The organism is Janthinobacterium leeuwenhoeki (genome assembly GCF_051380795.1).
Taxonomy (GTDB): domain Bacteria; phylum Pseudomonadota; class Gammaproteobacteria; order Burkholderiales; family Burkholderiaceae_D; genus Janthinobacterium.
Genome location: NZ_JBNYXT010000006.1, coordinates 1 through 113,925 on the forward strand (window position 1 = coordinate 1; position 113,925 = coordinate 113,925).

Annotated in this window: 104 protein-coding genes, 1 tRNA gene and 4 pseudogenes (1 of these 109 only partly in view); 45 read left to right on the forward strand and 64 right to left on the reverse strand. The window is 59.2% G+C overall.

Going from position 1 to position 113,925, the window contains the following annotated elements:
* Positions 1-308 precede the first annotated feature (308 nt).
* Positions 309-887: a recombinase family protein gene (locus tag ACQ4WS_RS07140; protein WP_436474933.1), complete on the forward strand. Its 579-nt coding sequence runs from the start codon at positions 309-311 to the stop codon at positions 885-887.
* Between the two features lie 141 nt (positions 888-1,028).
* Positions 1,029-1,313, forward strand: a complete 285-nt coding sequence (locus tag ACQ4WS_RS07145) for a cyclic pyranopterin monophosphate synthase MoaC (protein ID WP_436474935.1) — start codon at positions 1,029-1,031, stop codon at positions 1,311-1,313.
* Here the strand turns inward: ACQ4WS_RS07145 and ACQ4WS_RS07150 are convergent, their stop codons facing one another.
* Entirely contained in the window at positions 1,314-1,709 is a 396-nt protein-coding gene (locus ACQ4WS_RS07150; protein WP_436474936.1) for a DUF6713 family protein, read from the reverse strand.
* A 148-nt stretch (positions 1,710-1,857) separates the two neighbouring features.
* On the opposite strand from ACQ4WS_RS07150, the gene ACQ4WS_RS07155 reads away from it, so the two are divergent.
* Positions 1,858-2,580, forward strand: a complete 723-nt coding sequence (locus ACQ4WS_RS07155; RefSeq protein WP_436474938.1) for a flagellar brake protein — start codon at positions 1,858-1,860, stop codon at positions 2,578-2,580.
* A 21-nt stretch (positions 2,581-2,601) separates the two neighbouring features.
* On the opposite strand, the gene ACQ4WS_RS07160 is transcribed toward ACQ4WS_RS07155, so the two are convergent.
* The 6 genes from ACQ4WS_RS07160 to recA form a co-directional block, all read right to left on the reverse strand.
* A complete protein-coding gene (locus ACQ4WS_RS07160) occupies positions 2,602-3,066 on the reverse strand; it encodes a pilin (protein WP_436474940.1) in 465 nt (154 codons plus the stop codon).
* 213 nt (positions 3,067-3,279) lie between these two features.
* The gene (gene sucD, locus ACQ4WS_RS07165) at positions 3,280-4,161 is read right to left on the reverse strand and encodes a succinate--CoA ligase subunit alpha (protein ID WP_010401645.1); all 882 of its coding nucleotides are present in this window, start codon (positions 4,159-4,161) and stop codon (positions 3,280-3,282) included.
* Positions 4,162-4,174: 13 nt separating this feature from the next.
* Positions 4,175-5,344 carry an ADP-forming succinate--CoA ligase subunit beta gene (sucC, locus tag ACQ4WS_RS07170; RefSeq protein ID WP_436474941.1) on the reverse strand — a complete coding sequence of 390 codons (1,170 nt, stop codon included), beginning with the start codon at positions 5,342-5,344 and terminating at the stop codon, positions 4,175-4,177.
* A gap of 72 nt (positions 5,345-5,416) precedes the next feature.
* Entirely contained in the window at positions 5,417-5,977 is a 561-nt protein-coding gene (locus ACQ4WS_RS07175; protein WP_131685688.1) for a DUF2889 domain-containing protein, read from the reverse strand.
* Between the two features lie 531 nt (positions 5,978-6,508).
* A complete protein-coding gene (recX, locus tag ACQ4WS_RS07180) occupies positions 6,509-6,964 on the reverse strand; it encodes a recombination regulator RecX (RefSeq protein WP_436474944.1) in 456 nt (151 codons plus the stop codon).
* A 227-nt stretch (positions 6,965-7,191) separates the two neighbouring features.
* Positions 7,192-8,295, reverse strand: coding sequence for a recombinase RecA (recA, locus tag ACQ4WS_RS07185; protein WP_436474946.1), 1,104 nt, complete (start codon positions 8,293-8,295; stop codon positions 7,192-7,194).
* Between the two features lie 254 nt (positions 8,296-8,549).
* On the opposite strand from recA, the gene ACQ4WS_RS07190 reads away from it, so the two are divergent.
* The 5 genes from ACQ4WS_RS07190 to ACQ4WS_RS07210 all read left to right on the forward strand — a co-directional run bounded on the left by ACQ4WS_RS07190 (position 8,550) and on the right by ACQ4WS_RS07210 (position 14,505).
* Positions 8,550-9,284, forward strand: a complete 735-nt coding sequence (locus ACQ4WS_RS07190; RefSeq protein ID WP_436474948.1) for a response regulator — start codon at positions 8,550-8,552, stop codon at positions 9,282-9,284.
* Positions 9,281-10,819 carry a sensor histidine kinase gene (locus ACQ4WS_RS07195; RefSeq protein ID WP_436474950.1) on the forward strand — a complete coding sequence of 513 codons (1,539 nt, stop codon included), beginning with the start codon at positions 9,281-9,283 and terminating at the stop codon, positions 10,817-10,819. The genes ACQ4WS_RS07190 and ACQ4WS_RS07195 overlap by 4 nt, the downstream gene beginning before the upstream one ends.
* Complete coding sequence (locus ACQ4WS_RS07200; protein ID WP_436474952.1) at positions 10,812-11,117, forward strand: DUF4212 domain-containing protein; 306 nt, start codon at positions 10,812-10,814, stop codon at positions 11,115-11,117. Before ACQ4WS_RS07195 ends, ACQ4WS_RS07200 begins: the two co-directional genes overlap by 8 nt.
* The gene (locus ACQ4WS_RS07205; protein WP_436474953.1) at positions 11,114-13,162 is read left to right on the forward strand and encodes a sodium:solute symporter family protein; all 2,049 of its coding nucleotides are present in this window, start codon (positions 11,114-11,116) and stop codon (positions 13,160-13,162) included. The genes ACQ4WS_RS07200 and ACQ4WS_RS07205 overlap by 4 nt, the downstream gene beginning before the upstream one ends.
* A 116-nt stretch (positions 13,163-13,278) precedes the next feature.
* The gene (locus tag ACQ4WS_RS07210; protein WP_436474955.1) at positions 13,279-14,505 is read left to right on the forward strand and encodes a 6-phosphofructokinase; all 1,227 of its coding nucleotides are present in this window, start codon (positions 13,279-13,281) and stop codon (positions 14,503-14,505) included.
* Here the strand turns inward: ACQ4WS_RS07210 and ACQ4WS_RS07215 are convergent.
* Positions 14,502-14,858 carry an IclR family transcriptional regulator domain-containing protein gene (locus ACQ4WS_RS07215; protein WP_436474957.1) on the reverse strand — a complete coding sequence of 119 codons (357 nt, stop codon included), beginning with the start codon at positions 14,856-14,858 and terminating at the stop codon, positions 14,502-14,504. The genes ACQ4WS_RS07210 and ACQ4WS_RS07215 overlap by 4 nt on opposite strands.
* Positions 14,859-14,959: 101 nt before the next feature.
* Between ACQ4WS_RS07215 and ACQ4WS_RS07220 the strand changes: the two genes are divergently transcribed.
* Entirely contained in the window at positions 14,960-15,145 is a 186-nt protein-coding gene (locus ACQ4WS_RS07220) for a hypothetical protein (protein WP_436474959.1), read from the forward strand.
* A 67-nt stretch (positions 15,146-15,212) separates the two neighbouring features.
* Positions 15,213-15,407, forward strand: coding sequence for a hypothetical protein (locus tag ACQ4WS_RS07225; RefSeq protein ID WP_436475266.1), 195 nt, complete (start codon positions 15,213-15,215; stop codon positions 15,405-15,407).
* 44 nt (positions 15,408-15,451) lie between these two features.
* Here the strand turns inward: ACQ4WS_RS07225 and ACQ4WS_RS07230 are convergent, their stop codons facing one another.
* Positions 15,452-15,784 carry a hypothetical protein gene (locus ACQ4WS_RS07230; protein WP_436474960.1) on the reverse strand — a complete coding sequence of 111 codons (333 nt, stop codon included), beginning with the start codon at positions 15,782-15,784 and terminating at the stop codon, positions 15,452-15,454.
* A gap of 124 nt (positions 15,785-15,908) precedes the next feature.
* Here ACQ4WS_RS07230 and ACQ4WS_RS07235 point away from each other — a divergent pair.
* Positions 15,909-16,361, forward strand: a pseudogene (locus ACQ4WS_RS07235) (IS6 family transposase); the annotation flags it as partial.
* A 76-nt stretch (positions 16,362-16,437) separates the two neighbouring features.
* Here the strand turns inward: ACQ4WS_RS07235 and ACQ4WS_RS07240 are convergent.
* Positions 16,438-16,935, reverse strand: coding sequence for a hypothetical protein (locus ACQ4WS_RS07240; RefSeq protein WP_436474962.1), 498 nt, complete (start codon positions 16,933-16,935; stop codon positions 16,438-16,440).
* A 274-nt stretch (positions 16,936-17,209) separates the two neighbouring features.
* Between ACQ4WS_RS07240 and ACQ4WS_RS07245 the strand changes: the two genes are divergently transcribed.
* From ACQ4WS_RS07245 to ACQ4WS_RS07255, 3 genes and pseudogenes are all read left to right on the forward strand, one after another.
* Entirely contained in the window at positions 17,210-17,740 is a 531-nt protein-coding gene (locus ACQ4WS_RS07245; RefSeq protein WP_436474964.1) for an AAA family ATPase, read from the forward strand.
* Positions 17,741-17,865: 125 nt separating this feature from the next.
* Positions 17,866-18,439, forward strand: a pseudogene (locus ACQ4WS_RS07250) (GMC family oxidoreductase); the annotation flags it as partial.
* Positions 18,440-18,680: 241 nt separating this feature from the next.
* Positions 18,681-18,953, forward strand: a pseudogene (locus ACQ4WS_RS07255) (MFS transporter); the annotation flags it as partial.
* Positions 18,954-19,213: 260 nt separating this feature from the next.
* On the opposite strand, the gene purM reads toward ACQ4WS_RS07255, so the two are convergent.
* Positions 19,214-20,257 (reverse strand): phosphoribosylformylglycinamidine cyclo-ligase, encoded by a 1,044-nt coding sequence (gene purM / locus ACQ4WS_RS07260; protein ID WP_096238012.1) that lies wholly within the window; start codon positions 20,255-20,257, stop codon positions 19,214-19,216.
* 188 nt (positions 20,258-20,445) lie between these two features.
* Here purM and ACQ4WS_RS07265 point away from each other — a divergent pair, with 188 nt between their 5' ends.
* The 6 genes from ACQ4WS_RS07265 (at position 20,446) to panB (ending at position 25,785) form a co-directional block, all read left to right on the forward strand.
* Positions 20,446-21,528, forward strand: coding sequence for an AI-2E family transporter (locus tag ACQ4WS_RS07265; protein ID WP_436474966.1), 1,083 nt, complete (start codon positions 20,446-20,448; stop codon positions 21,526-21,528).
* Positions 21,529-21,616: 88 nt separating this feature from the next.
* On the forward strand, positions 21,617-22,285 hold the full coding sequence (gene hda, locus ACQ4WS_RS07270; RefSeq protein WP_058048421.1) for a DnaA regulatory inactivator Hda: 669 nt from the start codon (positions 21,617-21,619) through the stop codon (positions 22,283-22,285).
* A complete protein-coding gene (locus ACQ4WS_RS07275) occupies positions 22,285-22,956 on the forward strand; it encodes a histidinol-phosphatase (RefSeq protein WP_436475252.1) in 672 nt (223 codons plus the stop codon). Before hda ends, ACQ4WS_RS07275 begins: the two co-directional genes overlap by 1 nt.
* Positions 22,949-24,322: a polynucleotide adenylyltransferase PcnB gene (gene pcnB / locus ACQ4WS_RS07280; protein WP_436474968.1), complete on the forward strand. Its 1,374-nt coding sequence runs from the start codon at positions 22,949-22,951 to the stop codon at positions 24,320-24,322. The genes ACQ4WS_RS07275 and pcnB overlap by 8 nt, the downstream gene beginning before the upstream one ends.
* Entirely contained in the window at positions 24,322-24,810 is a 489-nt protein-coding gene (folK, locus tag ACQ4WS_RS07285) for a 2-amino-4-hydroxy-6-hydroxymethyldihydropteridine diphosphokinase (protein ID WP_436474970.1), read from the forward strand. The genes pcnB and folK overlap by 1 nt, the downstream gene beginning before the upstream one ends.
* A gap of 99 nt (positions 24,811-24,909) precedes the next feature.
* Positions 24,910-25,785: a 3-methyl-2-oxobutanoate hydroxymethyltransferase gene (panB, locus tag ACQ4WS_RS07290; RefSeq protein WP_436474972.1), complete on the forward strand. Its 876-nt coding sequence runs from the start codon at positions 24,910-24,912 to the stop codon at positions 25,783-25,785.
* Between the two features lie 108 nt (positions 25,786-25,893).
* On the opposite strand, the gene ACQ4WS_RS07295 is transcribed toward panB, so the two are convergent.
* From ACQ4WS_RS07295 to ACQ4WS_RS07325, 7 genes are all read right to left on the reverse strand, one after another.
* Positions 25,894-27,381, reverse strand: a complete 1,488-nt coding sequence (locus ACQ4WS_RS07295; RefSeq protein ID WP_436474974.1) for an aldehyde dehydrogenase — start codon at positions 27,379-27,381, stop codon at positions 25,894-25,896.
* Between the two features lie 30 nt (positions 27,382-27,411).
* A complete protein-coding gene (locus tag ACQ4WS_RS07300) occupies positions 27,412-28,263 on the reverse strand; it encodes an ABC transporter permease (RefSeq protein ID WP_436474976.1) in 852 nt (283 codons plus the stop codon).
* Entirely contained in the window at positions 28,260-29,189 is a 930-nt protein-coding gene (locus tag ACQ4WS_RS07305; RefSeq protein ID WP_436474977.1) for an ABC transporter permease subunit, read from the reverse strand. Before ACQ4WS_RS07305 ends, ACQ4WS_RS07300 begins: the two co-directional genes overlap by 4 nt.
* Before the next feature lie 7 nt (positions 29,190-29,196).
* Positions 29,197-30,345, reverse strand: coding sequence for an ABC transporter ATP-binding protein (locus ACQ4WS_RS07310; protein WP_436474979.1), 1,149 nt, complete (start codon positions 30,343-30,345; stop codon positions 29,197-29,199).
* Positions 30,346-30,562: 217 nt separating this feature from the next.
* Positions 30,563-32,023 carry an aspartate aminotransferase family protein gene (locus tag ACQ4WS_RS07315; RefSeq protein WP_436474980.1) on the reverse strand — a complete coding sequence of 487 codons (1,461 nt, stop codon included), beginning with the start codon at positions 32,021-32,023 and terminating at the stop codon, positions 30,563-30,565.
* Positions 32,024-32,034: 11 nt separating this feature from the next.
* On the reverse strand, positions 32,035-33,405 hold the full coding sequence (locus ACQ4WS_RS07320; RefSeq protein ID WP_436474982.1) for a glutamine synthetase family protein: 1,371 nt from the start codon (positions 33,403-33,405) through the stop codon (positions 32,035-32,037).
* 54 nt (positions 33,406-33,459) lie between these two features.
* A complete protein-coding gene (locus ACQ4WS_RS07325) occupies positions 33,460-34,227 on the reverse strand; it encodes a gamma-glutamyl-gamma-aminobutyrate hydrolase family protein (RefSeq protein WP_436474984.1) in 768 nt (255 codons plus the stop codon).
* A gap of 282 nt (positions 34,228-34,509) precedes the next feature.
* Here ACQ4WS_RS07325 and ACQ4WS_RS07330 point away from each other — a divergent pair, with 282 nt between their 5' ends.
* Positions 34,510-35,655: an MFS transporter gene (locus tag ACQ4WS_RS07330; protein ID WP_436474986.1), complete on the forward strand. Its 1,146-nt coding sequence runs from the start codon at positions 34,510-34,512 to the stop codon at positions 35,653-35,655.
* Positions 35,656-35,661: 6 nt separating this feature from the next.
* Here the strand turns inward: ACQ4WS_RS07330 and ACQ4WS_RS07335 are convergent, their stop codons facing one another.
* The 5 genes from ACQ4WS_RS07335 to ACQ4WS_RS07355 form a co-directional block, all read right to left on the reverse strand.
* Positions 35,662-36,345 (reverse strand): hypothetical protein, encoded by a 684-nt coding sequence (locus tag ACQ4WS_RS07335; RefSeq protein WP_436474988.1) that lies wholly within the window; start codon positions 36,343-36,345, stop codon positions 35,662-35,664.
* Positions 36,342-36,908 carry a sigma-70 family RNA polymerase sigma factor gene (locus ACQ4WS_RS07340; RefSeq protein WP_436474990.1) on the reverse strand — a complete coding sequence of 189 codons (567 nt, stop codon included), beginning with the start codon at positions 36,906-36,908 and terminating at the stop codon, positions 36,342-36,344. Before ACQ4WS_RS07340 ends, ACQ4WS_RS07335 begins: the two co-directional genes overlap by 4 nt.
* Positions 36,909-36,957: 49 nt before the next feature.
* Positions 36,958-38,859, reverse strand: coding sequence for a beta-propeller domain-containing protein (locus ACQ4WS_RS07345; RefSeq protein ID WP_436474992.1), 1,902 nt, complete (start codon positions 38,857-38,859; stop codon positions 36,958-36,960).
* A 96-nt stretch (positions 38,860-38,955) separates the two neighbouring features.
* Positions 38,956-39,579, reverse strand: coding sequence for a trimeric intracellular cation channel family protein (locus tag ACQ4WS_RS07350; RefSeq protein WP_034746006.1), 624 nt, complete (start codon positions 39,577-39,579; stop codon positions 38,956-38,958).
* A gap of 4 nt (positions 39,580-39,583) precedes the next feature.
* Entirely contained in the window at positions 39,584-42,013 is a 2,430-nt protein-coding gene (locus ACQ4WS_RS07355; protein ID WP_436474994.1) for a penicillin-binding protein 1A, read from the reverse strand.
* Positions 42,014-42,151: 138 nt separating this feature from the next.
* Here ACQ4WS_RS07355 and ACQ4WS_RS07360 point away from each other — a divergent pair, with 138 nt between their 5' ends.
* Positions 42,152-43,045, forward strand: coding sequence for an HTH-type transcriptional regulator ArgP (locus ACQ4WS_RS07360; protein ID WP_436474995.1), 894 nt, complete (start codon positions 42,152-42,154; stop codon positions 43,043-43,045).
* 14 nt (positions 43,046-43,059) lie between these two features.
* Here the strand turns inward: ACQ4WS_RS07360 and ACQ4WS_RS07365 are convergent, their stop codons facing one another.
* The 11 genes from ACQ4WS_RS07365 to ACQ4WS_RS07415 form a co-directional block, all read right to left on the reverse strand.
* The gene (locus ACQ4WS_RS07365) at positions 43,060-43,932 is read right to left on the reverse strand and encodes an ABC transporter permease (protein WP_436474996.1); all 873 of its coding nucleotides are present in this window, start codon (positions 43,930-43,932) and stop codon (positions 43,060-43,062) included.
* Positions 43,929-44,774 (reverse strand): ABC transporter ATP-binding protein, encoded by an 846-nt coding sequence (locus ACQ4WS_RS07370; protein WP_436474998.1) that lies wholly within the window; start codon positions 44,772-44,774, stop codon positions 43,929-43,931. Before ACQ4WS_RS07370 ends, ACQ4WS_RS07365 begins: the two co-directional genes overlap by 4 nt.
* A gap of 1 nt (position 44,775) precedes the next feature.
* Complete coding sequence (locus ACQ4WS_RS07375; protein ID WP_436475254.1) at positions 44,776-45,732, reverse strand: ABC transporter substrate-binding protein; 957 nt, start codon at positions 45,730-45,732, stop codon at positions 44,776-44,778.
* 89 nt (positions 45,733-45,821) lie between these two features.
* Entirely contained in the window at positions 45,822-46,706 is an 885-nt protein-coding gene (locus tag ACQ4WS_RS07380) for a TauD/TfdA dioxygenase family protein (RefSeq protein WP_436475000.1), read from the reverse strand.
* 189 nt (positions 46,707-46,895) lie between these two features.
* Positions 46,896-47,567 (reverse strand): carbonate dehydratase, encoded by a 672-nt coding sequence (gene can, locus ACQ4WS_RS07385; RefSeq protein ID WP_131685712.1) that lies wholly within the window; start codon positions 47,565-47,567, stop codon positions 46,896-46,898.
* Between the two features lie 138 nt (positions 47,568-47,705).
* Positions 47,706-48,839, reverse strand: coding sequence for a molecular chaperone DnaJ (gene dnaJ / locus ACQ4WS_RS07390; RefSeq protein ID WP_071075292.1), 1,134 nt, complete (start codon positions 48,837-48,839; stop codon positions 47,706-47,708).
* Positions 48,840-48,999: 160 nt separating this feature from the next.
* The gene (gene dnaK / locus ACQ4WS_RS07395) at positions 49,000-50,943 is read right to left on the reverse strand and encodes a molecular chaperone DnaK (RefSeq protein ID WP_034745982.1); all 1,944 of its coding nucleotides are present in this window, start codon (positions 50,941-50,943) and stop codon (positions 49,000-49,002) included.
* 91 nt (positions 50,944-51,034) lie between these two features.
* A complete protein-coding gene (grpE, locus tag ACQ4WS_RS07400; protein WP_034745977.1) occupies positions 51,035-51,571 on the reverse strand; it encodes a nucleotide exchange factor GrpE in 537 nt (178 codons plus the stop codon).
* A gap of 344 nt (positions 51,572-51,915) precedes the next feature.
* Positions 51,916-53,025 (reverse strand): ferrochelatase, encoded by a 1,110-nt coding sequence (gene hemH, locus ACQ4WS_RS07405; RefSeq protein ID WP_436475002.1) that lies wholly within the window; start codon positions 53,023-53,025, stop codon positions 51,916-51,918.
* Between the two features lie 162 nt (positions 53,026-53,187).
* On the reverse strand, positions 53,188-54,855 hold the full coding sequence (gene recN, locus ACQ4WS_RS07410) for a DNA repair protein RecN (protein WP_436475003.1): 1,668 nt from the start codon (positions 54,853-54,855) through the stop codon (positions 53,188-53,190).
* Between the two features lie 49 nt (positions 54,856-54,904).
* On the reverse strand, positions 54,905-55,876 hold the full coding sequence (locus ACQ4WS_RS07415) for an NAD kinase (protein WP_436475005.1): 972 nt from the start codon (positions 55,874-55,876) through the stop codon (positions 54,905-54,907).
* A gap of 259 nt (positions 55,877-56,135) precedes the next feature.
* Between ACQ4WS_RS07415 and ACQ4WS_RS07420 the strand changes: the two genes are divergently transcribed.
* The 4 genes from ACQ4WS_RS07420 (at position 56,136) to gloA (ending at position 58,815) form a co-directional block, all read left to right on the forward strand.
* Positions 56,136-56,402, forward strand: a complete 267-nt coding sequence (locus tag ACQ4WS_RS07420) for a hypothetical protein (protein WP_436475007.1) — start codon at positions 56,136-56,138, stop codon at positions 56,400-56,402.
* Positions 56,403-56,441: 39 nt separating this feature from the next.
* Positions 56,442-57,752 (forward strand): PQQ-dependent sugar dehydrogenase, encoded by a 1,311-nt coding sequence (locus ACQ4WS_RS07425; RefSeq protein ID WP_436475009.1) that lies wholly within the window; start codon positions 56,442-56,444, stop codon positions 57,750-57,752.
* 107 nt (positions 57,753-57,859) lie between these two features.
* Positions 57,860-58,282: an OsmC family protein gene (locus ACQ4WS_RS07430; protein WP_436475011.1), complete on the forward strand. Its 423-nt coding sequence runs from the start codon at positions 57,860-57,862 to the stop codon at positions 58,280-58,282.
* A 125-nt stretch (positions 58,283-58,407) separates the two neighbouring features.
* Complete coding sequence (gloA, locus tag ACQ4WS_RS07435; protein ID WP_010401713.1) at positions 58,408-58,815, forward strand: lactoylglutathione lyase; 408 nt, start codon at positions 58,408-58,410, stop codon at positions 58,813-58,815.
* A 4-nt stretch (positions 58,816-58,819) separates the two neighbouring features.
* On the opposite strand, the gene ACQ4WS_RS07440 is transcribed toward gloA, so the two are convergent.
* Positions 58,820-59,725, reverse strand: a complete 906-nt coding sequence (locus ACQ4WS_RS07440; protein WP_436475013.1) for a LysR substrate-binding domain-containing protein — start codon at positions 59,723-59,725, stop codon at positions 58,820-58,822.
* A 91-nt stretch (positions 59,726-59,816) separates the two neighbouring features.
* On the opposite strand from ACQ4WS_RS07440, the gene ACQ4WS_RS07445 reads away from it, so the two are divergent.
* On the forward strand, positions 59,817-60,284 hold the full coding sequence (locus ACQ4WS_RS07445) for a DMT family transporter (protein WP_436475015.1): 468 nt from the start codon (positions 59,817-59,819) through the stop codon (positions 60,282-60,284).
* 69 nt (positions 60,285-60,353) lie between these two features.
* Here the strand turns inward: ACQ4WS_RS07445 and ACQ4WS_RS07450 are convergent, their stop codons facing one another.
* From ACQ4WS_RS07450 to ACQ4WS_RS07465, 4 genes are all read right to left on the reverse strand, one after another.
* Positions 60,354-61,694 (reverse strand): TolC family outer membrane protein, encoded by a 1,341-nt coding sequence (locus ACQ4WS_RS07450; protein ID WP_436475017.1) that lies wholly within the window; start codon positions 61,692-61,694, stop codon positions 60,354-60,356.
* Positions 61,695-61,835: 141 nt separating this feature from the next.
* Positions 61,836-62,159: a rhodanese-like domain-containing protein gene (locus ACQ4WS_RS07455; protein WP_436475019.1), complete on the reverse strand. Its 324-nt coding sequence runs from the start codon at positions 62,157-62,159 to the stop codon at positions 61,836-61,838.
* 13 nt (positions 62,160-62,172) lie between these two features.
* Complete coding sequence (locus ACQ4WS_RS07460) at positions 62,173-62,823, reverse strand: protein-L-isoaspartate O-methyltransferase family protein (protein ID WP_436475021.1); 651 nt, start codon at positions 62,821-62,823, stop codon at positions 62,173-62,175.
* Between the two features lie 169 nt (positions 62,824-62,992).
* Entirely contained in the window at positions 62,993-63,643 is a 651-nt protein-coding gene (locus ACQ4WS_RS07465) for a TetR/AcrR family transcriptional regulator (protein ID WP_436475023.1), read from the reverse strand.
* Between the two features lie 269 nt (positions 63,644-63,912).
* Between ACQ4WS_RS07465 and ACQ4WS_RS07470 the strand changes: the two genes are divergently transcribed.
* The 9 genes from ACQ4WS_RS07470 (at position 63,913) to ACQ4WS_RS07510 (ending at position 72,509) form a co-directional block, all read left to right on the forward strand.
* A complete protein-coding gene (locus tag ACQ4WS_RS07470; protein WP_436475025.1) occupies positions 63,913-64,335 on the forward strand; it encodes a GIN domain-containing protein in 423 nt (140 codons plus the stop codon).
* 70 nt (positions 64,336-64,405) lie between these two features.
* Positions 64,406-64,681 carry a YkgJ family cysteine cluster protein gene (locus tag ACQ4WS_RS07475; RefSeq protein ID WP_436475027.1) on the forward strand — a complete coding sequence of 92 codons (276 nt, stop codon included), beginning with the start codon at positions 64,406-64,408 and terminating at the stop codon, positions 64,679-64,681.
* 91 nt (positions 64,682-64,772) lie between these two features.
* Positions 64,773-65,543 carry a DeoR/GlpR family DNA-binding transcription regulator gene (locus tag ACQ4WS_RS07480; protein WP_436475029.1) on the forward strand — a complete coding sequence of 257 codons (771 nt, stop codon included), beginning with the start codon at positions 64,773-64,775 and terminating at the stop codon, positions 65,541-65,543.
* A 33-nt stretch (positions 65,544-65,576) separates the two neighbouring features.
* Complete coding sequence (locus tag ACQ4WS_RS07485) at positions 65,577-66,725, forward strand: MFS transporter (protein WP_436475031.1); 1,149 nt, start codon at positions 65,577-65,579, stop codon at positions 66,723-66,725.
* A gap of 157 nt (positions 66,726-66,882) precedes the next feature.
* A complete protein-coding gene (locus tag ACQ4WS_RS07490) occupies positions 66,883-67,728 on the forward strand; it encodes an undecaprenyl-diphosphate phosphatase (RefSeq protein WP_436475032.1) in 846 nt (281 codons plus the stop codon).
* Between the two features lie 6 nt (positions 67,729-67,734).
* On the forward strand, positions 67,735-69,558 hold the full coding sequence (gene recQ / locus ACQ4WS_RS07495) for a DNA helicase RecQ (protein ID WP_436475034.1): 1,824 nt from the start codon (positions 67,735-67,737) through the stop codon (positions 69,556-69,558).
* A complete protein-coding gene (locus ACQ4WS_RS07500; protein WP_436475036.1) occupies positions 69,558-70,040 on the forward strand; it encodes a hypothetical protein in 483 nt (160 codons plus the stop codon). The genes recQ and ACQ4WS_RS07500 overlap by 1 nt, the downstream gene beginning before the upstream one ends.
* Positions 70,041-70,084: 44 nt before the next feature.
* Positions 70,085-71,062 (forward strand): LysR family transcriptional regulator, encoded by a 978-nt coding sequence (locus tag ACQ4WS_RS07505; RefSeq protein WP_436475038.1) that lies wholly within the window; start codon positions 70,085-70,087, stop codon positions 71,060-71,062.
* Positions 71,063-71,222: 160 nt separating this feature from the next.
* Positions 71,223-72,509: a Glu/Leu/Phe/Val family dehydrogenase gene (locus ACQ4WS_RS07510; protein WP_034785857.1), complete on the forward strand. Its 1,287-nt coding sequence runs from the start codon at positions 71,223-71,225 to the stop codon at positions 72,507-72,509.
* Positions 72,510-72,698: 189 nt separating this feature from the next.
* Here the strand turns inward: ACQ4WS_RS07510 and galE are convergent, their stop codons facing one another.
* The 4 genes from galE to ACQ4WS_RS07530 form a co-directional block, all read right to left on the reverse strand.
* Positions 72,699-73,718: a UDP-glucose 4-epimerase GalE gene (gene galE, locus ACQ4WS_RS07515; protein WP_436475040.1), complete on the reverse strand. Its 1,020-nt coding sequence runs from the start codon at positions 73,716-73,718 to the stop codon at positions 72,699-72,701.
* A gap of 147 nt (positions 73,719-73,865) precedes the next feature.
* Positions 73,866-74,546, reverse strand: coding sequence for a tRNA (guanosine(46)-N7)-methyltransferase TrmB (gene trmB, locus ACQ4WS_RS07520; protein WP_436475255.1), 681 nt, complete (start codon positions 74,544-74,546; stop codon positions 73,866-73,868).
* 250 nt (positions 74,547-74,796) lie between these two features.
* On the reverse strand, positions 74,797-75,954 hold the full coding sequence (locus ACQ4WS_RS07525) for a Fic family protein (protein WP_436475042.1): 1,158 nt from the start codon (positions 75,952-75,954) through the stop codon (positions 74,797-74,799).
* 340 nt (positions 75,955-76,294) lie between these two features.
* Positions 76,295-76,368, reverse strand: a tRNA-Gly gene (locus ACQ4WS_RS07530).
* 299 nt (positions 76,369-76,667) lie between these two features.
* Between ACQ4WS_RS07530 and ACQ4WS_RS07535 the strand changes: the two genes are divergently transcribed.
* From ACQ4WS_RS07535 to ACQ4WS_RS07575, 9 genes and pseudogenes are all read left to right on the forward strand, one after another.
* Positions 76,668-76,928 (forward strand): hypothetical protein, encoded by a 261-nt coding sequence (locus ACQ4WS_RS07535; RefSeq protein WP_436475044.1) that lies wholly within the window; start codon positions 76,668-76,670, stop codon positions 76,926-76,928.
* Between the two features lie 309 nt (positions 76,929-77,237).
* Entirely contained in the window at positions 77,238-77,594 is a 357-nt protein-coding gene (locus tag ACQ4WS_RS07540; protein WP_436475046.1) for a diacylglycerol kinase, read from the forward strand.
* Positions 77,595-77,867: 273 nt separating this feature from the next.
* A complete protein-coding gene (locus ACQ4WS_RS07545) occupies positions 77,868-79,286 on the forward strand; it encodes a mannose-1-phosphate guanylyltransferase/mannose-6-phosphate isomerase (protein WP_436475048.1) in 1,419 nt (472 codons plus the stop codon).
* Between the two features lie 77 nt (positions 79,287-79,363).
* Positions 79,364-80,827: an undecaprenyl-phosphate galactose phosphotransferase WbaP gene (wbaP, locus tag ACQ4WS_RS07550; RefSeq protein ID WP_436475256.1), complete on the forward strand. Its 1,464-nt coding sequence runs from the start codon at positions 79,364-79,366 to the stop codon at positions 80,825-80,827.
* Between the two features lie 159 nt (positions 80,828-80,986).
* Positions 80,987-82,066 carry a dTDP-glucose 4,6-dehydratase gene (rfbB, locus tag ACQ4WS_RS07555; protein WP_436475049.1) on the forward strand — a complete coding sequence of 360 codons (1,080 nt, stop codon included), beginning with the start codon at positions 80,987-80,989 and terminating at the stop codon, positions 82,064-82,066.
* The gene (rfbA, locus tag ACQ4WS_RS07560) at positions 82,066-82,959 is read left to right on the forward strand and encodes a glucose-1-phosphate thymidylyltransferase RfbA (protein ID WP_436475051.1); all 894 of its coding nucleotides are present in this window, start codon (positions 82,066-82,068) and stop codon (positions 82,957-82,959) included. The genes rfbB and rfbA overlap by 1 nt, the downstream gene beginning before the upstream one ends.
* Positions 82,960-83,162: 203 nt before the next feature.
* Positions 83,163-83,708, forward strand: a complete 546-nt coding sequence (rfbC, locus tag ACQ4WS_RS07565) for a dTDP-4-dehydrorhamnose 3,5-epimerase (protein WP_436475053.1) — start codon at positions 83,163-83,165, stop codon at positions 83,706-83,708.
* Positions 83,709-83,748: 40 nt separating this feature from the next.
* Positions 83,749-84,621 carry a dTDP-4-dehydrorhamnose reductase gene (rfbD, locus tag ACQ4WS_RS07570; protein ID WP_436475055.1) on the forward strand — a complete coding sequence of 291 codons (873 nt, stop codon included), beginning with the start codon at positions 83,749-83,751 and terminating at the stop codon, positions 84,619-84,621.
* A 27-nt stretch (positions 84,622-84,648) separates the two neighbouring features.
* Positions 84,649-84,828, forward strand: a pseudogene (locus ACQ4WS_RS07575) (helix-turn-helix domain-containing protein); the annotation flags it as partial.
* A 162-nt stretch (positions 84,829-84,990) separates the two neighbouring features.
* On the opposite strand, the gene ACQ4WS_RS07580 reads toward ACQ4WS_RS07575, so the two are convergent.
* The 21 genes from ACQ4WS_RS07580 to ACQ4WS_RS07680 form a co-directional block, all read right to left on the reverse strand.
* The gene (locus ACQ4WS_RS07580) at positions 84,991-85,941 is read right to left on the reverse strand and encodes a glycosyltransferase (RefSeq protein WP_436475057.1); all 951 of its coding nucleotides are present in this window, start codon (positions 85,939-85,941) and stop codon (positions 84,991-84,993) included.
* A 5-nt stretch (positions 85,942-85,946) separates the two neighbouring features.
* A complete protein-coding gene (locus tag ACQ4WS_RS07585; protein ID WP_436475059.1) occupies positions 85,947-87,200 on the reverse strand; it encodes a hypothetical protein in 1,254 nt (417 codons plus the stop codon).
* A gap of 59 nt (positions 87,201-87,259) precedes the next feature.
* Positions 87,260-88,039, reverse strand: coding sequence for a glycosyltransferase (locus tag ACQ4WS_RS07590; protein WP_436475061.1), 780 nt, complete (start codon positions 88,037-88,039; stop codon positions 87,260-87,262).
* Positions 88,040-88,198: 159 nt separating this feature from the next.
* Positions 88,199-89,173, reverse strand: a complete 975-nt coding sequence (locus tag ACQ4WS_RS07595; RefSeq protein ID WP_436475063.1) for a glycosyltransferase family 2 protein — start codon at positions 89,171-89,173, stop codon at positions 88,199-88,201.
* Positions 89,174-89,266: 93 nt separating this feature from the next.
* Complete coding sequence (locus ACQ4WS_RS07600; RefSeq protein ID WP_436475064.1) at positions 89,267-90,601, reverse strand: lipopolysaccharide biosynthesis protein; 1,335 nt, start codon at positions 90,599-90,601, stop codon at positions 89,267-89,269.
* A complete protein-coding gene (locus tag ACQ4WS_RS07605) occupies positions 90,594-91,619 on the reverse strand; it encodes a GDP-mannose 4,6-dehydratase (RefSeq protein ID WP_436475066.1) in 1,026 nt (341 codons plus the stop codon). The genes ACQ4WS_RS07600 and ACQ4WS_RS07605 overlap by 8 nt, the downstream gene beginning before the upstream one ends.
* Positions 91,616-92,488 (reverse strand): NAD-dependent epimerase/dehydratase family protein, encoded by an 873-nt coding sequence (locus tag ACQ4WS_RS07610; RefSeq protein WP_436475068.1) that lies wholly within the window; start codon positions 92,486-92,488, stop codon positions 91,616-91,618. Before ACQ4WS_RS07610 ends, ACQ4WS_RS07605 begins: the two co-directional genes overlap by 4 nt.
* A gap of 2 nt (positions 92,489-92,490) precedes the next feature.
* Positions 92,491-93,804 (reverse strand): lipopolysaccharide biosynthesis protein RfbH, encoded by a 1,314-nt coding sequence (gene rfbH / locus ACQ4WS_RS07615; protein ID WP_436475070.1) that lies wholly within the window; start codon positions 93,802-93,804, stop codon positions 92,491-92,493.
* 24 nt (positions 93,805-93,828) lie between these two features.
* Positions 93,829-94,896 (reverse strand): CDP-glucose 4,6-dehydratase, encoded by a 1,068-nt coding sequence (rfbG, locus tag ACQ4WS_RS07620; RefSeq protein WP_436475258.1) that lies wholly within the window; start codon positions 94,894-94,896, stop codon positions 93,829-93,831.
* A gap of 8 nt (positions 94,897-94,904) precedes the next feature.
* Entirely contained in the window at positions 94,905-95,672 is a 768-nt protein-coding gene (rfbF, locus tag ACQ4WS_RS07625; protein ID WP_436475072.1) for a glucose-1-phosphate cytidylyltransferase, read from the reverse strand.
* 96 nt (positions 95,673-95,768) lie between these two features.
* Positions 95,769-96,722, reverse strand: a complete 954-nt coding sequence (gene fcl, locus ACQ4WS_RS07630) for a GDP-L-fucose synthase (RefSeq protein WP_436475074.1) — start codon at positions 96,720-96,722, stop codon at positions 95,769-95,771.
* Positions 96,723-96,737: 15 nt separating this feature from the next.
* Positions 96,738-97,856, reverse strand: a complete 1,119-nt coding sequence (gene gmd, locus ACQ4WS_RS07635; protein WP_436475076.1) for a GDP-mannose 4,6-dehydratase — start codon at positions 97,854-97,856, stop codon at positions 96,738-96,740.
* Between the two features lie 60 nt (positions 97,857-97,916).
* Complete coding sequence (locus ACQ4WS_RS07640) at positions 97,917-99,137, reverse strand: Wzz/FepE/Etk N-terminal domain-containing protein (RefSeq protein WP_436475078.1); 1,221 nt, start codon at positions 99,135-99,137, stop codon at positions 97,917-97,919.
* 81 nt (positions 99,138-99,218) lie between these two features.
* Positions 99,219-101,243: an SLBB domain-containing protein gene (locus ACQ4WS_RS07645; protein WP_436475080.1), complete on the reverse strand. Its 2,025-nt coding sequence runs from the start codon at positions 101,241-101,243 to the stop codon at positions 99,219-99,221.
* On the reverse strand, positions 101,153-104,077 hold the full coding sequence (locus ACQ4WS_RS07650) for a YjbH domain-containing protein (protein ID WP_436475082.1): 2,925 nt from the start codon (positions 104,075-104,077) through the stop codon (positions 101,153-101,155). The genes ACQ4WS_RS07645 and ACQ4WS_RS07650 overlap by 91 nt, the downstream gene beginning before the upstream one ends.
* A 358-nt stretch (positions 104,078-104,435) precedes the next feature.
* Positions 104,436-105,140, reverse strand: coding sequence for a DUF4197 domain-containing protein (locus ACQ4WS_RS07655; RefSeq protein ID WP_436475083.1), 705 nt, complete (start codon positions 105,138-105,140; stop codon positions 104,436-104,438).
* 181 nt (positions 105,141-105,321) lie between these two features.
* Positions 105,322-106,911, reverse strand: a complete 1,590-nt coding sequence (locus tag ACQ4WS_RS07660) for an SEL1-like repeat protein (protein ID WP_436475260.1) — start codon at positions 106,909-106,911, stop codon at positions 105,322-105,324.
* A gap of 2 nt (positions 106,912-106,913) precedes the next feature.
* Positions 106,914-109,124 (reverse strand): EAL domain-containing response regulator, encoded by a 2,211-nt coding sequence (locus ACQ4WS_RS07665; protein ID WP_436475085.1) that lies wholly within the window; start codon positions 109,122-109,124, stop codon positions 106,914-106,916.
* A complete protein-coding gene (locus tag ACQ4WS_RS07670; protein WP_436475087.1) occupies positions 109,124-111,277 on the reverse strand; it encodes an HDOD domain-containing protein in 2,154 nt (717 codons plus the stop codon). Before ACQ4WS_RS07670 ends, ACQ4WS_RS07665 begins: the two co-directional genes overlap by 1 nt.
* Before the next feature lie 203 nt (positions 111,278-111,480).
* Positions 111,481-112,761, reverse strand: a complete 1,281-nt coding sequence (locus ACQ4WS_RS07675) for a multidrug effflux MFS transporter (RefSeq protein ID WP_436475089.1) — start codon at positions 112,759-112,761, stop codon at positions 111,481-111,483.
* 151 nt (positions 112,762-112,912) lie between these two features.
* Positions 112,913-113,925, reverse strand: partial view of a THUMP domain-containing class I SAM-dependent RNA methyltransferase gene (locus tag ACQ4WS_RS07680; RefSeq protein ID WP_436475090.1) — the 3' portion only. 190 nt of this gene lie beyond the right edge of the window; only the last 1,013 of its 1,203 coding nucleotides appear in the window; its start codon lies beyond the right edge, outside the window — the gene reads right to left on this strand; its stop codon occupies positions 112,913-112,915.

Here is a 113,925-nt window from a genome sequence, read left to right on the forward strand (position 1 = left end):
TGGTCATCGCGCATGGTCATGACCACGGCCCTCTCTTGGGTAGTTAAATGTTTATAGCTGTTCGACATGCCGACACCTTACAGGACAAAGGTGTTGCACTTGGTTCTTGAGAACGCCCTCATATGCCCATCGCGTGAAATTAGTAACTGTAATTGTACAACGAATAACATATTGCAACCCTTCAATATCTATCGTTTATTACATGAACAGGGTCTAAAGCGTGATAGCCGGGGTTGCGCCAAAACCTATCAAATATCTTGCAAACTCTAGATCGATCCTAGTGATAATATCAATACCTTTAGATTCATTTGATAAGGCTCCGCCATGACACCTACGGCTACGCACGCACATCGACAGTTGAACAGGTAGCCGGGTTGGCCGATCAAGTAGCCAAGCTAAAGGCAGCTGGCTGCACCGATCAAACGATCTACCAAGAGAAAATCAGCAGCGTGAAAATGGCCGACCGCGTTGAGTTCGTCAAGGTGCTGGGCAAGCTGAAAGCAGGCGATGTCCTGGTCTTCACCAGTTTGTCCCGCGTGGCCCGTTCGATGATTCACATGATCGAGATTGAGGCAACCTTGGCTACTGCTGGTGCATCCATCCGAATTCTTGACATGGCAGTAGACACCCGCACCCCGCAAGGTCGCTTGACCTTCAACCTTTTCGGCTCTATCGCACAGTTTGAGCGTGAGAACATGCTAGAGCGTCAGAAGGTAGGCATCGCTGCTGCGAAGGTTGAGGGCAGGTACAAGGGCCGCGCCCCAACAACCCAAGCCCAGACAGCCAAGGTTCTATCCCTACATGCTAAGGGCGTGACCAAGCAGGACATCGCCGCCTGCTCTATCGGTATCGCTTCGGTCTACCGCATCCTCAAGGCCGCAGCCTAGACGAGCGCACACCTTCTGCACACGACTCGAAAGAAATCTATATTCCGATTGATTATTCGGTCCAGTCCATAATTGCGACTACTGCCGCGCAAGTCCAAGTTAGCGCGAACTTGTCAATAGCGGAACGATCCCGTAAACTGCTTGCAGGCAGGGCAAAAATCCTGTCCCAATTTTGTCCCACTGTGGGATAAGAGCGAAGTTTCTAAGGCTCAGCAACACTTGTCGAAACCCACTTCCAAGCCGCTGAAAAACCACATAGGTACAAAAAAAACCGGCGTGAAAATGGAAGCGCTCACTTCCGTGCAAATCGGCTTGCTGACAATTTATGATATGTGCAAGGCCGTCGACCGGGGTATGGTCATGACGAACGTGCGCGTGCTGGAAAAACATGGCGGCAAGTCGGGCGACTGGCACGCGCAGGTGTAACTATGCTGCCTTGCGCGCAAGATGGAGCTTGGCGCGGCGCAAGTCGCGCAGCAGCCACATGGCACACGCCAGGCATAGCCCGATGATGGCCATCGACAGGGGCAAGTGGAATTGTTCCCACCCAGCCAGCGCAAAGCCGGCGTGGATCAGACAAGTTCCCACGCCCAGCGCCGCGCAGACGCCCGCATACAGGGTCGCCTGCGGGCTTGCCAGCAGCACGTGCCGGTAACCGGCCAGCACCAGGGCAATGGCCGCCAGGTTAAACACCAGAAAACCCTGCACGCCGCCCGGCACATGAAACATTTCCCACTCTTTCCAGTAGGCAGCGTCGATTTGATGCAAGATCAGGAACAACATGGTCCAGAAGTAGCTGCGCGGCATAAGATTTACATTCATCAATATTGATGCAATTTTAAAGCCTGCACCGCGCACCGGCACGTGCGCCTGGCATTTTTCTGTGCCAATATGAATTTCATTGATATGAATGCTTTTTCATCAAGAAATCATGCATACTGCGAGTCGACCATATCCAGATGAGCATCGCATGACAAGCAACAAGGCCACCGCCGAAACCAAGCTCCAGGACTTCGAATTCGAGGCCATGAATCTGCAGGTGGGGGGACGCATCCAGTTCATCACGCACCGCACCATCAAGCCCATCCAGCATTTCTCGACCGTGATCGGCTATGTGAAGGATGAGTACCTGATCGTCAAGATTCCCATGGAAAACGGCGCGTCCATCGTGCTCAACGAGGGCGACAAGCTGACCATCCGCGTGTTTTCCGGCGTCACCGTGTGTTCGTTTTCCTGCAGCGTGCTGCGCATCTTCGGCCGCCCGCTCAATTATGTCCACCTGAGCTTTCCCGACGCCATCCAGGGCACCAGCCTGCGCACGGCCATGCGCGTAAAAGTGGACATTCCGGCGCAGCTGAGCTACCGCGACGTGGCGGCCGTACCCGTGTTCATCGTCAACCTCAGCGTCTCGGGGGCGCTGATCGAGGCGCCCGGCATGCTCACGCCGGATGACGAGGGCGTCGCGCTCAGCTTTACCCTGCTGGTGCAGCCGAACAAGCATCAGATGCGCGTCAATACGCGCGCGCGCATCCAGAACGTCAGCGTGGGCAAGCCGTCGAATGGCCATGCGGCCGAGGTGGCCGAAATCTATACGTATGGCGTGCAATTCATCGACCTGGAACCGACCCACTATACCCTGCTGCAAAACCTCACCTATGAAGCGCTGATCGCGGACCGGCAAAAAATCGTCTGACACTGGCGCCGCAGGCGCCGCTCACTGCGTCGCCACCACCTTCGGAATATTGTTCCGGGTAATGGCTTCCCTGGCTGCCGCATTCGTCACGCTGGTGCTGTAAAACCAGCTCAGGCTGCTGGAGCCAAGCTGCAGCTCCATGCCCACCGTCTGGCCGCCCATGCCGCTGCCCATGTCGCCCGCCAGGGTCAGTTCGATATTGCCCTTGTCGACCTTGGCGCTGGCCACCTCGCGCGTCGCGCTAAACACAGGGATGGCGCTGGGCACGGCCTGGGTGGGGCTGCTGCAGGCCGTAACTGCTCCGCCGTTTTCCTGCACGCACAGGGCCACGGCCGTTTTCAAGGGGGCAGCGGCCGCCAGCACATTGCTGACCTTGGCCCGCATCGTATAGTCGCCATACTGGGGAATGGCCACGGCCGCCAGGATGCCGGCGATGGCCACCACGATCATCAGTTCTATCAGGGTAAATCCGCTTTGCGTGCGCATCGTATCCTCCCATGGTGCATTGCTCACGCAGGGAACGGTGCAAACGCCATGCCAGCGGCGCGCCCGGGCAACGGCGGCACACGTGGAAAGAAAAGCGACACTTTTGGGCCATATCGGACCAGTAACGTCGCCCCGGGCCGGGAAGCGGCCTGTCTTGCGGACAAAAAAAAGGAGCCGAAGCTCCTTTTTTGTACTGCGGTGACCAGGCTGGAATTACAGCATGGCTTTCAGCAGACGCGCCATTTCCGACGGGTTTTTGGTCACGGTGATGCCGCAAGCTTCCATGATTTCCAGCTTGGCTTGTGCCGTATCGGCACCGCCCGAGATCAGCGCGCCGGCGTGGCCCATGCGCTTGCCTGGAGGAGCGGTCACGCCAGCGATGAAGCCAACGACCGGTTTTTTCATGTTATCTTTGATCCAATAAGCCGCGTTGGCTTCGTCCGGACCACCGATTTCGCCGATCATGATGACCGCGTCGGTATCTGGATCATCATTGAACATCTTCATGATGTCGATGTGCTTCAGACCGTTGATCGGGTCGCCGCCGATGCCGACTGCCGACGATTGGCCCAGGCCCAGTGCGGTCAATTGACCCACTGCTTCATAGGTCAGGGTACCCGAACGCGACACCACGCCGATACGGCCCTTCTTGTGGATGTGACCTGGCATGATGCCGATCTTGATTTCGTCTGGCGTGATCAAGCCTGGGCAGTTAGGGCCCAGCAGCAAGGTTTTGCTGTTGGCTTTAGCCATGCGGTCTTTCAGGGCCATCATGTCACGCACAGGAATGCCTTCGGTGATGCAAATGGCCAGATCCATTTCAGCTTCGACAGCTTCCCAGATCGCCGCTGCCGCGCCTGCTGGCGGTACGTAGATCACGGAAACGTTGGCGCCGGTTTCTTTTTTCGCTTCGGTAACGCTAGCGAAAATAGGAATGCCTTCGAAATCTTCGCCGGCTTTCTTCGGGTTCACGCCTGCCACGAAGGCAGCTTTGCCGTTCGCGTAGTCGCGGCAACCGCGGGTGTGGAACTGGCCGGTCTTGCCGGTGATCCCTTGGGTTACGACTTTGGTATCTTTATTGATCAGAATGGACATGTTGATTCCTTAATTAAGCTTGACCGGCAGCAGCGGCAACGACGCTCTTGGCTGCATCTTCCATGGTGTCGGCTGCGATGATAGGCAGACCGGAATCGGCCAGCATCTTTTTGCCCAGGTCTTCGTTGGTGCCCTTCATGCGCACCACCAGTGGCACGTTCAGCGAGACGGCCTTGACCGCGGCGATAACGCCTTCGGCGATCACGTCGCAACGCATGATGCCGCCGAAAATGTTCACCAGGATGGCTTTCAGGCCTGGGTTTTTCAGCATGATCTTGAACGCTTCGGTCACTTTTTCTGCCGTGGCGCCGCCGCCGACGTCCAGGAAGTTGGCTGGCTCGCCGCCGAACAGCTTGATGGTGTCCATGGTGGCCATGGCCAGGCCGGCGCCGTTTACCAGGCAACCGATGTTGCCGTCGAGCGAGATGTAGGCCAGGTCGAATTTCGACGCTTCGATTTCAGCTGGATCTTCTTCGTCCAGGTCGCGCAGGGCGACGATTTCCGGATGGCGGAACAGAGCGTTCGGGTCGAAGTTGAACTTGGCGTCCAGGGCGATGACCTTGCCGCTGCCGGTAACGATCAGCGGGTTGATTTCGGCCAGCGAGCAATCGGTTTCCCAGTATGCTTTGTACAAGCCTTGCAGGTTGACGCGGGCGTCGACGATGGAACCGGCAGGCACGCCGATTTTGGTCGCGATGTCGTCTGCCTGGGCATCGGTCAGGCCGACGCTCGGCTCGATGGTGACGTGGTGGATCTTCTCAGGGTGGCTCTCGGCCACTTCTTCGATATCCATGCCGCCTTCGGACGATGCCATCAGGACGATTTTCTGGGTGACGCGGTCGGTGACCAGCGACACGTACAGTTCTTGCTTGATGTCGGCGCCTTCTTCCACCAGCAGGCGGTTGACTTTCTGGCCTTCGGCGCTGGTCTGATGCGTGATCAGCTGCATGCCCATGATCTGGTCAGCGTATTCCTTGACCTGTTCCATCGATTTTGCCACTTTCACGCCGCCGCCCTTGCCGCGGCCACCTGCGTGGATCTGCGCCTTGACAACCCACACCGGGCCGCCCAGGGTTTCCGCAGCCTTGACGGCTTCTTCGACGGACATGCACGGAATACCGCGTGGTACCGTCACTCCGAATTGCCGGAGGATTTCTTTGGCTTGATACTCATGGATTTTCATGCTGGCTTCCCTTCTGATACTGATGTGTAAAAATACGGTTAGTGGTGCAAAAAAAACAGGAAAGCGCCGGGGTCACGCTTTGGCTACCCAGCGCGGGTAATACTGTGCAACCGCCCCGCCATCGGTGCGCAGGGCGTGGCATCTGTCGAGTTGAAACGGCTTTTCATGCGACAAATCAGCATTCGCACCGTCACGGGTCGACCAGACATCGCCGGCAAATGCCTGAACCGTCGCAGTCGGCAAGACTTGCGCCAATTCGGTCAAATGGGTACAGCCGGCGATTCCCGCCAGGCGCTGTTTCAAGTCGCGGCGGAAATTCTTCAATAAATTCAAACCGATCAGCGCCCTGTAAGCGGGGCCGATGGTATCGCAAAAACCGGGATAGGGCACCGCATCGGAGGCAGCTTCGGCCTCGACAATGGTCAGTTCGCGATCGACGGTAATGCGTAAATGGAGGTCATGCAGGGGAGTGCCGGCGGGACGGGGGCCAGAAGCCAGCATCGCGTCATAGCTTTTGATATCGGTGATACGGGCGTCAATATCCCACAGGCCGTCGTCGCGCACATACGCTTGGACGTCGATAACGCGGGAGTGCCGTAGGGCGCGCCGGGATACGGGAGTTGACAGGGGCATAAGACCGATGCCGCTTGCGCGGCCATAATTTAGTAAGCAGCCATGTGCCTAAAGCACTCTGTTCGCAGCTTCTACGAACAGCAACCGCACCTGCGGCGCCGCAAAAACCCTAAAAGTGTAGCACATTGGGCGCCGGTTGCGCCGCAACATAATTTTTCATTGCTTCGATAAAAACATTTCAAAGTATAAAGAAAGCACATGGAAATTTATGTAGTTATCATATTCGGTGATGATGGATATGCGCGCCTGGGGCCGTGAAGGGTATGCAGTTGCCGCCTCCGCACCGATAGCGCAGAGCGCTGGCAGCGCTCGCCACGTGCAGCGCAACAATACGCCGCCGGCTTGACAGGACGATGACAGAAGAAAGCCCCTTGCCAAGAAAATAAGGGCAAGCCGCAAGGCCGGCCGGCACGCGCACGCAGGGCAGCGCGCGGACTGTTGTAGAAGGAACACAGCATGGCCAGGGCGGACATGCCGGCAGCACACCGGCAGGCGCGGCGCGGAAACTGGCAGAACCGCGCCAGCAGCGGCCTAATCGTCCTCGGGATCCAGCCCCTTCAGGGCCACCTGCACGGCGCGCTGGGAAAAGCCGCGCTGCATCAAAAAACGCACCTGCTTGTTGCGCTGCTCGGCATCCTGCGCCACTTCACCAAATTTGCGGCGCCACACCTCGCAGGCGCGTGCAACTTCGCCTTCGGCCAATCCCGCCTTGAGTTCCTGCAGCGCCTCGCCGCCTATGCCATGGCTTTGCAATTCGGCCATGATGCGGCTATTGCCGAAGCGGGCCGAGCGGCGGTGGATCAGCGACTCGGAAAAGCGCTCCTGCGACAGCCAGTTGGCTTGCTCCAGGCTGTCGAGCAAGGCTTCCACATCATCGCCCTCTTGCGCATGGCGCTGCAGCTTGCGCCGCAATTCCATGCGGCTATGTTCACGCATCGACAGAAAGCGTAGCGCCCTGCCTTTCAGGCTTAGTTGTACCGCTGCCATACACCCACCTTGTCTTTCATTCCACGATCAAGCCATCCAAACACAATCGCCGCCCGGCGCAATAGCGCGGGACGGCGATCATGGTCACACCTTGCGGCAAGCCATGCGTAGGTCGGATTAGGCCCCTTGGGCCGTAATCCGACAACATTGTTGGCGTCTGATCCGACAACATTGTTGGCGTCTGTGGTGTTGTCGGATTACGCGCGGCTTTGCCGCGCTAATCCGACCTACTCTGGCTTGGCTTCCGCAGCCTTGGCAGCCTTGTCAGCGGCTTTATCCGCTTTTTCCGGTTTTTCAGCAGCCAGCGGCGGCAGTTCGCGCACGCCCAGCGAAGCGCGGACCTTGTTTTCAATTTCGCGGGCCAGTGCCGGACGCTCTTGCAGGAAGGCGCGGGCGTTGTCCTTGCCCTGGCCGATGCGTTCGCCGTTGTAGCTGTACCACGAACCGGATTTTTCCACGATCTTGGCATCCGAGCCCAGGTCCAGGATTTCGCCTTCGCGCGAGGTGCCTGCGCCGTACAGGATGTCGAAGTGCGCCTCCTTGAACGGTGGCGCGATCTTGTTCTTGACGACCTTGACCTTGGTTTCGTTGCCGATCACTTCATCGCCGGACTTGATCGAACCGGTGCGGCGGATATCCAGGCGCACGGAGGCGTAAAATTTCAGCGCATTGCCACCCGTGGTCGTTTCCGGGCTGCCGAACATCACGCCGATCTTCATGCGGATCTGGTTGATGAAGATGACCAGGGTATTCGTGCGGTTGATGGAACCGGTCAATTTACGCAAGGCTTGCGACATCAGGCGCGCTTGCAAGCCTGGCAGGGAATCGCCCATGTCGCCTTCGATCTCGGCGCGTGGCGTCAGTGCCGCCACGGAGTCGATCACGACGAGGTCGACACTGCCCGAACGCACGAGGGCGTCACAAATTTCCAGCGCCTGCTCGCCCGTATCCGGTTGCGAGATCAGCAACTCGTGCAGGTTCACGCCCAGCTTTTGCGCGTAACCGACGTCCAGCGCGTGCTCGGCATCGATAAAGGCGCAAGTACCGCCCAGTTTTTGCATTTCAGCAATGGTTTGCAGGGTCAGGGTGGTTTTACCCGACGATTCCGGACCGTAGATTTCCACCACGCGGCCGCGCGGCAAGCCGCCCACGCCCAGCGCGATATCGAGGCCGAGCGAACCGGTCGACACGACTTGCACTTCTTCGATCACAGCGCTGGCATCCATGCGCATGACCGAACCTTTGCCAAACTGCTTCTCGATCTGCGCCAGTGCGGCGGCGAGCGCCTTGGCTTTTTCCGATGCGGGTACTACAGCTTTTTTATCGTCCATATGTTCTTTCAGCCGTTCTACAGTTGCAGATTCACGTGACGCATCTACGTGAACCGTGCAGCCTGCGATAGCGCCAGTGGGTTAAATTCTTTATACAGACAGTACTGTATAAAAAAACAGTGATCAATGCAAGCGGAACGTGGATTTGTTTTGAAACAGATCAATACAAGCCTGGTTTTTCACAAAAACTATCCACCTTGCGGAAAATGAAACACAATACAAGCTTCTACCGCCGCAAGCAGAGGAAGTGCACCATGCGTATTTTACTTGCCGAAGATGACAGCGTGCTGGCCGATGGCCTGACCCGCTCGCTGCGCCAGTCCGGTTATGCCATCGACTACGTCAAGACGGGGCAGGAGGCCGATACGGCACTGTCTACCCAGGAATTCGACTTGCTGATCCTCGACCTGGGCCTGCCCAAGATGTCCGGCCTGGAAGTGCTGCGCCGCCTGCGCGCGCGCGCCTCGCTGCTGCCGGTGCTGATCCTGACGGCCGCCGATTCCATCGAACAACGCGTGAATGGCCTCGACCTCGGTGCCGATGATTATATGGCCAAGCCGTTCGCCCTGTCGGAACTGGAGGCAAGAGTGCGCGCCCTGACGCGCCGCGGCGCCGGCGGCGGCGCCACCGTCATCAAGCACGGCCCTCTCAGCTACGACCAGGTAGGACGCAGCGCCTACATCAACGACCAGATGCTCGACCTGTCGGCGCGCGAACTGGGCTTGCTGGAAATCCTGCTGGGCCGCACCGGCCGCCTCGTTTCGAAAGAGCAACTGGTCGACCACCTGTGCGAATGGGGCGAAGAAGTGTCGAACAACGCCATCGAAGTGTATGTGCACCGCTTGCGCAAGAAGATCGAAGTGGGCGGCGTGCGCATCGCCACCGTGCGCGGCCTCGGCTATTGCCTGGAAAAATACTCGGAAGCGGCGCGCCTGAACGCCGAAGCGGGCGAGGCGGCAAGCCCGGCCAGCGGCCCCGCCAGCAAGTGAAGGCGCGCGAGGCGCCTGCGGACGAGGCGGACGACGACGACTGGTTCGAACCGCCCACCACGGAGCAGGATGACACCATCGAGCATTCGCTGTTTGGCGAAATCCTCGACTGGATGCTGGCGCCCTTGCTGTTGCTGTGGCCGATGAGCATCGCCATCACCTATCTGGTGGCCAAGGGCATCGCCAATCAGCCCTTCGACCATGCGCTGGAAGACAGCGTGACGGTGCTCACGCAGCAGGTCAAGCAAGCCGACGGCGCCATGCTGCGCCGCGCGCCGGAAAAGAACAGCAGTAATAGCGGCCGCGACTTCCTGCGCGGCGACGATATCGACACCCTGTATTACCTGGTGGTAGGCCCGCGCGGCGAATACCTCGATGGCGACCGCGATTTGCCGCCGCCGCAAGACCCCGACAAATACCGCAGCGGCATGGTGCTGTTTCGCAACGACACCTTCCACGGCACGCCCGTGCGCGTGGCATTCAGCTATCTCGACATTCCTGCCGGCAACAACGATGAGCCGCACCGCGCGCTGGTGCAAGTGGCCGAAACGCTGGAAAAACGCGCCCAGTTGGCCAATGAAATCATCAAGGGTGTGATTTTGCCGCAGTTCATCATCCTGCCCGTGATCCTGGCGCTGGTCTGGTTTGCCCTGGCGCGCGGCCTGTCGCCGCTGGCGCAATTGCAGGAACGCATACGCGCCCGCCCGCCCGACGATTTGAGTCCCATCGATTCGGGCCAGGTGCCCGAGGAAATCACGCCACTGGTCGGCTCGCTCAACGAGATGCTGGCGCGGCTGTCTCTGTCGATCGACATGCAGAAACGCTTCATCGCCGACGCCGCGCACCAGATGAAAACGCCGCTGGCCGGCATGCGCATGCAATCCGAGCTGGCCCTGCGCCAGACCGACCACGACGAAATCCACCGCTCGCTGCTGCAGCTGGCGAAAAGTTCGGAAGCGGCCACGCGCCTGGTCAACCAGCTGCTGGCCCTGGCACGCGCGGAAAACCAGCCACAGGCGGGCACAGCGTTCGAGCCGATCGAGCTGAGCGAACTGGCGCGCGGCGTGGTGCAGGACTGGGTGCAAGCCTCGTTTGCCCAGCATATCGACCTGGGCTTCGAGCAGCCCGCGTATTCGATCATGATTTCCGGCAATGCCATGATGCTGCGCGAGCTGTTGAGCAACCTGATCGACAATGCCCTGCGCTACACGCCGCTTGGGGGCAGCGTCACGGTGCGCGTGCGCAGCACCCTGGAACTGGCCATCCTGGAAGTGGAAGATACGGGCCCCGGCATACCGCAGGCCGAGCGGGCCCACGTCTTCGAACGCTTTTACCGCATTCTCGGCAGCAATGTCGACGGTAGCGGCCTGGGCTTGGCCATCGTGCGCGAAATTGCGCAGCAACATGGCGCCGAAGTCGAGATTTTTAGCAATCCACGTGCACACTCGCCGAAACTGCCGGGCACCCTGCTGCGCCTGAGCATCGCCCTGCTGTTGCCGGAAGCGCCAGAAGAGGATGAGATCACGTATGGATAAGCCGAGCCCACCCGTTCCCCCGGCGCGCACGCCCAGCCCCGAGCTGCAGGCACGCCGCGCTATCCACTGGCGCAAGACGCGGCGCCTGACGGCCATCCTGCTGCTGATCTGGCTGCTGACGGGCTTCCTGACCGTGTTCTATGCGCGCGAGCTGTTGCACCTGAACCTGTTCGGCTGGCCGCTGCCCTTCTATATGGCGGCCCAGGGCGCCTCGCTGGTGTACCTGGCCATCATCGCCTTCTATGCCTGGCGCATGCAGCGCCTCGACCGGGCTTTTCATGCCGAGGAGCACGCATGATCGGCCAGCGCAGCTTCTTTGCGCGCCTGTGCCGCTACTACCTGCTGTTTACGGCCGGTTTCGCCGCCTTCCTGCTGGCCCTGTCGGTGCTGGAACAGGAAGGCATGCCGCGCGCATGGATCGGCTACCTGTTCATGCTCGTCACCATCACCCTGTACGCCACCATCGGCGTCATCAGCCGCACCTCGAACGTCACCGAATACTATGTGGCGGGGCGCAGGGTGCCGGCCATGTTCAACGGCATGGCCACGGCCGCCGACTGGATTTCGGCTGCCAGCTTCATCAGCCTGGCCGGCGGCCTGTACCTGAACGGCTTCGATGGCCTGGCCTTCATCATGGGCTGGACGGGCGGCTATTGCCTGGTGGCCCTCCTGATCGCTCCCTACCTGCGCAAGTTCAGCCAGTACACGATTCCCGATTTCCTCGCCGCCCGCTATGGCGGCGGCGCCGACAAACGCGGTGCCAGCGTGCGCGTGGTGGCCGTGGCCGCCACCATCATCGTGTCATTTACGTATGTGGTGGCGCAGATCTACGCCGTCGGCCTGATCGCCTCGCGCTTCACGGGCGTGGATTTTTCCGTCGGCATCTTCCTGGGCCTGGCCAGCATCCTCGTCTGCTCCTTTCTGGGCGGCATGCGCGCCATCACCTGGACGCAGGTGGCCCAGTACATCATCATCCTCGTCGCCTTCCTGATCCCCGCCATGTGGTTATCGGTCAAGCATGCGGACAATCCCGTGCCACAGATCGCCTACGGCAAGGTGTTGCCGCAACTGAGCGCGCGCGAACACGTGCTGGAATCGGACCCGAAAGAAAACGAGGTGCGCGCCATCTTCCGCCAGCGCGCGCAAAGCTACCAGGCGCGCATCGCCGGCTTGCCCGCGTCCTGGGAACAAGGCCGCCTGGCGGCCCAGCGCCAGCTCGATAGTTTGCGCCAGCGCAATGCCTCGCTGTTCGATATCCGCAATGCGGAACGCTACCTGATCGCGTATCCGAAAAGTCCCGACGAGGCACGCGTGCTGTGGCAGGCCGCGCAGGCACAGAATCAGAAACGCGCCGAGCCGATCATTCCGCACGCGCAGCCGTTTCCCGCCGCCGACCGGGAGCAGTCCGACATCAAGCGCAACAATTTCCTGGCCCTCGTGTTTTGCATGATGCTGGGCACGGCCGCCCTGCCGCATATCCTCATGCGATCGTACACCACGCCCTCCGTGCACGAAACGCGCGTCTCCGTCTTTTGGACCCTGTTCTTCATCTTGTTGATCTACCTCACGATTCCCGCGCTGGCCGTGCTGGTCAAGTACGATATTTACTCGGCGCTGGTGGGCACGCAATACACGAACCTGCCCACCTGGGTGTCGTACTGGGCCAATGTGGACAAGCTCAGTCCCCTGATCAGCATCGTCGACGTCAACCGCGACGGCATCGTGCAACTGGCGGAAATTTCCATCGATGCCGACGTGCTGGTGCTGGCCACGCCCGAGATTGCCGGCCTGCCCTACGTGATTTCCGGCCTGGTGGCGGCCGGCGGCCTGGCTGCCGCCCTATCGACGGCCGATGGCTTGCTGCTGGCCATTTCCAATGCCCTGTCGCACGACGTGTATTACAAGGTGGTCGATCCCAGCGCCTCGACGCAAAAGCGCGTGACGATTTCAAAATTGCTGCTGCTGGCCGTGGCCTTCATCGCCGCCTATGCCGCCTCGCAAAAGCCGGCGGATATTTTGTCGCTGGTGGGCGTGGCGTTTTCCCTGGCCGCCTCGACCCTGTTCCCGCCGCTGGTGCTTGGCGTCTTCTGGCAACGCGCCAACTACCAGGGCGCGCTGGCCGGCATGCTGACGGGCTTTGGCGTATGCCTGTATTACATGCTGCATACGAGCACCATGCTGGGCGGCAATGCCAGTGGTCAATGGATGCATATCGCGCCCATTTCCGCTGGCATCTTCGGCGTGCCTGCCGGCCTGGCCGCCGCCGTGCTGGTCAGCTGCCTGACACCGGCGCCGGGGCGGCGCAGCACGGGGCTGGTGGAGCATATCCGCGCACCGGAGTAACAGCGCAGACTGGCCTGTGATGACGTGGAGAAATTCCACGACAGAACTATCGGAAAAGACAGCGCCCCGGCAAAAAAGGAGTACGCTGGAGGGCCGTTCCACTACGAGGAGACCTCATGCCGTCTGGAAAAATTCTTGTTGCCCAGGGAGGCGGCCCGACCGCCGTCATCAACCAGTCGCTGGTGGGCGTGGTGCTCGAATCGCGGCGCTTTCAACATGTCACGCGCGTGTATGGGGCGCTGCACGGCGTGCGCGGCATCGTCAATGAAGAATTTGTCGATCTGACGCAGGAAACCAGCCACAACCTGGAACTGGTGGCCGCCACGCCCTCGTCGGCGCTCGGCTCCACGCGCGACAAGCCTGATATTGCCTACTGCCAGCAAATCTTCGAAGTACTGCGCGCGCACGAGATCGAACATTTCTTTTACATCGGCGGCAATGACTCGTCCGACACGGTGCGCATCGTCAGCGAGGAAGCGCACAAGGCCGGCTATCCGCTGCGCTGCATCCACATCCCGAAAACCATCGACAACGACCTGGTGGGCAGCGACCACACGCCCGGCTTTCCTTCGGCCGCGCGTTTCGTCGCGCAAGCCTTCGCCGGCGCCAACCTCGATAACGCGGCCTTGCCCGGCGTCTACGTGGGCGTGGTGATGGGCCGCCACGCGGGCTTTCTGACAGCCGCCTCGGCACTGGGCAAGAAGTTCCCTGACGATGGCCCGCATCTGATCTACCTGCCCGAGCGCGTCTTCGCGCTGGATAACTTCCTTGCCGACGTGAAGGCCACGTATGAAAAGTATGGCCGCTGCGTGATCGCCGTCTCGGAAGGCATCCACGACGCCTCGGGAGAACCGATCGCCAGCCTGCTGGCCCGGCAGGTGGGCAATGAGGTAGAGCGCGATGCGCATGGCAATGTGCAATTGTCGGGCACGGGCGCGCTGGCCGACCTGCTGTGCGACGAAATCAAGGCCAAGCTGGGCATCAAGCGCGTGCGTGGCGATACCTTCGGCTATCTGCAGCGCTCCTTCATCGGCTGCGTCTCTGATGTAGATCAACGCGAAGCCCGAGAAGTGGGCGAGAAGGCAGTGCAGTTCGCCATGTGGGGCGACCGCGACGGTTCCGTCGCCATCAAGCGCACGGGCTTTTATTCCGTCGATTATGAATTGCTGCCCCTGGCGGAAGTGGCGGGCAAGACGCGTACCATGGAAGACGAGTTCATCAGCGCCAGCGGCACCGATGTGACCGATGCTTTCAGACTGTACCTGCGTCCGCTGCTGGGCTCGGGCATGCCCGATGCGTTCCGTCTTAGGGCTGCAAAAGTAGCGAAGGTCTTGAAACCTTAACTATTTTCCGCCAGCAATAGCGGCCGCAGCTTGACGGCCGCGCCCTCGAGCTGCGGCACGTGCTGCATCAGTTGCTCCACGGACTTTCTCGCCACGGGCGCGTGGCAAGCCACGGCCGCCACGATGCGCCCGTCTGCCGCGCAGATGGGCACGGCCACCATGCCGTGCACGAATTCCTCGTCGTCGATGCCGATGCCCAGGCGGGCAATGCGCACGATCTCACGTTCCAGCAGCACGGGATCCGTGATGCTTTTCGGCGTGCGCGCCTCCAGCGTGAGCATGGCCAGCAATGCGCGCCGCTCCAGCAAATTCATGTGCGCCAAAAACAGCTTGCCGCTGGCCGTGCAATGCATGGGCGCGCGTACCCAGCACCAAGTGCAGGCACAGCGGTACCGGGCACGTAGCCGCGTCCCACGAGTGGGCGCAGCACGCGCAAGCCCCGTGCCTCGTCGCCATGGCTGGCCGCCGCGCTGGCAGCCACTGCGCCACCGGCCGCCCCATCTTCTCCGGCATCGGCCTGCCGTTATTGAAACGCATCATGCATGTTCTGTTTCACCTCTCGCGTATGCGGATGTTTCCGCTGGTCCCGGCGCTGCATGTCTTTTATAAATGGAACCAGGCGTTCCAAAACACCAAATAAAAGACCCGTGTATCGCAAAAGTCGCCAGCAAAGGCAAGCTATACCGCAAACGCAGGGGACAAGGGCAATGTCACAAACACACTACGATTACATCGTCGTCGGCGCCGGTTCGGTCGGCTGCGTGCTGGCCAACCGCCTGTCGCACGACAGCAACAAGCAAGTATTGCTGCTGGAACCGGGCGGCAAGGACAACAATCCCTGGATACGCGTGCCGGTCGGCTATTTGGGGTTTGAGGTGCAACGGAACGGCCAACAGTGTTAAGCGGAATCAATGACCGGTGGCGGCGACCGACCCTTTGCGAACGTTTAGGATTCTGCTAAACCGCTTTTTGGCCATCGAGAGCGCGCAAGTCGTAGAGCTTCAACAAAGTCAGACAGGTCAACCCACTCCTTTTCTGCCATATGCTTAATCTGTCCATGGCCGTCGTCTTCCCATACTTTGCTGCCCTCGATAACATATTTGCCATCACGTGCCTCAATTCCATAACTTGTGACAGCCCATTGTCGCCCCTTCCAATAGACAGGCTTGCTAAGCGGCTCTCCTGTAACGAGAACATCAGTTTTTGACTCGTAGGCTGGTGGTTCCATTATCTGAAGTGCCCGCGCGGAGAGGGCTTTGAGTTCGCTTTTTGTTGCCATCGGTGTTTCTCCTTCTGTGACGTGTGAACAAGATAATAAAAATGCTGTAGGTGGATGGCCAACCAATTTCAATCTGACAGATCACCTCTTAACCGGTTTTACGTTCCATTGCACCCGGAACCCCAAGGTCAAGGGCGCCTGGAAATACCTGTACCGCGCCGTCGACAAGCAGGGCAAAACCGTCGACTTCCTGCTCACGGCAAAGCGCGATATGGCCCCAGCGAAGCGCTTCTTCGACAAGGCCATGGGAGCGAACGGCGATCCGGACAAGGTCGCGATGGACAAGAGCGGGGCCAACAAGGCGGCGATCGATGCGATCAACGCCGGCCGCGACGTGCCGATCGTCCTGCGCCAAGTCAAGTACCTCAACAACATCGTCGAACAGGACCATCGCGCCATCAAGCGGGTGACCAAGCCGATGCTCAACTTCAAATCGTTCCGCGCCGCCCACTGCGTGCTCGCCGGCGTCGAGCTCATGCACATGATCCGCAAGGGCCAGTTCTCAATCAATGGAACCGATGCGATGTCGTTCACCGACCAATTTTATGCGCTGGCGGGCAAAGTCCGTCCTGTTTGAGGGCAATGTGACATCCCGGGAAAATTCCGCCGTTTGATCAACAATGCGACAGAACCCAAATTGCTTCAGTCATGCTTTAGCTGGCACAAATCCTGTCAATGATCTGTTGAGGCTCATTAATTATGAACGGCTCGCCAAGGCTTTCTATCATTTCCTTGGGCAGGTGTTCGATGCTCTCAAACTGACCGACGACAAGCGAGTTGTTACCTGGCCAGAACAAAGCAGAGTGCGTAGTTTGCAGAAGGTGCAGCAGTGCCGCATAGAAATCGTGATGCCCGGCTGGCCCACTGACCATGAACCCGTCCGTCATAGGGCGTGAATCAGTACCTACCTCAACGGTCAAGTAGACTTCCGAGCAATCACACACCAAGACGGGGTATTCGCGCCCGTTGAATTGCATCACTGGCGGAACATCTGGTGGATTAAGAATTGGGTATTCCAGTCGCCAGAAGAGGTCGCTTTCCGTGCGTTCGCGGCGCACAATGGCTGCCTGAAATGCAGATTCAGCATCCGACAGGGGAAAGGAGTAAGGTTCACCCCGCTTGTAGCTGTAAAAGAAAATCTCGAAGCTCATTTTTTCACTAGTCTGTGAAGCGTGGAAGGAGGTCTTTATCGACCAGACGAGGATCGTGCCAAGCTGCTTGTCTTTGCCTTCTCATTCTTGCCCATGCCGGGTAGCGGACGATTACCCCCGAAAGAAATGATGCTATTGCTAGAGGAATGCAAGCCTATCATGCCAAAATGTTATTGTATATATAATTTTATTTTTGTAAATACATCGCAGCGTCTTCCTTGCGGGTAACCATAGGCCCTCTAGCTGTAACGGCTCGAAAGTGAGAAATTTATATATGAATCGGTTCGTTGTGATCTCCGGGTGTTCCGGTGGTGGTAAGTCCACGCTGCTCGCAGAGCTTGGCCGACGAGGGTATGCCGTCGTGGAAGAACCCGGCAGACGGATCGTGAAAGCAGAGATCCACAGCAATGGCACGGCGCTACCCTGGATAGACCCGACTGCATTTTTGCATCGTGCCATTGCCATGGCACTCGCCGACCGAGCCTCAGTCGGCACACCTGATGATTGGATCTTCTTCGACAGAAGTTTGATCGACGCCGCCGTTGCTCTTCAGCACCTGACCGGCAAACCAGAATTAATGTCGATTGGACAACTTAATCGCTACCATCAGCGCGTGTTCCTAACCCCACCTTGGTCGAAAATTTACGTTCAGGACCAAGAGCGGCGTCACACCCTAGACAGTGCGATGGCAGAATATTCACGGCTTCTTGAAGTCTATCCATCACTGGGGTATGACCTTTCGATCGTTCCGAAGGTGGGGGTGGAAGAGCGCGCCGACTTCATCCTGAGTACGCTGAACAATTAGTTGATAACGCTTACTTGGGGTTCCAGCTTCATGCGACAGGCCGTGGGAGCGAACGGCACGGAAACGGCCAAAAAACAGCAGAAGATTCCTTACCCGGTTTTCCGTTCCACTGCACCTCAAACCCCTATTTCAAGACCATGCACGCCCCCAGGCTGGACTGGTGCTACCGCACGGAAGCGGACGTCGGCATCGCCGGGCGCCAGCGGCAATGGCCTCGCGGCAAGGTGTTGGGCGGCTCCAGCTCGCTCAACGGCTTGCTCTATTTGCGCGGCCAGAAACCGCTGGGCCGAGCTGGGCAATGCAGGCTGGAGCGATGCCGAGGTGCTGCCCTATTTCAAGAAATCGGAAGACCAGGAACGCGGTGCCAGCGACTACCACGGCGTCGGCGGCCCGCTGAAAGTGTCGGACTTGCGCCTGCGCCGTCCCATCGCCGAACACTGCATCGCCGGCGCCACGGAAAGCGGCATCCCTTTCAATGCCGATTACAACGGCGCCACGCAGGAAGGCGTCGGCTACTTCCAGCAAACAGCCAGCAAGGGCTTGCGCTGGAGCACGGCCAAGGCCTTTTTGCGGCCGGCCCGCAAGCGCGCCATCGGCATCGAGTACTGGCAGGATGGCCAGCTGCGCGTGCACGGCTTGGTCGATGCGTCGATCATGCCGGAAATCGTCTCGGGCAATACGAATGCGCCCACCATCATGATCGCCGAAAAAGCGGCCGACATGATCCTGGCGGACGCCGTGCGCCTGCCACAGGCTGCCTAGTCAGCTCCCCATTCCACCTCACCCGGGAGGATGCCAGCGGCGGGCAGACGGCCCCGCCCCAAGTATCGGCGACAAGCCTAGCATCAGAAAAAAACATAATCGATATCGATTGGAGACTAGATATGATGGATAACAATCCGAACCATCCGAAAAAGCAAAAGAGCTACGGAAAGTCGTGATGGCCAGCGTGATCGGCGCCACCATCGAATGGTATGACTTCTTCCTTTACGGCGTGGTGGCCGGCATCGTGTTCAGCAAGCTGTATTTTCCGGGCGGCGATCCGCTCGTCTCGACCATGCTGGCGTATGGCACCTTCGCCGTGGGCTTTCTGTCGCGCCCCATCGGCGGTGTGATCTTCGGCCACTTCGGCGACAAGATCGGCCGCAAGAGCATGCTGGTGATGACCCTGATGATCATGGGCATATCCACCTTCCTGATCGGCGTGCTGCCGCCCCTCCGGCATCTTCGCCAGCGGCCTGACGCCCATCATCGCCACCTACCTGCTGAAAACGGGCAATGGCGAGCCGTGGCATATCGTCGGCTACATCCTGTTCGCCTACCTCGTCTCGGCCATCAGCGTGGCCATGATCGGCAAGGGCGGCTCGCAGCGGGACGGCCGCTTGAAGACGGCGCACGCGCGCTAGGCCGATTCGCGATGTAAAAAAAGGCAGGCCTCTCGCGAGTGCCTGCCTTTTCTATGCGTGCTAAAACTTAGATCACAATTGTTTGATGCTCATCGCCCACGCGCGCGCGGATGGTGCCGATGCGCGAGACGCTTTCACCGGCCGCTTGCAGCTGGGCGATGGCGGCGTCCGCGTTTTCCTGCGAAACGATGACGGTCATGCCGATGCCGCAGTTGAAGACGCGGTGCATTTCGGCGTCAGCCACGCCGCCGTGCTGTTGCAGCCACGTGAACAGCGGTGGCATGGTCCATGCCTTCGAATCCAGCTCGGCCACCAGGCCAGGTTGCAGCACGCGCGGGATGTTTTCCACCAGGCCGCCACCGGTGATGTGCACCATGCCTTTGACTTCCATGGCATCCATCAGCGCCAGCAATGGCTTGACGTAGATGCGCGTCGGCTGCATCAGCACGTCGGCCAGCTTACGGCCGTGGAAGTCGCCTTCCAGGTCCGGTTTCGCCACTTCGATGATCTTGCGCACCAGCGAGTAACCGTTCGAGTGCACGCCCGACGAGGCCAGGCCCAGCACCACGTCGCCCGGGGCGATCTTGGTGCCGTCGATGATTTTCGATTTTTCCACGGCGCCGACGGCAAAACCTGCCAGGTCGTATTCGCCGGCCGGGTACATGCTCGGCATTTCCGCCGTTTCGCCGCCGATCAGCGCGCAGCCAGCCTGTTCGCAACCCTGGGCGATACCCTTGATGACGTCGGTGGCGATGGCCACGTCCAGCTTGCCGCAAGCGAAGTAGTCGAGGAAGAACAGCGGCTCGGCGCCTTGCACCAGGATATCGTTGACGCTCATGGCGACCAGGTCGATGCCGACCGTGTCGTGGCGGTTCAGTTCGAACGCCAGGCGCAATTTGGTGCCCACGCCGTCGGTGCCCGAGACCAGCACCGGTTCCTTGTACTTCTTGCTGATTTCAAACATGGCGCCAAAACCGCCCAGGCCGCCCATCACGCCTTCGCGCAGGGTGCGCTTGGCAAACGGCTTGATTGCTTCGACTAAAGCGTCACCTGCGTCGATATCGACGCCAGCGTCACGGTAGGAAAGGGAAACATTAGAAGTCTGGTTCATGGTGTGGTGGCAGCGGAGGCGGTAAAATAGAAGGCGGATACCCGCCGGCACGCGCGCGCAAGCATGTTTTTCAACATCGTGCGGCAGGACGCCAGCGGGTGAATTCGGTCGATCAAGTCGCTATTTTATCAAACTGCCCCGCCATTTCGTAATTAACTGCCTTTTTTTAACGCAACAGCACAAACTCCATGCCATTCGCCATCACCGCCGAACAGAAGCAAACAGCATTTTGGATCGCGGTCTGGCTGGCATTTTTGCTGCTGCTCGTCAGCCTGGGCCCCATCCTGACGCCCTTCCTGGCCGCCGCCATCCTCGCCTACGTGCTCAATCCCGGCGTCGACCGATTGCAGCGCCTGCATTACAAGCGCTTTTACGTGCCCCGTCCGCTGGCCGTGCTGGTCGTCGTAGTGTTGTTTTTCCTCGCCATTACGGCGCTGGTGCTGATCGTCGTGCCCGTATTGCAAAAGGAAATTCCCCTGCTGCAGGCGCAAATCCCGCAATTTCTGAACAAGGCGAACGACTTCCTGGCGCCAAAACTGCGCGACCTGGGCATCCGCGTGCGCCTCGATGGCACGGGCATCAAGCGCATGCTGAGCCAGCAGATGGCCACCAGCGGTGATGAAATCTGGAGCACCGTGCTGGCCTCGGCCCGCATCGGCGGCACGGCCGTGCTGGGCTGGCTGGCCACCGTCGTGCTGATTCCCGTGGTGCTGTTCTACCTGTTGCTGGACTGGCATCCGATGCTGGCGCGCATCGCCGGCGCCGTGCCGCGCCGCTGGGTCGGCCGCACGGTGGGCATGGCGCAGGAAGTCGACACCCTGCTGGCGCAATACCTGCGCGGCCAGTTGCTCGTCATGCTGGTGCTGGCCACGTATTACTCGGTGGCGCTGGCCATCGCCGGTTTTGAAGTGGCATTGCCGGTGGGCATCATCACGGGCTTGCTGGTATTCATCCCCTACCTGGGCTTCGGCCTGGGGCTGATGCTGGCGCTGATCGCCGCCCTGCTGCAGTTTGCCGACTGGAGCGGCGTCATCGCCGTGGCCGTCATCTATGGCTGCGGCCAGGTCATCGAAGGCTTTTTCCTCACGCCGCGCCTGGTGGGCGAGCGCATCGGCCTGAACCCGCTGGCTGTGATCTTCGCCTTATTGGCCTTCGGACAACTATTCGGTTTCGTCGGCGTTTTGCTCGCTTTACCCGCTTCTGCCGTGTTGATGGTCGCTTTTAAGCATCTAAGACGCCACTACCTGTCCAGCAGCTTCTATAATGTATGACAAGGTACCCGATATGGCTACAATGTGAAACCAATAACAGCGACGACGACGCATACGCAGTAATGAAAAACAGGACAAGGCGTACGCCATGAAACAACTGGTGCTCGATTTAGGCACAGACCAGGCGCACAGCCTCGATACCTTCGAGGTGGGACAGAATGCCGAAGTGGCGCAGCTGATGCGCCAGTTCGCCGCGCGCACCTCGCGCGAACATTTTGCTTACCTGTGGGGCGAACTGGCCGCCGGCAAGAGCCATCTGCTCAAGGCCCTGGCCAGCACCGAGCGCGCGCGCTACATTTCGCCGTTCTCGATCGAGTCCGAGTTCGTGTATTCACCCGACGTGGATTTGTACCTGCTCGACGACTGCGAAAAGCTGTCGCCGCTGGCGCAGATCGATGCCTTTGCCCTGTTCAATGAAATCCGCGCCAACAAGGCGTTCATGGTGTGCAGCGGCGCCGTGCCGCCCGCCGTGCTGCCCGTGCGCGAAGACTTGCGCACGCGCATGGGCTGGGGCCTGATCTATCAAATCCACGGCTTGACCGACGATGAAAAGATCGCCGCCCTGACCCAGGCAGCCACCACCCGCGGCTTGACCTTGTCGCCGGGCGTGTTACCCTATCTGCTGTCCCATTTCCGGCGCGACATGCGTTCGCTGTCGACGATGCTGGACTCTCTCGACCTCTACTCCCTTGAAACCCAACGCCCGATCACCTTGCCATTGTTGCGCGAGTTGCTGCAGGCGGAAGCGAAAGAATGATGAATCTGGCCCTGTTTGACCTCGACCATACCCTGCTGCCCATCGACTCGGATCACGAGTGGGGCGAATTCCTGGTACGCATCGGTGCCGTGGACGCCGCCGAATTCACCCGCCGCAACGACGAATTTTTCGCGCAATACCAGGCCGGCACGCTCGATCCGGTGGAATACCTGGAATTTTCCCTCGGCACCCTGGCGCAGTTTCCGCGCGAACGCCTGGAAGCGCTGCACCGGCAATTCATGGCCGAAGTGGTCATGCCGGCCATCCGCCCGGAAGTCGTGGCCTTGCTGAAACAGCACCAGGATGCGGGCGATTTGCTGGCCATCGTCACGGCCACCAACCATTTCATCACCAAACCCATCGCCGATGCGCTGGGCGTCGAGCACCTGCTGGCGGCCATGCCCGAATATGACGCCGAAGGCAATGTCACGGGCAAGCTGGTAGGCACGCCGACCCTGGGCGCGGGCAAGCTGACCCACACCCATGCCTGGCTGGAAAAGATGGGCAAGGAACTGGGGCAGTTCGAGCGCAGCTATTTTTACAGCGATTCACATAACGACATTCCCCTGCTGTCGGTCGTGACCCACCCTGTCGCGACCAATCCCAACACCGCTTTGAGCGCACACGCATCCCTCCACGGCTGGCCATCACTCCACTTATTCAATGATTAAAAAATTCATCCGCAAGATCCTCGGCGTTAAAAAAGAGGCAGCGCGCGACACCACGGCACCCATCGTGCTCGGTCCTGCGCAACACGGAATCGACCCGAAACTGGTGTCGTCGAATGCCATCCGCGTCACCAGCAGCCTGCAGGAAGCGGGCTTCGAGGCCTTTGTCGTCGGCGGCGCCGTGCGCGACCTGCTGCTGGGCGTGAAACCGAAAGACTTCGACATCGCCACCAACGCCACGCCGGAACAGGTCAAACGCCTGTTCCGCCGCGCCTTCATCATAGGCAAACGCTTCCAGATCGTGCACGTGATGTTCGGCCAGGATTTGCTGGAAGTGACAACCTTCCGCGGCGCCGGTGCCGATTCGGCGCCCAAGGATGAACATGGCCGCGTCCTGCGCGACAATACCTTCGGCCTGCAGCACGAAGATGCGCTGCGCCGCGACTTCACCATCAACGCCATGTACTACAACCCTGCCACGCAGGAAGTGCTCGATTACCACGGCGGCGTGGAAGACATCCGCGCCAAGACCTTGCGCATGATCGGCAAGCCGGAAGAGCGCTACCGCGAAGACCCCGTGCGCATGCTGCGCGTGGTGCGCTTTGCCGCCAAGCTGAAGTTCACCATCGAGCCGCACACGGCCGCGCCGATTCCCATCATGGCGCCGCTGATCAACAACGTGCCGGCGCCGCGCGTGTTCGACGAAATGCTGAAACTGCTGATGAGCGGTCACGCGCTGGCCTGCCTGCAGCAGTTGCGCAAGGAAGGCTTGCATCACGGCTTGCTGCCCTTGCTCGACGTAGTGCTGGAACAACCGCTGGGGGCGAAATTCGTCACCCTGGCGCTGGACGCCACGGACCAGCGTATCGCCGCCGGCAAGACCGTCTCGCCAGGCTTTTTGTTCGCCTCGCTGCTGTGGCACCAGGTGCTGGAAAAATGGACGGCCTACCGCGCCGCCGGCGAGTCGACCATCCCCGCGCTGCACCTGGCGGCCGACGACGTGCTCGATTCGCAAACGGAAAAACTGGCCTTGCAGCGCAAGATCGGTTCCGACATGCGCGACATCTGGTCGATGCAGCCGCGCTTCGAGCGCCGCGTGGGCAAGGCGCCACACAAATTGCTGGAGCACCTGCGCTTCCGCGCGGGCTACGACTTCCTGCTGCTGCGCTGCGCCTCGGGCGAGATCGACATGGAGATCGGCGAATGGTGGACAGCCTTCTATGAAGGCGACGAGGAAACGCGCGAAGCACTGCTCGTCAGCGCCAATGCCGCGCCGGGCGCCGTCAAGAAGAAGCGTCCGCCACGCCGCAGCACGCGCAGCAAGACGGGCACGGGCGGCTCGGCCACCGGCAGCAACAGCGACGAATAATGGACGCACTTGCACAAGTGACCGCCTACATCGGCATCGGGGCCAACCTGGGTGACGCGCGCGCCAACGTGCAGGACGCGCTGGCGCGCCTGGCGCGCCTGCCCGGCGCATCCCTCGTGGACGCCTCGGCCAGCTACCGCACGGCGCCCATCGATTCCAGCGGTGACGACTACATCAACGCCGTGGCGCGCCTCACGACCACCCTGCCGGCAGAGGAACTGCTGCTGGCCCTGCACGCCATCGAGGCGGCGCACGGGCGCGAGCGGCCTTACCGCAACGCCCCGCGCACCCTGGACCTGGACTTGCTGCTGTACGGCGATGAACGGATCGCCAGCGCCACGCTGACGGTGCCCCATCCCCGCATCACCGAGCGCGCCTTCGTGCTGGTGCCGCTGCTGGCCCTGGCGCCCGCCATTTCCGTGCCCGGACTCGGGCCGGCGCAGGACTACCTGGCCACAGTGGCCGACCAGGCCATCAGCCGGCTCTGAGCCACGGCGCAAGACATACACTACAATGCCGCCCCTGCACGCCGCCATATAAAGTACTACACTAGCGGCGTCGTACCCCTTTCACTCTAGAGAATACCTATGTCCGCTTATTTGCAAGGAACAGATCTGGCCGCAAAAGACAAGGCCGCCACACCGGCGCCGGCGCCATCCAAGCCTGTCGCCAACAAGGCCGTGACCATCCACACCCTGGCCACGCTGCGCGCCGCCGGCGAAAAGATCACCATGCTGACCTGCTATGACGCCAGCTTCGCGTCCCTGATGGACCGCTGCGGCGTGGAGATCCTGCTGATCGGCGATTCGCTCGGCATGGTCTGCAATGGCCACAATTCCACCCTGCCCGTCACCGTGGCCGAACTGGCTTACCACACGGCGTCCGTCGCGCGCGGCAGCAAGTCGGCCATGATCATGTCCGACCTACCGTTCGGCGCGTACGGCACGCCTGAAACAGCCTATGCCAACGCCGTCATCCTGATGCAGGCGGGCGCACACATGGTCAAGATCGAAGGCGGCGCCTGGCTGGCCGAGACCGTCCGTTTCCTCACCGAGCGCGGCATCCCCATCTGCGCCCACATTGGCCTGACGCCACAATCGGTGCACCAGCTGGGTGGTTATAAAGTGCAGGGCAAGAGCACGGAAAGCGCCGCGGAACTGAAGAACGACGCGCTGGTGCTGCAAAACGCGGGCGCCGCCATCGTGCTGATGGAAGCCATGCCATCGCAGCTGGGCAAGGAAGTGACCGACATGCTGACGATCCCCACCATCGGCATCGGCGCCGGCCCCGACTGCTCGGGCCAGGTGCTCGTCATGCACGACATGCTGGGCGTCTTCCCAGGCCGCAAGGCACGCTTCGTGCGCAACTTCATGGAAGGCGCGGCCAGCATCGACGACGCCGTCGCCGGCTATGTCAAGGCCGTCAAGGATGGCAGCTTCCCGGCGCTGGAACACTGCTTCTGATGTAGTTTGTTGTTTGTCGGCTTACGCGCTGCGCGCTAAGCCGACCTACGGCAAAATCTGGGGTCTGACCCGGCGGGTCTGACCCCGGTTTCACGCCAACAATTCCCCTTACCCCACCTGTATCCAAGTCGTCTTCAGCTCCGTGTACTTGTCCAGCGCGTGCAATGACTTGTCGCGCCCATTGCCCGACTGCTTGTAGCCGCCGAACGGCACGGTGATGTCGTCACCGTCGTACTGATTGACGTGCACGGTGCCCGCACGCAAGGCGCGCGCCGTCTGGATCGCCTTGGTGATGTCGGACGTCCACACGGCCGCCTGCAAGCCGTACGGCGTGGCGTTGGCCTGCTTTACCGCTTCGGCGATATCCGTAAAGCCCAGCACGGACAGCACAGGGCCGAAGATTTCTTCGCGCGCAATCGTCATGCCCGCATCCACGCCAAAGATGGTCGGCTGCACGTAGTAACCACCCGTCTCAAGACGCACGGCGTCGCCGCCACCGAGCAGTTGCGCGCCTTCGCTCTTGCCGGCCGCGATATAGCCCATGACGGTCTTCATCTGCGTGGCGTCGACGATGGCGCCCATGACCGTGGCTTCATCGAGCGGGTCGCCGGGCTGGAAACGGGGCAGCATGGCCAATGCCTTGGCCATGAATTCTGCCTTGATCGATTCTTCCACGAACAGACGCGAGGGCGCGTTGCAGCTTTCGCCCTGGTTGAAAAAGATGGAACCGACGGCGGCCGCCACGGCCTTGTCCAGGTCAGGGCAATCGGCGCACACGATGTTGGCGGACTTGCCGCCCAGTTCCGTCCAGGCCCGTTTCAAATTCGACTGGCCCGCCATTTGCACGATCAATTTGCCCGTGCGCGTGGAACCCGTAAAGCCGATGCAATCGACATCCATGTGCAATGCCAGCGCGGCGCCGGCTTCGTTACCGTAGCCTGGCAGCACGTTGAAGACGCCAGGAGGCACGCCCGCTTCCAGCGCGATGTCGGCCAGGCGCAGCGCCGTCAGCGGCGATTTTTCAGACGGTTTCAATATCACGCTGTTGCCGGCCGCGAGGGCCGGCGCGATCTTCCAGGCGGCCATGATCATCGGGTAGTTCCACGGCACGATGGCGGCGACGACGCCCACCGGTTCGCGCGTGATCAGGGCCAGGCTGTTGGCAGGAGTCGGCGCGATTTCATCGTAGACCTTGTCGATCGCCTCGCCATACCAGCGCAGGCAGTTGGCCGTGGCGCCCACGTCCACGCTCTGGCTGTATTTGATCGGTTTGCCCATGTCCAGGGTTTCCAGCAAGGCCAGCTCGGGGCCGTATTTCTGCACCAGGTCGGCGAATTTGATCAGCACGCGCTTGCGCTGCGCGGGCGACTTGCCTGCCCAGCGGCGGTCATCAAAAGCGGCGCGCGCTGCCAGCACGGCCGCGTCCACGTCGGTGCTGTCGCAGCGGGCCACCTGCCCCAGGAGACGGCCATCGATGGGCGACAGGTTGTCGAAGGTCTGGCCAGACCTGGCCCCCATCCGTTCGCCATTGATGAAGGCGCGTCCATCGATCGTGAGCGCTGCCGCCCGTGCATGCCAACTGGTGTTTTCCGTCATGGTCGTCTCCTGTGTCAGTTTAAGAGCAGCTTACTCCTGGTCTGCCAAATAGGCCGCAGACAGTTGCTTGCGGCGCTGTCGGTCGGCGCGCGCCAGCATCACGGCATACACGATCACGGCGATCGTCACGACGAGAATGGTCAGCGCGGCAATCGCATTGACGCGCGGATCGAGCCCCAGACGCGCGCGCGAGAAGATCACCAGCGGCATCGTCGTCGAACCTGGGCCGGACAAAAAGGCCGTCAGCACCACATCGTCCAGCGACAGCGTAAACGTCAGCAGCCAGGCCGAAGCCAGCGCCTGCGTGATGTTTGGCAGGGTGACGAGGAAGAAGACCTGATGCGCGCGGCAACCCAGGTCCATGGCGGCTTCGGCCAGGGATTTACTCATTTCCTGCAGGCGTGACTGCACCACCACGGCTGCATACGCCATGCCCAGCAGGGTATGACCGAGCCAGATCGTCAGCACGCCCCGCTCGGGGAAACCGAAGACCTTTTGCATGGACACCAGCATCAGCAGCAGGGACAGGCCGATGATCACTTCCGGCATCACCAGCGGCGCGCTGACCATGGACGAGAACAAGGTACGGCCACGGAAGCGCTGGTAGCTGTTCAAGGCGAAGGCGGCGAAGGTACCCAGGATGACGGACGAGGTGGCCGACATGAAGGCGATCTTCAGGGACAAGCCGAAGCCCGAGATGATTTCCGTATCGCTCATCAACTCGCTGTACCAGCGCAGCGAAAAGCCGCTCCACACCATATCCTGGCGCGAGCTGTTGAACGAGAGGACGATCAGCACGATGATGGGCAGGTAGAGGAACAGATAGCCGAGCGAGAGCCAGCCGCGCCCGAACCAGCGCTGTAAAAAGGTACGTCCGTTCATGTGCGCTCCTCCGCGTCCTGGTCCGTCTTGTATTTGTTAAAAATGGCCATCGGCACGAGGATCAGCAAGACCACCAGCACCGTCACCGACGAAGCCATGGCCCAGTCGTTATTGGTGAAATATTCATCCCACAGCACGCGGCCGATCATCAGCGTTTCCGGGCCGCCCAGCAGCTCGGGAATCACGTATTCGCCCACGGACGGAATGAACACCAGCATGGCGCCGGCGATGATGCCCGACTTTGACAGCGGCACGGTGATGCGCCAGAACGCTTGCAAAGGGGTGGCGCCCAGGTCTGCCGCCGCTTCCAGGTAGCGCATGTCCATTTTCACCAGATTCGCATACAGGGGCAGGATCATGAAGGGCAGATAGGCGTACACCATGCCGACCACCAGCGAAAACGAGGTGTTCATCATGTGCAGCGGTTCCTGCACGACGCCCAGCGCGATCAGCAGGTCGTTGAGCAAGCCGTGGTTGGCCAGGATGCCCTTCCACGCATACACGCGCAGCAGGAACGAGGTCCAGAACGGCAGCATCACCAGCATCATCAGCACGGGCCGGATCGAGGGTTTGGCGCGCGCCATGAAGTAGGCGAACGGGTAGCCGATGAACAGACAGATAGCCGTGGTGATCGCCGCATATTTCAAGGAACTGAGATAGGTGAGCAGATACAGTTCATCGGCGGCGATGAACAGGTAGTTGGCGATCTTGACCTTCAGCACGACGATGCCGTCGACATACGACAGCAGGCCACCAAACGGGCTGCCCGCCGTGTCCATGTCGGATAGGCTGATGCGCAGCACGATCAGGAAGGGCAGCAAAAAGGCCGCCGTCAGGAACAGCGAAGGCACGGCGATGACGGCGTTGCGGCCAGTCAGCCAGCGCAAGGTAAAGAAGTGGCGCAGCGATTGCAGGAGGGACGTCATGATGGCCTCAGCTGGTCAGCACGACGATGTCGGCGCCATCCCACCATACCCACACGCGCTGTTCGCGCTCCAGACGCGCGGCGTCGTGGCGGGCAGCGTTGGTGCGCGAAACTTTCACCACCGTGCCGCTGTCGAGACGCACATGGTAGCTGGTTTCATTACCAAAATACGCCATGGCGACGATCACGCCCTGGGCGCAGTTATAACCGTGTTCCGCCGGCGACGCGCGCTCTTCGAAAGCGGGTGGCGCGATCTGGATGCCGATTTTTTCGGGGCGCACGGCCACCGAGACATCCATGCCCAGGTTGCCCGTGATGCCGTGCGAGACGTAATGTTCGCCATCGGCGGTGGCGATGACCACGTGATCGGGTTCGTCTTCCGTGATGCGGCCGTCGAACAGGTTCACGCTGCCGATGAAATCGGCCACGAAACGGCAGTTCGGGGTCTCGTAGATTTCGCCGGGCGCGCCCACCTGCAGGATGCGCCCTTCGCTCATGACGGCGATGCGCGTGGCCATGCTCATGGCTTCGTCCTGGTCATGCGTGACCATCACGCAAGTGACGCCCACCTGCTCAATGATGTTCACCAGTTCCATCTGCGTGCGCTCGCGCAGTTTCTTGTCGAGCGCGCCCAGCGGTTCGTCGAGCAACAGCAATTGCGGCCGCTTGGCCAGGCTGCGCGCCAGCGCCACGCGCTGCTGCTGCCCGCCCGACAGCTGGTGCGGCTTGCGCTTCGCGTATTGGCCCAGTTGCACCAGCGCCAGCATCTGCTCGACCCGCGCCGCCACTTCCGCTTTTGGCAAGCCGTCGCGGCGCAGGCCGAAGGCGATGTTGTCCCACACGGACAGGTGCGGGAACAGCGCGTACGACTGGAACATCATGTTGATGGGCCGCTGGTGCGGCGGCACATCGACGATGCTGTTGCCCGCCAGGGCGATGCGGCCCGACGTCGGCGTCTCGAAACCGGCCAGCATGCGCAGCAGGGTCGACTTGCCGCAACCTGAACTGCCCAGCAGGGCGAATATCTCGCCCTTGTTGATCGTCACGGAAATATCATTGACGGCGCGCACGCCATCGAATTCCTTGACAAGTTGATCAATCAGCAAGAAAGGCGCTGGGGCGTCGTTGGCCGACGCGGCTGGTGTTGCTATCGTCATGTGTGGGTGGCTTCAGGGTAAGAGGGTGTCAAAATGAAAAACTGGCCGCTGTAGTAGCGGCCAAGATGGAAGTTTAGCGGAACTGCCGCGATTCTGGTCCAAAAAAACTTGAGTTAGCGTCTATTTGGGTGAAAAACTGACGCCAACCCCAGAGCAAACCCCGGGGTCGTACCCTGAGGGTACGACCACAGCCCTTGCGTTTGGGTTCAGCCAGAACCTACACCCAGCCCTTCGCCTGCACGTCCGCATGGGTCTTGTCCAGGCACACCCGTATCAAGCCCACCATTTCATCGATCTGCGCGCGCGTCATGACCAGCGGTGGGGCGACGATCATGCGCTCGCCCACGGCGCGCATGATGACGCCGTTGTCAAACATGTGGCCGCGGCAGATCATGCCCACGCCCTGGTCCTCGCCGAATAGTTCGTTGTCATGCACGGTGGCGCCCTTCTTGCGCACCAGGTTCAGGCCTGCGACCAGGCCGCAGCTGTCCGCATAGCCGACCAGCGGATGTTCGCCCAGGCTGGCGAAGCACTGTTTCAGGTACGGTCCTGTATCCTCGGCCACCTTCGCCACCAGCTGCTCTTCCTCGATGATGCGGATGTTTTCCAGCGCCGCCGCGCAAGCCACAGGGTGGCCGGAATACGTGAAACCGTGCGTGAATTCGCCGCCCTGCTCGATCAGCACCTTGGCCACCCTGTCGCCCACCAGTACCCCGCCCAGCGGCACATAGCCCGAGGTGACGCCCTTGGCAAAGGTGATCAGGTCGGGCTTGATGCCGAACAGTTCGGAGCCGAACCAGCGCCCCAGGCGGCCGAAGCCGCAGATGACTTCATCGGCGATGAGCAAAATGCCGTACTTGTCGCAGATGCGCTGAATCTCGGGCCAGTAGGTCGATGGGGGGATGATGACGCCACCGGCGCCCTGCACCGGCTCGCCGATGAAGGCGGCCACCTTGTCGGCGCCGATTTCCAGGATTTTCTCTTCCAGCCAGCCGGCCGCTTTGACGCCGAACTCCTCGGGCGTCAAGCCGTGGCCAGCTTCCAGGTAATTGGGCTGGCCGATATGCGCGATGCCCGGTATCGGCAGGCCGCCCTGCGCATGCATGCCATCCATGCCGCCCAAGGATGCCCCCGCCACCGTGCTGCCATGATACGCGTTGTGGCGGCTGATGATGGTATGGCGCTCCTTGTAGCCGAGGATGTCCCAGTAGCGGCGCACCATGCGCAAATTCGTGTCGTTGCCCTCGGAGCCGGAACTGGTGAAGAACACGTGCTGGAACTGCGGCGGCGAGATTTGCGCCAGCTTGGCCGCCAGCTGCGCGGCCGGCACGTTGGTCGTGCCAAAGAAGCTGTTATAGAAGGGCAGCGTCTCCATCTGCCGGTACACGGCTTGCGAAATCGAGGTGCGGCCGTAACCCACGTTAACGCACCACAGGCCCGACATGCCGTCGACGATTTTCTTGCCCTGGCTATCCCATAGGTAGACGCCGTCGCCGCGCACCATCACCCTGGCGCCTTTCGATGCCAGGTCCTGGAAATCGGTAAATGGATGCAGGTAGTGGGCCGAGTCCATTTGCTGGATGGCGGCAGTGTCATATACCTGCGGCGCCGCGTTTTTCTGCGCCACGGAGGCGACCAGGGCGGCGCTCGGCGCCAGCGGATTGTTTGTTGTGCTCATGCGTGCTCCTTTTAAACGTGCAATAACAAGTGTTCGCGCTCCCATGGGCTAATGACCGTCATGAATTCCTGGTGTTCCAGGTCCTTGATGGCCGCATACACGTCGATGAAGCGCTCGCCCAGCACCGTGCGCAGCTTGTCTTCCGCGCGCAGCAACTGCAGGGCCTCGGGCAAGCCTTGCGGCAGTTCGAACTTCATGTCGTAGGCGCTGCCCACCATCATCGGCGTCGCTTCCAGCTGCTCCGTCATGCCGAGATAGCCGCAAGCCAAGGTCACGGCCAGGGCCAGGTAGGGATTCGCGTCGGCGCCGATGATGCGGTTTTCCACGCGCCGGTCCTGCACCCCCGACTCGGGCACGCGGAAACCCACGGTGCGGTTGTCCAGGCCCCACTGGATGTTGATGGGCGCGGCCGTATGGCGCACGATGCGGCGGTAGGAATTCACGTAGGGCGCGACGATGGCCATGGCCGACGGCATGTAGCGCTGCAAGCCCGCGATGTAATGCTTGAAGATGGGCGCGGCCGAACCATCCTCGTTGCTGAAGATGTTCAGGCCCGTCTTCGCATCGACGACGCTCTGGTGCACATGCATGGCGGACCCCGGCTCGCCCGCCATCGGCTTGGCCATGAAGGTGGCGTACATATCGTGTTTCAAGGCCGCTTCGCGCAGGGTGCGCTTGAAGAAGAAGACCTTGTCGGCCAGGCCCAATGGATCGCCGTGCAGGAAGTTGATTTCCATCTGCCCCGCGCCGATTTCATGGATCAGGGTGTCGACGTCAAGGTTCATCAGTTCGCAATAATCGTAGATATCCTCGAACAGGGGATCGAACTCGTTGACGGCGTCGATGCTGTACACCTGGCGGCTGGTCTCGGCCCGGCCGCTGCGCCCGATGGGCGGTTTCAAGGGCAAGTCCGGGTCCGTGTTTTTCGCCGTCAGGTAGAACTCCAGTTCCGGCGCCACCACCGGCCTCCAGCCCTTGTCCGCATACAGTTTCAGCACGCGCCGCAGCACAGATCTTGGAGCAAAATCGACCAGCGCGCCGTCGGCAAAATAGCAGTCGTGGATGACTTGCGCGGTGGGGTCCGTGGCCCATGGCACCATGGTGATGGTGGTGGGATCGGCCTTTAAAATCATGTCGCGGTCAGTGCTGGAAATGGCGCGGTCATAGCCGCCATCGTCGACCGGGTAATTGCCCGTCACCGTCATGCCCAGCACGGCTTCCGGGATGCGCATGCCGCGCTCCTGGGTGAATTTCCCGCGCGGCAGGATCTTCCCGCGCGCCACGCCCGTCAAGTCCGGCACCAGGCATTCGATTTCCGTGACGCGCTTTTCATTGAGCCACAAATCCATATCCGTATAGGTGAAATTTTCGCGTATTGCCATGTTTCCCTCTCGTTGGTCTTGATCGAACACCGCGTACTGCGTGCGGCGCGCCTGTCATCCTGTCTTTCTATGCTGCTGTTCCTGATAATCGCGGCATGCCTGGCCAAAGGCGTCGAAAAGCCGCATGGACTGCGGATGGTCTTCCACCTGCCATTCCGGGTGCCATTGCACGGCCAGCGCAAAACCGGTGGCGCTGGCCACCGTATAGGCTTCCACCAGGCCATCGTCGGCCAAGGCTTCCACCAGCAAGCCATCGGCCAGCCGGGCGATGCCCTGGCCATGCAGGGAGTTGACCATCATCTCGCTCTCGCCGCCCAGCAGGCGCGACAACCGGCCTTCCGGCATCAACTTGATACGGTGCGCGGGCGCGTACTGACGGGCCAGGGGATCGAGCACGTTTTCACGATGGTCCTGCATGCCCGGCACCGCATGCACGGCCTGGTGCAGGCTGCCGCCCAGCGCCACGTTGACCTCCTGGAAGCCGCGGCAAATGGCCAGCAAGGGCAGCTGGCGCGCCAACGCGGTGCGGATCAGGGGCAAGGTAGTGGCGTCGCGCGCGGGGTCTTGCGGCAGGTCGGGATGCAGGATGTCTTCGCCATACAGGCGGGCGTCGACGTTCGAGGCGGAGCCGGTCAGCATGACGCCATCGGCGATCTGCAGCGCCGCTTCCAGGTCCGCGCCCGCGCCCAGGGCGGGCAGCAACAGCGGCATGCAGCCGGCGCCGTGCAGCACGGCATGCAGGTATTTTTCCTGCGCCATGTGCCAGGCGTGACTACCCAGCTGGCGCTGGCAGGCGGGGACGAGAACGATGGGACGGCGCATGGAGCTTCCTCGCTGGCGTGACGATCCAATGACAGCGCCATGACAGCGCTGCCGCTCGCTTCACTGTACAGCAGAGCCGCAGGCAGGGGCCACACGGATGGGAATGGCCAACGGTGGGACACATCGCCTACACTACGGCTTTGCAATATTGCTCTTGATAAAATCATCATATCCCCGTCCGGCACCAAACACCAGCGCCGCAGGCAAAGTCCCTCACTTCCCCATGCATCCACACCGTTTTCCAGCCATCCCGAACATTTTTTGTACCCTGCGGGGGCAGCCATGAAGCACATGCCGTGGCGCGACTTCTTCGCCCTCGTGGTCAGCATCGGCGTGGTCGGCCTGGGCCTGGGCGCCACCATGCCGCTCACCGCCCTGACCCTGCACCAGCGCGGCGTGGGCACGGATATCATCGGCATGATCACGGCCGTCAGCGCCCTCGGCATCCTGGCCGCCTCGCCATTCGTCTCGCGCTGGGTGGGACGTTTCGGCGCGCGCGCCACCATGCTGGGCGCCGTGTGGGTGGCGTCGCTGGCGACGATCGCCATGCAGTTCACCGACCACCTGCTGGCGTGGAGCGTGCTGCGCTTCCTGTTCGGCGGCGCCATGGGCGTGCTGTTTACCATCGGCGAAGCGTGGGTCAACCGCCTGGCACCCGATAATTCGCGGGGCCGCGTGGTGGCCATGTACACCACCAGTTTTACTTTCTTCCAGCTGATCGGTCCCGCCCTGGTGGCGCTCTTCAACGACAAGATCAGCTGGAGCTTCGCCGCCTGCGGCCTGCTGTTCTTGCTGGCCGTGCCGGGATTGATGCTGATCTCGAACAGCGGTCCGGAACGCGAGCCGGAAGAACATGGCGTGAAGTGGACCTTGATCCTGCCGCGCATGCCGATGATCGTGCTGGGCGCCGCCTTCTTCGCCCTGTTCGATACCCTGGCATTGAGCTTGTTGCCCCTGTACGCGATGGAGCACGGCATCGGCACGGACCTGGCCCTGCTGTCGGCCACCGTGGTGCTGGTGGGCGACACGGGCCTGCAGTTCGCACTGGGATGGATGGCCGACCGCTTCGGCCGCGCCAAAGTCCACGCGGCCTGCGGCGTGGCCGTCTGCCTGCTGCTGCCGCTGCTGCCGTTTGCCGTCGGCACGCCGTGGCTGTGGTGGACCCTGCTGCTGTTGCTGGGCGCGGCGGCGGGCGGCATCTATATGCTGGCGCTGGTGGCCTGCGGTGAGCGTTTCACGGGACTGTCGCTGACCAGCGCCAGCGCCATCGTCAACGCCACCTGGGGCGTGACCAGCGGCGGCGGCCCCCTGCTGACGGGCGTGCTGATGCAATCGGTGGGCGTCAACGCGCTGCCGGCCGTGATGTGGGTGTGCGCCGCCATTTTCGTCGGCAGCGCCGTGTGGGAGCGCAGGAAGGGGATCGTGTAGCTTGCGCTACTGCTTCGTTTTCTCCAGCCGCTGCCGCAATTCCTCGGCCACCGGATAGTCGGGATAGGCTTGCCGGAACGCCGCCCATTCCTCGTGCGCCAGCGCCGCTTCGCCCGCTTTTAACAAGGCGTCGATCTTCACCAGCCATACGGAAGCGTCGAGCCTGGCCGGTGGCGGCAACGGCGCCGACTTTGCCAAGATGGGAGCGGGCATGGCCAGCGCGCGCTGCACGGGCGCCTGGCGCTGCAGGCTGGCCTCGGCCTGCATGGCCGCTTGCTGCTCCATTGCCTGATGCATTGCTGTGGCTGGCGGTAGTGGCGCAAGCTCAGTCGCAGGCGCAGCTTCCCGCATCACGTCCTGCGTGACCGGCTCCCCCACCACGGGAAATTGCGCCGGTTTCGAGCCGAACCAGTCCACGCCGATCAGGTTTACCGTCAGCAGCACGGCTGCCGCCAGTCCCAGCGGAACACGCCAGCGCTGCAAGTAGTCGGGCGATTTCTTGGCCGGTAAAGTGCGCAGCACGCCATCGGCGCTGTCGTTCGCGGCAGCTGGCTTAGGCAAGGCCTTTTCCGCGTCCGCCAGAATGGCCGCATCGAGCGCGCTGGAAGGCGCGGGCTGCGGCAAACTGGCCAGCAGCGCGTTCAATTCCTCGTCATTCGATTCGTCGTTATCTTGATCGTGCGTATTCATGCCTGTCCTCCCGCGCCAGCGGCGCTGTCCAAGCCCGCGCGCAATTTCTGCATGGCGTAGCGCAGCCGGCTCTTGACGGTTTCCGCTTCCGCCCCCGTCACCACGGCGATCTCGAGGATGCTCATGCCGCTGAACTGCTGCAGCACCAGCGCCTCTTTTTGCTCGGTGGGCAGCGCGGCGATGGCCGCATGCAGCAGCGCGTGCTGCTGTTTCTGCTCCAGCGATTGCAGCGGCGATGCGCCATCGTCCGCAAGTTCGCCGACATCGTCATGTCCCTGTCCTTCCCGCTGGCGCAGGATGTCGATCAGGCGGTTGCGCGCAATCTGATACAGATAGGTGCGAAACGCCGCCTGCGGCTGGTAACCAGCGCGCGCCGCATGCAGACTGGCCCACGCATCCTGCACGATCTCATCCACCCACGCGCGGCGCGGCGCGCGCCAGGCCACGAAGCGGTACAGGCCCTGGTGATGGCGCCGGTACAATTCGCGAAACGACGGCAGGTCGCCGGCGCCATAGCGCAGCATCAGTTCTTCATCCGTCGCGGTAATTTGGGTGTCGGGCATGCGGAGCAGTGTAGCCGAACTACGCGGCAGCGACAATTCGCCTGCTCCTTCAGCGTAAAGTGGACGCAATGGGCGCATAGCTGATGCGGCGCACTTCGCGGATCTGTCCATCCTTGAGCACCCCTTCCACCAATTCGTAGCCAAGCAGGGCGAAGACCCGGCCCTGCAGGAACAGGGGCCGCGCATTGCCGTACCAGTCCACGCAGGACACGCGGCAGCCGTCGTCCGGCGTTTGGCCCGGCCGCGCCGCCAGCGCGCCCAGTTCCGTCAACAGCAAGCCGCTGTTACGCAGATAGAGAACGGAGGCTGCTTGCTTATTAAGGCCAGGCCGCTCGTCCGCGCCCAGGATGGGCAGCCCGATCATGCCTTCGCCGGCCGCTTGCGGCTTGTAGAAAAAGCCGTGGCTGCGCGACTCTCCCTGCGCAGCACCGGCGCGGATATAGCGCGTGGCAATCGCCGCCTGCGCCCCCAGGCGGATGCTGCTGAAGTGCAGATCCTTGCCGTGGGCGCCGATCACCACGGCGTCATTGCCCAGCGCCTCGATGCGCTCCACGCCATGCGGCAGGGACAAGGCTTGCACGCTGCCCGCATCGGCCCAGCGCACGGCATACAGGGGCTGGCGCGGCCAGGCCTGGTCGGCCTGACGGCGCCCCCCGTTGCCCGGATTGCCGTACAGCAGATACGCCCCCACGTAGCGGTTCTGCAGACCGTAGCCGCCACCGAAGGGCAATGGCTTGTAGCTGCTGGCGGGCGCGCTGTCGCGGCCATCGGAAAACGACGCCAATGGCACGCGCAACAGGGCCATGTCGCCCCGCCCTCTTGCGCCATCCCACATGGCGTCGCCCTGGCCTTCGGCGCGCAGCAGGACGTTCAGGTGGCCGTCAGAGCTTTCCAGGAACGAGAACTGGTCGACGGGCGCGCCAGCCACCTTCAGGGCGCTGGGCGCGCTGCCATCGAGGGGAATACGGAATACGCCCGAGTCGCTGCCGCGGCGCGTGGTCCACACGAAAACGGATTCGCCCGACACATAAAACACGCGCCCCTGCGGCCCCATCACGGCCGTCGCTTCGCAGCGCATGTCGCGCTGCGCCAAATCGCACACGGTGACCGTGTGCAGGGTCAGACCCGCGCCCGGTTCGGGTTCTTCATCGGTGCGGTAGATGCGCGTGGCCGGGGCGATGCGCTTGAAATCGGACGGCACGGCGTCGGGGCGCCAGCGGCGCAGCGCGGGGAAGCCGCCGAACGGGTCAGCGCGGTGCAAGTTCAGCGACAGGGGCGAGTAAAACACCAGTTTGCTGCCTATCAGGCGGCTGGCGTAATTGCGCGAGGAATAATAATCGTTGGAGCGCAAGTGATACGTGGAGCGGTAGGCCAGCTTGCCGTCCGCGTTGACGTCGAACAGGCCGATCTCCGTGCCGCCACGGCTGTAGCTGTAGCCGATCACCACCACCGTATCGCCGTCGATCAGCATCTCGTCATACCAGCTGCCCGACGGGTCGCTGCCCGGCGCGAACGCGTCGAGCGACGACACGGGCTGCAGGGCATTGCCACCCACCTGCACGGTAAACAGCTTGCCGCGCCGGAGCATCACCAGGTGCTTGCCATGCAGCTTGACGATGCCGCCTTCGTCCACGCCCGCCGTCTGCACATTGGTGACGGATTCCGCCGCTTCTGCCGATGCTGCCGGCGCGGACTTCGCCATCATCGGGGCGGGAGGGGACGGTGCATGCACCTCCATGTACTGCGCCGAATACTGCACCGTGGCGCGCTGCAGTTCCTGCTGCTCCCTTTGCAGCGCCGCCTGGCGCGCCTGCAACTGCTGCAGATAGCGGCTCAAGGCCTGCTCGCTGGCGAACGGCGCCAGGGTCTTGCGCGGCGCCGTGCCGGCGGCATGGCTGCCTGCCGACAGCAGCAGGGACAGTATCAATGTAATCTTGAGGGCGCTGGACATCGCTTCTTCTCCGCTTGGCTGGGGTGTCAAGCATGAAACGCTGCAACGGAGAAAAAGGGGTTAAAGGCGCGTAAAAATATTCACGCGGCCACTGTCTTACTCAAAACCGCGTATGCGGTCACCATTGAAATTGGGCAGGCGCCACTCGAAGTGCAGGGCCAGGAAACGGAACAGGAAGCCGGCGCCGATGGACGCCAGCTGCGCCACGGAGCTGTCGACCTTGAAATACAGCAGGCCCACATACAGGCTGCCCGTAAACAGGGCGACGGTGGCGTACACTTCGCGCTGCAGCACGAGGGGAATCTGGTTGCACAGGATATCGCGCAGCAGGCCGCCGAAGACGCCCGTGATCATCCCCGCCAGCACGACGATGGCCGGATGCATCTTGGCCGACATGGCAATATCGCAGCCGATCACGCAAAACGCCACCAGACCCAGTCCGTCCACCAGCAGGAAAATGGCGCGCAGATGGTGCAGATAGCGCGCGACAAAGGCCGTCACAATGGCCGCGCCGATGGTAAACAACAGGTATTCGGGATGCGCGATCCAGCCCAGCGGATAGTGCCCCAGCAGCACGTCGCGCACGGTGCCGCCACCGAGCGCCGTGACGGTGCCGATCATGCAGATGCCGAACAAATCCATGCCGCGCCGCATGCCCATGATGGCGCCGGACATCGCTTCGGCGACAATCGCCACCAGGTAAATCGTATATAGCAGCATGCTCTTACTCTTCCGAAAATGATTTGAGAATTTGTTCGCGTTCGCGCGCTTCGCTGAGGGTGCGCGCTTCATGGCCTGTACCGCTGGTGCCGCGCTCTTCGCCGTTGGCCAGGCGCGTGTCGGCGCCCAGGCTGCCACTGCCGCAGCTGACGCTGCTGTGGATAAAGGCAAAGTTATCCTTCAGGCAGTCGCCGGCCAGGTATTCGGCATACACGTAATCACCGTCGAGCAGGGCCAGGCCTGGCGGTTCGGCCAGCACCTGTTCGCGGCGGCCTTGCACGGCCACCTGCATGTAGTCGCGCCAGACGGGCAGCGCCAAAGTTCCCCCCGTGGCATTGCCCAGGCTTTTCGGCTGGTCGTAGCCGAGCCAGACGACGGACACCAGGCCCGAGGAATAGCCGGCGAACCAGGCGTCATAGGCATTGTTCGATGTCCCCGTCTTGCCGGCCGCGTCGCCGCGTCCCAGCGACAGCGCGCCCCGTCCCGGGCCGCTCTTGACGACGTCGCGCAGCATGCTGTCCATGACATAAGCGTTGCGCGTGGAGATGACTTGCGTGCCGGGTGCCGGCTCGCCCTTGGCGCGTGGCGCCGCATCGCTGAACAGCACCGCGCCGCTGCGGCTGCGCACTTCCTTGATCAGCTTTGGCGGCATCTGCATGCCGCCATTGGCGAAGACGGCATACGATTGCGCCAGCTGCAGCGGCGTGACGGCGCCCGCACCCAGCGCCAGCGGCAGGGAGACGGGATTGCGCGCGCCCTCGAAGCCGAAGCGCGTGGCGTAGTGCTGCACGTAGCCGGGGCCGGCCGCCTGCATCAGGCTGACGGCCACGAGGTTTTTCGAGCGCACGAGGCCGCGCCGCACGCTGATGAAGCCTTCGTAGTTGTTGCCGTAATTGCGCGGACGCCAAGGCTGCGCGCCCGTTTCCTGCGGCAGCAGCAAGCGCTGCGTATCGTCCACGGCCGTACCGGGGAAATATCCCTTTTCCAGCGCCGCCGAATACACGAAGGGCTTGAAGCTGGAACCGGGCTGGCGGTAGGCCTGCATGGCGTGGTTGTAGTGGTTGCGGTAGAAATCGAAGCCGCCCGCCATGGCGACGATTTCGCCGCTGTGCGCCTCGACGGAAATGAGCGCGCCCTCCATCTCGGGCAACTGGCTCACCAGCCAGCGCTTCTTTGCCGCGTCGTGCACCACGCGGATCACGCTGCCCTCGACGATGGCGCGCTTGCCATCCCATTGCAGCTTGCCACCCAGGCGTGCGTCCGATGCCGTCAGCACGATCTCGTCGCCATTGCGCAGCTGTGCCGTCAGTTGGCGCTTGCCGCTAGTCTCCACCTTGCGCACCAGGGCTGCGCGCAGTTCTCCGCTGTCCGGATAGGGGGCCAACTGGCGCGCCACGCTGTCCTCGGAGGCGGCCAGGCGCGCTTCGGGGCCACGATAGCCGCGCCGCGCCTGTGCACTCAATAGCCCATCGCGCAGCGACTTGTCGGCCGCGCGCTGCGGCGCCATGCGAATGGTGGTCGTCACGTCCAGACCCATGCTGTAAGCGCCTTCGGGATAGCTTTGCAATATCAGCTGACGCGCTTCTTCGACCGCATACGCGGCCGCGTGCACGGAGCTGTTGCGGTCCTTGTTCAGCGCCAGTTTTTCCGCCACGGCCGCGTCGTATTCGGCCGGCGTGATATAGCCGAGTTCGCGCATGCGCTGCAGGATGTAGTGCTGGCGCACGGTGGCGCGCTGCGGATTGGCGACGGGGTTGTAGGCCGACGGCGCCTTCGGCAAGCCGGCCAGCATGGCCGCTTCGGCGATGCTGACCTCGGCCAGGGGCTTGTCGAAATAAATATTCGAGGCGGCGGAAAAGCCGTAGGAGCGCTCGCCCAGGTAAATCTGGTTCATATACAGTTCCAGCAGCTTGTCCTTGCCGTAGTGCTGTTCCAGCTTGTAGGCGAGCAGCATTTCCGTCAGCTTGCGCTGCACGGTCTTCTCGCGCGACAGGAAGAAGTCGCGCGCCACCTGCATGGTGATGGTGCTGGCGCCCTGCGCATGGTGGCCGGTGACGACGTTGGCCAGCGTGGCGCGCGTCAAGCCATAAAAGTCCACGGCACCGTGTTCGTAGAAACGCGCATCCTCGATGGCCAGCAAGGCCTGGCGCATGCGCAGCGGGATGTCTTTCAAGGGCAAAAATTCGCGGCGCTCTTCGCCGTATTCGGCCAGCAGTTCGCCTTCGCTGGAGAAAATGCGCAGCGGCAGCGCGGGCTTGTACTGGGCCAGATACTCGACAGCGGGCAAATCCTGCCACGCCTGGCGCAGCCACCAGCCGCCCGCCAGCGCGCCGGCCAAGCCCAGGCCCAGGGTCAATCCCAGGCCGAATTTCAGATTGCGCGCCAGCTTCGACTGGGGCTTGCGGGTGGTGCTGTCGTTCGCTTGTGCTTCCATGGTGGTATTTCCTTGCTGCCAGGAGGCCGCATACGGGTATGCGGCACGCCATCAAAGAGGCATTGTGCACTGCAACACACCCATCCTTATCAAAAGTAAGTATTATTTAGTATTGATAAATTTTTCTTATGTAAGGCAATGACCATGGATCTCAGTCCCAAGCATACGGAAGCGTTCCGCGCCGTCGTCGAAACGGGCAGCTTCGAGCAGGCGGCGCTGCGGCTGCACCTGACCTCGCCCGCCATTTCGCAGCGGGTGCGGGCGCTGGAAAGCCAGCTGGGCAATGCGCTGATCGTGCGCAGCCGTCCCGCGCGCGCCACACGCATGGGGCAGCGCCTGATGCAATATCTGAAGCGGGCCAAGCTGCTGGAAGCGGACTTGCAGGCGGAGCTGGCGGTACAGCAGGATGCCCCGCTGACCCTGGTGCTGGCGCTGAATGCGGACTCGATGGGCACCTGGTTCTTCCCCGCCTTGTCCGAGGTGCTGATACGCGAGCGCGTGCTGCTGGACCTGACGGTGGAAGACCAGGACCACACCTACACCTTGCTGGAGACGGGCATGGCCATCGGCTGCATCAGCACGCAACCCAAGCCCATGCGCGGCTGCACAGCCGAGCCGCTGGGCGTGATGCGCTATTGGCTGGTGGCCACGCCCGCGTTCCGCCAGCAGTGGTTCCCGCACGGCCTGACGCGCAAGGCGGCGCGCACGGCGCCCGTCGTCGCCTACACGCGCAAGGACACCTTGCAATCGTCGTTCCTGCAAGAGGCGCTGGGGCTGCCCGAAGGCGCCTACCCCTGCCATTACGTGCCGGGCGCCACCTCGCACTTCAACGCCATCCGCTATGGTCTGGGCTACGGCATGGTGCCGGAATTGCTGCTGAAAACGAATACGGATGGCGAACTGGTGGAAATGCTCACGCCCAAGACCCCGGCCGACGTGGCCCTGTACTGGCACACGTGGAAGGTGCAGTCGCCACGCATGGAGCAGCTGTCGCGGCAAATCATTGCGGCGGCGCGCAGCATGCTGAAATAGTTATTGTGAGATAGCTACCGCTGCATGCCCCAGCGTTTCAAGGTGACGCGCTCCAGGCTGCGAAAGCCGATGTTTTCCACCAGCAGCCCGATGACGATGACAGCCGCCAGGCCGGCAAACACCTTGTCCGTGTACAGCTCGTTGCGGTTCTGGAAGATGTACCAGCCCAGGCCACCCTGCCCCGAGGTGGTGCCGAACACCAGTTCAGCCGCGATCAGCGTGCGCCAGGCAAATGCCCAGCCTATCTTCAAGCCCGAGACGATGGAGGGCAAGGCGCCCGGCACGAGGATGTGCAGCACCAGGCGCAAGCCGTTCAGCCCGTAATTGCGGCCCGCCATGCGCAGGGTTTCCGGCATGCCCTGGAAGCCCGCATACGTATTCAATGCCAGCGGCCACATCACGGAATGGACGATGACAAAGATCAGGCTGGCGCGCCCCAGGCCGAACCACAGCAGGGCCAGCGGCAGCAGGGCAATCGCTGGCAAGGGATTCAACATGGCCGTCAGGGTTTCCAGCAGGTCGCGGCCGATGCGGCTGGACACCGCCAGCAAGGTCAGCACGAAAGCGGCCAGCACGCCCACGGCATAGCCTTGCAGCAAGACGACCAGGGACGCGGCTGTGCGCGTGAGCAATTCACCGCTGGCGATGCCGCCGATGAACGCCTGCGCCGTCTGCAGTAAGCTGGGCAGCAATAAATCGTTCTGCGTCCAGCGCGCCGCGCCTTCCCACAGCAGGGCCAGGCCGAGCAAAATCAGGACCTTGCGCCACAGCGCGTGCTGACTCACACGCTGCCAGCGCGACAGCGGCCGTTCGACGGTGACGCCGGCCGGCGGCGGCGCCGCATACACGAACTCCTGGCGGATAGGCGGCTCCAGCAGCGCGCTCATACGGCCTCCCGCTGTACAGTGTCTGCTTGCGGGGCAGCCGTTGTTTCTTCATCGAACAGCAGGCCGTGGATGCGGCTGCTGGCGGCCTGGAATTCCGCGCTGCCGGCGCTGTGCAAGCCGAACTGATGGCTGTTCAATTCGGCGCGCACCCTGCCCGGATGGGGCGACAGCAGCAGGATACGGTTGCCCACGACCAAGGCTTCCTCGATCGAATGCGTGACGAAAACGAGGGTAAAGCGCAGCTCTTCCCACAGGCGGCTCAGCTCTTCCTGCATCTTGCGCCGCGTCAAGGCATCGAGGGCGGCAAACGGCTCGTCCATCAGCAGCACTTCCGGCTGCATGGCCAGCGCGCGGGCGATGGCCACCCGCTGCTTCATGCCGCCCGACAAGGTATGCGGATGGGCATCCTCGAAGCCGGCCAGGCCCACCTTGGCGATCCAGTGGAGGGCGCGCTCGCGGGCTGCCACCTTGTCGAGCCGCTTGCTGGCCAGCAAAGGGAAGGTGACGTTTTCCAACACCGTCTTCCACGGTGGCAACTGGTCGAATTCCTGGAACACGACGACACGGTCCGGCCCCGGTTGATGAATCGGCTGCCCCTGCATGGCGATGCTGCCCGCGCGCGGTGCGATGAAGCCGGCCACGGCTTTCAACAGCGACGACTTGCCGCAGCCCGATGGACCCAGCAGCACGAAACGGTCGCCGCGGAACACGTCGAAACTGACGTCGTGCGTGGCGCGCACGGTGCGCTGCTCCGTGCGGTATTCCAGGCTGACATTCTTGACGCTGAGCAAGGGCTGTACCGCAACCGGAGGGCGTACCAGGTGAAAAGCGGGTGCGTTCATGTCAGCCTCCTTGCGTGATGGCAGGGTCGTCAAAGAAATAATCGCGCCAGCTGTCGGGCAGGTTGCGAATGGCGCTCACGCGGTGCAGGAATTGCGCCAGACCATAGGTGTTTTGCGGCGCGATCTTAAATTGCACTTGCGGGTTGGCAAAGATTTTCAGCAGCAGATTGCGGTCCACCTTGCTTTTATTCACCTTGATATAGATGTCGGCCGCGCCTTGGCGGTTGCTGCTCGCATACTGCGCCGCTTCCGCCAGCGCGGCGATGAAGGCGCGGTAAGTCTTGGGATTGTCCTTGCGGTACTTTTCCGTCGCATACAGCAAGGTCGACGAGCTGGGCCCGCCTTGTACGTCATACGAGTTCAGGAGGATGTGGGCGTTCGGGTTTTGCGCCAGTTCCTGCTCCTGGAACGGTGAATTGCCGAAGTGGCCAGTCAACTCCGTGCCGCCGGCGATGATGGCAGCGGCCGCATCCGGGTGCGGCAAGGTTTGCGTGATTTTATCGAGGCGGGCAAATTCCTTGTCGCCCCACTGCTTCGCCACGGCCATTTGCAGGATGCGTGCTTGCACGGAGACAGACACGGCGGGCAAGGCGATGCGGTCCTTGTCCGTCAAGTCCGCCAGGGTTTTTACCTTGGGATTATTGCTGACCAAGTAGTAGGGGAAATTGCCCAAGGACGCCACGCCGCGCACGTTCTGCCGGCCTTTCGTGCGGTCCCAGATGGTCAGCAGCGGACCCAGGCCAGCCCCCGCGATATCGATATTGCCCGACAACAAGGCGTCATTGATGGCGGGGCCGCCGGACAGGGTGAGCCACTCGACTTTCACATCGACGCCCTGCTGCTTGCCATGCTTTTCGATCAGCTTTTGTTCCTGCGCAATATTGAGCAGCAAGAAGGTGATGCCATGCTGGCCCGCGATGCGGATCTGACCTTCGGCCCGGGCCATGGGCATGGCCATGCACAGCAGTGCAATGGTGGCGAGCAGGCGGCGGAAAAAGGTAAAGATCGGCAACATGGACACTCCTTGGGTAAGATCAACAGTCAAAGTCAGTACGGCGCATCGCCCTCAATGGTGGTGCGATACAACTTGCGGCGCTGGTCGGGCGGACACCCGGTTGCCAGGTGCATCAGGGAACGGTTGTCCCAGAACACCATGTCATGCGGCTGCCAGCGGTGCCGATACAGGTGCTCCGGGCGCACGCTGTGGGCAAACAGTTCCTCGAGCAGGGCGCGGCTTTCGTCCTCGGGCAGGCCGACGATGCGCGTGGTGAAATGCTCGCTGACAAACAGGGCGCGCCGTCCCGTTTCCGGATGCACGCGCACCACGGGATGGGTGACAGGTTTGACTTCATCGATCTGCACCTGCGTCAGGGCGGGACGCCAAGGGTTGCGGCGACGCAATTCCTCATACTGGCTCAGGTAGCTGTGTTCGGCACGGGCGCCGCGCACGGCGTGACGCAGCACAGCCGGCAAGCTTTCCCAGGCCAGGTGCATATTCGCAAACAAGGTATCGCCTCCGTCCTGCGGCAACTCTTGTGCGTGCAGCATGGAGCCAAGGCTGGGCACTTCCTTGTACGACAGGTCCGAGTGCCAGAAATGTCCCGCGTCGCCCAGGCCGATGGGCTGGCCATCCTCGACGATGTTCGAGATGATCAGCACTTCCGGCTGCGTGGGCAGCTGGAACTGGCGCAGCACGTGGATTTGCAGGGGACCGAAGCGACGGCTGAAATCGACCTGCTGCTGCGGCGTGATGCGCTGGTCGCGGAACACCAGCAAGTGATGGTCGAGGTGGGCGTGGTGCAGGCGCTGGAAGTCGCCCAGCGACAGCGGCTGCGCCAAGTCCAGCCCCAGCACTTGCGCGCCGAGCGGCGCATCGAAAGTCTCGATACGGAAATGGCTGGTGGATTGCACGGGTTTCAGGACGGCCGACATGGGAGTTCGACTAGAGTCTGGGGAAGTCCACTGTATGCCGGTCAGCCTTGCTTGCAAACGAAGCATTTACTATATGAATATGCGCGGCGCGTTGCGCCACGCGGTAACAGGCACTGACACGCAATGGCACAGCGACAGCGCGCTGGCCCTTGCAAAGATATCTCCCAGGCAAAAACCTGGCTGCACCGATTACGCTGTAGCTTCGTAGCGGGCCAGGCGGGTAGCCATGCGCGGCGCCAGCTCGTGGCCGGCCGTGACGGTCACTTCCAGATCGTTCAGCAAGCCATCCTTCAAGCCATAGACCCAACCATGGACGCTGAGTTCCTGGCCCCGTTCCCACGCATCTTGCACGATGGTGGTCTGGCACACGTTCAAGACTTGTTCGACCACATTCAGTTCGCACAGGCGGTCGCCGCGCTGGCGGCTGGTCAGCACATCGCCCAGGTAGCGTTCGTGCTTCTGGCCCACATCCTGCACGTGGCGCAACCAGTTGTCGACCAGGCCGATGCGCGTGCCCGTCATGGCCGCATGCACGCCCTTGCAGCCGTAATGGCCGACGATGATGACATGTTTGACTTTCAGCACGTCCACGGCAAATTGCAGCACGGACAGGCAATTAAGGTCGGAATGCACGACCACATTGGCAATATTACGATGCACAAACACGTCGCCAGGCGCCATGCCCAGCAATTCGTTAGCGGGCACGCGGCTGTCGGAACAGCCGATCCACAGGTATTCGGGCGACGTTTGCGCTTCCAGGTTCTTGAAGAAGTTCGGGTCTTTCGCCACCATCGAGTCGGCCCAGCGGCGGTTACGCTGCAGCAGCTCCGCCAGGGCCAGGCCATTTTTCTGTTCGGTCATATCACTCCCATGAGGTAAATTCGGTTGAACAGCGCGCTGATCGCGTGCGTTAGCGTGCGATGCGCGCAGATATTGAATCAAGCTAGGTAAAAAAACGCCGGGATGTGTGAGCATCCCGGCGCATGGTATTACGTGTGCTTACTCAAAAAAATCCTTGACCTTGTCTTTCCAGGTCTTGCTTTGCGGACTGTGCTTGGCACCGCCCTCAGTCGTCGACTTTTCAAAGTCGCGCAGCAGGTCTTTCTGTTTTTCCGTCAGCTTCACCGGTGTTTCGATGGCCACGTGGCAGAACAAATCGCCCGCGTAACCGGAGCGCACGCCCTTGATGCCCTTGCCTTTCAGGCGGAAGGTTTTACCCGACTGTGTGCCTTCCGGGATCGTGAACGACACTTTGCCGTTCAGGGTAGGCACTTCGATTTCGCCGCCCAGGGCCGCCTTGGTGAACGAGATCGGCATTTCGCAATGCAGGTCGTCGCCTTCGCGCTGGAACACGGCGTGCGGCTTGATGTGGATTTCCACATACAGGTCGCCCGACGGACCGCCATTCGTGCCCGGTTCGCCGTTGCCGGACGAACGGATACGCATGCCGTTGTCGATACCGACTGGAATTTTGACTTCCAGGGTCTTGTTGCGCTTGATGCGACCGGCGCCGCCGCATGGCGTGCACGGGTCGGTGATGACCTTGCCGCTGCCATGGCATTTCGGGCAGGTTTGCTGGATGCTGAAGAAACCTTGCTGCATGCGTACCTGGCCGTGGCCACCGCAAGTACCGCAGGTGGTTGGCGACGTGCCAGGCTTGGCACCGCTGCCGTGGCATGTGTCGCACTTGTCCCAGCTCGGCACGCGGATGGTCGTGTCGAAGCCGTGCGCAGCTTGCTCCAGTGTAATTTCCAGGTTGTAGCGCAAGTCGGCGCCACGGTAGACCTGTGGCCCCGCATTGCGGCTGCGTCCGCCGCCGCCGCCAAAGATGTCGCCGAAGATATCGCCGAAGCTGTCGGCAAAGCCGCCAGCACCGCCACCGAAGCCGCCACCGCCGCCCATGTTCGGATCCACGCCGGCGTGACCATAACGGTCATACGCCTCGCGCTTTTCCGGATTGGTCAGCATCTCGTAGGCTTCTTTGACTTCCTTAAACTTTTCTTCCGATTCTTTGCTATCCGGATTGCGGTCCGGATGGTATTTCATCGCCAGTTTACGGTAAGACTTTTTGATCTCTTCTTCCGAAGCATTTTTTGCGACACCGAGTGTCTCGTAAAAATCACGCTTTGCCATGTTGTCGGCACCTTGCAGTCTATCTACTGATGTAAAAATTACACGAAAAAGCCGAGTCGAGTGCTGCACTGGGCAACGACTCGGCTCGGCCGGTCTTCGCGGCTAATCCCGCGATGTAGCGTTCAGCCCGGCTGCCCCCAGTGCATGGGAGCGCAAGACATTACTTGCTGTCTTTGACTTCTTTGAAGTCAGCGTCAACAACGTCGTCTTGCTTGGCGCCTGCGTCCGATGCACCAGCAGCTTGCTGTGCACCTTCCGCGCCGCCGGCAGCTTGCTGCGCTTGCATGTCGGCATACATTTTTTCGCCCAGTTTCTGCGATGCGCTCGACAGTGCTTCCACCTTGGCGTCGATCTCAGCCTTGTCGCCCGCCTTGATGCTTGCTTCCAGGTCGGTGATGGCCGCTTCGATCTTCTCTTTCTCGCCCGCATCCAGCTTGTCGCCGTATTCGGTCAAGGATTTCCGGGTCGAGTGTACCAGAGCATCGGCCTGGTTGCGCGACTCGGCCAATTCTTTGACCTTCTTGTCTTCTTCCGCGTTCAACTCGGCGTCTTTCACCATCTTCTGGATCTCAGCCTCGGTCAAGCCGGAATTGGCCTTGATCGTGATCTTGTTTTCCTTGCCGGTGGCCTTGTCTTTCGCGCCGACATGCAAGATGCCGTTGGCGTCGATGTCGAAGGTCACTTCGATCTGTGGCGTACCACGCGATGCTGGCGGGATACCTTCCAGATTGAATTCGCCCAGGCCCTTGTTGCCGGCGGCGATTTCGCGCTCACCCTGGAAGACCTTGATGGTCACCGCAGGCTGGTTGTCGTCGGCCGTCGAGAACACCTGGCTGAACTTGGTCGGAATCGTCGTGTTTTTGTGGATCATCTTGGTCATCACGCCGCCCAGGGTTTCGATACCCAGGGACAGAGGAGTGACGTCCAGCAACAGCAAGTCCTTGCGTTCGCCCGACAGGACCGAACCTTGAATCGCTGCGCCCACGGCGACGGCTTCGTCCGGGTTCACGTCCTTGCGTGGATCCTTGCCGAAGAATTCCTTCACTTTTTCCTGCACCTTCGGCATACGGGTCATACCGCCGACCAGGATGATGTCATCGATGTCCGACACTTTCACGCCAGCATCTTTGATGGCGATACGGCATGGTTCCATCGTAGCCGTGATCAGCTCTTCCACCAGGGATTCCAGCTTGGCGCGGGTCATCTTCAGGTTCAAGTGGACCGGCGCGCCATTGGCCATGGCGATGTACGGCTCGTTGATCTCGGTTTGTTGCGACGACGACAATTCGATCTTCGCGCGCTCGGCCGAAGCCTTGATGCGCTGCAGGGCGATCGGATCTTTTTTCAGATCGATGCCGTTGATTTTCTTGAACTCGTCGATGATGTAATCGATGACGCGTTGGTCGAAGTCTTCGCCGCCCAGGAAGGTGTCGCCGTTGGTCGACAGCACTTCAAATTGTTTCTCGCCGTCAACATCTGCGATTTCGATGATCGACACGTCGAACGTACCGCCACCCAAGTCATACACGGCGATTTTACGGTCGCCTTTTTCGGTCTTGTCCAGACCGAACGCCAGCGCTGCCGCGGTTGGCTCGTTGATGATGCGCTTGACGTCCAGACCAGCGATACGGCCGGCATCCTTGGTCGCTTGACGCTGCGAATCGTTGAAGTACGCAGGCACGGTGATGACGGCTTCGGTGACTTCTTCACCGAGGTAGTCTTCTGCCGTTTTCTTCATCTTGCGCAGCACTTCAGCGGAAATTTGCGGCGGCGCCAGTTTTTTGTCGCGTACGCCGATCCATGCATCGCCGTTGTCGGCTTTCATGATCTGGTACGGCATCAGCGCGATGTCTTTTTGGACTTCTTTTTCGTCGAACTTGCGACCGATCAGACGCTTGACTGCGTACAGCGTGTTTTTCGGATTGGTCACGGCCTGGCGTTTCGCTGGCGCGCCGACGAGAATTTCGCCATCTTCTTGATAAGCAATAATCGACGGCGTCGTGCGTGCGCCTTCAGCGTTTTCGATTACCTTTGGTTGACCGTTTTCCATGATGGAAACGCAGGAATTCGTGGTTCCCAGATCGATACCGATAATTCTACCCATGATTTTTTTCCTTTTATTTGCTAGATTTCAGATGGTTCTTATATGTGGCAAAGCGGCATGGTTTCAAGGCTTGCTTGATGCCGCCCTCTGATTATTTTGCTTGCGCGGTCGTTACAATGGCTGGACGCAGCAGGCGGTCCGCAATCATATAGCCCTTTTGCAGGACTGACACGATGGTATTGGCTTCCTGGTCCGCTGGCACCACGGCAACAGCCTGGTGTTTCATCGGATCGAGTTTCTCGCCCTGCACTGGCAACACTTCCACCAGGCGGTTGCGCTCGAACGCGGCGTTCAGTTGCTTCAGGGTCATCTCGACGCCTTCTTTCAGCGATTCGATGGTCGGTGCTTCCACCGTCAGCGCCGTTTCCAGGCTGTCTTTCACCGGCACCATGGCTTCGGCAAAGCTTTCCACTGCGAATTTATGTGCTTTAGCAACATCTTCCTGCGCGCGGCGGCGGATATTTTCGCCATCAGCCTTGGCGCGCATGAAGGCATCGTGCATCTCTGCAAGACGCGCTTCGGTACTCGCCAGCTGCTCTTCCAAAGTAGGCTCTGCGGGAGTCGATGGGGCAGTCGCCGCGGCGTCCGCTTGCGGATTAGGTACAGCTTGATTTTCCTGATCTTGCATCTGAAAAGCTCCTACAATCAATGACTTAAATGAGTTAGTCTAAAATCCTTACAACACTAACGGGCAAATGGGGCTATATCCTATTGTTTCAAGGGGTATGCATGGCAAAACCAGGATTACATCGATCCATGTTACAGCTTATGACAAAACGCGACCCATTTCGGCCAGCGATCCGTGCGCGCCCCCCTTGATTTTCCAGGCTTCCCACGGCAAAGCGGGCATTCTACCAGCCCCGCCCCAGCCATCGCCACTGGCGATGTTGCTATCTTGATAGTATTTTTGTCGCGCCAGAGATAAAAAAGCCGCGCAAGCGCGGCCTCTTATTGCAAAATGATTAATATTACTTAATTCACCGCGCCCAGCGCCAGCGCTGCCGTGCGCGCCTGCTCGCCCGCTTTCTTGTCCGCTTCGCGCTGCGCCGCCGTCTTCATCGTGGGCCAGCCTATCATATGCTGTTCCGCAATTTCCGCCATGCCCGCGATCCAGGCTGGCGTTTCGTTCAGGCAAGCGATGTAATGAAACTGCTGGCCACCGGCCGTTTCAAAATCATGCTTGGCTTCCATGGCGATCTCTTCCAGCGTTTCCAGGCAGTCGCTGGTAAAGCCCGGACACAGCAAATCAACGCGCTTGACACCCTGTTGCGCCAGCGCCACGAGGGTGGGCGCCGTGTAGGGCTGCAGCCATTCGGCCTTGCCAAAGCGCGACTGGAAGGTCACCACGTATTGCTCTTTCGTTAATTTTAACTTTTCCGCCAGCAGGCGCGCCGTTTTCAGGCACTGGCAGTGGTAAGGGTCGCCCAGCAGCAAGGTACGCTTGGGCACGCCATGAAAACTCATCACCAGTTTTTCCGGACGGCCATGCGCTTCCCAGTGGTTCAGCACGGAGTCGCGCAAGGCGTCGATATACGTGTCGTGCTCGTGATACTGCTTGATAAAGCGCAATTCCGGCACATTGCGCACAGTGGCGTAATGGGCAAACACGGCGTCGTAGATGGAACCCGTCGTCGTGCCCGAGTATTGCGGATAGGCAGGCAGGATGGCGATGCGCTCGCAGCCTTCGCTTTTCAGTCTGGCCAGCACCTCGGGCAAGGAAGGCGAACCGTAACGCATGGCCATGGCCACCGTCACGCCGTCATGGCCCCGCTCGGCCAGGGCGCCGGCCAGCAACTTGGCCTGTTTCTGCGTGTGCACTTTCAGGGGCGAGCCTTCACGCGTCCAGATCGACGCGTATTTCTTGGCCGACTGGCCAGAGCGGAATGGCAAAATGATCAGGTTCAGGATGAACCACCAGACGATGCGGGGAATTTCCACCACGCGCGGGTCCGACAAAAATTGCTTCAGGTAACGCCGCACGGCCGACGAGGTCGGCGCATCGGGCGTGCCCAGGTTGACCAGCACCACGGCGCTGCGGTCGATGCTGCCATGCGTGTACGGCGGTTCTGTTTGAAATGACATGAAGGCTCTTTTATAGCGTTGGATGGATTAGCTAGTTATTATAGTTGCATTGAGTTAATGACGAAGCGCTGGGGTCAGACCCTCAATGCCGCTAACGTCAAGCTCAGCGCTAACGCATCCGGGGGTCTGACCCCGGATTTACGGTCTGCCCCCAGCCATGAATCAAATCGCCAGCAACTCGCGCGCGTGCTTGCGCGTGGTGGCGGTGATTTCCAGACCGCCCAGCATGCGCGCCACTTCTTCCACGCGGGCCTTGGCGTCGAGCATGTCGATGCGCGATGCCGTCTTGCCATTGTCCAGGGTGCTTTTTGCCACCTGGAAATGTTGATTCGCCTGGCTGGCCACTTGCGGCAAATGGGTCACGCACAGTACCTGGCGTCCCTGCCCCAGGCGTTTCAGCAGCCGCCCCACCACTTCCGCGACGGCGCCGCCGATGCCGCTGTCGACCTCGTCGAAGATCAGGGTCGGCGTGGTGGTGGCATGCGAGGTGATGACGGAAATCGCCAGTGCGATACGCGCCAGTTCGCCGCCGGACGCCACTTTGGCCAGGGAACGGGGCGCCGTGCCCGCATGGCCGGCGACGAGGAATTCCACTTGCTCGAGGCCATGGGCGGCTGGTACGCACGGGTGCAGGGCGATCTCGAAGCTGCCGCCCGTCATGCTCAGTTCCTGCATGGCGCGCGTGACGGCGTGCCCCAGCTCCACTGCCGCCGCCTGGCGCGTGGCCGACAGCCGGCCCGCTACGAGGCGGTATTCCGCTTCGATCTTCGCTTCCTGGCGCAGCAAGCCTTCGATGTCGGAGGCGTCGGCCAGGTGCTGCAGCTTTTCCGACAGCTTGGCGTGTTCCTCTGGCAATTCTTCGGGTGTGACGCGGAACTTGCGGGCCGTGCTGTGCATGGCTTCCATGCGCGCGTCGAGCTGGTGCAGGCGCTCCGGGTCCAGCTCGACCCGGTCCAGGTAATTGTTCAGCGCGTACACGGATTCCTGCAATTGAATGCGCGACGATTCGATCAGGTCGACGATCGGCTGCAATTCCGCATCGACGGACACCAGCTTGCCCAGCTTCTGGTTCAAGGCCGACAGTTGCGACACGATGGGGTGGTCTTCCGACTCGGAAATGAGGGACAGGGCTTCCTGCGCCCCTTCCAGCAGGCTGGCCGCGTGCGACAGGCGGCTGTGCTCGTTAGTGATCTCCGTCCACTCGCCGGGTTTGGCGGCCAGTTTTTCCAGTTCCCCCACTTGCCATTCCAGGCGTTCGCGCTCGTACAGCACATTGGCGGCATTCGTTTCGAATTCTTCGCGCTGGCGCACGAGGGCGCGCCAGCGCTTGTGCAGCGCCGCCACTTGCTGCGCATCCTGCTCCGCGCCCGCTTCGCGCGCTGTCGCCTGGCCGTCGAGCAAGGCGCGCTGCGCCTCACTTTTCAGCAAGGACTGGTGCGCGTGCTGACCGTGGATGTCGACCAGCATGTCGCCCAGTTCGCGCAACTGCGCGGCCGTGGCAGGGATGCCGTTGATGTACGCCTTCGAGCGGCCCGCATTGTCGATCACGCGGCGCAGCAGGGCGCCGCCATCGTCGTTGGCGAACTCATGCGCCACCAGCCAGGCCTGCGCCACTTCGCTGACGGAGAAATCGGCCGTGATGTCGGCCTTGGCCGCGCCTTCGCGCACCACGCTGGCGTCGCCGCGCCCGCCCAAGGCCAGGGTCAGCGCATCGATGAGGATGGACTTGCCGGCGCCCGTCTCACCCGTCAGCACGCTGAAGCCGGCGGAAAATTCCAGTTCAATGGTATCGACAATGACAAAATCGCGAATGGACAGTGTATGGAGCATGGCTTCTGTGGTTAGGCGGCGCACCGCGGGTTAGCGTGGAGAAAACTTGTTAGCTGAGCTTGCCCTCGCCAGACGGGTACTCATTCCAGTGCAATTTTTCACGCAGGGTGTTGTAGTAACTCCACCCTTCCGGATGCAGGAAGGTAATCGTATGCGGCGAACGGCGGATGAGGATGCGGTCTTGCTGCACCAGGCTGGCGAAGGTCTGCATGTCGAAATTGACGCTGATATCGCGTCCGCGCACGATTTCCACCACGATCTGGCTGGAGTCGGGCAAGACGATGGGACGGTTCGACAGCGCATGCGGGGCGATCGGCACGAGCACGATGCCGCCCAGGGTCGGATGCAGCAGGGGGCCGCCGGCCGACAGCGAGTACGCGGTCGAGCCCGTAGGCGTGGAAATGATCAAGCCATCGGACCGCTGGTTATACATGAAGTGGCCGTCGACCTCGACGCGCAATTCGGCCATGCCGGCGCCGGCGCCGCGCGAGACGACGACATCGTTGACGGCCATGCCGACGTGAATCGACTCACCGTCGCGCAGCACGCTGCCTTCAAGCAAGGTACGGCGTTCAGCCTTGAAGCGGCCACCGAGAATTTGCGCCAGCACGGGCAGCATGCGCTCAAGTGGAATGTCCGTCATGAAACCCAGGCGCCCCTGATTGATACCGATCAAGGGGACGTCGAATGGCGCCAGCTGGCGCGCAATGCCCAGCATGGTGCCATCGCCGCCCATGACGATGGCGCAATCGGCGGCGGCACCGATCTCGGCCGGCGACATGGCGCGCACGCCGGGAAACGCCAGGTTCAGGTGCGTGGCCGTCTCCGCCTCAAAGACCACCGTGTGGCCCAGCACTTGCAGGAAATCGACGATGCTTTTAACGGGCTCGGCAATGCCATCCGTATTCTGGCGCACGACCAGGGCGATGGTCTTGGCGCCCAGGTTGAAGCGCTCGCCCGGAGCTGGCAAGGTCGCGGCTGGCTGTTCGGCGCGTTGTTCGGCAGGTATATCGACGGGCATAAGAGTCTCGGTAGTGAATTCGGTGGCAAACCGCCCCAGGCTGTCGCGTCGCACGCCGGCATCGCATGATACTGTATATATCCACAGTATAGTGCGGCTGCCGTGTGCCCGCAAGGGGCGTTCTTGGTGTTGCACGCAGTGTAGCGCAGAAAAAGAATCGTCCATGCGTGCGCCAGCGCTCCCAGCTGGGACAAATCCGCTTGCAGGTGGCCCGTCGCGGCAGGACACTGAGCTCACAACGTTACTGTCAGGAGGCCATATGCGTACCCCACCAAGTGAACGCAAGATCAATACCGATGAAAAGGTAAGGAATGACGGCGTCGACCGCTTGCCGCACGAGCGCGACGAGTCGCCCGATGCGCAAAACGTGCGCCCGCGCAAAATCATGCAACAGGCGGCCAGCGACCTGGAGCGCGGCCTGGTCGATACGGACCGGCGCGCCCAGCCCGGCGTGGAAAAGGTCAAGCCGGCCGCGCCGCAACAGGCCCGCCCCGACGCGCAGCTGGAACCAAAGAAGGCGCGCTGACTCCAACCCTCACGCACCGCTATCTTTCCGGAGTACGCCATGCACCGTTACGTCTGTTCCATCCTGCTGGCCGCTGCCTGCGGCACACCTGTCGCCCACGCCCAGGCACCCGCCATGCCCGTGGGCTTTGGTCCACAACCGGCCCTGCCCGCACCGGACAGGCAATTCATTCCCACCGTTAATGTGGCGCCCGTGCAGCGCTGGACGGCCGCGCAGCGCCCCGCCGTCGCGGCGGGCCTGGCCATCCAGGCGTATGCGCGCGACCTCGACCATCCGCGCTGGTTGTACGTGCTGCCAAATGGCGACGTGTTAGTGGCGGAAACGAATGCCCCGCCGAAACCGGACGACAGCAAGGGCATCAAGGGCGCCATCATGCAGATGCAAATGAAAAAGGCGGGTGCCGCCACGCCCAGCGCCAACCGCATCACCCTGCTGCGCGGCCTTGACGCGAATGGCGTGGCGCAATCGCGCAGCGTGTTCCTGCAAGGGCTGAACTCGCCATTCGGCATGGCCCTGGTCGGCAACGAGCTGTACATCGCCAATTCGGACGCACTGATGCGCTTCCCGTACGAAACAGGACAGACCGCCATCACGGCGCAGGGCGTGAAGGTGATGGATTTGCCGGGCGGCTCCATCAATCACCACTGGACCAAGAACGTCATCGCCAGCGCCGACGGCAAATTTCTCTATGTTTCCGTCGGGTCCAACAGCAATGTGGGCGAAAACGGCATGGGGGCCGAGGATGGCCGCGCCGCCATCTGGCAATTCACGCGCGCGACAGGCAAGGCACGCGTGTATGCCACGGGCTTGCGCAATCCGAATGGCATGGCCTGGCAACCCAAGACGGGCGCCCTGTGGACAGCCGTCAATGAACGCGACGAGCTGGGCAACGACCTGGTGCCGGACTATATGACCTCGGTCAAGGATGGCGCCTTCTATGGCTGGCCCTACAGTTATTTCGGCCAGCACGTCGATGCGCGGGTCAAGCCGCCGCGCCCCGAACTGGTGGCCACCGCCATCGCGCCCGAATACGCGCTGGGCGCGCACACGGCCTCGCTGGGACTGGCATTCTATGACGGCACCTTGCTGCCCGAACGCTACCGGGGCGGTGCCTTCATCGGCCAGCACGGCTCGTGGAACCGCAAGCCTTTCAGCGGCTATAAAGTCATTTATGTGCCCTTTGCCAATGGCATGCCCAACGGCCCACCGCAAGATGTCGTCAGCGGTTTCCTCGACGGCAATGGCAAGGCGCAGGGGCGCCCCGTCGGCGTGGCCGTCGACAAGGCGGGCGCGCTGCTGGTGGCGGACGACGTGGGCAATGTCGTCTGGCGCGTGACGCCGGCGCCGTGAGCGGCCATGCCCCACGCCGCGCATGCGCCCCCCTGTGTGACGCAACGAACGGAAGGGCAAGGGTGGGGCGCGCATGATGGACGCTCGAACCACGCAAGGAGTACATCATGAAGAAAACAGGATCAGCCGTCTGGAGTGGCGGCCTTAAAGATGGCAAAGGGTTTATTTCCACCGAAAGCGGCGCGCTCGACAATGTGGCCTATGGCTTCAACACGCGCTTCGAAGACGGTCCCGGCAGCAATCCGGAAGAACTGATCGGCGCTGCCCATGCCGCCTGCTTCACCATGGCCCTGTCCGGGCAGCTGGGCGAGGCGGGCTTGCGCGCCACGGCCCTGAAAACCACGGCCGATGTCAGCCTGGAAAAAATCGATGGCAACTATGCCATCACGGCCGTGCACCTGACTCTGGTGGCCAGCATTCCCGGCGCCACCGAAGAAGCGTTCCAGGACGCGGCCCTGCGCGCCAAGCTCGGCTGCCCCGTGTCCAAGTTGCTGGCCACGGAAATCACCCTGGACGCCCATCTGGAGTAAGCACACGACGTGAGCACGCCGCCGTCCGCCGCCCCTGTGCCAGCGGGCGGCATGGGCGGTTTCGGCAAGAAAGCCATAAAACGCATAAAATCCTGCCATTCCCCTATCATCATCAAGGATTTACGATGCGTATTTTGCACACCATGTTACGGGTCGGCGACCTGCAGCGCTCCATCGATTTTTACACCAAGGTCCTGGGCATGAAATTGCTGCGCACCAGCGACAATCCGGAATACCAGTACACCCTGGCCTTCGTCGGCTACGGTTCGAATCCCGACCACGCGGAACTGGAACTGACGTATAACTATGGCACCACCAGCTACGAGCTGGGCACGGCGTATGGCCACATCGCCATCTCGGCCGACGACATCGTCGCCGCCTGCGACGCGGCACGCGCAAATGGCGGCAACGTCACGCGCGAACCGGGTCCCGTGAAAGGCGGCAACACGGTCATCGCCTTCATCACCGATCCGGACGGTTACAAGATCGAATTGATCGAGCGCAAGTTCGACGGCCAGGGCGGCGGCTTGTAATACCTCAGCCTGGCTCGGCGGCCTGTGCAATGGCCGCGCGTAGCCAGGCGATGCCCGCGTCGCCCTCCGTGCGGCGGTGCCGTATCACTTCAAACGCAAACGGCGCGATGGCAAACGGCGCAGCGTACAGCGTCAGCCCCTGCGCCGCGCTTTCCTGCAAGGCGCGCTGCGCCACCGTCAGGATCAAGTCCGTCCCCATCACGACATCCGGTGCGACCGTCCAGTACGGCACGTGTACGGCGATGCGGCGCGTCTGGCCCAGCTGGGCCAGGGCTGCGTCGACTTCGGCGGCCATGCCGGCCTCGCTGGACGCCACCAGTACATGGGGGCGCGCCAGATAGGTGTCCAAACTCAATGTTTCGCCGTCTGCCAGACTGGCCGGATCGAGCGCGCACACGAACGTTTCCTCGAATAAGGTTTCTCTATGTAGTTGCTCGGGCAACTGCGGGAACACGCCCAGCGCCAGGTCGATCTCGCCATCCTGCACGCCAGCGATCACGGCCGGGCGGCTGGCATAGCTGACGGCCAGGTCAATGCCGGGCGCTTCCACGCGCAAACGCCGCAACAAACGCGGCAAGATCAACGCCGCGCCGTAATCCGACATGGCCAGACGAAACACGCGCTGCGCCGTGGCCGCCTCGAAGACGGCGCCTCCCAGCACGGAGCGTACGCTTTGCAGCGCTTCGGCCAGCGGCCGCGCCAATTCCAGGGCACGCGCCGTGGGCTGGAAGCCGCCCTTGCCGCGCAGCAGCAGCGGGTCGTCGAGCAGATGGCGCAAGCGCGCCAGCGCATGGCTGACGGCAGGCTGGCTCATGTGCAAGCGCTCGGCCGCGCGCGACAAATGGCGCTCGCTGAGCAGCGCTTCCAGAATCACCAGCAAGTTCAAATCGACGGCGCGCAGATTATTCATTTGGTGCATAGTTTGATGACAAACTACGAATTGGATTTAATCATGACAGCATAATACGATGACTCCATCAACTCAACTGTGGGAGTCACACATGCATGGATGGATCACCCTATTTGCCCCGCTGGCCATGCTGGCCGGCGCCGTCGTCCCCTTCCAGGCGGGTGCGAATGCCGCGCTGGGCCGCAACCTGGGCCACCCGCTGTGGGCCACCATCGCCTCGCTGGCCGTCAGCGCCGTGCTCGCTTCGCTCGTGATGCTGGCCTGGCGGGTGCCTGCGCCCGATTTCCACCTCGCCGTGCGCGGGCCTGGCTGGTCCTGGCTGGGCGGCGCGGCCGGCGTGTTTTACATTACGGCCGCGCTGATGCTGGCGCCGCGCATGGGTTCCGGCCCCTTCATGGCGGCCGTCATCGGCGGGCAAATGCTGGCTGCGCTGGCCATCGACCGCTACGGCTTGCTGGGCTTTGCCGTCAAGCATATTTCTCCGCTGCACTGGGCAGGCGCGGGCCTGGTGGTGGCGGGCGTGATCCTGACGCAAGTCGCCAACAGCCGCGCCGTGTGACCACACTTTAAGACGAAAAAAAACCAGCGCCGTCGCCGGTGCTGGTTTTGATTTTGAACAATTCCCCGCTTATTTGTCGAGCAAGGCGTTGACGGGCATCAAGTCCGTTTCCTTCAGGGTGCCGGCCGCCGCCTTCAGGCGCAAGCCGTTCATGATGGTGTCGTAACGGGCTTTCGACAGGTCTTTTTGCGTCGAGAACAATTGTTTCTGCGCATTCAAAACGTCGATATTGATGCGCACGCCCACTTGATAACCAAGCTGGTTCGACTCCAGCGCGGACTTGCTCGACACTTCCGCCGCTTCCAGCGCCTTGACCTGGGCCAGGCCGCTGTTGACGCCGAGGAAAGCCTGGCGCGCGCCTTGCGATGCCGTGCGGCGTGCCGTTTCCAGGTCGTTGCGGGCCTTGTTTTCCAGCGCGATCGATTCTCGCACCTTGCTGGTGACGGCAAAACCGCTGAAGATCGGAATGCTCCACTGCACGCCGATGGCGTTATTGTTGTTGCCGTTGCCATTGCCGCCACCGGATGTGTAGCTATGGCCAGTGTTGGCGATCAGGTCCAGGGTCGGGTAGTGGCCGGCGCGGTTGCGGCCGATGTCACGCTTGGCCGATTCCACATTGAACTGCGCCGTGACGACGCCATAGTTCTGTTCTTCGGCGGACGCCACCCACGGCTCGACGGCAGCCGGTTCGGGCGCGCTGATGACCACGCCCGTGCGCATCGGCGCCAGATTCCTTGGCGCCTCGCCGATGATGGTTTGCAAGGCGCTGCGCTTGTTGGCCAGGTCATTGATGGCGGCAAATTCCTGCGCCACCACCAGGTCGTAGGCCGCTTGCGCTTCGTGCGTGTCGGTGATCGTTTGCGTGCCGACTTCGAAATTGCGCTTGGCCGATGCCAGCTGCTCCGTCGTGGCGACCTTTTGCGCCTGCGTGGCGCCCAGGTTGTCCTGCGCGCTCAACACATCGAAATACGCCTGCGCCACGCGGGTGATCAGGTCTTGCTGGACTTGTGCAAATTGCGCTTCAGCAATCGCTTGCGCCAGCTTGCTTTGCTGATACGTTTCCCAGCGGTCCCAGCGGAACAGCGGCTGCGCCAGGGTCAGGTTGTAGCTGTTCGCGCGCACGTTCACGGATGGCGAGGTGATCTTGTTGCCGCCATTGTTCTGGACGATTTGCTCCTGATTGCCACGCGTATTGCTGCCCGAAGCCGATATCTGCGGCAGCAAGCCCGCCAGTCCCTGCGGAACCCGCTCCATCCCGGCCGACAGGGCTGCGCGCGCGCTGGCATACTGCGCGTCATTGGCCAGCGCCTGCTGGTACACCTGGATGAGATCGGCCGCCTGCGCTTGCAGCGAGCATGTCATCGAGACAAAGGCGCTGGTCATCAGCACGGCGATAAGGGGTTTCCGCATTGCATTTCTCCGTTGGAGTCGTCAAAAGTTGATGGAATCAAAAATCTGCTACCGCTTGCCTAGCGCCCGCCGGATGAGCGGGGTACAGGCCTCCGCAGGCATGCATGAAAACATGCCTGGGTGCAACTACTGCAAAATAACTTAGTATTTAGGCATTGCGCTGTCGACTTGCAGCGCCCAGGCATGCACGCCGCCCGTCAAATTACTGATCTTCGCAAAACCATTGCGCTCCAGGAAGGCCGCCACTTGCATGCTGCGCATGCCGTGATGGCAGATGCAGACGATCTCGGCATCTTCATCGAGGTCATCGATGCGCGCAGGAATCGAGTTCATCTGCATCAAGGTGGCGCCATCGAGGTGGCACAGGTCGAACTCCCACTGTTCCCGCACATCGAGCAACAACGGACGCGGGCGGGAAGGGTCAGCCAGCCAGGCGGCCAGCTGCGGTGCACTCAAATGCTCCATCGAATTGCTCGCCTCAGAACTGGAAATGCGACGGTGCCACGGCTTGCAGCGGCGTGACATTGGTTTCAAACAGCTTGCGCGTGTCATAAGCCTTGTCCGAGCTGCGCGTGATCAGGTGCGCCGACATGATAGGCGCTTCGCCGATGATGGCCAGGATGCGGCCGCCGACTTTCACTTGTTGCAACAATGCTTCCGGCAACACGGCCAGGGCGCCGGAAACGACGATCACATCGTACGGTGCGCCCTTGCTCCAGCCCTGGGCGCCGTCGCCCAGTTCCACGGTCACATTCGTCACGCCGTTGGCGACCAGGGTCTGCTCGGCCAGGGTTTTCAATTGGGGAACGATTTCCACGCTCGTCACATGACGCGCCTTGTGCGCCAGCAAAGCCGCCATATAGCCGCTACCGGTGCCGATCTCCAGCACATTTTCATGCTTTTTGACGGCTACGTCTTGCAAAATGCGCGCTTCCAGCTTCGGCGTCAACATGCATTCGCCGCCGCCCAGTGGAATTTCGGTATCGACGAAGGCCAGGTTTTTATAGGCGGCCGGCACGAAATCTTCACGCTTGACCACGTTCAACAGCTCCAATACGTCGATATCCAGTACGTCCCATGGACGGATCTGCTGTTCGATCATATTGAAGCGGGCTTGTTCGATATTCATCTTTGGACTCGGTAAGTGAAGTAATAATCCGCCATTTTATCGTTGAACTGGCTGAAAGCACATGTTAACCATAAAGGCGGGGAATGGAGGAAATTTGCGACGATCTGCAGATTTGGGGGGGCGAACCTTGGAAAAGGGGCAACTGAACGGTAGAGGCAAGCTCTGCATATCAACTTTTTCCGGGCGCCTCCACCTGCAGGCTACGCAAGCTCATGTCGATAAACGCATCCATGTAGGCGAGCGGATCGATGTTCTTGACCTCGCATGGCAGGAAGGAATGCGTCCACATCATCAACATGGTGACGGGGGCGCTGAGGATGGTGCTGACCAGCACGGGATCGACCTGGCGGAATTCGCCGCGCTGCATGCCCCGTTCCAGCAAGGTGGCGATCAGCGCATTGCCGCGCGTAACCACCTCTTCGTTGTAAAACTGCGCCAGTTCCGGGAAATTGTTCGCTTCGGCCAGCATCAGCTTGGTCAATCCGGCCAATTTGGTAGCGCCGAACTCTTCCCACCATTGCATCATCATGCTGCGCAACAGCTCGGCACTGCTGCTGTCCGAGGCGGCCATGCTGTCTTCCGCCTCGCCGATCGAATGCACGATATTGTCGCGCACCACGGCCTTGAACAGCTCCTGCTTGTTCTCAAAGTACAGGTACAGGGTGCCTTTCGACACGCCAGCCCGCTTGGCCACATCCTCCAGACGCGTCGATGCGAAGCCCCGTTCGACAAACAGGTCGAGGGCGGCGGCGAGCAATTCCTGCGGGCGGGCATCCTTGCGCCGCTCCCAGCGGGGCTTGGTATCAATCGGGGCTTGCATGTATCTTTCCAAGTAACTTACTTTTGAGTCATTAATGGTAGACCGGTCTACCGTCAAGGTCAAGCACTTGCCACTGGCACGACGCGGGGCGCCGCCCGGCACGCCGAACACGGGTATTGTACGCTCCGTGCCGGCGTTGGCGACACCTCCTCGGGTGCCGGACCTGTCACGCCGGGTGAACCAGAATGCGTTTCAGCCCTCCGTTTTGCACAGTTCATCGCATTTGCGTTCAGTAAAGATAGGCGCTTTGCTATCTTGTCATCGACAGCATGAAGCGCATCGATATCAGGATCGACGTGCGTGTCGGCCCGGCAGCATCGCTGCTCATCGAAGCGGACAGCAATCTGCAAGCGCGTATCCATAGCGAAGTGAGCGGCAATACCCTGCGCATCTGGAGCGATACAAAGATTCGTAGCAGCAATGGCGTCCACCTCATCTATACAACGCCGCAATTGAAGAAGATCAACATCTCCGGCTCTGGTCGCCTCGTGGCCAGTGGTTTCAAAGGCGACGATTTCAGCCTGGAGCAGCGCGGTTCAATGAAGAGCGAACTGTCGGGCACGGTGGCACGCTTCGACGTGGCCAACAGTGGCTCGGGCAGCATCAGCGCCAGCGGTTCCGGCCGCGTCACCGTGCATGGCGATCCGGCCCGCCGCACCCTGTCGGGCAAGCGCGTCCGCATCGTGCGCTAGACGCGCTGCGGACGACGCACAAGGGCCGGCTTGCTATACTGTCGTCCCCTATCCCTTTTCACTCATCGCCATGCCATCCCCCGCCGTTTCCCTGGCATGCCGCCCATCCTGCGGCGCCTGCTGCACCGCACCGTCCATCACCAGCCCGATTCCTGGCATGCCGGATGGCAAACCTGCGGGCGTGCGCTGCGTGCAACTGGCCGACGACAACCGCTGCAAGATCTTTGGCCAGCCGGAGCGGCCCGCCTTTTGCGGCGGCTTGCAGCCATCGGCAGACATGTGCGGCGACAGCCGCGAGCATGCGGTGCACTGGCTGGCCGAACTGGAGCGGCTGACGGCGCCCTGAACGGCGGGGCGGCAGCTGACAGATAAGGGTTGACCACATTTGCACGTTTGCGTATATTCATGCACATTCCTGCACGTTTTAATATACCCCCATGTCCGCCACCCTGCTCCTCAAACAACGCCATGCACTGATCCAGCAACAATTGCACGCCGATGGCCGCGTGCTGGCGCTGGATCTGGCGCGCCAGCTCGATGTTTCCGAAGATACGATACGGCGCGACTTGCGCGAGATGGCAGCGGCCGGCCTGTGCCAGCGCGTGTATGGCGGCGCCCTGCCGCTGGCGCCCGACGGCGGCAGCTTGACGCAGCGCAAGCAGGAAGCGCCCGAGCGCAAGGCGCGCCTGGCGCAGGCTGCCGTATCCCTCGTGCGCGCGGGCCAGGTGCTGTTTCTCGATGCGGGCTCGACCAACCTCGCCATTGCCAGCGCCTTGCCCGAGTTGGCGCTCACTGTCATCACCAACGCGCCAGCCATTGCCATGGCGCTCATGGAACGCCCGGAAATCGAGCTGATCATGGCTGGCGGCAGGGTCGACCGCCGGGCGGGCGCCAGCCTGGGTCCGCAAGCGCTGCGCACGGTCGAGCGCATGCATCCCGACCTGTGCTTCATCGGTGCCTGCGGCGCCGATGCGGACGCGGGCGTGACGGCGTTCAACTACGACGAGGCGGAATTCAAGCGCAGCATCGCCGGCGCCAGCAAGGCGGTGGTAGTGGCCGTCACCAGCGACAAGCTGGGCACGGCCGCGCCCTTTGGCGTGCTGGCCACGGGCTTGTTGCAGCACCTGGTGCTGGAAGCGGACGCCGACTCTGCCCACGTGGCCGCCTTTCAACGGCTGGGCGTGCAAGTGCTGCGCGCCCGCGCCTGATTTTATCCACCCCGACCTTTGAAAAGTTCTCCCATGCATCTCACCGGCACCCTGCAACAACGCGCCACGCGCCTGGTCTTTTTCGCTGCCGGCCTCGGCATGGCCGCCTGGGCGCCGCTGGTTCCCTACGCCAAGTCGCGCCTGGGCCTCGATGAGGCGACACTCGGCATTTTGCTGCTGTGCCTGGGCGCCGGCTCGCTGTGCGCGATGCCGTTTACGGGCATGCTGTCAAGCCGCTTCGGCTGCCGCAAAGTCATCGTTGGCGCCGGCCTGCTCTTGACCGCCATCCTGCCCGGCCTGGCGCTGGCCGCCACGCCGCTGCAGCTGGGCCTGGTGCTGCTGGTGTTCGGCGCGGCCATGGGCACGTTTGATGTGGCCATCAATATCCAGGCCGTGATCATCGAAAAGGCCAATGGCGGCGCCATGATGTCGGGCTTCCATGCCCTGTTCAGCGTGGGCGGCTTCGCCGGCGCGGCCTGCATGGCCCTGCTGCTGTGGCTGGGCCTGACACCGGCCTGGTCCTGCGTGGTGGTGATGCTGCTGCTGTGCGGCGTGCTGGGCGCGGCGCAAGGCCATCTGCTGCCGACGGCATCCGCCTCCGGCGAAAAGACGCCGCTGTTCGTCATGCCGCATGGCGCCGTGATTTTCATCGGCTTGCTGTGCTTTATCGTCTTCCTGGCCGAGGGCGCCATCCTCGACTGGAGCGCCCTGTTCCTCACCACCACGCGCGGCGTGGAAGAAGCCAAGGGCGGCCTCGGCTACGCCGCCTTCGCCATCGCCATGACGCTGGGGCGCTTCACGGGTGACAAAGTGGTCAGCCGCTTTGGCGGCAAGCGGGTGCTTACTTTTGGCGGCCTGTGCGCAGCGGCAGGCTTCTTCCTGGCCGTACTGGCGCCGCACGCCAGCCTGGCAATGCTTGGCTTCGTGCTGATCGGCCTGGGCGCAGCGAATATCGTGCCCATTCTGTTTACGGCAGCCGGCCAGCAACACGCCATGCCGGCCAGCCTGGCAGTGGCTGCCATCACCACCATCGGCTATGCAGGCATCCTGGCCGGCCCGGCCGTGATCGGCTTCATCGCCCACGCCACCAGCCTGAATATCGCCTTCGCCATGCTGGGCGCCGCCCTGCTGCTGGTGGCGGCCAGCGCGCGCCTGGTGGCGCCGGCAAAACAGGCTGCCTGAACCCGCCCCTTGCCTGGCTGGCAGCGGCAAAAAACCGCTGTCCTCCAGCGCCCAAATCGGCTCGCCGGGCTTCCGGCATGGTAAGCTTCGACCCCGCGCGCATTGCTGGCGCCACGCGGTCACCCCCATCCTGTCAATTACACCCTTGTATACATCTATGGATCTCATTCTTGCGTTAAAAGCCATCATCATGGGGCTGGTCGAAGGTTTTACCGAATTCTTGCCGATTTCTTCCACGGGACATCTGATCCTGGCCGGCAGCCTGCTCGACTTTACACAGGATGTCTCGAAAGAAGTCATGGGGGTATTTGAAATCGCCATCCAGGCCGGCGCCATCCTGGCCGTGTGCTGGGAATACCGCCAGCGCATCGGCAGCGTGCTGTCCACCTTCAGCACCGAGGTCAAATCACGCAAGTTCGTGCTGAACGTCGCCATCGCCTTCCTGCCCCTGGCCATCATCGGACTGGCGATCGGCAAGATGATCAAGCATGCGCTGTTCAAGCCCGTGCCCGTGGCCATGGCCTTCATCATCGGCGGCATCGTGATTTTGCTGGTGGAGCGCCGCGCGCGCACCAATCCCGTCACCGTGCGCGTCAACTCGGTAGATGAAATGACGCCGTTCGACGCCTTGAAAGTGGGCTGCGCGCAGGCGTTCGCGCTGATCCCCGGCACCAGCCGTTCCGGCTCAACCATCATCGGCGGCATGCTGCTGGGCCTGTCGCGCAAGACAGCCACCGAATTCTCGTTTTTCCTGGCCATCCCCACCCTGCTGGCGGCCACCTTCTACTCGCTGTACAAAGCGCGCGACATCCTGTCGGCCACCGACGTGCCCCTGTTCGGCCTGGGCACCGTGGCCGCCTTCATCTCCGCCTTCCTGTGCGTGCGCTGGCTGCTGCGCTACATCAGTTCGCACGACTTCACGTTTTTTGCCTGGTACCGCATTGTGTTTGGCTTGCTGGTCCTGGCCAGCGCCCACTACGGCTGGGTTGTTTGGGCAGAATAAGGCACTATGAATCAAGATCTTAACCAGCGCGCGCTGCACCTGCTGCAAACCGTTTTCGGCTACCCGGCCTTCCGCGGCCAGCAAGCCGACATCGTCGACCACGTCAGCCACGGCGGCGACGCGCTGGTACTGATGCCCACCGGTGGCGGCAAGTCGCTGTGCTACCAGATTCCCGCCCTGCTGCGCGACGGCGTCGGCGTCGTCGTCTCGCCGCTGATCGCCCTGATGCAGGACCAGGTGGACGCGCTGGAGGAAGTCGGCGTGCGTGCCGCCTTCCTCAATTCCACGCAAACCTACGAAGAAGCGAGCCGCATCGAGCGCCTGGTGCGCACGGGCGGCATCGACGTCGTCTACGTGGCGCCGGAGCGCCTGATGACGCAGCGCTGCCTGGACCTGTTCCAGGCCTCGAAGATCTCCCTGTTCGCCATCGACGAGGCGCATTGCGTAGCCCAGTGGGGCCATGACTTCCGTCCCGAATACATCAAGCTGTCGGTGCTGCACGAGCAATTCCCGGACGTGCCGCGCATTGCGCTCACGGCCACCGCCGACCCGCAGACGCGCGCCGAAATCGCCTTGCGTTTGCAGCTGGAAGACGCGCGCCAGTTCGTCTCGTCCTTCGACCGTCCGAACATCCGCTACCAGATCGTGGAAAAAGCGAATGGCCGCAAGCAGCTGCTCGATTTCATCAACACGGAACACACGGGCGACTGCGGCATCGTCTACTGCCTGTCGCGCAAAAAGGTCGAAGAGACGGCCGAATTTCTGAACCAGAGCGGCATCCGCGCCCTGCCGTACCACGCTGGCATGGAGTACGCCAAGCGCAGCGCCAACCAGGCGCGCTTCCTGCGCGAAGAAAACATCGTCATGGTCGCTACCATCGCCTTCGGCATGGGCATCGACAAGCCCGACGTGCGCTTCGTGGCGCATCTGGATCTGCCGAAAAGCATCGAGGGCTATTACCAGGAAACGGGGCGCGCGGGCCGCGACGGCATGGCCGCCAACGCCTGGATGGCGTACGGCTTGCAGGACGTGGTGCTGCAGCGGCGCATGATCGATGAATCGGAAGCGGACGACACCTTCAAGCGCGTGCTGGGCGTGAAGCTCGACGCCATGCTGGGCCTGTGCGAAACGCTCAGCTGCCGCCGCATGCGCCTGCTCGAATACTTCGGCGAACCGGCTTCGCCGTGCGGCAATTGCGACACCTGCCTGGTGCCGCCCGTGTCCTTCGACGGCACGGTGCCCGTGCAAAAACTGCTGTCGGCCATCTACCGCGTCGACCAGCGCTTCGCCGGCGGCCACGTGATCGACGTGCTGCGCGGCGTGGAATCGGAACGCATCAAGACCTGGCACCACGACTCGCTGTCCGTCTTCGGCATCGGCTCGGACCTGGGCGAAGCGGAGTGGAAAGCTATCCTGCGCCAGGCCATCGCGCTGGGCCTCGTCTCGGTCGATCATGAACAATACAGCTCGCTGAAACTGACGGACGCCTCGCGCCCCGTGCTCAAGGGCGGCCAGAAAGTGCAGCTGCGCCAGTACCAGAAACCGGTGAAAACCAGCAAGCGCAGCACCAGCGTGGCGAAAGGCTATGTCGAAACGGACCTGTCCGCCAGCGAACAGGCGATCTTCGACAAGCTGCGCTGGTGGCGCGTGGAGACGGCGCGCACGCACAATGTGCCCGCCTACGTCATTTTCGTCGACGCCACCCTGCGCGAAATCGCCAAGGCCAAGCCCACCTCGCTGGAACAGATGCGCGGCGTGAGCGGCGTGGGCGAGAAAAAACTGGCCTCGTACGGCGACGAAATCGTCGCCATGATTTTGGAGATGATTTAATGGAAGCACTCTCGTCCGACCGGATCTATCAGGCCGTGAAAATTCTGGGCGCGCAGCCCGACGCCGACGACGCGGTGGAAGCGCAAGTACGTGCCCTGGTGCAGGACGACCTCACCGTGCGCCGCCTGGCCGACGTGGTGCCGGAAGCCTTCGGCCTGGTGCTGGCGTCGCACCTGCCCGGCGCCGAAAACATGACCTTGCCCGACACCTTCTGCGCGCAGGACGAGGACGGCGAGTGGGTGGAGTTCCCCTTGCGCCGCGAGCCGATCTTTATCGTCGCCGCAGACATCGCCCAGCATACCTACCACAACGGCCCGCGCGCGCTGATGCAAAACCTGGCCGAGCGCAGCTCTTTGCTGTCGGCCATCAACAAGGGCTTGAACGCGGGCGGCTCGCTCGATGGCACGACCCTGGGACCGCCCTCCTTCTTTGGCCTGCCCGCCGCCCTGTACCAGCCGGTGGCATCGACCGGCAAGGCCTGATCACCCCACCTTGCCTTTGCCCTTGATAAGAGAACGCTGCCGCGATGGAAACCAAATGGCTGGAAGACTTCATTTCACTCGCTGAAACGCATAACTTCAGCCGTTCCGCGGCCCTGCGCCACGTCACCCAGCCGGCCTTTTCGCGGCGCATCCAGTCGCTGGAAAACTGGCTCGGCATCGACCTCGTCGACCGCACGTCCTACCCCACGCGCTTGACGCCGGCCGGCGCCGTATTCTACGAGCAGGCGCTGGAAATGCTGGGGCAAATCAACGGCGTGCGCGCCCTGTTGCGCGGCAAGCGCGCGGCCACGCAAACGAGTGTCGATTTTGCCGTGCCGCATACCTTGTCGCTGACCTTCATGCCGAAATGGCTGACGGCGCTGGAAGAAGGTTTTGCGCCCATCAACAGCCGTCTGATGGCGCTGAACGTACACGACGCCGTGCTGCAGCTGGTCGACGGCGGCTGCGACCTGCTGCTGTGCTATCACCATCCGCGCCAGCCGGTGCAGCTGGACCCGGGCCGCTACGACATGTTGGTGATGGGCCGCGAAACCCTGCGCGCGTATGCGCGCTGCGGCCAGGACAAGGTGCCGGATTTCGTCCTGCCCGGCAGTGCAAAGGAGCCGCTGCCCTTCCTCTCCTACACCAACAATGCCTATCTGGGACGCATGGTGGAATTGCTGGTGGCAGACGCCAAGGCGCCCCTGTTCCTGGAGACCTGCTATGAAACGGACATGGCCGAAGGCTTGAAAATGATGGCGCTGGAAGGACGCGGCATCGCCTTCCTGCCCGAATCGGCCGTCATGCGCGACGTCAAATACAAGCACCTGGCGCGCGCCGACGGCGGCGCGCCAGGATGGGAAATCGAACTGGAAATCCGTTTGTACCGCGAACGCCCGTCTGGCCTGCGTCCCGGCAAGCAGATCGTCGAAAGCCTGTGGCAATACCTGGTGCAGGCGCAGGACGGCAAGGCGCGCGCAGGCAAGCGCCGCAAACGCGCCACCGAGACAGTCCAGTCCTGACTGACTATCCTGACAATACAACTATGCAAGAAATGCATAACCGGATGCCGACAAAGCATTGGCCGGGGCATGAGGCTATCGCCTACGATGCGGTTCCGCTGCGCGCAGCTGCATCTCGGCTGTGCCTCTAACGTATTCGTATTGTCAGGAGCTTTCAAGCATGACCAGCAAGCACGCACTTCCTTCCTACCTCAATCCTGAAGACCTGGGCCCATGGGGCGTCTACCTCGAGCAGATCGACCGCGTTACGCCGTACCTGGGCAACCTGTCGCGCTGGGTGGAAACGCTGAAGCGTCCAAAGCGTATCCTGACGGTCGACGTGCCTATCGAGCGCGATGACGGCACCATTGCCCACTACGAAGGCTACCGCGTGCAGCACAATCTGTCGCGCGGCCCGGGCAAGGGCGGCGTGCGCTTCCATCAGGACGTGACCCTGTCGGAAGTGATGGCCTTGTCGGCCTGGATGACGGTCAAGAATGCAGCGGTTAACGTGCCATACGGCGGCGCCAAGGGCGGCATCCGTGTCGATCCGAAGACCCTGTCGCGCAACGAACTGCAACGCCTGACCCGCCGCTACACGAGCGAGATCAGCATGATCATCGGACCGAACAAGGATATCCCGGCGCCGGACGTCAACACGAATGAGCAAGTCATGGCGTGGATGATGGACAGCTACGCCATGATCGGCGGCAATATGTCGACTGGCGTGGTGACGGGCAAACCAATTTCGCTGGGCGGCAGCCTGGGTCGCCGCGATGCGACGGGCCGCGGCGTCTTCGTCGTCGGTTGCGATGCGGCCGCCAAGGTCGGCATGTCGCTCGAAGGCGCGAAAGTCATCGTGCAAGGTTTCGGCAACGTGGGCGGCGTCGCTGCACGCATGTTCGCTGAAGCCGGCTCGAAGGTCGTCGCAGTACAAGACCACAAGACCACCGTGGTGCATGCCGGCGGCTTGAACATCCCGCAATTGCTGGCACACGTAGCCGAAGTGGGCAGCGTCGAAGGCTTCCCGGGCGCCGAGGCATTCGTGCCACGCGAAGATTTCTGGGGCATCGATTGCGACATCCTGATCCCGGCCGCACTGGAACAGCAGATCACCGCTGAACGCGCACAAGTTATCCGCGCCAAGATCATCCTGGAAGGCGCCAATGGCCCGACCCTGCCGGCAGCGGACGACATCCTGACCGACCGCGGCGTGCTGATCGTGCCGGACGTGCTGGCCAACGCCGGCGGCGTGACCGTCAGCTACTTCGAGTGGGCACAGAACTTCTCGAGCTTCTTCTGGACGGAAGAAGAAATCAACAGCCGCCTGACCCGCATCATGCGCGAAGCGTTCGACGCGGTATGGCAAGTGTCGCAAGAGAAGAAAGTGTCGATGCGTACCGCCACCTTCATTCTGGCGTGCACGCGCGTGCTGCAAGCTCGCGAAGTGCGCGGCTTGTATCCATAATGGCTGCCTGAGAAAAAGTCCAGGGCGTTGTTGCCTGCCCCTCGCCGTACTGGCGTACTGTCTTCGGGGCGGCGCCTAGCCCTGGACATTTTTCAGGCGCCATTGGTGCCATTGGTTTGCTGGCGCTCTAAAAAAAATCCCGCCACACTTGCGTGTGAGCGGGATTTTTTTGTATCTGGTGGACCTATTTTACGCCGCGTAGCCTTGCGGATTCTGGTGCTGCCAGCGCCAGTGGTCGGTGCACATGTCATCGATGTTTTTCTGCGCTTGCCAGCCCAGCAATTGCTTCGCCTTGTCGGCCGAGGCGTAGCAGCTGGCGATGTCGCCGGGGCGGCGCGGCACGATATCGTACGGCACGGCGCGGCCACTGGCCACTTCGAAGGCACGCACGGTGTCGAGCACGCTGTAGCCGTGGCCCGTGCCCAGGTTGACGGTAAAGCCGCCATCGGTGGAAAACAGGCGGTTCAATGCGGCCACATGGCCCAGCGCCAGGTCGACCACGTGGATGTAGTCGCGCACGCCGGTGCCGTCCGGCGTAGCGTAATCATTGCCGAAGACGGCCAGGCGCTCGCGGCGGCCCACGGCCACCTGGGCAATGAAGGGCATCAGGTTGTTCGGGATGCCGGCCGGATCTTCACCGATCAAACCGCTGGCATGCGCGCCCACCGGGTTGAAATAGCGCAACACTCCTACTTGCCATTGTGCATCAGCGTGCACGAGATCAGCCAGGATCTGCTCGACCATCAGCTTGGAACGGCCGTATGGATTGGTCACGGACAGGCGCGACGTTTCCAGGATCGGCAAGGCTTCCGGATCGCCATACACGGTGGCCGACGAGCTGAAGACAAAACGCTTCACGTTCGCCGCCGCCAGCACTTCCAGCAGGGCCACGGTGCCCGTCACATTGTTGTCCATATACATCAGCGGCTGCGCCACGGATTCGCCCACGGCCTTCAAGCCGGCGAAATGGATCACGGCATCGATGGCGTGCTCGCGCAGGATGGCGGCCATGGCCGTGCGGTCGCGCACGTCCGCTACATAGAAGGGCACGCTTTTTCCGGAGATGCGCTCGACGCGCGCCATCGCTTCGCGCGCGCTATTGCAAAGATTATCCACCGCGACGACCTCAAAGCCGGCAGCCAGCAATTCGACGCAGGTATGCGAACCGATGAAACCGGATGCGCCGGTCACGAGTATTTTCTTGGACATAATATCAACCAATGCAAAAAAGATAAGACTACCGTAAATCCCGCGCCTTGCCTAGCCAGCGCACGCTGGCGCGTATGAAAAAAGCCTGCGGCGTCACCGCAGCAGGCTTGTTCTCGCGCAAACGGCACAGGTAGGCAAACCGCCAGGTTATTTCTTGATGAACACCAGATCCCACACGCCATGGCCCAGCTTCAAGCCACGGTTTTCAAACTTGGTCAGCGGACGATACGCCGGTTGCGGTGCATAAGCTTCGGCGCTATTGTGCAACTGCGGCTCGGCACCCAGCACTTCCAGCATTTGCACCGCATAATCTTCCCAATCGGTGGCGCAATGCAAATAACCGCCCGGCGCCAGGCGATCGGTCAATTGCTTGACGAACGGCGACTGGATCAAGCGGCGCTTGTTGTGGCGCGCCTTGTGCCATGGATCGGGGAAGAAAACGTGGATGCCGGCCAGCGAATTGGCAGGAATCATGTGCGTCAGCACTTCCACCGCATCGTGCTGCAGCAAGCGCAGATTCGTCAGCGATTCTTCGCCGATCAGCTTCAACAGGCTGCCGACACCGGGCGTATGCACTTCGACGCCGATGAAATCCTTCTCCGGCATGGCTTTGGCGATATGCGCCGTCGTCGCCCCCATGCCAAAACCGATTTCCAGGATCACGGGCGCCTTGCGGCCGAACACCTGCTCGAAGTCCATCGGTTCCTTGGCGAAAGGCACAAGGAACTGCGGCCCCAGAGTCTCGAGCGCGCGCGCCTGCGCCACGGAAAGCCGTCCTGCGCGGGTCACGAAACTGCGGATGCGGTGTTCGGTCGGATCGTACATCATCGGCCGCGCCGGGCCGTTTGCTGGGGTATCAGAAGACATGGGAATGGAGAAATAAGTGGCCGCGCCGCATCAAGCCAGGCGCCAGCGAAAAATGGAGCGGGTGAAGGGAATCGAACCCTCGTCGCTCGGGAAGCTCGACAAGAAATTCAACAGCCATGCGGGCTTGCGGCCCGTTCTCAATCCGCAAAAGTGGCATTATAGCAGTGGCGCAAGTTAGCATCCATGCGGGGATTTCCCTAAGAAAGCCTGCTTACGCAGGGCCAAGCAAGGACGCGGAGATGAAGCCCTCGTTCGATAGCGCGTTGATGGCCCCGCGAAGCAGGTAGTTGTTCGTAAAGCACATCGTGTACTGGCGTGCGCCAGGCTTAATGGGTTGCAGCATCTTACCTTCCACCAGGCGCTTGATCTGGTAGGTGCGCTGAGCTGGATTTAGCCCCGGCATCACCTTGGCCAGATCACCAGATTTTGCGGTGCCCAGCTTTACCACCTCAAGCAAAATCGCTTGTTCCTCATGCGTGATCAATTGCCGCTGGACCGAGTAAGCAAGCGCGGGGATCAGGATTTTTTCCTTCAAGAAAGTGTAGTCGGTCAGCCGGTCCACTTTTTGCAGTTCATCCAGGATGCCTTGCAAAACGTAGGTGCACCAGCGATCCAGGCTTTCATCCGTCCCCTTGTCCGCGCATGAAAGCATCGCATAGTAGCGCTCACGGTCATTGCAAAAAACAGCGGTCGGGTTTAACACCCGTCCGCCTGTCTTGACATTGAAACCATACTTGATCAAAAGGGCATAGGTCATCAAACGCACAACGCGCCCATTCCCGTTACTAAACGGGTGAACCCAACCAAAACGATGATGTGCCAACGCAACCTTGATCAAGGCATACTTGGGAGTATCATCTCGATTGATGAACCCCATCAGCTCTTCCATGTAACCAGGTACAAGGACAGGATCTGGCGGAAGGTGGTCTGACTTCGCAATGCGGACCGCTCCCGTTCGATATGCGCCAGGCGTGCGGTCGCCCTCTCTCTCCAGGTCATGCACTGCCAGCGCGTGCAGCTCCCGGATGAAGTGTTCCGAGACCGCAGAATTCGGCGTCACCACATCCTCGATATATTGCATCGCCTTTTCGATGTTGGAGATCTCGCGCACCTGGTCGCTATCGTTCGTGCCCCCTTCCACCGAAGTCTCGACGTAGTCTGCAAGAGTCGTATGGTTGCCCTCGATTCGCGCAGACCCGAGGCTTTCCAGCATGTGGAAAATATGCTTGAGCTGGAAGAAGGTTGACGCGGGCGTTGTGCCCCCAAGTTGCAATCGCCGCAAGTGTTCCAGTTCCGTTAGAACATCGACAAGCGGCGAGTCGAACGAGGGATTTAAAAGCTTCAGGTCAAAGTGGTGGAAGTCTGGCATATCGATCCTGCTTTTCTTAAATGGCGCCAAGGATTAAGTTGAATTTTCAAGATAATACACCTAAAAATCATACACTTACGCGTCATCGCTGAATATCACATATGTAATAACCCAAACTCACAAGTCAAGACATCTAAAATTTTGGGGAGATTTGTAGCTTTTAATGCAAGTTTCTCATGTGCGAACAGATGGAGAAATTGCCGATACGACAACTGAAATGAGGTAAATTTATTGCTCAATAAGCAAGTAATCTATCGCCATGAAAAGCTCGCTTGAACGTCTTTTGTGGAGCAATTTTTGCTTTGTGGGGCGGCGAAAACAGTTTTACGCCGTTTCTCATTGGAGCGGGTGAAGGGAATCGAACCCTCGTCGTAAGCTTGGGAAGCTTCTGCTCTACCATTGAGCTACACCCGCGAAGCCTGCATTTTACGCGGGATGGCAAGGACTTGGCAAACTTGTGCGGCGCCTTCGAATTCATCGGGAATTCTCGCGGAAAATAATAATAAAATAATATATCCACATCGGCACATCAGCGTTTTTGTTGATAGAGAACAACATCGCGGCCAGCCTGGCACGGTGAATCGCCTGGTATGCGACTAAAATAAAAGAAATTATTGTCGTCACGAACGGTGTGGCGCAGACTAGCTGGAGAAATGTTGCTACAATCGCGTGACAGTTTAGCATTCCCGCTGTTCAACCTAAAAGGATATCCCATGAAGAAAATTCTGATCGCTTCGGCAATCCTGTGCTTTGCTTCCGCACAAGCCATGGCTCAAACGACGGCACCAGTTGGTGGCGCACCTGTTCCAGCAGCAGCAGCACCCGCTGCTGGTGCTGGTGCTGCCGCCGCCGGTACTGTTGCCGGCCTGAGCACGAGCGCCCTGATCGCCATCGGCGCAGCAGTTGCCGTTGTGGCCGGTGCAGCAAGCTCGGACTCGACCACCACGCACACCACCCCAAGCCACGCCAAGTAATCTGTTGATGCCTTTGGCGGAGACAGACAAGGCCAAGCCAGCGGGCTGACGTCAAGCCGCATAACGCTGGCCTGGTCCGACAAGAAGTTGGCCTCATCATACGAAGCGCCAATTTCTCGATAAAAGCCCCTTTTCATTTTCTTGAAAACGGGCTTTTTATTTTTCTTCAGTGACGCGCGCGCTTTTTACGCCAGTCTTGTATATGCCTGATGCCTCGTTCTCTACATGTGCAAGCGATACGCATATCTTTTCAGAAAAAGCACCGGATCGTCAGGAACATGAAATTCCCCGGCTAATCATATAAAGTTAATGAAAAACCAGCCGTTCCATAAACGCATGGGATTTGCCCTGCAAGGCTTAAGCGCCGCCTTCCGCATGGAATCGAGCTTTCGCTTGCAATGCCTTGCCGCCCTGATGGTCGTGATCGTGCTCGCCTGGTGCAAGCCTGCAATGATCTGGTGGGCGCTGCTGCTACTCAACTGTGGCTTGGTGCTGGCCGCTGAACTGTTCAATACGGCACTTGAACACTTGATTGACCACTTACATCCTGGCTTGCATCCCAGCATCAAGATCGCCAAGGATTGCGCCGCAGGGGCTGTGCTCATTCTCAGTATCAGTGCCGCCTGCATTTTTGTTGCTTTTTTGCTGGAAACGTTTTCCAGTTGAGTAGCTATAGCTGCCAAGCAAATTACAATGCATGGGTCGCCAAGGCACCTCGCTGTCCACGTCAACATGCGAAGCGGTGAGAAGAAATACATAGATTCCTATAATTCATTAAAATAATGCCTTTTTGAAATATTTTATCTTTACCAATATTGATTCTCAGCACGCCTTGTGGCTTGCATGACAATTGCGTAAAACAATAATCGCTTATTTTCGAGCGGCTAACGACTCAGCATCCCTTTAGCGAAGCTGTTTTAATTTTGAATTGATGCGTAGATGAACATTCCCCTTGTACCAGTGATTCTTTGCGGTGGTTCCGGCACACGTTTGTGGCCCCTGTCGCGCGAAGGCTACCCTAAACAGTTTTTGCGTTTGTCCGGCGAAACCAGCATGTTGCAGCAGACGCTGCAACGGCTGGCTGGTATTGAGGCTTTGGCACCGGCTTTGCTGGTGTGTAATGAATCGTCGCGTTTCATTGTCGCGGAACAGTTGCGTGAGATAGGTCTGAACAATGCCCGCATGGTGCTCGAACCGATGCGCCGCAATACGGCGCCGGCGATTGCCACAGCGGCCCTGCAAGCCATGGAAAACGGCGACGACCCCATCCTGCTCGTATTGCCTTCCGACCATGTCATCCTGGATACCCCAGCGTTCCACAGCGCCATCAAGCTGGCGCGCGATGCTGCAGAACAAGGCAACTTGCTCACCTTCGGCATTACCCCGACCGGACCGGAGACAGGCTACGGCTATATCCGCGCCGAGGGCGACGCAGCTGGCCAGGTCCAGCGTATTGTCGAATTCGTCGAGAAGCCGGCCCTGGCGCTGGCTGAACAATATATTGCCAGCGGCGATTATTTCTGGAACAGCGGAATGTTTGTGTTCCGTGCCAGCCGTTACCTGGCAGAACTTGAACGCTTTCAGCCGGCCGTCGTCGCGGCGTGCCGGGAAGCGCTGTCCAAGGCGAAAAGTGACCTCGATTTCATCCGCCTGGACCACGATGCCTACGCTGCCAGCCCCGATATCGCCGTCGACTATGCCGTCATGGAGCGCACCAGCCATGCGGCCACCATCGCGCTCGACGCCGGCTGGAACGACATCGGCTCATGGGCCGCCGTCTTCGACGTGGCAAAAAAAGATGCCAACAACAATAGCGCCCACGGCGATGTACTGATGCAAGATTGCAATGATTGCCTGGTGCATGGCAATAGCCGCCTGGTGACCGCCATCGGCATGCGCAATACCGTCATCGTGGAAACGGCCGACGCCGTATTGGTCATGGATGCGGATCAGGCGCAACATACCAAGACCCTGGTGGCGCAGTTGATCACCAAGGACCGTGCTGAAGCGACCATGCACCGCGAAGTGTTCCGACCGTGGGGATCGTACGATTCCATCGGCAACGGCGAACGCTTCCAGGTCAAGCGCATCACCGTCAAACCGGGCGCCAAGCTATCATTGCAGATGCATCACCACCGCGCCGAGCACTGGATCGTGGTATCCGGCACGGCCAAGATCACCAATGGTGACAAGGAATATCTGCTGACGGAGAATCAATCCACTTATATTCCCCTGGGCGTGGTGCATTCGCTGGCCAACCCTGGCAAGGTCCCCCTGGAATTGATTGAAATTCAATCGGGTAGCTACCTTGGGGAAGACGATATCGTCCGCTTTGAAGACCGCTACGGCCGAGTTTGACCGAACAAATACGTCATCACCATGCATGCGGCACAGCAAGAATTCACACTGAAGTTTATAAGGTTAAGCAAGTCATCATGAAACCAATCGAAGGCATATTTCTACAAGAACTAAAGTGGTATTGCAGCAGCCAAGCGGAAAAATACTTTCTGACTTTTGCCGATGCGCTTGCCATGTTCGCCGCATTCTGGCTTGCTGGAGTATGGACACTTGATGCAAGCGAGTTGAATGGCTGGGGCATCGATACCTCACGCATGTCCAGCTTCTGTCTGCTCTCGTTGGTCACGCTGGGCCTCTTCAAGTTGAAGGGCCACCATGCCAAGCGCCGCCCCTATGCCAACGAAATCAAGGAAATCCTGAAAATCGCCATGGTCATGGGCCTGATCGATGCGGCCCTGCTCTTCCTGGGCAAGCGCGATTCCTCGCGCGAGGCGCTGCTGGCCACTTGGCTGCTGCTACCGTGCGCGGTATTACTACTGCGCGGCGTCGTCAAATACCTGCTGATGAAAATTGGCGGCTGGATACGCCCCATGGTCATCATCGGCTGGGGCGAAAATGCCTTGCAAACCGCACGTGCCTTCGATGAGGAAGCGTTGATGGGCTATCGCCTGATCGCCTTCCTGATACCCGAAGGGCAGGAGCGCTTCGAACATCACTACCTCAACCGCAACAAGCAAACCGTTCCCTGCATTTCGCTCGGTGACGATCCGGAAAAAACACTCAAGCTGCTGGGCGATCCGCATGCGGTCGTCGCACTGGAGCAAGGTGGTATTGATGCCTATCAAGGCATGATTCAACAAGTCAGCCGCCGCGTCTTCAACATGCAAGTGGTACCTGCCGTACGCGGCCTGCCCCTGTATGGCATGGAAGTCAACCATTTCTTTGCACATGAAGTGCTGCTGCTGACCATGCGCAACAACCTGGCGCGGCCAGGCTTGCAACTGATTAAGCGCTGCTTTGATCTGATAGTCTCGATCGGCGTAATGATCGTCGGCGCTCCCATCTTGCTGTGGATCGCCGCCAAGGTCATGGCCTCTGGCCGTCCCATCTTCTATGGCCACAAGCGCGTGGGCCAGAATGGCAAGCATTTTCTCTGCTACAAGTTCCGCACCATGGCCGTGAATGCCGACGTTTTGCTCAAGGAGTTGCTGGAACGCGATCCTGAAGCCCGCGCCGAATGGGACCGTGACTTCAAGCTGAAAAACGACCCGCGCATCACCTCGATCGGCCACTTCCTGCGCCGGACCAGCCTGGATGAACTTCCGCAGCTATGGAACGTATTAAAAGGCGAAATGAGCCTGGTCGGGCCGCGTCCGGTTGTCGATGCGGAACTGGAGCGTTATGGCCCCCAAGTAGACTATTACCTGGAAGCGAAGCCCGGTGTCACGGGCCTATGGCAAGTCAGCGGCAGGAACGACGTCAGCTATGATACGCGCGTTTATCTCGATGCCTGGTACGTCAAGAATTGGTCTCTGTTCAACGACATTGTCATACTGCTCAAAACGGTGAAAGTCATCTTCAAGAAGGATGGCGCGTACTAGTTAGCGACTTCAGCCGATAAAGCAATTTCAGCTGTATCGCCCAAGAAAATATTATAATATTTACATTTTACAAATGCGTGTACCCCGACAGTTCGTCCCCAGGCGAAAACGTCCTCGGTGGTTACTTTCAACATGCCCAGGGAAACAAAGGATAGCATCATGATTTTAGTGACTGGCGGCGCCGGCTTCATCGGTTCCAATTTTGTACGTGACTGGCTGGCGCTCAACGATGAGCCCGTGGTCAATTTTGACAAACTGACTTACGCTGGCAATCTCAGCAATCTGGCAAGCCTTGAGCAAGACCCGCGGCATATCTTTGTACGTGGCGACATTTGCGATACCGCCCACATCTCCCGCCTGCTGGCAGAGCACCAGCCGCGCGCCATCGTGCATTTTGCCGCAGAAAGCCATGTCGATCGCTCGATCCATAGCCCCGGCGAATTCATTTCGACCAACGTCAACGGCACCTTCAGCCTGCTCGAAGCGGCGCGCGCTTACTGGTTCGGCCTGACGGGCGCAGCCAAGGACGGCTTCCGCTTCCTGCACGTCTCGACCGACGAAGTGTATGGCACCCTGGGACCGAACGACCCGCCATTCACGGAAACGACGCCATATGCGCCCAACAGCCCGTATTCTGCATCGAAAGCGGCGTCCGATCATCTGGTGCGCGCCTATTTCCATACCTACGGCATGCCGGTGCTCACCACCAACTGCTCGAACAACTATGGCTCCTTCCACTTCCCGGAAAAACTGATTCCGCTCATCATCAGCAATGCCCGTGCCGGCAAAGCCTTGCCTATCTATGGCGATGGCATGCAAGTGCGCGACTGGCTGTACGTGGGCGACCATTGCTCGGCGATTCGCCGCGTGCTGGAAGCGGGACGCCTGGGCGAGGTCTATAACGTTGGCGGGTGGAATGAAATGGCCAACCTGGAAGTCGTGCACACCTTGTGCGACATCCTCGACACGCTCGACCCCAAGGCGTCCGGCAGCTATCGTGAACAAATCACGTATGTGCAGGATCGACCCGGCCATGACCGCCGCTATGCCATCGATGCACGCAAGATCGAGCGCGAACTGGGCTGGAAGCCGGCCGAAACCTTTGCCACCGGCATCCGCAAGACCGTTCAATGGTACCTGGACAACCAGGCCTGGGTACGCGATGTCCAGTCGGGCGACTACCTGAAGTGGGTGGAGAAAAACTACTCGGCACGCGACACGGCCCAGGAGCAACAATAATGACAACAACCATCGAACGCAAGGGCATCATCCTGGCTGGCGGCTCCGGCACGCGCCTGTACCCTGTCACCATGGCCGTATCGAAGCAGCTGCTGCCCGTATATGACAAGCCGATGATCTACTATCCGCTGACCACCCTGATGCTGGCCGGCATACGCGATATCCTGATCATTTCCACGCCACAAGATACACCGCGCTTCCAGGAGTTGCTGGGCGACGGCAGCCAATGGGGTATCAGCTTGACCTATGCAGTGCAGCCCAGTCCGGATGGCCTGGCACAGGCCTTCATCATCGGCAAAGAGTTTGTCGGCGATGCACCATCGGCCCTTATTCTGGGCGACAACATCTATTACGGCCACGACTTCGAAACGCAATTGCGGGAAGCATCCGCTCGCACCAGTGGCTCGACCGTGTTCGCCTATCATGTCACCGATCCGGAACGTTATGGCGTCGTCGACTTCGACGCACAGCGCCGCGCCGTCAGCATCGAGGAAAAGCCGCTCAAGCCAAAATCAAACTACGCCGTCACCGGCCTGTATTTCTACGACAGCCAGGTGTGCGATATTGCCGCTGGCATTGCACCGTCGCCACGCGGTGAGCTGGAAATCACGGATGTCAACCGTGCTTATCTGGAGCGGGGCCAATTGAACGTCGAACTGATGGGCCGCGGCATGGCCTGGCTCGATACTGGCACGCATGAGTCCCTGCTGGAGGCGGGCCAATTCATCGCCACCATCGAAAATCGCCAAGGCTTGAAAGTGGCCTGCCCTGAAGAAATCGCCTACCGTCGCGGCTACATCGACGCCGCCAAACTCGAAGCATTGGCGCAACCCTTGAAAAAGAACGCTTACGGTCAATACCTGCTGCGCCTCCTTGAAGAGAAAATATACTAAAACTTCCCCAGCGACTAATGCCGTTCAGTTAAGGGTTTTGGCGTGATGTATGAGCGCCAGTAAATTCGCTAAACCCAGAGGCGAAGAGTTGGGGTCGGACCCGCCCGGCCCGACCCCAGTTCTTGTTATTGGGCTAAAGGTAGCATCACGAACACTAACTGAGCGGCATTACTCCCCGGCAATCAGCAAGCTTACCCAAAACCATGCAAATTCAAACCACCGCCATACCTGACGTCCTGATCATCGAGCCTACTGTCTTTGGCGATGATCGCGGCTTTTTCTATGAGAGTTTTAACCAGAAACGCTTTGCCGAACTGACTGGCGTTACCCGCGACTTCGTGCAGGACAACCACTCCAAGTCAGCCAAGGGCGTGTTGCGCGGCTTGCACTATCAAATCCAGCAGCCGCAAGGCAAACTGGTGCGTGTGACAGCCGGCGAAGTCTTCGACGTTGCCGTCGACTTGCGCAAGAGTTCGCCGACGTTCGGCCACTGGGTAGGCGTGACCTTATCAGCAGTCAACAAACGCCAGTTATGGATACCTGAAGGTTTCGCCCACGGCTTCGTGGTGACCAGCGACAACGCAGAGTTCCTGTACAAGACCACCGACTATTGGGCACCGGAATTCGAGCGCAGCATCCTGTGGAATGACCCGGCGATCGGCATCGACTGGCCGCTTGACGGCGAACCGTTACTGTCGGGCAAGGACAAAGTCGGCACATTGCTGGCCAATGCCGACGTTTTCGCCTGAGCACTGCAATACAGCAGCTCCACCATTCACGGGAACAAATATGAGCCGTATCTTAATTACAGGCAAAACCGGCCAGGTCGGCTACGAACTGGAACGCAGCCTGCAAGGTCTGGGAGAAATCATCGCGCTAGACCGCAGCCAGATGGACCTGGCCGATCTGGACCAGGTACGCGACGTAATCCGCCGCATCAAGCCGACGCTGATCGTCAATCCGGCCGCCTACACCGCTGTTGACAAGGCCGAGAGCGAGCCTGAACTGGCACTGCGCATCAACGGCGAAGCCCCGGGCGTGATGGCGGAAGAAGCCAAAAAGCTGGGCGCCGCGATGATCCATTACAGCACCGACTATGTGTTTGATGGCTCGAAAGATGGTCCCTACGTTGAAACCGATCCGACCTGCCCGATCAATGTCTACGGCAGCAGCAAGCTGGCCGGCGAACAGGCGATCCAGGCCACGGGCATCCCGCATCTGATCTTGCGCACCAGTTGGGTCTATAGCACGCATGGCAAGAACTTTCTGTTGACCATGCTGCGCCTGGCAAAGGAGCGCGAAGAACTAAGTATCGTATCCGATCAGTTCGGCGCACCGACGTGGAGTCGTACCATTGCCGATACCACGGCGCATATCGTGGCGCAAAGTCTGGCGGCAAGCGACCAGCAAGCATGGTGGCAGGCACGCTCCGGTCTGTATCATTTGACGGCGCAAGGAAGGACCAGCTGGTTCGGTTTTACCGAAGCGATCATGGCCCATCCTTCAATTATGAAAAAACCACGATTAAAACCGATATTAGCTCAAGACTATCCTGTACCGGCGAAGCGTCCGATCAATTCAGTACTGTCATCACGGCGCTTGATGGATACTTTTTGTCACATCCCGGATTGGCAGGACGCATTAAGGCTGTGTCAAAATTAAATATGACCCGGCGTTCTCCAGAACCAAGTGCAACACTATCATCCTGTAAGGTGTTGCCATGTCAGAAACCTACACGACTTAACTAGGCAGGAGCGTGCCGTCGTCATGATCCTGCGAGATGATCTGTACTCTATCCGGTCCATTGCTAAACGCCTTTGCCGTTCCGCCAGCACGATTTGTCGTGAGCTCCAGCGCACTAACGGTAGTTTGTCGGACGTGGAATAATTCTGCACGACGGACAGAAAATCGTAAAAAGCTTCAGAAATCTGCACTTGCCTTCCCAGTGGACATCGCGTCCCAGTTTTTCTAGTGCAATCCTATTTCAACAAACATCCAAATTCGATAAACTACTGTTAGGGGACGCTTTCGTCACAACCAAGCGATTACCGCAGCCAACGCTAGCACCAGCCGATCGACGAAGCGCCGCCGCCCGTTCCGAAGCAGTATGAAGAATAGACGGCCGCCCCTCATCACCACGGGACGTTGGCTAATTAATTGCCCAATATTTAGTGCGATACTATCGTTCCCATTAGCTTGTTGATAAATTGCAAATGCTGCCCGTACTTGCCCGCGATACCAGCCGCTTCGGATCAAATTCAAGCGTTTTTTGACTGCGGCAATACCATCCCGAGATCCGATTTCATTTCCATCATGTTGCCTATAAAGCATGAATGGCAACGGATCAAAATACCAGTCTTTGTTCCAGGCCCTCGCCAACAGATATATCAGCCAATCGTGGTAATGTAGGGCATCAACAGCAGTAGGATGGGCACGACAAAACTGTTGAATACGTAGAAAAAGTTCGGCGCGGACAACAAAAGTGCATCCCTGCCCGGCGCCTTCGAAAAGGAAATCAGCAGGTTTTAGCACAGGTACTTGAGCCAATATTTTTTTTCGGCCATCCGGCCAAAAAGCCTCCACAGCTCCCGAATAGCCATGGAAACCTGTCTCATTTAAACAGCGAATTCCGGTAATCAATTTAAGAGGCAACCATATATCATCTTGATCAGCGAGCGCTATAAAATCATAGTTTCCCACATCAGCGGCTAGATATAAACGCCGAAAATTAGCTCCCGCTGTCCCACTGGAACTTTCCCAAGCCATTAACTTTACTGCACTGTTACCGGAAAAATTTATTTCGATAAACTCACGTGTCTTATCCTTCGAAAAATCATCACCGATAAGAATATGCACATCAACGTCCTGCTGAGCCAGCACTGATTTTATTTGCTCTACCAGCCAAGCAGCGCCATTATAAGTCGCCATTAAAACTAACACCCGTGGCCTAAAGCCGGAATCTATTTTATTTATAAAATTCAAACCAATTATCCTCTATTTTTTATAGCTATTTCGGTTATGGCTAAAAAAATAATATAGCGCAGTGTACCGAGTATGACATTCGCGCCAGCAAGAAAAAACACACCGGCCGTGATTCCAATCAAACCCATTATAAAAAGGGAAACATCAGCAAAAGCCATTCCGGGTAAAAATATCGCCATCGCAGCTATCCCCAATTGCAGATATCTGCGCGATAAATGCGTAGAACGAATTAGCCACAATCGAGTCGAGTATGTTGCCAAGCCAACAAAAAAAGAAAGAAAAAAACTAATAACTCGGCTATGAGGAAAGAAAAAATCAAAAAGAACCGGAAGCTGTGGATTTGGCCCGGTTATCAAATCACGTCCCGTAAATTGCGATGCAATCATTGAGCCTAACGGCTTGTCATATGCGCGAAAACCGATCAAAGCAGTTATCGGGTGAAGGATGTATGAGAGGAATCCTGGTTTATAATAAGTACGAATAATATCCAAACCACCATTTTGATAAGCGAAAATGTAAACATCGCCCGACAGCAAAAAGCGAATCATCAGCAATGAAACTACGTCCGACAATCCGCTTGATCCATAGCCGATCACTGCTACAAGATAAATAGGCAAGATGGTTGCTAGCCCCAGAAAAAATAAGAGCTTGACGCTAACTTTCCTATTATCCAAATACATGACCATACCGATCCATGCTAGCATCGGAAAGAAAACACTTTTCCCGGAGAATGGAATTGATAGCAAAACCAACATAAATACCACCAACAATCGACGAAAAAAGCGGATTTTTTTGCTTAGTAAAAGAACATAGACGGGTAAAATTACTCCACCTTGCAATATTGCGAGTGGGCGTAAAGTCTTTGCAAAATCTTGTCGCGCATCGCCGGCACCGCCCATGATCACAGCAAGACCAGCTAGCAGCAAAGTCAATGCGAGCGCAACGATACACGCTCCAATAATTTCGCGCTCATCAAATCTATCTACAGTTTCGGACAATGCATGCCGCAAGCGCTGTAAAGAAAAGCTTCTAGCAATACTGTATATACCAATAAGATAACCCAAAACGCTTATTGCAAAAATCTGAACAACCGGAGTTGTGAGCGTCTCGCGGCCATACAACGAATAAACCAAAGAGGCACTCATGGCAATGGTAGCCAAGCCAGCAATGACCGGATCCAAAATATTAAAGACTAATTTTCTGGAAAAAAAATAGATCACCAATGACACACACAACGTGACATATATCGGATCGAACAATTTATCTACCTTTCATACACAGCCTGAAGTTGTAGTAACCTTGCGGCAATACCTAAAAATTAAGCCACAAATTTTGAACGAGTGCTGTCAATGGATGCCTTTATAAGCCGTAAAAATAGCAACGCCATCTGTGGTACTACATGGGCGCCACTTTCCATTTGAATCATAAAATGTTCACACGCAGAACGGTAACGTCGTTGATGGGTTGCACCTCCACCCAAAAATTCACCTGAAAGAAACTCTGCATACGAATATTTGATATCTTTTCTACGCAAGACGTCGCCAATGAACTTTCCATCAGCCAACAATGCATACCAATGTGAATACAGGCCATGCCGTGCATGTAAATCCAATTTAATGCAAGTCCCGACACTGTGGGATGAACAAAAAAAATTGTGACCCAACCACAGGTACCGACGATTTCGTAGTCTTGCTGGCGGAATAATACGATCACCATCCTTTACCCATGCTGTAATCAGGTCCGGTTGATCTGCCCGAATAATTTGACTAAATTTCTCGATAGCGTCAGGCGCCAATGTATCGCCAGCCCCCAAGACAAGATAATATCTACCCTGCGCCAAGCAAATTCCCTTGTTAAGCGCATCGTAAATACCACCGTCACGCTCACTTATCCAATAGTCGATGACATCAGTATTTTTCTGCAGTAAGTCGATGGTTCCGTCATTAGATCCGCCATCGATGATGATCCATTCTGCGGTCTTGCAGGATTGATTCCGGATTGACTCAGCTGTTTTCAGGATCAACTCTTCAACATTATAAGCAGCCGTAATGATTGTAATTAGAGCGCGATCTGCATCATCCGCGTTCTGTTCTTTCAAACGGCGACCTCCTTCTTTCTTGGCCTGTTGTTTTATGGAATTCTGTGAATGGGATAAATCGAGCTCTACATGCATTATTTTGACACTTTTCTATACGAAATTGAGGTATACGATACCGCGTGGGATATGCTGCTGCGACATTATGGCGATTAGGAGAGCTCAACTTGCTCGTGATAGTTTTTTCAAAAATAAACCACGTAATTTTTGTATATACATCCTGAAAGCAATTTTAATAACTAAAGACAGTGATACATAAACCTCTCGCTGGCTAGGAAAAAAATCAGCCAGTTTTACTATCCCGAATTTCCTTGCGTCATATCGCAACATGTGAAAGCGAAACATTGCAGCAACTTTCATTAAAAGCTTTTCATCCGCTCCAGATTGCTCCAAAAAAAATCCTTTTGCCAAGTCGTAATGCAGCGGTATTTTTCCAGATGCTGATGAGATAGTTATAGATCCTGTATGGGATCGAAAATATGAAAGAGGCTCGGCAACGACAGCGAATTTTTTATAGTTTTTTGCAGTAAGCAAGAAAATCAATAGATCGTTGCCAATTGCGTGCATACTAAAATCGCTATCAACTGAATTGGGGACATGCAATAATAAGTTTTTCTGCAAGTCCGCAGTTCTGAATACCGCACAGCCTGGGGAGACAGGGAAATCTCCATTCAGCAAAGCGCCTTCTTGGAACAGGGTGCTAGCATAACTGCCACTTCGCAATGAGGAAAAAACAGTATTTCCTGAATTTTTATTATTACCTGTAAAAATTCTGGTGGCTGAGTAAACAAATCCTACATCAGGATCCGCCATATAGGGCATTACTTTCCATAAAAAATCCGCATGAATCAGGTCGTCCGACCATAATATTTTAGAGAAAATGCCGCGTGCTTTTGATACACACGCAAGCCAATTCCTAACAGGGCCGATATTCTCAGCATTACGAAACACCCGAACGCGGTCATGTTTTTCAGCATACTCTTGAAGAATACCCCACGTCCCATCGGTACTAAAGTTATCCACCACGACAATCTCAAAATCGATATAGGTTTGCGACAATGCAGAATCTAGCGTTTGAGCTATGATCTGCTCCCGGTTAAAAACCGGGATCAAGATACTGACGAGAGGAAGTGTCATAGTTTTATAAATCCATTATTGGTTTTTTTAATTAAGTAGCGATTTTAGGCTAAATGGCAATGAGACCTTCAGCAATACCAGATGGATTTCATACTAGCGCCCCCATATACCGTCAGCCTGGCCACCAACTATCTTAAATGTCTGCACACAACCGAAGAAAGACGGAAGCAAAAGCGCGCAGCTGGTACCGATGACCACCGAAGAGATTCCTAAAGTGGTATATTTTGCAAGTAGAATACTTAGTGGAATATTAATGCACATTGCAGCAACTGCTACAATCCAAGACAACTGAATTTTCTGAACTCCATTTAAAAAATAGGCGTAGATATTTGACCAAATAGTGACCAGTACCAATATAGCCATCGATGGTACCAGTCCTCGTTCGATAACGATCCCAGGCCCGACCCAAATTCTAATCAGCGGCCTGGCCAGCATCGCGAGAATAACCACTCCAACCACCATGGCACCAAAAATCACCAGTTGCTTGTTCAGTATTTTTCGGATCCATGCTAGATCACCGCGATGATAGGCATCGGTATAGGCCGACCATAACGGTGTAGTGACCATTGAATGAGCGAATGTAAATATACTCATCAGCTTGAACACCACTTCGTACTGTGCAACATAAGCCGGACCAAACAATTGTGTGATTAGGATTTTATCTGTTGTGAAAATTAACAAAACAGCGAGTTGAATGACAAAAAACTGAATTCCCACTGATAGCAGCGGCCGGACATGCTGCCGGTCCATTTTTAGGCGTGGACGTAAAGTAGGAAATGCCCGGTAGAACCAGAAACTCAAAAGGACATTGGAAACTGTTACTGTCCCTCCATATATTAGTGCAAGATTGACGATCGTCGATATTTCAGACATGCTGATTAAATAGACTAGCAACAAAGCCAGTCCATTTGAAATTAACTGTCCAAACGCTATTAGTGAGGTCCTTTGGACTGCGCCAAGCAAGGCGTTGATCAGACCCATCCAAAAGTTCAAGACGATGAATGTCACAGCGATATTCACGGTCATGCGCAACGTAGGCTCGGAAATCACCGTGGTGTTGAATATGCTTTGCCAAGAAACGAAAAAGGACATGCCAATCACAATTGACCACACCAATATCGCGAGCACAGCGATCAGGCTGTATCCAGAACCAATATAGGCGGCTGCCAGCACCGCCTGGTTTTTTGACAATGCCTCTGCAACTTTATTGCGTAAACCGTTGCCTAAGCCAAGATCGAAAAAAACGATCCACGACATCACAGTTAGCAATGTCGACCACACGCCAAATTGCTCCTGCCCGAGATAACGTATCATCAAGGGTATGGCCAGAAACGAGGCGAGCATTGCACCACCCTTACAGACCACTGCCCACTTGATTTGTGTCAGGTAATTCTTGGTCCGCTGCTGCGATACTGCGGCATCAAGCATAGTACTGGTCTACCCAGTTGACCATGCTTGCGACACCTTCCCTAGCCGTCACAATTGGTTGCCATTGCAAGATTTTTTGAGCCTTGGCAATGTCCGCAACGAACACGCGCTGATCGCTAGAACGTACCGGCAGTTTAACGTAATTCAATTTGGCCCCTGAAAATTCCTCCAGCAGTGAAAACAACTCCAACAATGAGAGGCTATTTTGAAGGCCGCCACCCACGTTGAACGCTTGGCCCTTTGCAGCTTCAATATTGGTAACGGCGGCAAAGTACAGCCGTTTCATGTCGTCGGCATGCAGCACGTCCCGTACCTGCTTACCAGTCCCTGAAATAGTAAACGGCTCCACAACCTGCCCATTTTTCGCCTCAATCGCCTTTTGGCAAAACCAACCGACCCATCCTTGGTCATAGGTGGCAAACTGGCGGCCACCATACATTGATGAATGACGGAACACCACCGTTTTTAACCCGAACATACGTGCATAATCAAGCATATATTGGTCAGCCGCGCCCTTTGAGCAGCCATATGGCGAGTGAAATTCAAGTGGGGTTTCCTCGCTGAATCCATCCGGGCGGTCACTACACTTATAGCGCATCTCCGTTTCAACGTACTGATATTGTTCGAGATCGCCGTAAACCTTGTTGGTTGACGAGTAGACCACAGTCGCTTGTGGAGCATACAAGCGCACTGCTTCGAGCAGACTGTGAGTACCTGCCACATTAACCTCAAAATCCATACGTGGATTAGCGATCGACGTGGTCATGGCAACCTGTCCTGCCAAGTGAAAAATTACGTCTGGTTGAAACGACTGTATTACTCTCGTGACGTCGTTATGATTACGAATATCGCCATGTTCAAACTTGAACTTTCCTTGCTGCTGCAGCCATTTAAGGTTCTCACGCGAACCGTTGCGATATAGATTATCGAAAATCATTAAGTCATCGCCACGCGCCAAAGCGTCGACTGATAAATTACTGCCCAAAAATCCGCAGCCACCTGTTATTAGTAATTTCATAGTATTTTTTCGCTCGCTATAATTTTTTGTATGCCTTCAGCCAAGCTGGTTTGCACACGCCAGCCAAGTTTTTTCAGATAACTTGTATCGGCTTGTGTCAGCATGACCTCTCCGGGGCGGTACGGCAATGCACCGAAGTTAAGTTTGGTTCGCGAATTAGTCAAGGTGTGAACCAATTCGACAAAATCCTTGATGGTAATCGCCTCGCCGCTGCCCAAATCACATTCGATATAGCCATTGACAGTATTTTCGGCGTAATGGGCCAGTAAGGTCTGATAGCCAGAAAGCACATCGTCGATATAGATAAAGTCACGCAACTGTTCGCCCTTGGTCAGATTAATTTCGAGACGATTTTCCAACAATGTACCGATAACGTGGGCCGTAAATTTGGACGCAGCATCTCCAGGGCCGAACATATGCTCCAGCCGAACGTTAATGAACGTAAATTCATTGCGCTGCGCCAGCCATTGGCCCCACTCAGCGAATTGTCTTTTCGACAGTGAATAAGCGTTCGTCAATTTCTCAAGCGCCGTATCGGTATTGATGAACAGTGCGACTTCGGCCGCCCGGGCGGCCTGCAGCAGGCGCAGTGGAAAAGCCGTATTGGTCTCGAAAACGGTCATTATGTCTTCGCCGCTGCGGCCATAACACGTCGCCAAATGAATAACGGCATCAGGCTTTGTTACCACAAAGGCTGCAGCCAAGCCGTCCTCCACATCATGGCAGACAATGGCAGCATTGCTAGCGATCAGGCTGGGCAATACCGAAGTGCGCCTTTTCAATATCACAATCTGATGACCATCGGCTAAGAAACGACGCACCAAGGACTCGCCCAAAAAGCCCGTCGCACCGGTTAATAACAAGCGCATAGTTAGAAGTTTACGCCAAAGAACGCTTCGATTTTGCCAATCGTGAAATCAAGCATCTCATTTGTCAGGCCTGGAAACACACCAATCCAGAACGTGTCGTGCATAATGCGGTCCGTGTTGTCCAGCTTGCCAACAACACGGTAATTGCGGCCCAACATATAAGGTTGACGTGTCAAATTACCAGCAAAAAGCAGCCGCGTACCAATTTTGTGTTGATCCAGATAGGTCAGCAGGTCAACGCGATTGACGTTAGCTTCCGGTTTAAGGGTAATCGGATAGCCGAACCACGATGGATCCGAATTTGGCGTCGCCTCTGGCAGCAGCAGGAATTCTGTACAGCTTTGCAGGCGTTCCGTCAGGTAAGCGAAGTTAGCTTTACGTGCAGCGACAAACCCATCGATCCGGTCGAGTTGAGCCACACCACAGGCAGCCTGCATGTCGGTGATCTTCAGGTTGTAGCCTAGGTGAGAGTAGGTGTATTTATGGTCGTAGCCTTCGGGCAGCGTACCAAGTTTGCAGCAGAAGCGCTGACCGCAGGTGTTGTCTTTGCCGGGAGCGCAGTAACAGTCGCGGCCCCAGTCGCGGAACGATTCCGCAATTGCTTTCAATTCTGGGCTGTTCGTAAACACGGCACCGCCTTCACCCATGGTGATGTGGTGGGCTGGATAAAAACTCATGGTGCCGATGTCACCAAACGTACCAACCAGTTGGCCATTGTAGGTCGCACCCAGCGCATCGCAGCAATCTTCGATCAGCCACAGGTTGTATTTTTTACACAGAGCAACGATGAGTTCCAAATTGAATGGATTACCCAGCGTATGCGCCAACATGATGGCCTTGGTCTTCGGCGTAATGGCAGCTTCGATTAAAGTCGCATCAACGTTGTAGGTACCCAGTTCCACGTCGACGAACACAGGTACGGCACCGAACTGCAGGATAGGGTTGACGGTGGTAGGGAAACCGGCGGCTACACCAATCACTTCGTCACCAGGCTGAATGGCACGCGCTCCCAGTTTTGGCGAGGTCAGCGTGTTAAACGCGACCAGATTGGCTGATGAGCCCGAGTTCACGGTGATCAAGAAATTTACACCAAGGAACTTGGCCAAGCGCGCTTCGAATTGGTCGTTAAAGCGGCCGGTGGTCAGCCAGGCATCCAGCGAAGCATCGACCATCAGTTCCATTTCCGGTGCGCCCACAACTTTGCCGGCTGGAGGAATAACGGTCACACCCGGTTCAAATGCTGTTGGGGCGCTGGCCAATGCGCCGTATTCGCCAACCAGTGCGCGGATTTGTTCTCTGATTTGCTCTTTGTTCATGCTCATTCCTTGAATGTATATATTTTAAGTGTTTTGATAGGCCGTGATTTGACCCAGCGTCAGTGCGCGCATATCGGCGCCCCGGTCGCAGGCCTTGTGCCACTCAACGATATTTTCGATGGTCTGCCCAATGTTCCAACGCGGATGCCAGCCGAGGGCTGCGCGCGCCTTGGAACAATCCAGCTTCAGGTACGTGGCTTCGTGCGGTTGCGGCACGCCTTCCAGTTGCCAGGCTGCGCCATTGCCCCAAACCTGGGTAATACGTTCGATGATCCAACCAACCGGCTTGGCGTCAATGTCATGCGGACCAAAATTCCAGCCTTCGGCGTAGGTAGCACCGTCCGTGTAGAGTTTCTCCGCCAAGGTCAGGTAACCGCTCAGTGGCTCCAATACATGTTGCCATGGCCGAATCGCATCCGGGTTACGAATTCTGACGGCCTCGCCAGCACGGATGGCACGCAGCATGTCCGGAATCAGCCGGTCCAAGGCCCAATCTCCACCGCCGATCACGTTCCCAGCTCGGCCACTGCCCAGAGCGATACCGTGTGTGGAGTATTTTGCTGGATTGAAGTACGAATTGCGATAGGCAGAAGTAATGAGTTCAGCGCAGCCTTTACTGTTGCTGTAGGGGTCGTACCCCCCCATGGCTTCGTTCTCACGATAGCCCCAAGGCCATTCCCGGTTTTCATAGCATTTGTCGCTGGTAACGTTGACGACTGAACGGACGCTTGGTAAGCCGCGCACGGCTTCAAACAGGTTAACTAGGCCCATCACGTTAGTCGAATACGTTTCCACTGGGTGGTCGTAAGAGTAACGTACGAGCGGCTGGGCCGCCATGTGAATCACGATTTCCGGACAGGCCTCGACCATTGCACGCCTGAGCGCGGCAGCATCGCGCACGTCTCCGATAATTGAACGCATGCCGCGCGCAACATCAGCCACCCCGTATAAGCTTGGTTCGGTTGGTGCCAATAGGGCATAGCCAGTAACTTCAGCACCGAGTTGTTGTAACCATAGGCTCAGCCAGCCGCCTTTAAAACCAGTGTGCCCGGTTAAAAAGACCCGCTTACCCCGCCAGAATGAGAGGTTCATGCTCATGCTTATGCTTTCCAAGGAGCTTTACCAGATTGCCAAAGCTCTTCCAGATGTACCTTGTCACGCAGCGTATCCATTGGCTGCCAGAATCCCTTATGAAAATAGGCATTCAGTTGGCCATCTTCCGCCAATCGTTCCATCGGCTGCTTTTCCCACATGATAGTATCATCATCAACATAATCAATTGCTTTTGGCGACAACACAAAATAACCACCGTTGATCCATGCTCCATCACCTTGCGGTTTTTCTTGAAAACTATTTACAACGTGCCTATCCAAATTCAAAGCACCAAAACGACCAGGTGGCTGGGTCGCTGTCAGCGTAGCAAGTTTTCCATTTTTTCGATGAAATTTTATTAATTCTGTAATATTAACATCGCTAACGCCATCGCCATAGGTAAAGCAGAATTCTTCCTCGTCAGCGACATACTGCTTGACACGTTTTAAACGTCCGCCCGTAAGCGTATCATCCCCGGTATCCACCAATGTAACTTTCCATGGCTCAGCGTTCCGAGCATGAACTTCCATTTTGTTATTTTTCATATCAAATGTAACGTCCGACATATGAAGAAAATAATTTGCGAAGTATTCTTTAATAACATACCCCTTATAGCCGCAGCAAATTACAAAATCATTCACACCATGGGCTGAATAACTTTTCATGATATGCCATAGTATGGGCTTACCTCCTATTTCTACCATCGGTTTCGGCTTAGTGGATGTTTCTTCACTAATGCGCGTGCCTAGTCCGCCTGCAAGAATGACTGCTTTCATTTCATACCCAATTATCAATAATAAAAATATACCAATACTTATTTAGCGCTGAAGCGATTTTTTTATAAATCACGACGTGCCAACCAAAATAAAAAGTCAGGTTCCGCGCTGAAATGCTTGGTATGCATTCTGCAGACCGCTCTCTAGTTCTACGCTTGGCTTCCACCCCAAACTAAGCAGACGTGATATATCCAGCCATTTACGCGGAGTGCCATCCGGCTTGGTAACATCAAACCTAATATTTCCAGAATACCCCACAATTTTCCCTATCGTTTCTGCCAATAGCGCGATCGTTATATCGGATCCTGTTCCCACATTGATGTGAGAACTCATCGGCTGAGTAGTGGCTTCGTAAACTTCACGCGGCAGTTCCATTACGTGAATGCTGGCTCCAGCCATGTCATCCACGTAGAGAAACTCGCGGCGTGGCGTTCCGGTCCCCCAAATTACAATTTCAGGAGCAGCGGCTAATTTTGCTTCATGAAACCGGCGGATCAATGCTGGAATCACATGGCTATTCTCTGAATGGTAGTTATCACCAGGACCATATAAATTGGTCGGCATTATGCTTCGGTAATCGACTCCATATTGTCGGTTATAACTTTCGCAGAGCTTAATACCCGCTATTTTTGCAATTGCATAAGCTTCATTGGTCGGCTCAAGTTTTCCAGTAAGCAGATACTCTTCCTTGATCGGCTGTTCAGCCATTCTAGGATAAATACATGACGAGCCCAGAAAGAGTAATTTCTGAACACCTGAGGTCCACGCTTCGTGAATCACATTGCTCTCAATCATCAGATTGCGATAAATGAATTCGGCAGGAAAAGTATTGTTAGCGTGAATTCCGCCAACTTTTGCCGCTGCGATATAAACCTCATCGATTTTCTCGACAGCAAAAAATGACCGAACCTGGGCTTGGTCAGTTAGATCAAGTTCATTGCTACTTTTCGTAACTATCTCGCTATCTCCACGCGTAGTCAACAGGCGCACGATTGCTGCGCCTACCATCCCGCGATGGCCGGCGACATAAATTCGCTTCTTTGTAGTCATATTTAATAATCCTCACTACTCGATTGAAATCGCGACTTTGTAGCCGTGATCATTTAACAATACGTGACGTTTCGCTGCATCGAAATCAAACGCCATCATTTCTTGTACCATTTCGGCAAATGTCGTCGTTGGAACCCAACCAAGTTTAACGCGGGCATTAGTCGGATCACCTAGAAGAGTTTCCACCTCCGTTGGGCGGAAATATTTAGGATCAATACTGACAATCGTTTGACCAACCACAATGCCAGGAGCCTTTTCCCCGGTAACGGAGGCAACAATTCCCTTCTCATCAACACCCGAGCCTTGCCATTCGATACTAATACCTAATTCAGAAGCTGCGACTTCAACGAATTGGCGTACTGAATACTGTACCCCGGTGGCAATGACAAAATCTTCCGGTTGCTCCTGCTGCAGCATCAACCATTGCATCTCGACATAGTCGCGCGCGTGTCCCCAGTCACGCAAAGCATCCATGTTGCCGAGATAGAGCAGTGACTCTAGTCCCTGAGATATATTAGCCAAGGCCCGGGTGATTTTTCGCGTTACAAACGTTTCTCCGCGGCGCGGTGACTCGTGATTAAACAAAATCCCGTTACAGGCATACATACCATAGGCTTCACGGTAATTTACCGTGATCCAATAAGCATACAACTTCGCAACCGCGTATGGACTACGAGGATAAAAGGGAGTTGTCTCCTTTTGCGGAATTTCCTGGACCAACCCATACAATTCTGATGTTGAAGCTTGATAAAAGCGCGTCTTCTTTTCCAGCCCCAGCAAACGTATCGCTTCGAGCAACCGAAGCGTACCCATACCATCGACGTCTGCCGTGTATTCCGGCGACTCGAACGATACTGCAACGTGGCTCATTGCACCCAGGTTATATACCTCATCCGGTTGAACCTGCTGCAGGATACGAATCAAATTGGACGAATCCGTCAAATCACCATAATGGAGAAACAACTTTGGATTAGGAACATGCGGGTCTTGATATATCGGGTCGATCCTATCGGTATTAAACAGTGATGCGCGACGCTTGATTCCATGAACTTGATAACCTTTCGCCAAAAGAAACTCAGCCAAATACGAGCCATCTTGTCCGGTTATACCCGTGATAAGTGCGACTTTAGTCATAAAAAAACTCTTCCATTAATTAATTACTCAGTTAATACCAATGTTATTTCGCAACAGCACTCACTCAGCCATCGACTTCGACAATAAACTTCTTTTAAGCAATTTCATCTTATCCAATTTCTTAATATCCCTGCGTGCGCTCTTTAACGCCTCGCTGGCAAATGCCCAACACATAGAAAAAAATGCGGCCATCAGCGCAGCGATGATAACAATTCTGACCCGACGGGGTTGCGCATTATTATCGGGGGGAATCGCTGGGTCCAAAACCTGAATGAAAGCACTTTCTTTCGCTTCGTCGATCTTTGCAATTTCAAATTGCTTAGCCATCAAGTCAAAAATGGTTTCATAATATTTAACATCGCGCAGCTTGCGCACATATTCCAACCCATCTTCTGGCGCCTTACTTGCTGAGATGGATAAATCTCCATTGCCACGATTGACACCCGTTTCCATGTTACTTAGTTGAGCGCGCAACCCAATCAACTCTTGTTGAACTCGCACGTAGTCAGGATTGAGAGTAGTCGCAAAGGTTTTCATCGCGGTTAGCCTAATCTCATGGGCGGCGACCTGCGCCTGAACTGCAGCGGCTCCTTGGATCAGCGCCTCGGCCTGCGCATTCATCTGAATCAGGCCGGTCTTTTGCTGTACTTTTTTCAAAGCTACTTCGGCGTCACTAAGTTGGCGTTTCGCACCTGCCAATTGCTTCTCATAGAATTGACGACGCTGGGCTGCCTCGGTTACAGCGAATACTTGGACCAGCTTTTGCAATTCCTCGATGTAACCATTCGCAAGAGCCGCGGCCTGCAGCTTGTCTTTATCTAGAACCTGCAAGGTAATCATGCCGCTTTTTTCGTTTATGAAGGTACTCGCTTTTGCGAGTTCCATGCGCGTTTCGCTGGCATCCTTAGTTCGATAGTCACTGGCCAGATCGAAGCGGCGTATCAATGCGTCTGCAATCGTCCTGCTTTGCAGCATGCCAATATACATATCATTGGGATTGGGTCCCAACGCACCGCCGACTGAACCACCAAGCGAACTCAACTGCCCCATTAATAATGCGGATGTATTCTGCGCTTGCTTTGGCGGCAATAAAAGTACCTCAGCTTGAAATTTATCGGGCAGCAATGCCGTCGCGCCAGCGGCTAGCAAAGCTGTCAGCAGTGTCGCCGCAGCAATTTTGCCTTTGTTTTCTAATAGAACCAAGAGCACGTCGAACAACTTTATTTCATCATCGCCATGATCAACAACGCGACCATCCGTTTGAGTATTTTTTTCTGACATTAATTTTCTCTGCGTCAAGGTGGGTTGAACTCTAAACAAGGTCGACGCCCATGCGCCACCCCGTATTGTCATTCTGTGGTATCAATTCTGCAGGACCTTCAGACCCGCCGCACCCAAACCAAACTGGTAAAAGATCGATGTCCATTCCTTCAAACTCTGCATAAACGTGCTGCGATCGATTTTTTCCGGCACCACCACGGTATCACCCGGATTCAATGCCGTGCCGCCAATACCACTGAACCAGCCAGTACTTTGCCCACTCTGGGCCGTACCGTCCGCGCGTATCACGTACATCTCGGATTTATCCGCAGTGATGGTCAGACCACCGGCTTGCTGGACATAATCGCTCACCGTGCGCTGTGGGCGGTAGACAAAGGCGTTTTGCTGGAATACCGAACCAAGCACATCCACCGTGCCTGGACGGCGCGGGATCAGAATGGTATCGCCATCCTGCAAGGGCAGGTCGGGTAAGTTCTTGATTTGCGTGTCGACGCCCGGCAAATCGAGCACGATGCGGCCCTCGGCCTTGATGGTGCGCAGTTTCTGCACGATACGGCGCTGCTGCTCCACCTCGGCGGCGGTTTTTGCCGCATTTTCCTTGTCGCCAGAGGCGGCCATACGCTGAGTTGCATTCGATTCCAGGTCGCGCTCGAAACGGTCGGCCACCTGGTTCAATTTAATTTGCTGGGCGCGGCGTACCGATTCACGGTTCAACTGTGTCGCGTACAGGTAGCCGTTTTCATTGGCGCCACCGACACGGGCGATCAGTTCGCGCAGCGTTTCGCCTTTTTTCAACAGGAAAATACCGCTTTGCTTTGCTTCGCCGGCCACACGCACGTATTCATTCTGGATCTGGGCCTGCACCGGTACGGCACCCGGCGCAAACACGCGCAGCACATCGGTCGGTTTCACGGGGATACTCGCCAACTGGCTGCTGGTGACAGTTTTGTCGGCGATCAGTTCCACCATCGTCTTGTATTGATTGTCGACATTCTTCTCGACGATGACTTGCTTGGTTTCCGCCGCCGAATCAAAGCCACCGGCCCAGCTCAATACATCGGCCAGGCTGGAATTGCCTTTCAATTCGAAAATAGCGGGCTGTTTTACGTTCCCGGTCAAGGCCACCAGGGGACCGACTTCCGGAATGTAGATGACATCGCCATCACGCAGGGTCACATCGCGGCTCTTGTCGCCTTTGGCCAGCATATCGTACAAGTCGAAGCTGCTGACGGTTTGGGCGCCACGCTTCAATTGGATGTTGCGCATGCTACCCGTGGCGTCCGGGCCGCCCGAGGTGAACAGGGCGTTCAGCAGCGTGCTCATGGCGCTCAGGGTATAGGTGCCGGGACGCACGGCGTGGCCGACCACATACACTTGCACGGCGCGCGTCTGGGCAATGCTGGCCGTCAATTCAAAGTTGGTGTAAATCTTGCCGACGGCTTTCTTCAAGTAGCCCTGCAGATCCTTGTACTGCACGCCGCTGACCTTGATGGAGCCGACGCGCGGAATGAAGATCGCGCCGCTGCGGTCGACCGTGGCGCTGACGTCGATATCGACCATGCCCCAGCCGCGCACCTGCAACTCGTCGCCCGTGCCAATAACATAATCCTGGTTCACTTGCGCGCCGTCGAAGGGCGAGAAGGTGGATGGCACGTCACTGAACAAATCCTTGCCGAACATGTTCAACTTTTGTCCTGTTACACCTTCCGCATAGACCTCGAATGCGCCGGCTTCGGCAACGACGCGTTTGGCGGGACGGCTGACGGGCGGGTTCTGCGCTTGGCGCTGTTCACTGCGGCCACTGCGAATGGCCGGCAAGCCGCTGCCTGTCTCCATCGATTGCATTTTGGGGGTATCACTTGTTCCAAGGTCCTGCGCAAAGGCGGGGCTCATTCCCATCAGGCAAGCCGAGAAAATGAGATGTTTCACGAAAGGCGGGGAAGTACGAAGTTGCTTTTTCATGCTGGTCTTTGTCTGGATGAATGATGTTGTATGAGTAAAGGGGCGCCACGCGCTTAATACTTGCCCTGCCAAGTCACGCTGATTTCTTTCGGTCCGGGATTGATCGACAGGCCCGATTTGCTCTGGTCGCGCTGGGCGTGCCACAGCCAGCTGCCCACGGCATAACCCAGGATGCCGCCGGCGACCGTGTCGGAGACCCAGTGCTTGCGGCCAAACACGCGGCCGGCGGAACCCACGGCGGCCACGCTGTACAGCCATGGCGCATCGTATTCCTTGGCAAATGGCGTGACGGCAGCAAAGCCGATCGCGGCATGCCCGGAAGGGAAGGAGGAATTCGAGCGAGAACTGCCGCTGCCGACGCGGCTCCACGCTCCGAGGTCTTCCTCTGGACGGGCGCGGCCAATCGCATATTTGCCGACCACCGCCAGGCCTGTTGCCGCGGCAACCGATTGCAGGGAAATGAGTCCCGTATTTTGCATGCGCTCATCGCCCAGGGCGAAAGCTGCAGCCGCCGCGCCAACTGCCGCATACGGCATGGCCTTGCCCAGCTTGTCCCAGTTGCGGTAGACCTTGGAATCCTCGTGCTTCTTGACGAAACGGTCGACCGGTTTGTCGGCCAGCGCGGAAGCCACTACCACACCGCCGACCACCGCTGTTGCCTTGAGCCATTCGGGGGCGCTCGGCGTGGCAGATGCGGACTGCTCCAGGCGCGCGCGCATGGCGGGCCATGGGCTGACAAACGGCCGGTCCGGCGGATTGACGGCGGGCAGGTGCTGTTCGTCCGGGCGCTCGGCAAAGTTGCCCAGGCCATCGTAGCTGTGCATGTCGGCGCGCGGGCGCTCAAACATGTCGTACAGGTCGCCCGGGGAAGCCACCATCTGGCCCACGTCGCGCGTCCATGGCGCAATGGCAAAGCCGGCCGTCGATTGCGTGTCCATCGGCAACATGCTGTTGAGCGGCACGGACAGGAAGATGCCACGGTCCTGGTAAGGCTTCGACGGCGTGCCAGGGCTGGTGATATCGTTGCCATTCGTATGCGTGTACCAGGCGCCGACTTCGATACCGGACTGGAAACGGCGCTTGAATTCCACGCGCACGCCCGTGTCTTTGGCCAGGAAGCGGCCAGCGCGTGCCGTCACGGTAATGTCGTGCGGCAAGCGGTAATGCAGGGAGCCGATCGCCGTCACCGTCTTGTAGTCGCGCGAATCGAGCAAGCCCTTGAAACCACGCTGCTGCAAGGCATCAACGGCCACGTCGGCGGCCCAGCGGCGATCCGTCGGCAAATACAGCACCTGGCCACCCACGCCGCGGTACATGTCTTCATACAGGCCGGCCGACATGCGGGTATACACGCGCTCGGCGGGATTGTTGTATTTGTTCAGCAAGACGCGGCTCAGCGAGAAACGCCCGCCGCGCAGGTATTCCGCCACATCGGTACGCACATGCGGCAAGTTGCTGTTCGACGGTTGCTTGACGCCAGACACCGTTTCCAGCAACTGCAGGCTGGCGGCGCTATTCAGATACAGGCCGTCGCCCAGGCGGCGGTCGTAATTCGCTACCGCCGAGATCGAGTAACGGAAGGCGCCGCTCGGGTCATTGAAGAAGAAACCCACCTTGGGCGCGATCTTGAAACGGTTCGCTTCCCGGTCCAGCGATTTGATTTGCACCACGTCGCCATCGACGCCGACACCGACGGCCAGCTTGCCATCATCCTTCAGGACATTGGCGGCCATGGTCGGAGCCGGTGCGGAAACGGCGGCAGCCGGCACAGCGCCAGCAGGTGCTATGGAGGGAGCAGGCGCTGCGGCAACGGCGGGCGCCGGCTTGTCGAGGAATTCCTGCAACCAGCCTTGCTGATCGTCCCGAATGACGTCGTTTTTCTCTGGATAGCGCAGCAGCACGACATCGAGAAACGCCTTGCGGTCAATCTTGCCTGCCAAATAGTCGTTCAGTTTGGGTAAATCAAAGAATTCGTAGGTGGCGATTGGCTGGTCCAGCTTGGTATACGTGATGCGCAGGGTCGTCACGCCCTTCGGCGTGAAAGCGACAGCCGTGCGGGCAGCGCGGCCAACGGCGCGGCCCATGTTCGAGATACGGCTGTTGGTCAGGCTCAGGCTGAGGACATTGCCTTCCTGCTCGACACGGATATTCTTGTAGTCCTGCTTGACCAGCGCCTTCACCAGGTCGGCGCCGTACACGGCGTCGCGGTGCCACTCTTCCTTGCTCGGCAGCGGTGGCGGATTCTTGTCGTCGACGAAATATGCTGGTTCATATACCTTCGGCACGAACTCGCGTTCGCCAAACGGAATGCTGACAAAGGCGTTCAGGCTGAACTGGTCGCGGCTGCGTGCCGCTTGCAGGGCAAGCCAGCCCCAGCGGTATTCCAGGCCCACGGAAGCACCCTTGCGGCGCTTGCCGGCATTCGTTTCGCTGGCGCGGAAGTCGCGCAAGTAATTCGTTGTATCGTATTCGGCCACCACCGACCAGCGCGGCAGCGCAGTCGGGGTCCAGCGCGCGCCGGCAAACACGCCATCCGGGCGTTTATGGGCATAGCCCAGGCTGGCTTCGATATTCTTGCTGGCGCCAAAGGTCTTGGTGGCAACCACATATTGCCCTTTGAACAATTCAGTACCGAACAGATCCGTCATGCCGACGGCAACAGACGGCATCCACTCCGTTTCCGTCCACAAGCGCAATTTACCGTCGACGACTTTATCCTTGTAGCGGCCATAACCACTACCATATTCACCGGGCACGTTGGTAAAACCAGCAATGCCCGTGATCGATACATAACGTCCCGTCATTTGCAGGAAAGGCAGGATATTCGCTGTGGCCCACAACTGGCCATACGGGCTGTCGTAGCTGTAGCCCACGCTGAAGGTGCCGTCCGTTTCCACCACGGCGCTGGGCATATTGATATAGCCGGATTGACCACCGTGATTCGGCGTCGCGGCCATCACCGAAGGCGCGCCAAGCACCAGACAGCCACACCAGGTATATTTGATTGATTTTCTGAGTACGCTTAACAAATCCGGCTACCTAAAATATCCTGCACCTGGAATTCCTGAGAATGTATTCAGAAAATCAATGAGCTTGGGGGAACGTGAATGAAACGAAAAAAGGCCAACCGACGGGCATCTCGCAATGCCACGCGTCAGTTCGCCACTAAAACTGGGCACTCCCTAGCATTGATCGTTGCTTCACCATGCCTAGCGAATGTATGTCACAGAATTTTAACATTGTTTTCTTGTAGCAAATGCTTAACTTGTTTCCCTTGCGCCACACTTGTCCATGCGGCGCAATCGCCGCCTGCGGCCCTGCTGCAGGCTGAAACCGTCACTTCAAACTGCCAAACACTTTGCCGATAATCTTGCTGCCATACGCGAGCGGATTACTGCGGATGGCTTTTTCTTCCTCGCCGATCATCAGGTACAGGCCGTCAAGCGCCCGGTCGGTAACGTAGCCTTCCACCGTCGATTGCTGCTGCGGCACCAGTCCCGTCTTGCCGATCTGGCTCATGGTGCTGTTGTATTTGCTGGCCAGGCCGGAACGGTTGGTCACGGATTTCACGATGGGCAGGAATTTGACGGCCAGCGGCGCGGATGTTTTCTGGCGGAAAAAGTCCGTCACCGAGTTGTCGCCACCGGACAGGATATTTTTCGCATCGCTCACACTCATCGACTTGACCGCGTCGAGCAGCAAAGGCTTGGCCATGGGCACGGCCGACTCGGCGGCACGGTTCATCGCCACCACCAGGTCGTCCAGTTGCTGGCCGCGGCCCGTCATTTTCAGCAAGGGTTTGGCTTGCTCCAGGATGCCGGGCAACTTGATCTTGACCTTGTCGTTGTTCAGGAAGCCATTTTCTATACCCAACTTGGCAACGGCGGCGGACGAACCGGCTTCCAGCGCCGCTTTCAAGCCATTGCTGGCATCCTGGTTGCTGAGGGCATCGAGGGGACTGGCGGCGCCTGCGCCGGACGACAGCAACGCCAGCGCACACAGGACGGCGGCGGGACGGCCAGGGAAAGGGTTCAGGCGCATGGTTTTCCTTTTCTAAAGAATAGACAGACCACCTATTTCTGGAACCTTAGCACATCAAAACTGCAAATGCCGCAGCAATTTTAGCGTTTTGGGGGAAACAAGGGGCGCCACAGATGGCGAAGGGAAAGGACTATACAGTAGCTGCTGTTGTATCCGCGCACGCTAACGCCGGCGGCATGGCTTAGCCGGCTATCGCCGCCAGATGTTCGCGCACCCGCGCCAGATCCGTCTCGCGCATGCGCGCCGCCGTCTGGCGCAAGGATTTTTCTGCGCCGGCAACGCCGGCCGACACCGCCATCGACAGCCAAATGTAGGCCTGCGGCAAATCGAGCGGGCTACCCTGGCCGCTGGCCGCCATCAGGCCCAGATTCATTTGTGCCCGCGCATGGCCCTGGCGCGCGGCCAGCGCATACCAGTCCCAGGCGGCAGCATAGTCCTGCGGCACGTCCTGGCCATTGTCATGCCGCAGGCCCAGCGCGAACTGGGCCAGGCTGTGGCCCTGCGCGGCGGCGCGGCAGTAACAGGCGCAGGCCAGCTGGCTGTCGGGCGCAGGGCCATCGTCGCGGTCGTGCAACACGCCCTGCATGTATTGCGCCGGCGCGTAATCCTGCTCGGCAGCGCGGCGGTACCACTCCAGTGCCAGCGCCAGATCCTGTGGCACGCCCTGACCATGTTCATAGCGCAGGCCCAGGTCGAACTGTGCCCGCACATGTCCCTGGTCGGCCGCCTTGCGGTACCAGAAGATGGCTTCCTGCGCATCGGCAGGCACGCCCTGCCCGTGCTCATGCAACAGTCCCAGCTGATACTGTGCGGCGGGAAAGCCCTGCCCTGCCGCCTGGCGGTAGAACACTTGCGCCCGGGTATAGTCCTGCGCGCCATGTTCATGGTGCAGGCCCAGGTTGTGCTGGGCCGCCGCGTGCCCCTGGCCGGCCGCCTTCACGTACCACTCTAACGCCGCCTGTTTATCGCAGGGCACGCCCTGGCCATTGTCGTAGATCAGGCCCAGGTTGAACTGCGAACTGGCGTGGCCCTGCTCGGCCGCGCGCCGGTACCAGGCAATCGCTTGCCCGCTGTCCTGCGGCAGCACATCGCCATTTTCATAGCGCAATGCCAGATTGAACTGGGCCGGCGCATAGCCCTGCTCGGCCGCCTTGCGCATCCAGGCGGTCGCCTGCTGGCGGTCCTGGCGCACGCCCTGGCCATTGTCATAACGCAGGCCCAGGTTGAACTGCGCCCTTGCATAACCCTGTTCTGCCGCCTTGCGGTACCAGAAAATGGCTTGCACGAAATCCTGCGGCACGCCCTTGCCATTGTCATACATCATGCCCAGATTGTTTTGTGCGCCCGCATCGCCCTGTTCCGCCGCACGGCTGAACCACAGCATGGCTAGCCCGCTATCTTGCGCGAGGCCCTGGCCCTTGGCATACAGCCAGCCCAGGTTGTATTGCGCCGCCGCGTAACCCTGCTCGGCCGCCAGCTGGTACCAGTGCGCCGCCTGCGCAAAATCCTGCGCCACGCCCTGCCCCTTCTGGCACATCACGCCCAGATTGTATTGCGCATGTTCGAGTCCCTGCGCGGCAGCCAGGCCGTACCAGTGCAGCGCCAGCGCATAGCTTTGTTCTATTCCCTGGCCATTGAAATACATGAAGCCCAGGCTGTGCTGGGCGTTCGCATTGCCCTTCTCGGCCAGTCCTTTCAGGCGCAGGTAATCAGCCGTGTAATGAGCGGCCGTGGAATGAGCAGCCGTGGAGCGGGGAGCGGCAAGCGGCACGGTCAAGCCTCGATGGCCAGCGTCTGCGACTGCGCGGGGGCGGCATCGGCGATCAAGCGGTTCTGCTCCTGCAGCACGCCGATAAAGCTGCCCAGCGAAATGGGCCGGTGGTACAGATAGCCCTGCATCGTGGTGCAGCCCTTATCTTGCAGGTAGCGTGCCTGGCCTTCCGTTTCCACGCCTTCGGCAATCAGGTGCAGACCCAGGCCGCGCGCGATCGAGATGATGGCCAGGATGACGGGATAGTGTCCGTGCTCGTCGTGGATCTCCTTCACAAACGACTGGTCGATCTTGATCGTGTGGATGGGGAAGCGGTGCAGGTACGACAGCGAGGAGTAGCCGGTGCCAAAATCGTCGATGGCCACCGACACGCCCAGCTGGCACAGCTTGTTCAACTGCTCGATCGCATATTGCGGGTTGCGGATGCAGATGTTTTCCGTGATCTCCACTTCGATCTTTTCCGGCGCGATGCCATAGCGCGTCAGCGCGCCGCGCATCTTCTCGAAAAAGTCGCCCCGGTCCAGGTATTGCGGCGACAAATTCAGGGACAGGCGCACGGCTTCGCCGCCAGCCGCATTCCACTGCACCAGGTCGCGGCACAGGGCGCCCAGCATCCAGTCCGAGATCGGCAGCATCAAGCCGTTTTCCTCGGCAAACGGCAGGAATTCGCCGGCCGTCAGCAAGCCCCGTTGCGGGTGGTTCCAGCGCATCAGGCCTTCGGCGCCGACGATGCGGCCCGTCATCACGTCCACCTGCGGCTGGTAATACATCTCCAGCTGGTTCAGCTCCAGCGCCTTGCGCAGGCTCTGTTCGAGGGCGATCTTCTGGTGCGACACGTCGAGCATGGACTCGTGATAAAAACTGTGGCCGTTCTTGCCCAGCGCCTTGACCTGGTACATGGCGATGTCGGCGTGGCGCAGCAGCTCGTCGATGGTCTCGCCGTCGCCCGGATAGATGGCGATGCCGATGGAGGCCGAAATATGCACCTGGTTGCCATCGAGGTCGAAGGGCTGGTGCAGGCATTCGAGGAATTTGTCGGCGATCAGGCGCGCATCCTGGCGGTCGCGCAGTTCCGGCAGCACGATGGTGAATTCATCGCCGCCCTGGCGCGCCAGGGTATCGCCGCGGCGCAAACAATCCTTCAGGCGCAGCGCCACCTGCTGCAGCAACTCGTCACCCTTCACATGGCCCAGGGTATCGTTGACCAGCTTGAAGCGGTCCAGGTCGATGAACATCACGGCCAGTTCCGTCAGCTTGCGCCGCGCCTGGATCACGGCCAGCCCCAGACGATCCTTGAACAGCATGCGGTTCGGCAGGTCTGTCAGGATGTCGTGATAGGCCTGATAAGAGATGACTTCCTCGGCGCGCTTGCGGTCGGTGATGTCGCGCGCCACGCCGTAAGTGCCGAAGTATTCCTGCTTCTTCGCTTCGTGATCGTGGCTGTGCATGCCGATCGAATTGAGCGGGATCGTCATCAGCGTATTGTTGAAGGTGCGGTCGCTGCCGCTGCCGCTATGGCACTTCAGGCGCAGTTCCACATTGCGCGAGGCGCGCTCGTCGAGACGGCGCTCATTGAAGGCATAGCGCGCCCGCTCCTGATCTTCATCGTGCACGAGGATGGAGTAATGGCTGCCGATCAGCTCTTCGCGGCTAAAGCCCAGCAACTGCTGCACCCTGTCGTTGATGAAGGTGATGCGGCCTTCGTGGTTCAGGGTATAGATGATGTCGGGCGAGCTGTCGACCAGGTAGCGGTACATCTTTTCCGAGTTTTCCAGCTGCAGCGCGATGCGCTCGTTCTCCAGCGCCAGCTTGCGCTTTTGCAGCGCGTTCTCCACCGTCTTGAGCAGCTCCTCGCGGCTGTAGGGCTTGCGCAGGTAATCGTAGGCGCCACGCTTCAGGGCGCCGATGGCCGCCTCGATGCCGACGTCGCCGCTCATGACGATCACATCGCCCTCGATGCCGCGCCGGTTGATGTGGTCCATGATTTCATGCCCGCTCATGTCGGGCAGGCGCAAGTCGAGCAGGATCAGGTCGAAGCGCAGTTTCGACAACTGCGCCAGCGCCTCGCTGCCGCAGGTGGCCGTGTACAGCTGGTAGCCGCGGTCCTTCAGCAATTCGTGGAGGGAAGCGAGCAGGCGGGGTTCATCGTCGACCAGCAGGATGCGCGGGCTGTTTTCCAGGTCAAACGGCATGGCGGAGGAGTTCATGGACATTACGAAGACAAGGCGGTATTGCCGGGCGCGGGCAGCGCGGCTGCAGCGCTCGCCGGCAAGGGAAGGGGCAGTAAAATTTCAAACGAGGTGCCGGACTTGCTGCTGCGGCAACCGATCACGCCATGCAGGCGCGTGACCAGGTCATGCACGATGGACAGGCCCAGGCCGTGATGCGCCCCTGCCTTGCTGCTGCGCACAGGGGAAAACAGATGGGCCAGCACCTCCGGCGCCAGGCCGGCGCCATTGTCGCTGACGCACAGTTCCAGGTACAGGCGGCGGTCGCGGTTGACGTGGCCACGGTTCGCCACTTCGATGCGCCCGCCATCGGGCAGGGCTTCGACGGCGTTTTTCAGTAGGTTGAGCAGGATTTGCTTGAGCATGTCGGCATCGGCCTCCACCTCGCATGGCGCGTCCTGCATGCGCGTGACCACCTCGATCTTCGGCGGCAGGAAGTCGGTGGCGCGGAACAATCGCAGCACATCGTCGACCACGCGCGCGCAATCGGTCACGCCGCTGGCCGCCACCGGCTGCAAATCGGCCAGGCCGCTGATCAAGTGGCCGACGCGGTCGATTTCCTCGTTCAGGATAGCCATCTCGCCCGTCACCGGTTCCTGTTTCTCCAGCTTGTGATCGAGCACGCTCAGGTAGTTCTTGATGATGGACAGCGGGTTATTCACTTCATGCACGACGCGGCGCGACGCGGCGCGGTATTCCTCGGCCACGTGATCGAGCTGGCGCCGTGCCAGTCCGCGCGCGCTGATGGCCGTTTCCAGCGCCTTGGCGGCCTGGTTGGCATACGCGCGCAGGAAACCCTCGCGCTTCTGGCAAGCGGGAATCTGCCATGCCGCCACGCCGCCAATCAGCACGCCGAGGCTGCGCTGGCCCGCCGCCAAAGGCAGGCAGACCAGGCTGTCGGTGCCGAGAATGCGGAACAGCTGCTCCTCGACGATGCCCAGCACCGGCATGTCGCGTTTCAGGAACGCCAGCTGGCACTCCAGCGCCGAAGCGGCCAGGGGCCCGCCCTTGGCCAGGGGGATCGAAAAGCCGGCCAGGCGCTGCTGATGTTCTCCCGCCGCCACGCCGATCAAGGCATGTCCGGTGGGGTTTTGCAGCAACACGATGGCGGTGTCGAAATCGAACAGGATGCGCGCCGAGCGCGTGATGGCTTCGAGCAGGCTGCTCTCGCCCTGCTGGCGGGCGAAGGTCTGACCCACTTCGGACACCAGCACCATGTTGCGTACTTCGTCGGACAGGCGCTGCTGCACCGGATCGACGGATGGCGGCGCGTACGCGGGTGGCGTGGCGATATCGTCCGCGCCGGCCAAGTCGATGCCCAGGTGTTGTGCGGCCTGCTCCACCTGGCGCGCCACGCTGCCGGCCAGGTTTTCCAGTACCTCCACCTCCAGCGCGCAGAACTGGGCCGCCTGGGCAATCGATTCCGCATCGTCGGCATGACAGCACAGCAGGTGTGCCAGGCGCACGATGCGGATCAAAGGATGACTGGCTTCCAGGCGCGCCAACGGTTCATGGTGATACAGCACGCTATCGGCCAGGAAGGAATCGAGATGCCAGCGTTCGATCAGCCAGGCGCCCGCCTCGGCATGCGTGATCTGCAAGGTGCGCTGCTCCACCGCGCACAGGGCGGCATCGTCGCGCGCCGTGAAATTGAACGCGTATTCCTTCGGCGCCGTGGCCAGCAAGGCCAGGCGGCCCACGTTGTGCAGCAAGCCTGCCAGATACGCTTCCTCGACGTGCGGATAGGCCATGGCCTTGGCCAGTGCGCGCGCCATGACGGCAGCCGATAGCGAACTTTTCCAGAAGGCGCGCAAATCCGTGCTGCCGGAATGGGGGAAGCTGTTGAAGGTCTGGAAGACGGACTCGCTGATGACCAGGGTCTTGATCATGTCCGTGCCCAGCGAGACGAGCGATTGCTCCAGGCTGACGACCTTGCTCTGGCGATGGTAGGCCGAGCTGTTGGCCACGCCGAGGATCTTGCTGGTCATGCCGGCATCCTTGGCGATCAGGGCGGCCAGCTCCGGCATGCCGGCTTCGTCGGCCTGCAGGTGGGCGATCAGCTTGATGAGAATCTGCGGCATGGCCGGCAGGCGGGCAATCAGCAGGCGATTGCGAATATCTTGATCAGATTGATGCATCGTATCAGGCATTGCCGGTTCGAAAAGGAAGCGCGCTCAGCAGCGAAGCGCGGCCACGTTCAGAGGAATCCTCCACTCCTGTAACCAAAAAATTTATTGCCTGAGAGGATGCCGGGGAAAAAGTCATCTTATCATAAGCGCCGGATATTACTTGCAATATAGAAAATTAAGTTGAAATAAATCCAGCGTTCTACCATGGAAACTTATGCCTTGAAGGAACCCAGCAAACGGTGGCGGAAGCGCCGCGATATCAGCCACAGGGCCAGCGCCAGGCCCGTAAACGCCAGCTGTCCCGAGGCCAGCCACAGCACGGAACCGGATAGCAGCGGCGAGATCACGCCGGCCACCACGGCGCCCAGCATGGTGCTGGCAAACGACTGGCACGAGGCCACCGTGCCGCGGATATGCGGGAACAGATCGAGCGCCAGCAGGGTCGCGCCCGGCCCCACCAGCGACATGCCGAAAGTGTAGAAGAACAGCGGCAGCACCGACCAGGGCAAGGATGGCGGCAGAAACAGGTGATACACGACATTGACGCTGGCGGCGCACAGCAGGAAGGCAAAGCCGATGCCGATCTGGCGCGCGAACGTGACCTTGCCGGCGATGCGGTTGGCCGCCGCAGCGCCCATGAAGATGCCGCTCACGCAGGGAATGAACAGCCAGCCGAATTGCGATGGCCCCAGACCCAGCTGCTTGGGCAGCATTTCCGGTGCGGCCGTGATGAACAGGAACAGGCCCGCGAAATTGAGGGCGACGATGCCGGCCTTGATGTGGAACAGGGGCGAGCGCAGGATCTGGCCATAGCTCGACGCCAGGAAACGGGGATTGAACGGCTGGCGCTTCTCCAACGGCAGGGTTTCGGGCAAGCGCCAGTAGCAGAACGCCAGCAGCACCGCCGTGTAAAAGGCAAGGAACAAGAAGATCGAACGCCAGTCGAACCAGATGACGATCCAGCCGCCCAGAATCGGCGCCACGGCCGGGGCGATGGAAAAGATCATCGTCACCAGCGACAGCAGGCGCGCCGCCGCCGCATCCGAATACAGGTCGCGGATGATGGCGCGGCTGATCACCACGCCGGCGCCGGCCGAGACGCCCTGCATGATGCGGAAGAACCACAGATAGTGCACCGTGTGCGCCGAAGCGCAGCCGAGCGAGCCGATGGCAAACATCAGCAAGGACACGAGAATGACGTTGCGCCGGCCGAAGGCATCCGAGATCGCGCCATGCCACAGCACCATGCCGGCAAAGGCCAGCATGTAGAACGTCAGCGACTGCTGCACTTCCAGCGGCGAGGCCTGCAAGGAACCCTGGATCGCGCCAAACGCGGGCAGATAGGTGTCGATCGACAGGGGACCCAGCATCGACAGCCCGGCCAGCATCATGGCCAGCGCACCGCGGCTCAGTGGCGCCATGTGGCTCGGCGTGGGAGGCGGAACGGGGGTAACCGGGTCGGGCGGCACATCGGCCGGAGGGGTGGGAAACATGGTGGATCCAGGGTGACACATCCGGCTTTCTCAGCTGCCAAAATATCTGAGAAAACCGTAGCGAGCGGAAGTGAATTGTGGCCGAGAGCGCAACCGTACTTTAGTACGGTGAGCACCGCAGGCCGCAAGTCACGACGCGCAGTAGGTTTAATCAGATATTTTTAGGCTTGGCTTCTTCGCGGCGGTTGTACCCCGCGACCATGTCAAAGCGGAACAAACGGCATTCCAGCGCGCCGTTGAAGAATGGCGTCTTGCGCGCTTCCTTCAGGCGCAGCAGCTTGGGCAAGCCCAGGTCTGCCGTAAACAGGAACACGGTCCAGCCGGCGAAGCGCTGCTTCAGGGTCGTGCCCATGGCCGAATAGAAGGAGGTCGACAGTTCATCTTCCGGGATGGTGCTGTCGCCGCGCACGCCGATACGCTCGCCGTACGGCGGGTTGGTCAGCATGATGCCCGATACGTCGCTAGGCGGCTTGACTTCCTGCGCCTCGATCTGTTTCAAGGGCACGTCGAAACGCACGCCGGCGCAACGCAGGTTATGGCGCGTCATGGCGACCATGTCGCCCGAGATGTCGCTGCCGAAAATGGTCGGTTCAGCCGGCAGCGGATTGACCTTGATGGCGTTTTTCATGGCATTCCACGGTGCCGGATCGAAGTCGTGGAAGTTTTCAAACGCGAACTGGCGCGAGGCGCCCGGCGGAATCCCCTGCAGCATCTGCGCCGCTTCGGCCAGGATGGTGCCGGAACCGCACATCGGGTCGAACAGCACCATGCCGGGCTTCCAGCCCGATACGCGCAGCAGGCCGGCGGCCAGGTTTTCGCGCAGCGGCGCGTCGCCCGTCTCTTCACGCCAGCCGCGCTTGAACAACGCTTCGCCCGAGGTGTCGAGGTAGACGGTAAACGTGTGTGCGTCGAGGAAGCCGACGATGCGCATGTCCGGCGTCTTGGTGTTGACCGATGGTCGCTCGTTGAACTGGTCGCGGAAGCGGTCGCAGATCGCATCCTTGATTTTCAAGGTCGTGAATTCCAGGCTGCGCAGCGGCGATTTGACGGCAGTGACGTCGACGCGGATCGTGTGGTGCACGCCGAACCAGTCTTCCCAGGATTGCGCCAGGGTCAGGTCATAAATATCGTTTTCCGTCTTGTAGCCGGAATGGGCCATGCGCA

What these genes read in the sequence shown, in the direction of transcription:
- ACQ4WS_RS07225 (WP_436475266.1), top strand. Translation starts at nt 15,213, where the DNA reads ATGTCACAAACACACTACGATTACATCGTCGTCGGCGCCGGTTCGGTC.
- fcl (WP_436475074.1), bottom strand. Translation starts at nt 96,722, where the DNA reads ATGACTACAAAGAAGCGAATTTATGTCGCCGGCCATCGCGGGATGGTA.
- ACQ4WS_RS07190 (WP_436474948.1), top strand. Translation starts at nt 8,550, where the DNA reads ATGCGTATTTTACTTGCCGAAGATGACAGCGTGCTGGCCGATGGCCTG.
- ACQ4WS_RS07610 (WP_436475068.1), bottom strand. Translation starts at nt 92,488, where the DNA reads ATGCGCTTGTTATTAACCGGTGCGACGGGCTTTTTGGGCGAGTCCTTG.
- ACQ4WS_RS07160 (WP_436474940.1), bottom strand. Translation starts at nt 3,066, where the DNA reads ATGCGCACGCAAAGCGGATTTACCCTGATAGAACTGATGATCGTGGTG.
- ACQ4WS_RS07345 (WP_436474992.1), bottom strand. Translation starts at nt 38,859, where the DNA reads ATGTCCAGCGCCCTCAAGATTACATTGATACTGTCCCTGCTGCTGTCG.
- trmB (WP_436475255.1), bottom strand. Translation starts at nt 74,546, where the DNA reads ATGATGTACGATCCGACCGAACACCGCATCCGCAGTTTCGTGACCCGC.
- gmd (WP_436475076.1), bottom strand. Translation starts at nt 97,856, where the DNA reads ATGACTAAAGTCGCACTTATCACGGGTATAACCGGACAAGATGGCTCG.
- dnaK (WP_034745982.1), bottom strand. Translation starts at nt 50,943, where the DNA reads ATGGGTAGAATTATCGGTATCGATCTGGGAACCACGAATTCCTGCGTT.
- folK (WP_436474970.1), top strand. Translation starts at nt 24,322, where the DNA reads ATGGACGCACTTGCACAAGTGACCGCCTACATCGGCATCGGGGCCAAC.
- recX (WP_436474944.1), bottom strand. Translation starts at nt 6,964, where the DNA reads ATGGCAGCGGTACAACTAAGCCTGAAAGGCAGGGCGCTACGCTTTCTG.
- rfbH (WP_436475070.1), bottom strand. Translation starts at nt 93,804, where the DNA reads ATGAACAAAGAGCAAATCAGAGAACAAATCCGCGCACTGGTTGGCGAA.
- ACQ4WS_RS07365 (WP_436474996.1), bottom strand. Translation starts at nt 43,932, where the DNA reads ATGAGCGCGCTGCTGGAGCCGCCTATCCGCCAGGAGTTCGTGTATGCG.
- ACQ4WS_RS07595 (WP_436475063.1), bottom strand. Translation starts at nt 89,173, where the DNA reads ATGACACTTCCTCTCGTCAGTATCTTGATCCCGGTTTTTAACCGGGAG.
- ACQ4WS_RS07665 (WP_436475085.1), bottom strand. Translation starts at nt 109,124, where the DNA reads ATGTCCATGAACTCCTCCGCCATGCCGTTTGACCTGGAAAACAGCCCG.
- ACQ4WS_RS07150 (WP_436474936.1), bottom strand. Translation starts at nt 1,709, where the DNA reads ATGAATGTAAATCTTATGCCGCGCAGCTACTTCTGGACCATGTTGTTC.
- ACQ4WS_RS07600 (WP_436475064.1), bottom strand. Translation starts at nt 90,601, where the DNA reads ATGCTTGATGCCGCAGTATCGCAGCAGCGGACCAAGAATTACCTGACA.
- ACQ4WS_RS07300 (WP_436474976.1), bottom strand. Translation starts at nt 28,263, where the DNA reads ATGAACGGACGTACCTTTTTACAGCGCTGGTTCGGGCGCGGCTGGCTC.
- ACQ4WS_RS07460 (WP_436475021.1), bottom strand. Translation starts at nt 62,823, where the DNA reads ATGAATATCGAACAAGCCCGCTTCAATATGATCGAACAGCAGATCCGT.
- ACQ4WS_RS07375 (WP_436475254.1), bottom strand. Translation starts at nt 45,732, where the DNA reads ATGGCCATGCCCATGGCCCGGGCCGAAGGTCAGATCCGCATCGCGGGC.
- rfbD (WP_436475055.1), top strand. Translation starts at nt 83,749, where the DNA reads ATGAGCCGTATCTTAATTACAGGCAAAACCGGCCAGGTCGGCTACGAA.
- ACQ4WS_RS07670 (WP_436475087.1), bottom strand. Translation starts at nt 111,277, where the DNA reads ATGCATCAATCTGATCAAGATATTCGCAATCGCCTGCTGATTGCCCGC.
- ACQ4WS_RS07350 (WP_034746006.1), bottom strand. Translation starts at nt 39,579, where the DNA reads ATGCTGCTATATACGATTTACCTGGTGGCGATTGTCGCCGAAGCGATG.
- hemH (WP_436475002.1), bottom strand. Translation starts at nt 53,025, where the DNA reads ATGTCATTTCAAACAGAACCGCCGTACACGCATGGCAGCATCGACCGC.
- ACQ4WS_RS07475 (WP_436475027.1), top strand. Translation starts at nt 64,406, where the DNA reads ATGCCATCCCCCGCCGTTTCCCTGGCATGCCGCCCATCCTGCGGCGCC.
- can (WP_131685712.1), bottom strand. Translation starts at nt 47,567, where the DNA reads ATGACCGAACAGAAAAATGGCCTGGCCCTGGCGGAGCTGCTGCAGCGT.
- ACQ4WS_RS07330 (WP_436474986.1), top strand. Translation starts at nt 34,510, where the DNA reads ATGAAGCACATGCCGTGGCGCGACTTCTTCGCCCTCGTGGTCAGCATC.
- ACQ4WS_RS07545 (WP_436475048.1), top strand. Translation starts at nt 77,868, where the DNA reads ATGAACATTCCCCTTGTACCAGTGATTCTTTGCGGTGGTTCCGGCACA.
- ACQ4WS_RS07470 (WP_436475025.1), top strand. Translation starts at nt 63,913, where the DNA reads ATGAAGCGCATCGATATCAGGATCGACGTGCGTGTCGGCCCGGCAGCA.
- ACQ4WS_RS07450 (WP_436475017.1), bottom strand. Translation starts at nt 61,694, where the DNA reads ATGCGGAAACCCCTTATCGCCGTGCTGATGACCAGCGCCTTTGTCTCG.
- ACQ4WS_RS07455 (WP_436475019.1), bottom strand. Translation starts at nt 62,159, where the DNA reads ATGGAGCATTTGAGTGCACCGCAGCTGGCCGCCTGGCTGGCTGACCCT.
- rfbF (WP_436475072.1), bottom strand. Translation starts at nt 95,672, where the DNA reads ATGAAAGCAGTCATTCTTGCAGGCGGACTAGGCACGCGCATTAGTGAA.
- ACQ4WS_RS07465 (WP_436475023.1), bottom strand. Translation starts at nt 63,643, where the DNA reads ATGCAAGCCCCGATTGATACCAAGCCCCGCTGGGAGCGGCGCAAGGAT.
- galE (WP_436475040.1), bottom strand. Translation starts at nt 73,718, where the DNA reads ATGTCCAAGAAAATACTCGTGACCGGCGCATCCGGTTTCATCGGTTCG.
- ACQ4WS_RS07210 (WP_436474955.1), top strand. Translation starts at nt 13,279, where the DNA reads ATGCCGTCTGGAAAAATTCTTGTTGCCCAGGGAGGCGGCCCGACCGCC.
- sucC (WP_436474941.1), bottom strand. Translation starts at nt 5,344, where the DNA reads ATGAAAATCCATGAGTATCAAGCCAAAGAAATCCTCCGGCAATTCGGA.
- ACQ4WS_RS07230 (WP_436474960.1), bottom strand. Translation starts at nt 15,784, where the DNA reads ATGGCAACAAAAAGCGAACTCAAAGCCCTCTCCGCGCGGGCACTTCAG.
- ACQ4WS_RS07265 (WP_436474966.1), top strand. Translation starts at nt 20,446, where the DNA reads ATGCCATTCGCCATCACCGCCGAACAGAAGCAAACAGCATTTTGGATC.
- ACQ4WS_RS07505 (WP_436475038.1), top strand. Translation starts at nt 70,085, where the DNA reads ATGGAAACCAAATGGCTGGAAGACTTCATTTCACTCGCTGAAACGCAT.
- ACQ4WS_RS07275 (WP_436475252.1), top strand. Translation starts at nt 22,285, where the DNA reads ATGAATCTGGCCCTGTTTGACCTCGACCATACCCTGCTGCCCATCGAC.
- ACQ4WS_RS07370 (WP_436474998.1), bottom strand. Translation starts at nt 44,774, where the DNA reads ATGAACGCACCCGCTTTTCACCTGGTACGCCCTCCGGTTGCGGTACAG.
- ACQ4WS_RS07675 (WP_436475089.1), bottom strand. Translation starts at nt 112,761, where the DNA reads ATGTTTCCCACCCCTCCGGCCGATGTGCCGCCCGACCCGGTTACCCCC.
- hda (WP_058048421.1), top strand. Translation starts at nt 21,617, where the DNA reads ATGAAACAACTGGTGCTCGATTTAGGCACAGACCAGGCGCACAGCCTC.
- ACQ4WS_RS07500 (WP_436475036.1), top strand. Translation starts at nt 69,558, where the DNA reads ATGGAAGCACTCTCGTCCGACCGGATCTATCAGGCCGTGAAAATTCTG.
- recN (WP_436475003.1), bottom strand. Translation starts at nt 54,855, where the DNA reads ATGCTCCATACACTGTCCATTCGCGATTTTGTCATTGTCGATACCATT.
- ACQ4WS_RS07310 (WP_436474979.1), bottom strand. Translation starts at nt 30,345, where the DNA reads ATGACGATAGCAACACCAGCCGCGTCGGCCAACGACGCCCCAGCGCCT.
- ACQ4WS_RS07215 (WP_436474957.1), bottom strand. Translation starts at nt 14,858, where the DNA reads ATGCATTGCACGGCCAGCGGCAAGCTGTTTTTGGCGCACATGAATTTG.
- ACQ4WS_RS07305 (WP_436474977.1), bottom strand. Translation starts at nt 29,189, where the DNA reads ATGACGTCCCTCCTGCAATCGCTGCGCCACTTCTTTACCTTGCGCTGG.
- ACQ4WS_RS07425 (WP_436475009.1), top strand. Translation starts at nt 56,442, where the DNA reads ATGCACCGTTACGTCTGTTCCATCCTGCTGGCCGCTGCCTGCGGCACA.
- ACQ4WS_RS07325 (WP_436474984.1), bottom strand. Translation starts at nt 34,227, where the DNA reads ATGCGCCGTCCCATCGTTCTCGTCCCCGCCTGCCAGCGCCAGCTGGGT.
- ACQ4WS_RS07155 (WP_436474938.1), top strand. Translation starts at nt 1,858, where the DNA reads ATGACAAGCAACAAGGCCACCGCCGAAACCAAGCTCCAGGACTTCGAA.
- purM (WP_096238012.1), bottom strand. Translation starts at nt 20,257, where the DNA reads ATGAACCAGACTTCTAATGTTTCCCTTTCCTACCGTGACGCTGGCGTC.
- wbaP (WP_436475256.1), top strand. Translation starts at nt 79,364, where the DNA reads ATGAAACCAATCGAAGGCATATTTCTACAAGAACTAAAGTGGTATTGC.
- ACQ4WS_RS07335 (WP_436474988.1), bottom strand. Translation starts at nt 36,345, where the DNA reads ATGAATACGCACGATCAAGATAACGACGAATCGAATGACGAGGAATTG.
- ACQ4WS_RS07220 (WP_436474959.1), top strand. Translation starts at nt 14,960, where the DNA reads ATGGCTGGCCGCCGCGCTGGCAGCCACTGCGCCACCGGCCGCCCCATC.
- ACQ4WS_RS07175 (WP_131685688.1), bottom strand. Translation starts at nt 5,977, where the DNA reads ATGCCCCTGTCAACTCCCGTATCCCGGCGCGCCCTACGGCACTCCCGC.
- ACQ4WS_RS07355 (WP_436474994.1), bottom strand. Translation starts at nt 42,013, where the DNA reads ATGGAAGCACAAGCGAACGACAGCACCACCCGCAAGCCCCAGTCGAAG.
- rfbA (WP_436475051.1), top strand. Translation starts at nt 82,066, where the DNA reads ATGACAACAACCATCGAACGCAAGGGCATCATCCTGGCTGGCGGCTCC.
- grpE (WP_034745977.1), bottom strand. Translation starts at nt 51,571, where the DNA reads ATGCAAGATCAGGAAAATCAAGCTGTACCTAATCCGCAAGCGGACGCC.
- ACQ4WS_RS07485 (WP_436475031.1), top strand. Translation starts at nt 65,577, where the DNA reads ATGCATCTCACCGGCACCCTGCAACAACGCGCCACGCGCCTGGTCTTT.
- ACQ4WS_RS07640 (WP_436475078.1), bottom strand. Translation starts at nt 99,137, where the DNA reads ATGTCAGAAAAAAATACTCAAACGGATGGTCGCGTTGTTGATCATGGC.
- ACQ4WS_RS07540 (WP_436475046.1), top strand. Translation starts at nt 77,238, where the DNA reads ATGAAAAACCAGCCGTTCCATAAACGCATGGGATTTGCCCTGCAAGGC.
- rfbB (WP_436475049.1), top strand. Translation starts at nt 80,987, where the DNA reads ATGATTTTAGTGACTGGCGGCGCCGGCTTCATCGGTTCCAATTTTGTA.
- recQ (WP_436475034.1), top strand. Translation starts at nt 67,735, where the DNA reads ATGAATCAAGATCTTAACCAGCGCGCGCTGCACCTGCTGCAAACCGTT.
- ACQ4WS_RS07205 (WP_436474953.1), top strand. Translation starts at nt 11,114, where the DNA reads ATGATCGGCCAGCGCAGCTTCTTTGCGCGCCTGTGCCGCTACTACCTG.
- ACQ4WS_RS07490 (WP_436475032.1), top strand. Translation starts at nt 66,883, where the DNA reads ATGGATCTCATTCTTGCGTTAAAAGCCATCATCATGGGGCTGGTCGAA.
- ACQ4WS_RS07510 (WP_034785857.1), top strand. Translation starts at nt 71,223, where the DNA reads ATGACCAGCAAGCACGCACTTCCTTCCTACCTCAATCCTGAAGACCTG.
- pcnB (WP_436474968.1), top strand. Translation starts at nt 22,949, where the DNA reads ATGATTAAAAAATTCATCCGCAAGATCCTCGGCGTTAAAAAAGAGGCA.
- ACQ4WS_RS07315 (WP_436474980.1), bottom strand. Translation starts at nt 32,023, where the DNA reads ATGAGCACAACAAACAATCCGCTGGCGCCGAGCGCCGCCCTGGTCGCC.
- ACQ4WS_RS07430 (WP_436475011.1), top strand. Translation starts at nt 57,860, where the DNA reads ATGAAGAAAACAGGATCAGCCGTCTGGAGTGGCGGCCTTAAAGATGGC.
- ACQ4WS_RS07245 (WP_436474964.1), top strand. Translation starts at nt 17,210, where the DNA reads ATGAATCGGTTCGTTGTGATCTCCGGGTGTTCCGGTGGTGGTAAGTCC.
- ACQ4WS_RS07360 (WP_436474995.1), top strand. Translation starts at nt 42,152, where the DNA reads ATGACCATGGATCTCAGTCCCAAGCATACGGAAGCGTTCCGCGCCGTC.
- rfbG (WP_436475258.1), bottom strand. Translation starts at nt 94,896, where the DNA reads ATGAACCTCTCATTCTGGCGGGGTAAGCGGGTCTTTTTAACCGGGCAC.
- ACQ4WS_RS07480 (WP_436475029.1), top strand. Translation starts at nt 64,773, where the DNA reads ATGTCCGCCACCCTGCTCCTCAAACAACGCCATGCACTGATCCAGCAA.
- panB (WP_436474972.1), top strand. Translation starts at nt 24,910, where the DNA reads ATGTCCGCTTATTTGCAAGGAACAGATCTGGCCGCAAAAGACAAGGCC.
- ACQ4WS_RS07420 (WP_436475007.1), top strand. Translation starts at nt 56,136, where the DNA reads ATGCGTACCCCACCAAGTGAACGCAAGATCAATACCGATGAAAAGGTA.
- rfbC (WP_436475053.1), top strand. Translation starts at nt 83,163, where the DNA reads ATGCAAATTCAAACCACCGCCATACCTGACGTCCTGATCATCGAGCCT.
- ACQ4WS_RS07440 (WP_436475013.1), bottom strand. Translation starts at nt 59,725, where the DNA reads ATGAATAATCTGCGCGCCGTCGATTTGAACTTGCTGGTGATTCTGGAA.
- ACQ4WS_RS07240 (WP_436474962.1), bottom strand. Translation starts at nt 16,935, where the DNA reads ATGAGCTTCGAGATTTTCTTTTACAGCTACAAGCGGGGTGAACCTTAC.
- ACQ4WS_RS07200 (WP_436474952.1), top strand. Translation starts at nt 10,812, where the DNA reads ATGGATAAGCCGAGCCCACCCGTTCCCCCGGCGCGCACGCCCAGCCCC.
- ACQ4WS_RS07380 (WP_436475000.1), bottom strand. Translation starts at nt 46,706, where the DNA reads ATGTCGGCCGTCCTGAAACCCGTGCAATCCACCAGCCATTTCCGTATC.
- ACQ4WS_RS07340 (WP_436474990.1), bottom strand. Translation starts at nt 36,908, where the DNA reads ATGCCCGACACCCAAATTACCGCGACGGATGAAGAACTGATGCTGCGC.
- ACQ4WS_RS07605 (WP_436475066.1), bottom strand. Translation starts at nt 91,619, where the DNA reads ATGAAATTACTAATAACAGGTGGCTGCGGATTTTTGGGCAGTAATTTA.
- sucD (WP_010401645.1), bottom strand. Translation starts at nt 4,161, where the DNA reads ATGTCCATTCTGATCAATAAAGATACCAAAGTCGTAACCCAAGGGATC.
- recA (WP_436474946.1), bottom strand. Translation starts at nt 8,295, where the DNA reads ATGGACGATAAAAAAGCTGTAGTACCCGCATCGGAAAAAGCCAAGGCG.
- ACQ4WS_RS07320 (WP_436474982.1), bottom strand. Translation starts at nt 33,405, where the DNA reads ATGGCAATACGCGAAAATTTCACCTATACGGATATGGATTTGTGGCTC.
- gloA (WP_010401713.1), top strand. Translation starts at nt 58,408, where the DNA reads ATGCGTATTTTGCACACCATGTTACGGGTCGGCGACCTGCAGCGCTCC.
- ACQ4WS_RS07445 (WP_436475015.1), top strand. Translation starts at nt 59,817, where the DNA reads ATGCATGGATGGATCACCCTATTTGCCCCGCTGGCCATGCTGGCCGGC.
- ACQ4WS_RS07295 (WP_436474974.1), bottom strand. Translation starts at nt 27,381, where the DNA reads ATGACGGAAAACACCAGTTGGCATGCACGGGCGGCAGCGCTCACGATC.
- dnaJ (WP_071075292.1), bottom strand. Translation starts at nt 48,839, where the DNA reads ATGGCAAAGCGTGATTTTTACGAGACACTCGGTGTCGCAAAAAATGCT.
- ACQ4WS_RS07415 (WP_436475005.1), bottom strand. Translation starts at nt 55,876, where the DNA reads ATGCCCGTCGATATACCTGCCGAACAACGCGCCGAACAGCCAGCCGCG.
- ACQ4WS_RS07525 (WP_436475042.1), bottom strand. Translation starts at nt 75,954, where the DNA reads ATGCCAGACTTCCACCACTTTGACCTGAAGCTTTTAAATCCCTCGTTC.
- ACQ4WS_RS07655 (WP_436475083.1), bottom strand. Translation starts at nt 105,140, where the DNA reads ATGCGCCTGAACCCTTTCCCTGGCCGTCCCGCCGCCGTCCTGTGTGCG.
- ACQ4WS_RS07535 (WP_436475044.1), top strand. Translation starts at nt 76,668, where the DNA reads ATGAAGAAAATTCTGATCGCTTCGGCAATCCTGTGCTTTGCTTCCGCA.